This is a genomic window from Streptomyces sp. NPDC059874 (assembly GCF_042731135.1).
In the GTDB taxonomy this organism is placed as follows: Bacteria; Actinomycetota; Actinomycetes; order Streptomycetales; family Streptomycetaceae; genus Streptomyces.
In genome coordinates this window covers 79,594-194,050 of record NZ_JBHWJY010000003.1, presented here as the reverse complement: position 1 = coordinate 194,050, position 114,457 = coordinate 79,594, and the positions used below count along the sequence as shown (strand labels likewise).

The following is a 114,457-nucleotide window of genomic DNA, read 5'->3' as shown; positions in this document are numbered from 1 at the left end:
TCTGCGCGTCCACCCACGGCCGCGCCGCCCCGCCCGGGCCTTCCTCGCGCAGTGCGGCGAGGAAGGCCCGTACGAGACCGGCCGCGGTCGACAGGCCGGTACGGGACAGGGCGGCCGCGGAATCCTCGATCCGGTCGCGGGCCGGTTCACCGAGGCCGCGCAGGCCCAGGCCCGCTGCCGAGGCCAACACGGACAGGGCGCTCTCCAACGACTCGGTCAGCGGGTCGCGCGGGCGCGGGACCAGGTTCGCGGCGAGCCGGGAGGCGACGGCGGGGGCGGCCAGGTCGGGGACGGTCACGCCCTCGGCCGTCAGGACGGCGATCGGGTCGAAGCGGAGCCCGTCGCCCGTCACGCGGACCAAGGCGCTCAGGTGGCGCACCTCGCCCCGATCGCCGCGCAGGCACTCGGCGAGGACGTCCAGCGCACCGGGGCTGTACGGATTGTGCGTCGCGGACACCGTCCCCACGGCCCCCCGGGCGTCGCGCACCGTCGCCTCCAGGCGCTGCTCGGCGGGGTCGTAGCCGACCTCCCCGACCTCGTGGACCTCGACCACGTGGACGGAGCCGGCCTCCGTCCGCGGTCGGACCAGGTACGGCGGCAGCCGGTCCAGCGTCCTGGCGTGCGCGGCGAAATCCCGTACCAGCAGCGGCTCGGGCAGCTCGGCCCACGCCGAACCGACCGGTGTCACGCTCGTCGAGGCCGGCCGGCCGCCGCCGATGGTGACGGACAGGCCGGGCGTACGGGAGGCACTCTCGCTCACCAGATTGCCGCGGGCCACCGCGCCCAGGGAGGCCCCCGCCAACCGCCGCGCCGCCAGCTCGGGCCCGGTCGGCTCCTGCCCCGGAGCCAGGTCCCACCGGCGGCGCAGCACCAGCCCGGTGCCGGCCCCGCCGTGGCCGAGGTACACCTCGGCGGTCCGCTCGCCGGGCCCGCCGCTGATCCGGCAGCCGAGCGCGGTGAGGCGGACCCGGCGCAGCGCGGTATCGCCACGCTCCCCGGAGCCGAGGACCTGGGACGCGGCGAGCCCGCTCTCCCGGCCGGCCGCGCGCAGCCGGGCATGGAACTCGGTGATCAGCGCGGCGTACCGCTCGGCCCGGTAGCCCGCACCCCGCGCGGCATGGTCGTCGAGCTGCTCGATCAGCTCGGTCAGGATCCCGGCGGGCCAGTGCAGGGCCCAGCCGGACAGCTCGTCCCGCACCCGGCGCAGGGCCGTGGCCAACACCGGGCCCGCGTGGGCGGCGCCGTCCAGGAGCAGGTCGTCGAGGAGCGCGGCCGCCACGCCCAGCTCCGACGCGCCGGGCCGCGCCCAGCCGCCGTTCCCGCCCACGTCGACCTGGGCCGGCGGCGCGGCCGGATCGGCATCGGTGGCGGCGCGGAACGCCCACACGGCGAGCGCGATCACCTCCCCGCGGCGGGCGGTGGCGGCGTCGGTGACCGCGTGCCCGATGCCCTCGGCCGAGGGAACCGGGAACCGCACCGTGCAGGTGGGCAGTTCGGCCCGGGCGGCGGGCTCCTCGGCGGTGGGGTGGTGCAGCCGGGCGGTGTAGCCGCGGGCGAGGGCGCGCCGGGCGGTGGCCACCGCGCGCGCCCCGACGGCGATGCTCAGGGCCTCGTCGTCGAGGTCGCCCGGCGACCAGGGCCGCCATCCGGCGTCCACGCGAGCGGAGCCGCCGGGACCGGGGTTGCCGTGACTCGAGCCGCCGGGAACCGGGCCGCCGGGACCGGAGCTGCTGGGAGTCGGGCCGCCGGGAGTCGAGCTGCTGGGAGTCGGGCCGCCGGGAGTCGAGCTGCTGGGAGTCGGGCCGTCGGGAGTCGGGCCGTCGGGACCAGAGCCGTCGGGACCAGAGCCGTCGGGAACCGGGCCGTCGGGACCGGAGCCGTCGGTGCCGGAGCGGTTAGAAGCCGAGCCGCCGGAGCCGAGGCCTTCGGCCGTCGTGCGTTGCCAGGCGAGGACCAGGCCGAGTCGGTGTCGGCAGATTCCGGGCGCCCCGCAGGTGCAGGTCCCCTGGTCGAGTCCCGCGCCCGGCGGCAGCGACACCCGTGTGCCGTCCGGGAACACCCCGACCAGCGTGCCGTCGGCCTCGACGGAGGGCACCGCCCCGGCGCCCGCGTCGAGTTCCTTCGCGGCGCGTTTGACCAGGCCGCGGTTGGCGAGCGCCGCGAGGGTGTCGAAGTCCAGGGCGAGGAGGTCCGTACGGCTCATCGGCCCAGCCTCTCGGCCACGAACTCGGCGAGCTGCCCGGGCGTCATCGCGCCGACGTGCGCGCCGGCGTCGGCGAGCCGCTGGGCGAGCTCGCGGTCGTACGCCGGGTTCGCGTCCTCGTCGAGCGCGGCGAGGCCCAGTACGGTCGTGCCCTGCTCGGCCAGCGCGCGGACGGCGCGCACCAGCCGGTACGGATCGCCGCCCTCGTAGAAGTCGGTGATCAGCGCGACGATGGCACGTCGCGGGTTGTCGATCAGGCGGGCGCCGTAGTCGACGGCCTGCGCGATGTCGGTGCCACCGCCGAGCTGGACGCGCATGAGGAGCTCGACCGGGTCGGTGACATCGCTCGTCAGGTCCACCACGCTGGTGTCGAAGGCGACCAGATGCGTCTTCAGGCCCGGCAGCCCCCACAGGCTCGCGGCCGTGACCGCGGAGTGGATGACCGACTCGACCATGGAACCGGACTGGTCCACCAGCAGGATCAGCTGCCACTGCTCCAGGTGCGGGCGGGTGCGCGAGTGGAAGCGCGGCCGCTCGATCAGGATGCGCCGCTCGGCGGGCTGGTAGTGGGCCAGGTTGGCGCGGACGGTGCCGCGGAAGTCGAAGTCGCGGGCCGAGGGCAGCAGACTCGGGCGGCGCGAACGCGTCCCGGAGAACGAGCGCCGGATCTCCGGCTTCAGCTGCTCCAGGAGCCGGCGCACCACCGTCTCCACGATCCGCCGGGCCAGCCGCAACACCTCTGGATTCATCAGGTGCTTCGTGCGCAGCACGGCACGCAGCAGCGTCGGGTTCGGCTCCACGCGCTCCAGCACGGCCGGGTCGGTGACGATCTCGTGGATCTCGTACAGCTCGACGGCGTCCCGCTCCAGCCGTTCGATCGTCTCCTTGGGGAAGAGGCGGTGGACGTCGTCCAGCCAGTCGACCGCGGTGACCACCGAGGAACCGTCACCGCCCTCACGCGTGTGCGCATCGGTGCGGACTCCGCGCCGGGCCTGTTCGGGATCGCGGCCGTAGAGCCAGTCCAGGGCGGCGTCCCGGGCCGCGGCCGTGGTGCCGAGCGGTCCGGTGCACCGTTCGGCGGGGGCGCCCAGGATGAGCCGCCACCGCTCCAGGCCGGGATCGGGCGCCGGAGCGGGGGCGGTCACGGCGCACCGCCCAGGCCGTAGCGGTCGAGGGTGCGCCCCACTTGGTCCTCCAGGGTCCGGGCCCGTGCGATCAGCAGCGGATCGGCGGTCACGCGCAGCAGCGACCGGGCCGAGCCGCGCAGGCCGCGCCGTTCGATCAGTTGGGCGGCGATCCGCTCGCGCTCCCGGGGCGGGAAGTACGCGAACGCGAGCCGCAGCGCGGGAAGGCCCGCCAGGAAGTCCGCCTCCGGCATGGCGCCGACCAGCTCGTCGAGAACGTCGATCAGCGGTTCGGCCCCGCCGCCCGCGGTCAGTTCCGTACGGGCGAGGGCGAACAGGCCCGCCAGCCAGTCGCCGAGCGTCCCCGGGCCGGCCGCCGCCCGGATCGCGACGGCCGCGTCGAGGCCGGTGTCCCCCAGCACGCGGCGCAGCCCGAAGGCAGCCCCGCGCAGGTCGGCGGGGGCGGCGGGATCCGCGCTGATCCGGCGGCACACCCCGGCCACCGTCTCCCGTGACACGGACAGCAGCTCCTCGGCGTGCAGCACGGCGTCCCGTACGGCGGCCAGCGCGCGCAGCCGGCCCTGATCGGGGCCGCCCGCGCCCTGAACCCCCTCCGCCAGCCACAGCACGCGACCGACCGCCGTGTCGGCGGCGGCGGCGAGCAGCGGGTCGCGGGCCACGTCGTAGACCCGGTCGTGCCGCCACAGCCCGAGGGCCGTGTGCAGGGCCTCGCCCAGCGGACCGAGCGCGGTCGCCCGCCCGAGACCGTCGCCGAGCTCGGCGACAAGCCGGGCGGACAGTCGCGTGGCCCCGCACACCACGGCGTCGAACAGGACGCCGGCCAGCGCGGCGGGCTCACTGCCCGCGGCGCGCATCCGGTCGTCGAGGGCCACGGCCGCGGACTCGTCGAGCGTCGCGCCGAAGCCGCCCGCCTCGATGAGAGCGGCCTCGCGGCCTGCCGTCGTACGGGGCTCCCAGCGCTCGGTGAAGACCGGGTCGGTGCCGTGCGCGGGGCCGGTCACCCGGGTGAATCCGGGGATCTCCAACACCCGCAGTCGGTGCAGTACCCTGCTGCGCGTCAGCTCCGTGGGGTCGGTGAGGCGCAGGGTGACGGGGCGACCTTCGCCCGGTGTGAGACCCAATGCGGCCAGCCGGGCCTCGACGTCGTGCACCAGCGGCGGCAGCGGCGTCTCGGGATGCAGCCGCCCGACGCGGTCGCCACCGCAGGCGGCGACCATCTCCACGACGACAGGGTGCGATCCGGGGCGGAGCGTGCCGCGCCGGGTCCACGGCAGGGGTTCGTCGAGGGCGTCGGTGATCAGCGCCCCGGCCAGTCCGTCCAGCAGGTCGAGGCGGGTCGGCGCCCGGTGCCCGCGCAGGGCGGCCAGGCCGAGCGCGGTGCCGTGCGCGGCGATCAGCCCGGCCGTCGAGACCGGATGGCCGCGCTCGCGCAGCCGGCCGGCGACGGCCCGTACCAGTCCCTCGCCGGCGGCGCGTTGGCCGGCTTCCCACAGACGCTGGTAGTAGGCGGGCGAGGGCATGCCGGACTGGTACCCGGCGAAGGCGTCGAGTTGCCGGAAGGAGTACGGAACGAGGAAACTCCCGCCCACGGCCCCGTCGGGCGGCTCCGGCACCTCCGGCCAGCCGCCACCACCGGGGTCGCCGGGCGCGGCGGCTCCGGTCAGTGCCACCAGCGCGGGCCGGTGGAAGCCGCCCGTGACGACCAGGACCGGACGTCCCCCGGCCGCGGTCACGGCGGCGCGGACCCAGGAGGCCATGTACTGCTCGCGCGCCCGGTCGCCCTCATCGGCGACCGCGTCGCCGCGCACGACGTCGAAGTACGCCGCCAACCGCGCCGCGAGCCCACCCTCCTCGGAGCCGGAGCCGGAGCCGGAGCCGGAGCCGGAGCCGGAGCCGGAGCCGGAGCCGGAGCCGGAGCCGGGCTCAGGCTCGGGCTCCGGCTCGGACTCGAACATCCGGTCCCACAGGGCGTCCACCGAATCGACTTGGAACCGCCGGCACAGCCGCGCCGTCGCCCCGGCGTAGCGCGCCTCGGCATCCGCGTACCGGTTGGTGCGCCCGGCGAACGCCGGGTGCCAGGCGGGCAGGTCGATGAAGCGGACCTCCGCCCCCGCGGCCCGGCCCGCCGTGAGTGCCACCCACTCCGGCGAGTAGTCGCACAGCGGTGCCCAGGAGGTGGCCGTCCGCTCTTCGTCGCGGTAGTGGCTGAACACGGCGATGGGCAGCTCGTGCCCCAACAGGAGTTCGTCCAGGCGCCCGTTGAGGTCGGCAGGCCCCTCGATCAGCACGTGCGCGGGCCGCAGCTCCTCGATGGTGCGGGCGACCAGCCGGGCGCACGCGGGGGAGTGGTGGCGTACGCCGAGGAAGGTGGCACTCATCGGACCGTCAGCCCGCCAGCAGGTGGCGGGAGGAGTGCAGGGCCTTCCACTGCGCCCCGCCGCGCTTGGCCACCCGCTGTTCGAGGTAGCGGCGCAGCCGGGCCAGGTCCTCCGGACTGTCCTTGGCCGCCGTGCCGGCCAGGCAGGTCACCAGGTCCGCCGCGTTGCCCGGCTCACCGCGCAGGAACCAGCCCCGCACGCCCACCGCGTGGGCGACCGAGACGGCCTCGGCGGTGCTCATGACCGAGGACAGCCGGTCGCCGGCCGTACCGTCGCCGCCGATGCCGGAGCGCAGTTCGCGGAAGGTGGTGACGAGCACCTCCATGATGTCCCGGTCCGGCGCCGCGGCCACGCCCGAGCGGTGCAACAGGGCCGTCGCCTCGGCCTCGACCAGGGCGATCTCGGTGTCCAGATCGGCGATGGGGAACACCGTCTCGTAGTTGAAGCGCCGCTTGAGCGCGGCGCTCATCTCATTGACCCCGCGGTCCCGGGTGTTCGCCGTCGCGATCACGTTGAAGCCCTGGCGGGCGAAGACCATCCCGTCCGGACCCTCCAGCTCCGGAATGGCCACCACCCGCTCCGACAGCAACGACAGCAGCGAGTCCTGCACCTCCAGCGGGCAGCGGGTGATCTCCTCGAACCGGACGAGCCGACCCTCGCGCATCCCGCTCAGCATGGGCGCCGGCACCAGCGAGCGCTGCGAAGGGCCCTCGGAGACGAGCAGGGCGTAGTTCCAGGAGTACTTGATCTGGTCCTCGGTCGTCGCCGCGCCGCCCTGGACGATCAGCGTGGAATCGCCGCTGACGGCCGCCGAGATCAGTTCCGACAGCAGCGACTTGGCCGTGCCCGGCTCACCCACCAGCATCAGGCCCCGGTTGGTCGCGAGCGCCACCAGGGCGCGCTCGACCAGGGCCGTGTCCCCGACGAACTTGCGGCCGATGCGCGCCTCCTCGTCTCCGACGATGAAGCGGCGGGCGGCCCGGAGGCTCAACTGCCAACCCGGCGGGCGGTGATCGGTGTCGCAGGCCCGCAGGGCGGCGAGCTCCTCGGCGTAGCGGACCTCGGCGGGCGGCCGCTGCAACTCCTCCGCGGCCGGGGAAGGGGAAGTGGTCGCACTCGTCATGACGTCAGCTCCGTCAGGTCGGCCAGCACCTCGGAGACGATGACGGGGGGCAGGTCGGCGAACTTCAGCGGATAGTTGCGGGACATCCAGTGGTCGCCGGGCCGTGTGTCGAGCCAGATCGTCTCCAGCTTCTGGTCCGGGAACTCACCGATCATCCCGACCGCGATGCCCTCGCCGAGCTCGATCACCAGATAGCGCTCGGGGCCCAGTCGACGGGAGAACCACCGCTCCACGCCCGCGTCCTGCGGCTCGCCGCGCTCCCAGCCGCGCTTCGTCAGCCCGAGCAGCTTGCCGACGGGCACCGTGAAGCCCTCGAAGCGCGTCAGGCGCGAGCCCGCCGCCTCCTCCTCCGTCGGGGCCTGCACCGGCCGGCCCAGCTGCGGGAACGGCTGCACGATCTCGTAGTCCGCGAACAGTTCGGACCAGGCCGTCAGATCGTCCTCCAGGTGCAGCGGGTGGGCGAGGGTGATGCTCGCGTCGTCCGTGAACTTCACCGCCTCGTCCTCGACATTCGCGTACGTACGGTCCTCGGCCACCCGGAACGCGGTCACCCCGCCCTCCGCCTCGGCCAGCCAGACCAGGCGCCGTACCAGGTGCCACACCAGCGGGTGCTCCACGAACAGCTGCCGGAACTCGGCGCCCGTCCACGATCGCTCCTCCACCATCGCGGCCTCCAGCCGCCGCATCTGGTCCGAGGCGATCGTCCGCACGTCCTTCTTCAGCGCCATGAACCGCTTGCGCTCATCCGTCGCGAGCTCCGCCTCGTCCCGGGTGCCGGGCCTCGGCAGGTCCTTCAGGCGCCGGCCGTCCTCGTCCAGCACGTACGGCTTGAGCTGCTCGTCGAAGCCGACGGTGAAGCGGCGCGTGCCGTAGTCGACGATCGTGCTGCCGTCCGCGTCGAGGCCGAGGTCCGGCACCAGGCGGTCGGACAGCTGCTCACCGGTGAGCCCCAGCTCGGCCGCGACCTCGGAGATCTTCTCCTGAGCGCGGAGCTTCAGCGCCTTGAACTTCACGCGCTGCGCGATCCCGTGGAGGTGCAGCAGCGCGACATCGCTGCCGATCGACGCCAGGACGTCGAGACCGTCGACCGCCCGGTGGTGCGCGCCCTCGCCCGGCCAGGCGCGGATCACCGGGGTGAGGGCGCGTACCGTCCCGTCGTCACCGATCCGGCCGAGCGCGTGCAGCGCCCACGCCTCCTTCGGAGGCATCCCGGCGAGCTGCCATTCCGTGAACAGGCCCCACCCGAAGCCGGCCAGGGACTCCGGCGTGCAGAGCTCCCGTACCTGCTCCAGCCCGGGGAACTCCCCACTCGGCGTGGACATCGCCAGCATGGTCAGCACGTGCCCGGTCGCCGAAGCCGGCAGGGCCCCGCCGGACTTCAACAGGATCTGCGGCAGTGCGTGCGGCGAGGCCCAATCGGCCACCTTGGGCATCCGGGCCGGCAGCGCGGTCGCCAACGGATCGGCGCCCAGCAGCGGTTCCATGGCCTCGGAGGCCTCCGGCCCGTACTCCGCCACCACTTGGCGCACCGGGTCGGCGCCGTGCGCCGTGATGATCACCGAAAGCGCCCGCTCGGCGGCGGTCCGCTCGGGCCCGGGCGCGGCGAGCGCGTCGGGTACGAGCAGCCGGGCCGCGTCGGCACCGTGCCGGACGAACCAGGAACGCGCCGTCTCGCCCGCGACCTTGAGCCGCATCAGCCAGTCGGCCATCAGCCGGGCGACAGCCGGATCGCGGAACGGGAGGAGGAGCGGCGCCAGGATCGTCGGGTTGCGGGTCGCCATTTTCACGGCCACGGGCAGCGCGTCCAGTTCGTGGCGGGCCACGAGGGGCTTGAAGGAGCTCAGCCCCTCGTAGCTGTACTCGGTGCCCGCCCAGTCGGCGAGCAGCGGACGCACCAGCTCGGCGGGACCCTTGGTGAACACCCCCAGGGTGTCCCACATCCCGACCCGGACACCCGTGCGCAGACCCTCGAGGTAGTGCTCCATCGGGTGGTACGGCTCCCACCCGGTGACCCACGACTCCGTGGCGGCCCAGGTCTCCCGCTCGCCCGTCCGCCAGGCGATGCTCGCCCCGGCCGGCGCCACCAGCCCGGTGACCACACGCGGCTTGACCACCTTGCGCTTGCGCGTCCACGGCGGGCTGGTCAGCAGCGGCGGCAAGGCGTCAGCCGGGGCCTCCGTCACCCGCCCCGCCCGGTGCACGAGGGGATCGATGACCGCGGCGATCTCCTCGGGGAGGTTCGGCAGCATCTCGAACGCGAGGTCCCGGTAGGCGGCCACGTGCCCGGGGAGCAGCTGAGCGGCCACCGTGGCCGGAGCGCCCGTGCCGAGCGATGCCTGCGCCAGCATGCGCAGCGCCCGCGCCGGGTAGCGGCGCGCCGCGGTGATCACGGACGCCCGTACGTGCTTGTTGTCGAGGTGCTCGACCAGGAAACCGAAGGCCTCGTCGGAAGGCAGCTCGGCGAGGGTGCCCGCCATCGACTTGGTGTCGTCCGTGTCGATGTACTGCCGGTTCAGCTCGCCGGCCAGCAGCGGGGCCATCGCCGTGCCCACGCCTTCGCCGACCGTGGCGATGACATCCGCCTTCCAGCCCCGCCAGCCGAGGTCCACCCGGTCCCCGAACAGGGCGACTTGCTCGGGCGTCCCGACGGAGCACAGGAGCATTTCCCGAACGCCCTGCTCGCGGTGGGTGCGCAGGGCGGGGTCCGCGCAGCACTCCTCCACCCATTCCCGCTCCGAAGGGGCGATGAAGCTCGTGGTGACGCGGCGGCGCATGCTCCGTCGGCCGTCGGCGAGGGCGGAGACGGTGGCCCGGTACGTCTCCTCGTCCGCCACGGACAGCAGGGCCCGGACCCGTTCCAGGGCAGGTCGGGTGAAGTGTCGGGTCCAGCCCTGGGTGTCGGGGTCGGGGCGGGCGTCGACGGCGTCGATGACGTGACGCCCGGGGCCGTGCGACCCCCACGCGAGCCGCATTTCGAACAACTCGACGGCAGCGCGGGCCGCGAACGGCAGCCCGTGGGCGTCCACCCACGCGTCCGCGACGACCGTGAAGGAACCGGGCTCCTGGGTCAGGAGCATCGCGAGCACCGCGGCGCCGAGCGGGTTCTGACTGTCGCCCTGCTGGGCCCTGGCGGCCTCGACCATCTCCGGGTCGCTCTGGGCGGCGCCGAGGGCCAGTTCGACCCGCTCGGCATCGCGAGCGAGCCACTCGCGCACCTTCTGCTGCGCGCCGGCGTCGACAGCGGGCACCGTCCGGGCCACCCCACCGCGCCGCGGAAACAGATTCCGCTTCCACGCCGACGGCAGGGTGAAGGTGTCCTCGTCCGCGGGCACGACGGGGGCGACCGGGGTGGTGGTCACGTCGTCGGCGACCGGCTCCGCTCCGGCCGGAGCGGCGGCGCTGTCGGTCGCGCCGATCTCCGCGTACCCCTTCCGTTCCTTCTCCGCTATCGATTTGACCAGGTGCGACTGTGCGTCGGCGGCGGAGCCGAACTCCTTGACCCGGGTCTGGCCGGTCGTCCCGGTACGACCGAAACGGACGGTCACCGAGGTGCCCTCCGCCTCCGCCTCCCAGAACTTGGCCGAGCCTCCGTCGACGTACTCCCAGCGCCGCACGCTGCCTCCCCTTGTCGCGCGTGATCAGTTGACCGAACAGTAAACGGCCCCTCTGACAACGGGTCCCCCGGGCGGCGTCCGGGGCGCGCGGGCAGGCCCGTTGGATGGCGCGACCACGTATTGTTCGAAGACTTCTCTCGACCAGAGACCAAGGAGGCATCGCCCGTGATCGTGATCGCCCACCTCAGCGACATCCATCTCGACGGCGACCGGCGCGCGGCCGACCGCACCCGCGCCGTCATGGAGTACCTGGACGCACTGCCGTACGACCTCGACGCCGTACTGGTGAGCGGGGACATAGCCGACCACGCCCAGGACGCCGAGTACGAGCAGGCAGCCAAGCTGCTGAACTCGCGGCACCCCCTGGTCGTCTGCCCCGGAAACCACGACGAGCGGGTCGCGTTCCGCCGCGGCCTGCAGGCCGGGGAGCCTCCCTCGGCGGACCCCGTCGACCAAGTGCTGCGCGGCGAGGGCTTCGTGCTCGCGGTGTGCGACTCCTCCGTACCCGGCGAGGACCACGGCTTCCTGGAGGAGTCCACGCTGGCCTGGCTGGACGGCGTACTGGCGGGCACACCGCGGGAGACGCCGGTCCTGGTGGCCTTCCACCACCCGCCGGTCCCGCTGCACGTTCCGTACGTGGACGAGATCCGGCAGTTCGGTGAAGAGCGGCTCGCCGAACTCGTCGAGCGGCACCCGCACCTGACCGCGTTCCTGTGCGGGCACGCACACACCGCGGCGGCCACCACCTTCGCGGGGCGGCCGCTGCTGGTCGCGCCGGGCGTGGTCTCCACCATCCGGCTGCCGTGGGAGGCGCGATCGGGGCCGTCCGAGCACGTCCACCTCGACGAGCCGCCGGCCGTCGCCTTCCATGTGATCGGCGACGACGGCCGGCTGACGACCCATTACCGGGTGGTCATGGCCCGACGGTGATCTGCTGGGCCGGGTCGGTCGTGTCGGTGACGAGGTAGACCGCGTTGAAGGTGGACGAGGTCGCGCTCGTCGGACAGCCGAACCCGCCGGTGACCTTGACGGGTACGGACGCGTTGGCGAAGGTCAGGCTCGGCGGGGCGCCGTTGGCCCACGTGCCGCCGACGTTCGCCGCGGCGGTGGGCGCCGCGGTGACCGTACAGCTCGCGAGGCCGCTCGTCCTGAGCACCAGTCCGCCGACCGGCACGGTCATGGTGGCGGTGATCGGGGAGTCGTGTTGCATGGACACCGTCCAGGCGCCGCTGGTGGTGACCGTCGGGGTCACCCCCCACATGCTGGACGTGCAGGAGCTGTACGTCGGCGGGGAGATCGGGGACGAGACCGGCCCGGCCGCGTTCTGGTTGCCGGGCGCGGCCGGCACCGTACCGGTGGAGACGGAGACCGAGCAGGTCACCGTCACCGAACCGGCCTTGAGGGTGGCCTTGCCGCTGAGGGTGGCCTTGAAGTCGTGCCCGGCCGGGGTCACGGTGGTGGACCCGGCCGCGGGTAACGGGGCGGCGGAAGCGGTGAACGAGGCCAGTGAAAGGGCTGCGGCGGCGGCCGTCCCGAGGGCGAGAGCGGTGCGCGTACGGCTCATGGCTGTGCTCCTTGGGAATCCTGGTGCGCGGTGGGGGAGGGGAGCGCGGAGGGGGGCGGGGAGGGGAGCGCGGAGCGGGGCGGGGAGGCGGGCGGCGAGGCTTCGCGGGGCGGTCGGGAGGGCTGCCAGGCGAACATCAGGCCGCCTCCGAGGATGCCGAGGAGGGTGCCGATCAGGAACCCGCCGAGGTTCGACAGGACCAGCGCGGCCGTGGCGATCAGGGTGGTGAGGACACCCGCGAGGCTGCGTTGGGCGGGGGAGAACCAGGCGGTGAGGCCGAGCACGATCATCACGGCGCCCATGAGGACGGACGGGATGCCCGCGACCCCCTGCTGGAGCATGACCTTCAGCGGTGCCAGCGGCAGGACGCAGATCCAGGCCCCGGCGAGGACGGTGAACAGCCCGCCCCAGAAGGGCCTGCCGCGCCGCCACTGCCGCCACTGACGCCACCGCCGACGGCGGCTCAGAAGCATTCCTTCTTGCCCTTGGCTATGTCCATGCTCAGCCCGGAGAGCTTGAAGGTGCCGGCGTTGGTCGCCCACGCCGTCTGCTTCAGGTCGGTGATGCGGACCGTGTCCGCCTGTTGGGCGAAGAGGTCCTGCATCCCCTGGGCGTCGGCCGGGCCCTTGTCGAGGGTGGAGGCGTCGCGCCCGATCTCGATGTTGGTGAAGACCGCGTCACCGGAGAGTTGGGTGGCGTCGACGAACAGGTTGCTCGCCTCGACGGGCTTGTCCCGCCCGGCCGTCAGGTTGAGCGAGATGTCGCCGATGATCGGGAGCGAGGTGACCACCGACTGGCACAGGCTGTTCATCCTGGCCTCCCGAATGGCGGTGACGGCCACCGGGATGAGCTCCTCGCGGGCGTTGACGTCGACGCTGCCGTACTGGACGAAGCCGTCGCCCTCCAGGCTCTTCGCCGACACCTTGAACTGCTGCCCGGATACGGCGAAGGAGGCGGCGAGCGCGCCCTGCGCGAGCGCGACGCCGAGGCCGGCGGTCACGGCCACGGCGGGTACGGTCAGCAGGGCGAACCGCCGCCAGCGGACGCGGCCGGAGCCGCTGCCGAACTCGTCGGGGGCGCCGGGTAAGCCGGGTAAGCCGGATAAGTCGGAGGAGTCGGATAAGTTCGGGGAATCTGTCATGAGATCATCCCTTATTTCGGCTGTGCACCGTTGTTACCGACGAGTTGAATGTAAGAGTGCCAATGGGGGTTGGCAAGGTTGTGCGAGCGCACCCTTTGAGCCGACTCCTACTGCTCCGTACGCAGCAGTTCGGCGACCTCCGCGTCCACCCGCCGAGCCATCGCCCGGGCGAACTCCGTGGCCACGACCTCCCCGGCCACCGGCCGCAGCGCCGCGACCGCCTCGGTGACGTGCCGAAGCTGCGCGGCCGAAAGTCGCTCCAGCCCCTCCGGACCGATCACGTGCCGCCGGAACAGTGCGACGAACCGGTCCGCGAGCGCGGCCGCCTGCGCCTGTACGAAGTCACCCGCGTCCAGGATCTCGGCCAGCGGCACCCCCTGGCGCACCAGCGTCAGCGTCGCGTCCAGCAGCCGCCCGCTCGGGTGCGTGACCAGGTCCCCCTCGATCGTGACGTACCCCAACTCCGCCGCCCGCCGGGTGTCCTCGGCCGTCGCCGTCGGCCCGAACAGCTCCCGCAGCTCGGCCCGGGTCATCGTCACCGGCTCCTCCCGCACCCAGTCGCGGGTCATCTCCCGTTCCAGGCCCAGCAGTCCGGACAGCCCGCCGCCGCCCTCCCAGGCGTGCAGCAGCTCCGCGATGCCGTTGACCGTGTAGCCACGGCCCAGCAGATCGCTGATCAGCCGCAGCCGCGTCAGATGGTCCTCGGAGTACCAGGCGATCCGACCCTCCCGGCGCGGCGGCGGCAGCAGCCCGCGCTCCTGGTAGTAGCGCAGGTTGCGTACCTTGACGCCGGCCGCCCGGGCCACGTCCTCCCGGCGGTAGCGCCCGCCGCCCGTGTCGTCGATCTCCGCCTCGCTGCTCACGCGGCGAAGTGTAGGACGTACTGGCAGGTCACATGGGGCGCGGCTGCTCACGCCGCTTGACCGCGCGCAGCACCACGAACTTCGGCTCGCTCGCGACGACTTCGCTGTTGCCGAAGAGCCGGCGCAGATGGGTGTGGTAGCCCATGTGCCGGTTCGCGACGATCCACAGCTCGCCGCCGGGCCGCAGCACCTTGCGCGACTGCGCGAACATCCGCAGCGCCGTCGCGTCCGTCGTCGCCTGGTGGGAATGGAAGGGCGGGTTGCTCAGCACCAGGTCGACGGAGCCGGGTGACAGCATCGCCACCCCGTCGCCGACGTGGAACTCGGCGGTCCGCCGGCCCTCGCGCACGTTCGCCTTGTACGTGGCCCGCGCCGAGGCGATCGCCTGGTACGACTCGTCCGTGAAGACGACCTCCGCGTCCGGGTCATGGACCTGCACCGCCGTGCCGACCACGCCGTTGCCGCAGCCCAGGTCCACGACGCGGGCGCCGTCGGTGTTGGTCGGCAGGTTCTGCAGGAAGAAGCGGGTGCCGATGTCGAGCCGGTCGGCGCAGAAGATCCCGGCGTGATTGACGACGGTCAGGCCGGAGGCCGAGCCCGCGTCCTCGTCCACCGTGTACGTCAGCGGCCACGGGTCGGCGGCCACGGGGCGGACCGCCCCGGGGGCGTCCGGCGTGCAGAAGATCAGCCGGGCCTTCTTCTCCGCGAGCGAGGTCTTCGTCGGGCCGAGGATCTTCTCGAAGAGCCGCAGCGTGGAGGTGTGGATCTCCTTGACCATGCCGGCGCCGACGACGACGGTGCCCGCGTGCACGTGCGGAGCCAGCCGGTACAGCTGGTCCTCCAGCAGCGCCAGGCTCTTCGGCACGCGCACCAGCAGGACGTCGATCCGCTCGGGCGGCGGGTCCTGCGTGGTCAGCAGCGTCACCGTGCTCTTGGCGGTCCCGATCCCGGCACGGTCCAGGTTCGCGGCGGTGGCGGACCGGCTGAGGGCGGAATCGGTGATCTGGGTCGGGTGGTAGGCGGCGAGCGCCGTGGTCAGCGCCCCCCAGCGGTCCCCGAGCACGGTGATCCGGCCCGCGGCGGCCAGGTCCACCGGGCCGCGCTCACCCGTACCGGAGTCGAGGTGGCGCAGCAGGTACTCGTCGGCGGCGTCCCAGGCGCGGAGCCGGTCGCGCGGGTCCTCGGGGAAGCGGGTGAGCTCGTAGGAGCCGAAGGGCGTGATCAGGCGGTTCATATGCGACCCAGGCTAACCGAGACGGCGCTCGGGCGCCTACTCGGGGAACTCGCCGGCCATCGCGGCGGCGATCCGCAGGTACGGGCGGGCCTCGGCCGCCCGGCCCTGCCGCTCCAGGGTGCGACCGAGCATCAGCTGCGCGTAGTCCTCCACCGGCCAGCGCTCCAGGATGGAGCGCAGCTCCTGCTCGGCGCGCGAGAGCTGGGCGGAGTGGTAGTAGGCGCGGGCCAGCAGCAACCGCGGCGCGAGCTGCTCGGGCGCCTCGGTCGTCAGCGGCTCCAGGACGCGGGCGGCCGTCGCGTACTCCTTGGCGTCGAAGAAGAGCCCGGCGCGGGCCCAGCGCTCGGCTGCCGTGCCGTGCTCCAGGTAGGCCGTCGGCTCGCCTATCGCGAAGATCGCGTCCATCGGCTCCATGGCAACCCTTCCAGCACTCGGGTGGTGTGTACGGAGCCTCCAACACGCCCCGGCGGTGGAACATTCCGCCCCACACGGGCGCCGCCGCGCGGCTAGGTTGTCCGCATGAGCAATCTCGATCGCCAGCCCGCTCTCTCCGCCTGCGGCGGCCGCGGATTCGTCGTTGCCGAACCGGTGCGCGAGCTCCTCAGCCCGCGCACGGTCAAGCTGGGGGAATCCACCCAGGTCCGCCGACTCCTGCCGAACCTGGGCCGCCGCATGGTCGGCGCGTGGTGCTTCGTGGACCACTACGGCCCGGACGACATCGCCGACGAGCTGGGCATGCAGGTCGCGCCGCACCCGCACTCCGGGCTCCAGACGGTGAGCTGGCTGCACGAGGGCGAGGTACTGCACCGCGACAGCGTCGGCAGCCTCGCCACGGTCCGCCCGCGCGAGCTGGGCCTGATGACCTCCGGCCGCGGCATCTCCCACTCGGAGGAGAGCCCGCGCCCGCACGCCCGCTTCCTGCACGGCGCCCAGCTGTGGGTGGCCCTCCCGGACGCCCACCGCGACGTGGAACCCCACTTCCAGCACCACGCGCAGCTCCCGCGGGTGACGGCCCCCGGCCTGACCGCGACGGTCATCCTGGGCACCCTGGACACGGCGACCTCGCCCGGCACGGCGTACACCCCGATCGTCGGCGCGGACCTGGCCCTCGCGGCGGGCACGGAAACCCGCCTCCCCCTCGACCCGGACTTCGAGTACGCGGTCCTGTCGATGTCGGGCGAGGCCCACGTGGACGGCGTCCCGGTCCTCCCGGGCTCGATGCTCTATCTGGGCTGCGGCCGCACCGAACTCCCCCTGAGGGCTGCTTCGGACGCCGGCCTGATGCTGCTGGGCGGAGAGCCGTTCGAGGAGGAGATCGTCATGTTCTGGAACTGGATCGGCCGCTCCCATGAGGATATCGCACAGGCCCGCGCGGACTGGATGAATGGGACACGGTTCGGCGAGGTGAAGGGGTATGACGGCCCTCCGCTTCCGGCCCCTGACCTGCCCCCGGCCCACCTCAAACCGCGCGGCCGAGTGCGCTGACCTGCGATATCTGGAGTGAGGCGGCCCCGCGGGGCGCGGGTCGTGCGCCTTCCGATTACTGAAGCCTCGGCGCTTCCGATCGCGCCCCGCACTTGCCCTTCGATGGTGCGGGGCCTTTCCCTTCTGCGGGCGTCCGTGGGTGAGCGTGTGTCTATGAATGCTGACCCAATGCTGACTTTTCTGATGCTGCATCAGGTCGGGCTTCGGGTAGGTGCAGACATCGAATCGACCTCGTCGGCGATCGGCGCTTGCCTGGAAGTTGTTCCCGGCTATATGCCGGTCGGGTCGCCCACTGCGCTTCGCGCGGGCCGGGGAGAGTCTGATCGCCTGGGTGCTACTGCTTGTTGCCCCGCTGCGAGCCCGCCGCAGGACGCCGCTGCGACGACCGCTGCTGGGGTTTCTTCCCATCCATCCCTGCCCGTCACCAGGCCCGACATGCGAAGTGCCGAGGTGCGACACCTTTCCGCGGCTTGCTCAGCCGGCCGTCCTCGCCCGGACGCGGCTCGCCGTCGGCGGGGATCTTGCCGCCCGGGTTCCGCAAGCCTGCGGGCCGAGGGCGAGATGAAGCGGGATGGTGCGCAAGGCCGCCACGCGAAAGGCGTGCCTCCCTCCCGGTCGCGCGTGGGCCAGTCGATGGTTCGGGACAGCGATCACGTGCTGCGTTGGTCGTGGGTGTCCTGGCGGAGTTGGTCGGTGTGCCGGGTCAGGGCGTCGATGAGTTCGGCGAGCACGGCGTCCTCGGGTCGCAGATGAGGGCGGGTGTCGGTGAGCGGCCGGAGGAGGCGGGCCGCGTCATTGTCGGCAAGGGCCAGGTTCAGTTCGTCGACGGCATCCCGGGCGCTGGCGGGCAGGCCGGTGAGGGCGGTGACCTGGCCGGCGAGCCGGCGCAGGTCGGCCGCGTTGTCACGGGCCCAGGCTGTCACGGAGCGGTCGGCGGCGCGTGAGTCGTGGGTGGCCTGTACGCGCTGTTCGCCGGTGGTTCCGGCGATGCCGGGGCGCGCTCGCAGGTAGCGGCGTTCGGCGGCCTGACGGCTGGCGACCCCGAGGGGGACTGCGAGGTCGGCCCAGCTCGCGCCCTGTCCACGGGCGGTTTCGATCAGGACGCTCTCCCAGCCGGCGAGCTGCTCGCGGACCTCGCGCAGCATCAGCAGTGCGGCCAGAGCCGTGCGGGCCCGCGGCCGACGCGGGCGCCGTTGATCCCGCAGGCGGCGCCTTCGCGTCCCTCACGGCCTGGCCGATGGTCTCCAGCGCCGCGGCCGCGGCAAGGAAGGAGACCTGCTCGGCCGGTGGGGCGGGCTCATCCATGGCACTCTCCGTAGTCTGTCACCCTTCGGATGACACCCTGCTTGTCATCGTTTCGATGAAATATGACAACGGGAGCACGTTGAAGCGCATTGGCAGTTTCTGCCTGAACCGACTGGAGGTGTTTCGCGATGTTGATGCGCACCGACCCGTTCCGCGAGATGGACCGGATCTTCCAGCAGCTGTCGGGTGCGACCGGGACCTGGTCGAAGCCGGCCGTGATGCCGATGGACGCCTACCGCGAGGGCGACGCGTACGTGATCGCCTTCGACCTCCCCGGAGTGAGCACCGAGGCGATCGACATCGATGTCGAGCGGAACATGCTGACCGTCAAGGCGGAGCGCCGCCCGGCTGCCAACGACACCGTGCAGCTGGAGCTCTCCGAGCGGCCGCTGGGCGTCTTCTCCCGCCAGATCATGCTGGCCGACACCCTCGACACCGAGCACATCGAAGCCGACTATGACGCGGGTGTGCTGACCCTGCGGATCCCGATCGCCGAGCGTGCCAAGCCGCGGAAGATCGCCATCGGCGGCGAGGGTGGCCGCAAGCAGATCTCCGGCTGGACAGCCCGGCACAGCGGCGGAGGACGGGGAAACCGATCCCCTCCGGCACCCCGTCCTCCGCGCTTCCTTGACCCCTCCCCTTGGAGGTGACGCGATGCCGATGCGCCAGGAAGCGTTCCTTGAGCATGTCCAGGAACGCGGTGAGTACCGGATGACCCGGGAGGAAGCCGAACGAGCGGCCCGTGTCGTCCTGGCCCTGCTCGGCGCCCACCTGGTGGGCTCCGTGCGCGCCGCGCTCGCGGCCCGGCTTCCCGAGACGTACGCCCTGATCCTCCTCAACCCGCTCCAGGCCGCCGAACCGCTCTCACCCGAACGTTTCGTCCGCGCGAGCGCGGCCTGGATCGAGGGGGCCACCGAGAAGACGGCCCTGTGGGACATCGGCGCTGTCCTCAGCGCCACGGCCGCAGCAGCAGGAGACGCCCTCATGCGCGAGGTCCTGCTCCAGCTCCCGCCCGGCTACGACCTCCTCTTCGGCCGCCCCCAGCCCACCTGATCACCCGCCGTCACCGTCCGGAAACCTCACCCGCGAAGAGAAAGGCAACCGCAGCACCGTGCACGACCAGCCTCGACCGTGCCCGGCCCTGCCTGCCATGACGTTCGGCCAACTGCTGGAACGCGTGCGCTACGAAGGCGTCTGCCCCACTCGCGAATGCGCCGAAGAGGCCATCCGCAACGTCCTGGCCGCCCTCGGCCGCCAGATCACCGGAGACGAACGTGTCGACCTCGCGCAGTGCCTGCCCGTCGAGGCCGCACTCGTCCTGACCGCCCAGATCCCCGACATCGAACAGCTCACCGGCTGGGGCTTCGTCAAAAACCTGGCCGCCCGCACCGGCACCACTCCGGCCATCGCACGCTGGGACACCGGCGCCGTGCTCGCCGTCGTCTCATCGCCCAGGCGACGCACGGGCAGGGCCAGCTTCCGGGCCAGTCGCAGACCCCCGGAGGTGGGGAGTTTCGCAGCCAGCCGGAGCCCGGAGCGTACCGGCGGGAAGGGCGTGATGAACGTCATCACCGGCGACCCCGACGTGTACGGGCGGCGGTCCGCGCCGTTCTACCCACGGCCCGGGGAAGCGGGGCCGACGCGCCGGCCGCCGAGGAACCCTCCTCGGCGGCCATGGGCCGCGCGTTTCCCGGAGGCGGCAGTCGCAGGCCGTGGCATCTCCTCGGCATCTTGACGGCGATGCGCTCGAGTACGCCGGAGATCTGGATGAACGCGCCGCAGTCCTCGGTGGCTTCGGCCAGGCCAGGGGCATGGCCTCATCGTGCCGGGGTGAAGCCGCCCCAGACCGAGAGGGCGTCACGCGGACCGTTGGCGTCGACGCGGTAGCCGTCGTGCTGGGCCTCGCGTTCTCCGGCGGCGTGGTTGTACTGGCCGGCGAAGACGTGTTGTCCGGCCGGGACCGTACGGCCCGGCTTGAGGATCCAGCGGTAGACCACGGCTCCGCCTTCATGCTGCACGGTGACGGTGAAGTCGTCGGCGGGCAGCGTCCGCCAGCTGCCGGTGCTCTGCACTCCGCCCGTCTGCGAGATGCGCAGTTCCAAGGTGAGTGCGGTGAGCGGCTGGGTGGTCTTGAGGCTGATGTTGCTCTGCGCCCAGTACGTGTTGCTGCTCGCGTCCAAGGAGCCGGCCGACGACAAAGGCCCGTCCTGGACGCGCGCGCTGCCGGGCCGGGCCGAGCCCGTGCCCCCTGACGCCTCAGGGCTGGGGCTCGTCGAGGACGAGTGGTCCGGCACGGTGGGGCCGCCGGAGGTGGGCGCCGGCGGCGTCACGTGGGGCGTCCAGGGCGCGGATGGCGCGGATGGCGCGGCGGGGGTGGCCGAGATGTCCGGCCGGGCCGGCGGGGGCTGGACGATGGCGGCGACGGCGAAACCACCGCCCGCCAGAATGCCGGCCGCGGCGAGGGAGGCGAGCGCCACCCTGGGCCACGGCCTCGCGCCGGACGACTCGCGGTGGTGGGCGGCGGCGCCGGACATGCCGCGTTCGACGCGGGCCAGGATCCGCGCACGGTCGGGCTGGTGGGCCTCGGCGGCTGTGCGCAGCCGCCCGGTGAGCTCCTCGTTCAACGGCTCCTCCTCCCCGCCAACAGTTCCCCGGCTGCTCCCGTGGTGCCCAGCATCCGTTCCAGTTCGGCCATCCCCTTCGAGGTCTGGCTCTTAACCGTACCGACCGATATTCCGAGCGCCAGAGCGGTGTCCTTCTCCGACAGGTCGAAGGCGTGCCGCAGGACCACGCACGTCCGCTTCCGGAACGGCAACCGGGCGAGAGCAGTGCGCACGTCCACCACGGCTGCCACGTCGGGGCCGTCCAACGACTCCGCACCGCGCGACCAGAACAGGGCGATCCGGCGGCGCTCGCGAACCGCGCTGCGGATCCGTGACCGTGCCAGGTTGGCTACCACGCCACGTGCGTAGGCGAGCGGGTACTCGGCCTGGCGCAGCCGGTCCCAGCGCTGCCACAGTGCGATCAGGGCGTCCGCGGCCAGATCGTCGGCACCGTCCGCCTCGCCCGTCAGGAGATGGGCGAACCGGGCGAGTTCGGCGTAGTGGCGTTCGAAGAAGTCGTGGAACTCCGCGGACGCGTCATCGAGGACCACGCTGTCGGTCGCCCCTTCCGCAAATGTGTGCGTTAACATCCGGCGGCAGAGTATCAGTGCGGGGCGAACTGGAGCCGGGTCGGTTGTGCGACGTTCGGCAGCAGCGCGGTCCCGTCGACCGTCAGCTGCTCTCCATAGATGTCGGTGATCCGTATCGCGCTGCCGCACCCGCTGCCCTCGGCGGAGAGGAAGTAGTTGTAGTCGGTACGAGGCAGTTTCTGCCAGCCCTTGGTGGTGCGTACCTCCAGCCGTGCGACCGGATTCCGGTGGTCGATCACCTGGATGCCGCACCAGTGGGGGCTGGAACCGGTCTTGTACCGGATGGAGATCGTGCTGGGAGTGTGGGGGCTCAGCAGACTCCAGGTGATCGGGATACGGCCGACCTTTGGGTCGGCCAGTTTCGCGAAGGCCTGTTCGCTGAGGTCCAGTTGTCCGGGTGCGCAGGGCAGTGGGCATTCGTTGGTGATCCGGACCGTGATCGAGGCGCCGTTCGCGGCGCGGACGCGTACGTACGCGCCGCACGCCCTGGACGACTCGTAGTCGGTGGTGTTCATCGCCGCGATCATGAGGTCGTTGCTCGGGCCGAACAGGCAGGCGCCGTTGCCGTCGCCGGCAGCGTAGGCGGTGGCGACGCCCTTGTAGGTGGTCCCGGGCTGGATGCGTCCTGCCGAAGGTGTCGTGGTGGTGCTGGTGGATGCCGCCTGAAGGGTTGCCTTCGCCGAGGGCTGTGGCGCCGCGGTGGTCGTACTGGCGGCCGCGTTCGGGGTTTCCGCGGCACGCGAGCTCTCCGTCGGCGGCGCCGGGCTCGTCGGGGCCGGGGACGTGGCTCCCACCTGGGTGGCGGCGGGGGCCGCCACGTCGGCCCCGACCTCGGCCTTGGAGCCGGGGAGCATGGCCGTCACCAGGCAGACGAGGACGCCCGCGGCGGTCAGCATCACCGCCGTTCCCGTCATCAGCCTGTGCCTACGCCTGCGCTGCCGCGCGGCCTGCCGTGCAGTCTGCATGTCCGTCCGTTCGAAGATTCGAGTCGAGGTGCACTGCTTGGTTGCCGCCGAATGCGAAAAGGTTGCCGCCCGATTTCCACCGGGAACCGGGCGCGGCACACGGTCGGCGCCACGGCTACGGCTGGGGCGGGGCGGGGGAGTGCAGGGAAATGGGCTGGGTGGCACGGATGCCGTGCGGAGAGGCTCCGAATGAGCGGCGACAGGCCTTGTTGAACGCCTGGTCGGGAATGCCGACCGACGCGGCGACGGCGGGGACGGAGAGCGCGGTGGCCTGCAGGAAATGGTGCGCCCGTTCCATTCGGGGCCCGGATGTAGCCGACGACCATCTCCCCCGTCGCGGCGAGGAAGAGGCGCGTCAGGTGGTTGTGGGAGGCACCGGATACCGCCGGGATGTCCGGTACCGTCAGAGGTTCCCCAGCCGCGCCTCGATGAGGGCGACGACGGCTGCGACCGCCGGATGAACGGCCTGTGTTCCGCTCCCTCGGAGGGGCGAGCCGGGAGACCCGCCACAGGGCGGCCCACACCTCGGCAGCGGCCCGTGCCGGGGTGTTCGGCCCGGCAGCCAGCGCCTGCTGCAGCTGGGTGGTGAGCAAGGCGAGATCGGGGCCGGCGTCCTGGACCATAGCAACGTTGCGGGGGTTCCACCTGACCCCAGGCGGAGGTGGAAGTGGAGGTGTGGGGAGCGGCCCCGGTAGCGATAGCGAACCTCGGCTCCGGGCGGCGAGGCTGACCCGGCCGGGGCGGATCGTGTACCCGTGCCGTGCACCGTCAAGTCGGCCTCGTGGTCGTACCGATGGAGCTGCCAAAGATCCGGCAGTGAAAGCACGTCCAGTCCGTCGGCTGCTGGAACATCCACAGGTGGCAGGGGCCCTGCACAGCCTCGTGGGCCCGGAGCCGTGGGTGGACCACCACTTCGGCACACTCGCGAGCCTCACGGCGGCGACGCGCGACGGCTGCACGGGGACGCCATCAACGACGTCCGGCCGGACGCCTTCGATGTGCAGTTGATGTACTTTCCGCAGGCGGGGATGCTGGAGAGGGGCGGAACGCTCACCGTGCCGGGCAGCCATTTCCGGCGGATCAACGAGTCCGACACCGGCCGCTACCAGAACCTGCGCGGCCAGGACCGACTGGTCTGCCCGGCCGGGACGGTGGTGCTTCTGCACCACACGAGTTCTTCTTCGAGCGGATCGTCGACGCGCGAGCGCAGCCGCAGGAGACGGGCTCCCGGTAGGCGAGGCACCGCTCCTCGTGCGGGCGGCGGCGCCGAGGAGAGGCGAGGTCAGGCTCCGACCCTGCGCTTGTTGTACACGTCGAAGCCGACGGCCGTCAGCAGTACCAGACCCTTGATCACTTGCTGGTAGTCGGTACCCACGCCGACCAGCGACATGCCGTTGTTCAGCACGCCCAGTACCAGACCGCCGGTGAGCGCACCGAGGACGGTCCCCACACCGCCGCTCGCGGAGGCGCCGCCGATGAACGCGGCGGCGATCGCCTCCAACTCGAAGTTGATGCCGGCCTGCGGCGTACCGGCGTTGAGCCGCGCGGCGAAGACGAGCCCGGCCAGGGCCGCGAGGACGCCCATGTTCACGAAGGCCAGGAAGACGACCCGCTTGCTCTTCACCCCGGACAGCCTCGCCGCGGCCTCGTTGCCGCCGACGGCGTAGGTGTGCCGGCCGAGGATCGAGTTGCGCATCACGTATCCGAAGCCGACCAGCAGGACGCCGAGGATCAGCAGAACGATGGGCACCCCGTGGTAGCTGGCCAGCAGCAGCGTAAAGGCCACCACGGCCGCGGTGATCGCGCCGAGCTTCACCAGGAACAGCCCGGCCGGGAGCGGTTCCAGCCCGTACGAGGCGGCCCGCCGCCGTCCGCGTACCTCCTGCAGGATCGCGACGGCCAGCACCGAGAACCCCAGCAGGAGGGTGAGGTTGTGGTAGTCGGTCTGGGGGCCGACCGCGGGGAGGAAGCCGCTGCTGATGTTCTGGAAGCCCTTGGGGAACGGCGCCACCGACTGGCCCTGCAGGAGGATCTGGGTCCCACCGCGGAACAGCAGCATGCCGGCCAGCGTGACGATGAACGAGGGGATCCCGAGATAGGCGATCCAGAACCCCTGCCAGGCTCCGGCAAGAGCCCCGATCAGCAGCGCGACCGCCAGCGCCGCGGGCCACGGCATCTTGTGCTCGACCATCATCACCGCCGCGGCCGCCCCGACGAAGGCGGCGAGCGACCCGACCGACAGGTCGATGTGCCCGGCGATGATGACGATCATCATGCCGATGGCCAGGATGAGGATGTAGCCGTTCTGCTGGATCAGGTTGGTGATGTTGAGCGGCTGGAGCAGGATGCCGTCCGTCCAGAACTGGAACAGCAGCACGATCAGCGCCAGCGCGACCAGCATCCCGTACTGGCGCAGGTTGCCGCGCAGCGCCCGGGCCAGTACGGCACCGGCCGACGTTCGTTGGCCGGTTTCCGGGGTGCTGGGCGTGGTGTCTGGGGTGGTCTGGGTCCGGGCCATGCCTCACACCTGCTTGTCGGGGTATGCCGCGCTCATGGTCATGAGCCGCATGAGGGATTCCTGGGTGGCGTCCGCGCGGGTCACCTCACCGGTGATCCGGCCTTCGGCCATGGTGTAGATCCGGTCGCACAGGCCCAGGAGTTCGGGGAGTTCGGAGGAGATGACGAGTACCGTCTTGCCTTGGGCGGCGAGTTCGGCGATGACGGTGTAGATCTCCGCCTTGGCGCCGATGTCGATGCCCCGGGTGGGTTCGTCGAGGATCAGCACCTCCGGCCCGGCGAAGATCCACTTGCTGAGGACGACCTTCTGCTGGTTGCCGCCGCTGAGCTTGCCGGTCTCCGCGAACACCGAGGGGGCCTTGATGTTCATGGTCCGCCGGAACGATTCGGCGATCCGGGCCTCCTCGTGCCGGTCGACCCAGCCCCGCCGGGCGACCTTGCCGAGGGCGCTCAGCGAGATGTTCCGGCTGATGTCGTCGCCGAGGTTGAGGCCGAGCTGCTTGCGGTCCTCGGTCACGTACGCGATGCCGTGCCCGATGGCCTCCGGCACCGTCCGGGTACGGATCTCCCGGCCGTGCAGCCGCACCCGGCCCCCGGTCCACCGTCCGTACGAGCGGCCGAAGACGCTCATGGCCAGTTCGGTGCGGCCGGCGCCCATGAGGCCGGCGACGCCGACGATCTCGCCTCGACGGACGTGCAGCGAGGCGCCGTCGACCACCTTCCGCCGGTGGTCGATCGGGTGCAGGACGCTCCAGTCCTCGATCTCGAAGGCGACCTCGCCGATCTCCGGGGCGCGCTCGGGGTAGCGGTGTTCCAGGTCGCGGCCGACCATGCCACGGATGATCCGCTCCTCGGAGATGCCGTTGGGACCGATCGCGATGGTTTCGATGGTCCGCCCGTCGCGCAGGATGGTGACGGCGTCGGCGACCCGGGCGATCTCGTTCAGCTTGTGCGAGATGAGGATGCAGGAGATGCCCTGGGCCTTGAGTTCGAGGATCAGGTCGAGCAGCTTGCGGCTGTCCTCGTCGTTCAGGGCGGCCGTCGGCTCGTCAAGGATGAGCAGCTTGACCTTTTTGGCGAGCGCCTTGGCGATCTCGACCAACTGCTGTTTGCCGACGCCGAGATCGGCGATCCTGGTGTGCGGGCTCTCGTCGAGTCCGACCTGCCGGATCAGTGCGGCGGCGTGGGTCAGCGTCCGGTGCCAGCTGATGACGCCCCGGGTGGCGTGTTCGTTGCCGAGGAAGATGTTCTCGGCGATGGACAGGTAGGGCACCAGCGCGAGTTCCTGATGGATGATCACGATGCCTCGCTGCTCGCTGGCCCGGATGTCCTTGAACCGGCAGGGGTCGCCCTCGAAATAGATCTCGCCCTGGTAGCCGCCGTGCGGGTGGACCCCGCTGAGTACCTTCATCAGTGTGGACTTGCCGGCGCCGTTCTCACCGCAGACGGCGTGCACCTCACCTGCGGCGACCGTCAGGTTGACCTCGGAGAGAGCCTTGACACCGGGAAACGTCTTGCTGATCGACCGCATCTCGAGAACGGGTCGGGCCATGGTCGTGCATCCGTATCGTCGGGGCGGTGCGGTGCCGGGCGGTCTCCCGGGCGTCGCACCGCCGGTTCGGCGTCGCCGGACCCGTCGGTCGGGCCCCGTGGGCTACTTGAGCTGGTCCGCGGTGTACTGGCCGCTGTCTACCAGGACCTTCTGGTAGTTCTCCTTGTCGACACTGACCGGCTGGAGCAGCTGCGCCGGTACGGTCTTGACGCCGTTGTCGTACTGACTGGTGTCGTTGACCTCGGGCTTGCCGCCGGTCAGCAGTGCGTCGCCCATCTGGACCGCGGCCTTGGCCAGTTGGCGGGTGTCCTTGTAGACGGTCTGGGTCTGCTCGCCCGCGATGATCGACTTCACCGAGGCCAGCTCGCCGTCCTGGCCCGTGACGACGGGCAGTGGCTGGCCGGCGCCGTAGCCGACGCCCTTGAGCGAGGAGATGATGCCGATCGAGATGCCGTCGTACGGCGAGAGCACGGCGTCGACGCGGGCGGCGGTGTACGACTTGCTCAGCAGGTTGTCCATCCGGGACTGGGCGAGACCGCCGTCCCAGCGCAGAGTGGCGATCTGGTTGAGGGAGGTCTGGCCGCTCTGCACGACCAGCTTCTTGTCGTCGATGTACGGCCCCAGGACGCTCATGGCGCCGTTGTAGAAGAACGCGGCGTTGTTGTCGTCCGGTGAGCCGGCGAACAGCTCGATGTTGAAGGGGCCCTTGCCGTCCTTGATCCCTAGTTTGTCGACGATGTAACTGCCCTGGAGGACACCGACCTTGTAGTTGTCGAAGGTCGCGTAGTAGTCGACGTTCTTCGTGCCGCGGATCAGTCGGTCGTAGGAGATGACGGGGATGTGGGCGTCGGCGGCCTTCTGCAGCACGTTGGTGAGCGAGGAGCCGTCGATGGCGGCGATCACCAGCAGCTTGGCGCCCTTGGTGATCATGTTCTCCACCTGGGAGACCTGGTTCTCCACCACGTTGTCGCCGTACTGGAGGTCGGTCTTGTAACCCTTGGCCTGGAACTCCTTGACCATGTTGTTTCCGTCGTTGATCCAGCGCTCCGACGACTTGGTCGGCATCGCGATGCCGATGAGGCCCCCTTTGGCGTCTCCGCCGGCCCCGCCGTCGCCCGCTCCGTTGGCGCTCTGGCCGCAGGCTGCCAGCGACAGCGTGAGACCCACGGCGACAAGGCCTGCTGAAAGCTTTCGCACAGTTCCTCCAGTGATGTTCCGCGACCGGCCCAGTGCGACCCGGCTGGGCGACCGGAAGCGGTCGAGCGGGGTCGGCCGGGAGTCGTTTCCTCGCGCTGTGCGAAGTCCGGGTTACAGCGGCTCCGGCCTGGCGATACCTGAGTGTTAACGCTCACATGTGTGCCGTCAAGGGTCTGTTCGGATCACCGTTCAGTCTTCAACAACGGCGCAGGCGATCAGCTGCCTGGGCGCGCACCCGGCGACCGCCTGCCGCTGGTCTACTCGAGGACCTGGCTGACGGCATGCTCACATCGCCTTCGTCAAGGGTCGGTAGCGTACCGTGGCCCGGAGTCGAGGAGGGAAGTGCGAGTGGGAAACGACAGTGCCGGGACCGAGCGGCGCCACCCTGTGATGGCGGACGTGGCGAAATTGGCCGGCGTGTCCCACCAGACGGTGTCCCGGGTGCTCAACGGCGCCCCGCATGTGCGGCCCGGCACCCGGGAGCGCGTGCTCGCCGCCATCCGGGAGCTGGACTACCGGCCCAACTCCGCTGCCCGCGCCCTGGTCACCCGCCGCTCGCAAACCCTCGGCGTCGTCAGCTTCGAATCCACCCTGTACGGTCCCGCCTCCATGCTGCACGGCATCGAGCAGGCCGCGCGGAGTGCGGGGTACTTCGTCAGCGTGACGAGTCTGCACTCCCTGGACGGCCGCTCGGTTCAGGAGGCCGTCGACCGGCTGCGCGACCAGGGCGTGGAGGGCGTGGTCGTGATCGCGCCCCAGATCTCCGCCGTCAGTGCGGTGGCCAGGCTCTCCAGCTCCGTGCCGGTCGTCGCGGTCGGACCGGGCAGCCAGTCGCGGGTTCCCATGGTCTCGGTGGACAACCGGTCCGGCGCCGAAGCGGCCACCAGGCACCTGCTCGATTTGGGCCACCGCACCGTGCACCACCTGGCCGGCCCGGCCGGCTGGCTGGAGAGCCAGGACCGCCAGGAGGGCTGGCGCGGCGCGCTGGAGGCCGCCGGAGCCCCCGTGCCGCGTGTCGAGCCCGGCGACTGGAGCGCGCGCGCCGGCTACCAGGCGGGCTTGCGGATCGCCGAACTGGACGACGTCACCGCCGTCTTCTGCGCCAACGACCACATGGCGCTCGGCCTGCTGCGCGCCCTGCACGAGGCCGGCCGCTCGATCCCGGGCGACATCGGCGTGGTCGGCTTCGACGACATTCCCGAGGCCGCCTACTTCACCCCGCCCCTGACCACCGTGCGGCAGGACTTCGGCGAGCTCGGCCGCCGGGCCCTGGAACTGCTCGTCGAGGAGCTGGAGGGCGTCGCGCACACCCGTACCCACGTGCGGATTCCGCCCGAGATGGTGCTGCGTCGCAGCGCGGGTCCCGCCACCCGCCGTTGAGCCGGCACCGTCGGACCCGAGGCTGACCACCCCGGCGGCCCATGCTCACCGCCGCGTGGGCACGCTCGACCGAGTGCTCCGCCAGTCCCTTGACAGGACAGATTGTTAACGCTAACAATCTGTCATCACGAGAGATTTCCCCTTCAACTCCGCAGGAGCCAATGCCGGTTTCCGGTCCGAAGGATGAGAAGTGACCTTGATCCCTGCCGTCCGAGGCTCGGACAGGTACGTCGTCGGAGTCGGCGTCGGCGTCGGCTTTGGCTTCGGCACCCTCTCCCGTTGTGCCGTGGTGGTCCGCGTGCCTGACGGACAGGAGCTCGCGACCGTCGTCCACGAGTACCCGCACGCCGTCATCGAGCGCGAGTTACCCGCCACCGGGCACCCACTGCGCCCGACTGGGCCCTGCGGTACTCCGAGGACTGGCGCGAGGTACTGCGCACCGTCGTTCCCGCCGCGCTCGCCGTATCCGGCGTCGACCCGCCTACGTCATCAATGCCGTCGAAGGCGACCACGCGCCCTCCTCCGACACCGCCGCACAGGCCTACGTCTACCGCCACCTGCCCGAGGCCGGGGGAGGGGTGCACACCCACTCGAATTACGTCTGCGCCTGGGCCGCGGGAACTGCGCTGGAAGCGGGCCCACCACCGACTGGCCCAGGGGATTTGAATCCTCCCCTCCCCGAAGGGAGGGGATTCCCCACCCTCCAGGGCTGATGTGGGGATTTCTAGCTCACGCTGCCTGACCAAGCGGCGCTTGGTCAGGTCTTCCACGATCAGCACTAGCCGGGTTGAGACCAGCCCGGACCAGCATCACGCGGGCGGAGTTCTTATCCCTGGGGGATAGGGCTCCGCACACGGTGCAGGCGTAGGTTCGTTCCGAGAGGGGTAGTGCGTGCTTGGTTCTCGCTCCGCACTGCGCGCAGTCCATGGTGGTGTGCGCGGGGTGTACCAGGTGCACGGCGCGGCCGTGCTTGCGGCCCATCTCGACCAGGGCCGTTTTCGTCGCGGAGATTGCCGCATCGGCCGCCTTGCGGGCCATGGTGGATTTGGCGAGGAACTTCGGTCGGAAGTCCTCTACTGCGAGGGCGTCGTGGTCGCGGACGACCGACTTGGCCCACTTGCGGGCGGTGTCCTGGCGTTGGCGTGCGACCTTCCTGTGCAGCTTCGCGACTTGCTTCTTCGCCGCCCGGTAGCCCTTCGACCCTGGCTTGCCCTTCGCCGGTTTCCGGCGGGCCATCATCCGCTGATAGCGCGCGAGGCCGGCGCCGGCCTTTTTGCCGTGCTCGGCGTGCGGGAGGTCGTGTTCGTCGCTGGTGGTGGTCGCGGTCTCCTTCACGCCCCAGTCGATCCCGATCACCGCGCCGGTTTCCGCAAGCGGCTCGACCTTGGCGGGGACGACGAACGAGCAGTACCAGTGCCCGAGACTGTCACGGTAGACACGCACGCTGGAGGGGTCGGCCGGGAGGTCCCGCGACCACACCACGGTCAGCACGATGCCGCCCGCCAGGTGCAGTTTCCCGTCCTTCAGTCGAAAGCCGCGCTTGGTGTAGTTGAGGGACGGCAGCGCTTCCCGCTTCTTCTTCCACTTCGGCATCCCGGCCCGCTGCCGCACCGGCAACCGGTCCTTGACGTCCTTCTGCGCCTTGGCGCGGGACTTCCCGAAATCCCGGATCAACTGCTGCTGCGGAACCGAGGACCCTATCCGAAGCCAGGCGTTCTTGGTGCGGGCTTCGGTCAACATCTTGTCGAGCTGCGCCGGACCACACGTGCGCTGGTCCTCGCCCTCAAACCGGTCCTTGTTCCGGACATGGGTCTGCTTCGACTTCGCGCAGCACTCGTTCCAGATCCAGCGGCACCGGTCCCACTCGCCCATCAAGGCGGCGACCGCGGTGGACGACACGCGCACGCGGAAGGTCCACCGGGCGTGCCCGGGATCCCCCGCCATCGGTGTCGTCACCATCCCAGCAACCTATCCCGGACCACTGCAACAACCGAAAGGACAGGTCAGACCAGATGCGAACCGAACTGCGGCGCTCCGCCCTCCGACCCAAGGACCCATCCCTCCCCGTCCTGAAGGCCGGGGCCTCCCGGGAGGGATCCGGTGAAGTGACGGTGACCCAGGAGGCTGCCGCAGAGCTCCCGGACGGGCGGCGTATCACCCGCTGGACGTTCGGCTCCCCGGAGGGCGTGACAGCGGAGGTGCTCAGTCTGGGAGCCCGCTTGCAGGCCCTGCACGCGCCAGACCGGGACGGGCGGTGTGCCAACGTCGTCCTGGGCTGCGAGAGCACAGCGGATCTGTTCGGGGAGGCGGCCTACTTCGGCGCGACGGTCGGCCGCTACGCCAATCGAATCGCCGGCGGAACGCTGCCCCTCAACGGCACGACGCACCGGCTGGCGACCCAGCAGGGCGGCCACACCCTGCACGGCGGACCGGACGGCTTCGCCACTCGCCTCTGGGACGGCGTGCCGGTCCGCGTGGGAAGGCGGGCCGGCGTCCGTTTCCGCATGGACAGCCCCGACGGCGACCAGGGATTCCCGGGCGCCCTCACGGCCGAGGTCACCTACCTGCTCGGCCCCGAGGGCGAACTCTCCCTCACTTACCGCGCGACCACGGATGCCCCGACGGTCGTCAACCTCACCAACCACATGTACGTCAACCTGGCCGGCGAGGGCTGTGGGACGGTGCTCGGCCACCTGCTGCGGGTCGAGGCCGCCCGTTACACCCCCGTGGACGCAGAACTGATACCGCTCGGTCCGGCCGAGTCCGTCACCGGCACGCCGTTCGACCTCCGCGAGGCCCGGACGATCGGTGCCCGCATCACCGAGGAACACCCGCAGATCCGCCGGGCCGGCGATGGCTTCGACCACAACTGGGTGCTCGACGGCGCCGGGCTCAGGCGGGCCGCTGTCCTGAGCCACCCTGCCAGCGGCCGCCGCGTCGAATGCCTGACGACGGAGCCGGGGCTCCAGATCTACACCGGAAACCACTTCGACGGCGCGCTGACCGGCCGATCCGGTCGCCCGTACTTCGCGTACGCGGGCATCGCGCTGGAGACCCAGCACTTTCCGGACTCGCCGAACCGGCCCGAGTACCCCTCCACCCACCTGTGCCCGGGGGAGGAGTACCGCTCGACGACGGTGTACCGCTTCTCGGCCGAGTAGGGAAGGCTGCCCGACCGCTGACGCCCGTCCGGGGAAGTTCCGGGTCGTCGCGGTGACGGACGCGCGCAGGTCGTGCCCCGGCGGCCGAAGTGCGGGTGGTCGTACTCGGCCCCGGTGGAAGGAGTTGCCGACCCGCGGGACGGCGCTCCCCGGCGGTGGGATGGCGGTGTAGCCGCCCCCTTGTCCGGGACCGGAGACAGCGGGGGTCGGGGAGGCGGGGTAGGAGCCTGCGCAGCCGCGTACAGCAACGCCGCCATCGCCCGCCGAGGGGCGGCACGCCCCCGGCGCCGAGGAGGGCCGCGGCGCACTGGCGGCCGCACACCACCTGCTGGTCGCCCACGGCCTCGCGATCCGGGAGCTGCGCGCCGCGGGCGCCCAGGAGGTCGGGATCACCCTCAACCTCGACCGCATCCATCTCGCCTCCGCCCTTCCCGAGGGCCGGGCCGCCCTGCGCCGTGCCAAGGTCCTCCACAACGAGGTCTGGACCGAGCCGCTCCTCGCCGGCCGCTACCCTGCGCACGAGGCCGAGACCTGGGCCGGCCTCGCCGACGGCCCGTGGCGGTTGGCGGGCGACCTGGAACTGATCGGCGCCCCACTGGACTTCCTCGGGGTCAACTTCTACCGCCCAGTGACGTTCGCCGCCGCCCACCGCGAGGCCGACCCCGAAGTGCGCACCGCCGTGGACATCGGCGTCACCGAGCTGGACCGGTACAGGGCCCGGCGGACCACCATGGGATGGCCCGTGGTCCCGGACGCGCTCACAGAATTGCTCCGCGAACTCCACGCCCGCTACCCGCGGCTTCCGCCGGTCTGGATCACCGAGAACGGCTCCGCGGAGGATGACGTGGGCGCGCGGCTACAGTCAGCGCTTCGGCCTGGTCCACGTCGACTACGACACCCTGACCCGGACGCCCAAGGACAGCTACCACTGGTACCGGGGCCTGATCACCGCGCACCGCGCGCAGGCGGAGGAACCCGGCTGACCGTCGAGTGCTGGTCGCCGGCCGAGGGCGTGAACGGGGTCCGCGTCACCCACCGCGCCGGTTTGGTGCGGCGGGGGCCGGAGTACACGCTGCCCGGGGCGCGACCGGATGTGGGGAAGGTGTACCGGGACGGCGCGGTGGTCGAGCTCAGTGCGGGTGAGCTGTCGCTGCGGGTGGACACCTCCCGGCGGTTTCCTCGTGCGGAGCCGGGCCGTGGAACGCCACGGCCCGGCTCATGGGCACACGGGCTCAGCGGGCGCCGAGGAGGTGTTCGAGGGCGAGCTGGTCCAGGCGTTCGAAGGCCATGCCGCGGCGGGCGGCGGCATCGACGTCGAAGTCGTCGAAGGCGGACCTGTCGGCCAGGAGACCGGCCAGGCCGTCCTCGGCTGTGGGAAGGGCGAGTTCGGGCAGTCGGGAGGCGGCCAGCGCGGCCTGGACCGCCGGATCGGACCGGAAGGCGCGGGAACGCTCGGCCAGAAGCAGGTAGTTGCGCATGCAGGCGGCCGCCGAGGCCCAGACTCCGGCGGAATCCTCGGTGCGCGGCGGCTTGAAGTCGAAGTGGCGGGGCCCGTCGTAGCCGGCCGACTCCAGCAGGTCGACCAGCCAGAAGGCCTGGCGCAGGTCGCCCGCTCCGAAGCGCAGGTCCTGGTCGTACTTGATGCCGGTCTGGCCGTTGAGGTCGATGTGGAACAGCTTGCCGTGCCACAGGGCCTGGGCGATGCCGTGCGGGAAGTTCAGCCCGGCCATCTGCTCGTGGCCGACCTCCGGGTTGAGGCCGACCCGCTCGGGCCGGTCCAACTCGTTGATGAACGCCAGGGCGTGGCCGATGGTGGGCAGCAGGATGTCGCCGCGCGGCTCGTTGGGCTTGGGTTCGATCGCGAAGCGCAGGTCGTAGCCCTGGCTGCCGACGTACTCGCCCAGCAGGTCGAAGGCCTCCTTCAGCCGGTCGAGGGCGGTGCGCACGTCCTTGGCCGCGCCCGACTCCGCGCCCTCGCGGCCGCCCCAGGCGACGTAGACCGAGGCGCCGAGTTCCACGGCCAGGTCGATGTTGCGGATCGTCTTGCGCAGCGCGTACCGGCGGACGTCCCGGTCGTTGGCGGTGAAGGCGCCGTCCTTGAACACCGGGTGGGTGAAGAGGTTGGTGGTGGCCATCGGCACCTTCAACCCGGCCGTGTCGAGTGCGCTGCGGAAGCGTTTGACCGCCTGCTCGCGTGCGGTGTCGCCGGCCGCGAAGGGGATCAGGTCGTCGTCGTGGAACGTGACGCCGTAGGCGCCGAGCCCGGCCAGCCGCTCCACGGTCCGGGCCGGGTCGAGGGCAGGTCGGGTGGCGTCACCGAAGGGGTCCCGGCCCTGCCAGCCGACGGTCCACAGGCCGAAGGTGAACCTGTGCGCGGGAGTGGGGACGAGCGGGTCGCTGGTCATGAGGCGCTCCGGATCCGGGCCGAGTGCTATTTGTAATGACGAAAAACAAATTAGTATGCCGAGACGCCAGAAGGAAGCCCACCGGAGGAACGCATGTCTGCTCAGCGTGTCGTGATCGGTGTCGACAGCTCGACCCAGTCCACCAAGGCCCTCGCCGTCGACCTGGAAACCGGCGCCGTTCTCGGTGAGGGCCGCGCCGCGCACGCCGTCAGCGCGGGCGCCGGACGCGAGAGCGACCCCGAAGAGTGGTGGCGGGCGCTCGGCCAGGCCATGGCGGGCACCGGCTGGGCGGATCGCGCCGCCGCCTGTTCGATCGCCGGCCAGCAGCACGGCCTGGTCACCCTCGACCCGGCCGGCCGGCCGGTGCGCCCGGCACTGCTGTGGAACGACGTCCGCTCCGCCCCGCAGGCCGCCGAACTCGCAGCCGCGTTCGGCCCGGCAGAGCTCGCCCGCCGCACCGGCAGCGTCCCGACGGCCGCGTTCACGTCCGCCAAGTGGGCCTGGCTGCACGCGAACGAGCGCGCCGCCGCCGATCGCGTCGCGGCCGTCCGGCTTCCCCACGACTTCCTGACGGAGCGGCTGACCGGCGAGGCGGTGACGGACCGCGGTGACGCGTCGGGAACCGGCTGGTGGGGCCCGGACGGCTACGACCAGGACGTCCTCGGCCGGATCGGCCTCGGCCCCGGGCTGCTGCCACAGGTCCTCCCGCCAGGCGCCCGGGCGGGCGCCGACCGGGCCGGGATGCCACTGCGCGAGGGCGCGCTGGTGGCCACCGGGACCGGTGACAACATGGCCGCCGCCCTCGGGCTGGGCCTGACCCCCGGACGGCCGGTGCTGAGCCTCGGTACCTCCGGCACCGTCTACGCCGTCGGCCGGACCCGGCCCGCCGACCCGAGCGGAACCGTCGCCGGCTTCGCCGATGCCCTCGGCGGCTGGCTGCCGCTGGCCTGCACGCTCAACTGCACCCTCGCCGTCGACCGCTTCGCCGCCCTCGTCGGCCGCGACCGCGAGGACGTCGAAGGAGGCGGCACGGTGGTGGTGCTTCCCTACCTGGACGGCGAGCGCACCCCGGACCTCCCGGGCGCTTCCGGCCTCGTCCACGGCCTGCGCCACGACACCACGCCGGGCCAGCTGCTCCAGGCTGCCTACGACGGCGCCGCCCAAGCCCTGCTCGCGGCCCTGGACGACGTGCTGCGCGCCGGAGGCGAGAACCCCGCCCCCGACGAACCCTTGCTGCTGATCGGCGGCGGAGCCCGCGGCAGGGCCTGGCAGCAGACCGTCCTGCGGCTGTCCGGCCGAGCGGTCCAGGTGCCCGATGCCCGGGAACTGGTCGCGCTCGGGGCCGCCGCCCAGGCCGCCGCACTGCTCTCGGGCGAGTCTGCCGACGCCGTCGCCCGGCGCTGGGGGACCGCCGGGGGCCGGGTGCTGGAACCCGTGACCCGTGACGACGACACGCTCGAACGGATCACCAGTACTCTGCGGCGGGCGCGGGCCTTGCAGGAGGTTTCGCCGGAAGAACGATAGGAGGGTCGGGTCAATGACGGTGATCGGCAGGGCGGGCGGGGGCGCGGAGGCCGCGCCCGCCTCGCAGCAGGGGATGCGTCGGCAGAACCTCGCGGCGGTGATCGGCGCGGTCGCCGCGCACGGCCCGCTCTCCCGGGCGGACGTCGCCGGGCGCACGGGCCTGACCAGGCCGGCCGTCTCCTCCATGGCCGACGAGCTCATCGGTCGAGGAGCGCTGACCGAGACGGAGACCGCGCCCAGCGGACGGGTCGGCCGCCCCGGACGGGCGCTGGCCCTGAACGATCGGGGTCCCGCGGGCCTCGGCCTGGAGATCGGCGTCACCCATCTCGCCGCGTGCGTCGTGGACCTGCGCGGTGAACCCCGGGTCTGGCGTCGGGTGGAGCGGGCCAACGCGGGCCGGCCGGCCGGAGAGGTGCTGGCGGAGGCCGCCGCGCTGGGCGCCGAGGCGGAGTCCGAGGCCGCGGCCCTCGGCCTGCGCGTCGAGGGCCGCGTCCTGGCCGTACCGGGGGTGGTGCCGAACGCGCCGAGCGGGCTGGTCGCGAACGCGCCGAACCTCGGCTGGCAGGCGGTCCGCCCCGCCGACCACTGGCCCGACCGCGGCACCGTGCCCGAGCCGGAGAACGAGGCCAACCTCGGGGCGCTGGCCGAGCAGTGGCACCGGGGAAACCCCGCCGAGACCTTCGTACACGTCTCCGCCGAGGCCGGAATCGGTGCCGCACTGGTCGTCGGCGGGCAGCTGTTCCGGGGCGCCCGCGGCTTCGCGGGCGAGCTCGGCCACCTGCCCGTCCACCCGGAGGGCACCCGCTGCGCCTGCGGGGCACGCGGCTGTCTGGAGGAGTACGCGGGCGAAGCGGCAGTGCTGCGCGAGGCCGGGCTCGCGCACGTCGGCGACCCTGTGGCCCTGCTGGCCGAGCGGGCAGGCGCCGGGGACGCGGCGACCCTGCGCGCCCTGGACCGTGCAGGACGGGCCCTGGGCCTCGCCCTCACCTCGGCGGTGAACCTGATCGACCCGGACGCCCTCGTTCTGGGCGGCGCCTACGCCGAACTCGCCGACTGGCTCCTCCCGTCCATCCGCGCCGAACTCGCCGCCCGGATCACCGTCCGGCCCTGGACCCCGGAGGCGGTACGCCCCTCCGCCCTGGGCCGGCGCGGACCGGTGCTGGGCGCGGCATGGTCGACCGTCCGACAGATCATCGCCGATCCCACCCGCCTGACGATCTAGGGCCGCGACCGCGCGGGTCCGCCGGGCGGGTGGCCGCCCGGTGATCGACCTTCACACCGACCACGCCGTCCAGGGCCTCGGCACCGCCCCTGTGGGACCCGGTGTCCTGCCCAGTACCGGCTCGAACTCGCGTCGGCAGACTTCGTGTTCATCCTGATTCCCCTGCAGCAGAGCTGAGACCGCCGAGCGGCTCGCCGCACGAGAGTTCCCGGTGCGGCAGGCCGCTCCGGACACACTGGTTCACAGTCCCAGTGCCAACCGGTAGTACGCCTGGTTCCAGCGGAGATCGCGCCGGAACTGCTTCGGGGTGGTGGTCTCGTCGATGAGGGCGAGTTCCAGGCGGAGCATCTCCGCCAGGTCGTCGAGGTGGTCGGAGGTGAGGGCGGTGCTGAGGACGGTGTGGTGCGGTCCTCCGGCGGTCAGCCAGGATTCGGTGGAGGTCCGCAGGTCGGGGCGGGGCCGCCAGACCGCGCGGGCAACGGGCAGGGCGGGCAGCGGGTGAGGGGGTGCCACCACGTCGATGTCGTTGGCGATCAGGCGGAACCGGTCGCCGAGGTCGGCGAGGCCGACCACCACGGCCGGGCCGGGGGCGGCGTCGAACACCAGGCGCACCGGGTCCTCCCGCCCGCCGATGCCGAGGGGGTGGATCTCGCAGCTGGGCCTGGCGGCCGCGATGGTGGGGCAGACTTCCAGCATGTGTGCGCCGAGGATGAGCTGGTTGCCCGCTGTCAGGTCGTAGGTGTAGTCCTCCATGAAGGAGGTGCCGCCCGGGAGGCCGGTGGCGGCGACCTTGAGGGCGCGCAGCAGGACGGCGGTCTTCCAGTCGCCCTCTCCTCCGAAGCCGTACCCCTGGGCCATGAGCCGCTGCACCGCGAGGCCGGGCAGCTGGCGCAGCCCGCCCAGGTCCTCGAAGTTGGTGGTGAAGGCCCCGAAGCCGCCCGTTTCCAGGAAGATGCGCAGGCCGGCTTCGATGCGGGCCGCGTAGCGCAGGGAGTCGTGCCGGTCGCCTCCGGGCCGCAGTTCCGGCGCCAGGTGGTACAGGTCCTCGTACTCCTTGACGAGGGAAGTCACCTCGGTCCCGTCCGCGCTGTCGACGACCTCCACCAAGTCGTTGACGCCGTAGGTGTTGACGGAGACGCCGAAGCGCAGCTGGGCCTCGACCTTGTCGCCCTCGGTGACGGCGACGTCGCGCATGTTGTCGCCGAAGCGGGCGATCTTGAGGGTGGCCAGTTCGGATCGTGCGGCGGCCGCCCGCGCCCAGACCGCGATGCGTTCGGTGGTCACCGGGTCGGTGACGTGGCCGGCCACGGTCTTGCGGGGTACGCCGACACGGGCCTGGATGTGCCCGAACTCGCGGTCTCCGTGAGCGGCTTGATTGAGGTTCATGAAGTCCATGTCGATGGTGTCCCAGGGGAGGGCCACGTTCGACTGGGTGTGGAGATGCAGCAACGGCTTGCGCAGCGCGTCCAGTCCCGCGATCCACATCTTGGCCGGTGAGAAGGTGTGCATCCAGGCGATGATCCCGATGCACCGGTCGTCGGCATTGGCGTCGAGGCACACCCGGCGGATGGTGTCGGCGTCGGTCAGTACCGGCTTCCACCCCACGCGCGCGGGAATGCCGGAGGCGTCGGCCAGCGCGGTGGCGATCTGCCGCGACTGGTCGGCGACCTGCTTCAGCGTCTCCTCTCCGTACAGGCCTTGGCTGCCGGTGAGGAACCAGATTTCCTGGGCGGGGGATGCTTGGCTGGGCACATGGACTCCTGAAGGTGACGTCCCGCAACGGTGGTGAGGGCGGCGGGCGGGTGGGGAAGCGGGAACGAACAGCGGGGCGGGGTCAGCCCGCGGTGCGGGCCGTGTCGCGCATGTTCCTCAGGCGGTGTAGCAAGCCGCCGGCGGCGAAGTGGTCGTGCAGGAGCCGGTACTCGGCGAAGAGGGCGTCGTAGGCGTCGGCCCGGGAGGCGTCGGGCGTGTAGACGGCAGGCCGTCGGCGGCCCATGGCGGCGGTGGCCGTTCGCACGTCGGTGTGCGCGCCGGCGGCCACGGCGGCGTGGATGGCCGACCCGAGAGCGGGGCCCTGGTCGGACGCGGCGAGGGAGACGGGGCGGCGCAGCACGTCGGAGTAGATCTGCATCAGCAGTTCGTTCTTGGCCAGCCCGCCGGCGACGATGAACTCGTGCACCAGTACGCCGCCCGTCTCCAGGGCCTCCACGATGACGCGGGTGCCGAACGCGGTGGCTTCGAGCAGCGCGCGGTAGACGTCCTCGGGGCGGGTCGCGAGGGTGAGACCCACCATGACTCCGGAGAGGTGGTGGTCGACGAGGACCGAACGGTTGCCGTTCAGCCAGTCGAGGGCGACCAGTCCGTGGCCGCCGACCGGCTGTCGGGCGGCCTTCCGGGTCAGCAGGGTGTGCAGGTCCTCGCCGCGTTCGGCGGCCTCGGCGAGGTAGTCCGGCGGGACGCCTTGGTCCAGTACCCAGGCGAAGATGTCGCCGACCGCGCTCTGGCCGGCCTCGTAGCCGTAGGTTCCCTCGACGATCCCACCGCCCACGACACCGCAGATGCCGGGGACGTCGGCGAGGACGGGAGCGTTCACGACGTGGCAGGTGGAGGTGCCCATGATGGCGAGCAGTTGACCGTCCTCGACGGCCTGGGCCGCCGCTGCGGTGACGTGGGCGTCGACGTTGCCCGCGGCCACGGCGATGCCGGGACGCAGCCCTGTCCAGGCTGCTGCCTTGGTGCTGAGCGAGCCCACGCGTGAGCCCAGCGCAGAGAGGGGAAACGCGAGGCGGGTGCGTGCGAAGTCGGCGAACCGGGGGTTCAGCGCGGCCAGGTACTCCTCGCTCGGATAGGCGCCGTCCTGGTGGATGCCCTTGTATCCGGCCGTGCAGGCGTTGCGGGACTCGGCTCCGGTGAGCTGCCACACGATCCAGTCGGCGGCCTCGATCCACCGCGCGCAGGTTTCGTAGACGAGCGGATCCTCCTCCAACACCTGGAGGGCCTTCGCGAACTGCCACTCGGAGGAGATCCGGCCGCCGTAGCGGGCGATCCACTTCTCCCCGCGGGCGTGGGCGAGTTCGTTGATGCGGTCGGCATGCGACTGGGCCGCGTGGTGCTTCCACAGCTTGGGCCACGCGTGCGGCCGTCCGGCGAGCTCCGTCTCGGCGAGGGGAGTCCCGTCGGCCAGCGTGGGCAGGACGGTGCACGCGGTGAAGTCGGTGGCGATGCCGATCACCGCAGCAGGATCGACCCCGGCCGCCGCCACGGCCTCCGGGACGGCGCGACGCAGTACGTCCCGCCAGTCCTGGGGGTGTTGCAGGGCCCAGTCCGGAGGCAGTTGCGCACCGCCGTGCGGCAGGTGCCGGTCGATGACGCCGTGCCGGTAGGCGTGGACCGCCGCGGCCAGTTCCTGACCGTCGCGAACCCGCACCACCACGGCGCGGCCCGACAGTGTGCCGAAGTCGACGCCGACCGTGTACTGCTCCGATTCCTCGGAATACGGGGTGGGCGCGAGGGGATGGGGTGACGTCAACAGAGTGCCTTTCGAAGGAGCCGTGGGGCAGCAGGCGGCCCGGCAGGCGACCCGGCAGGCGGAGTTGCCGCCCGCAAACCTGACGGTCGGCCGGGTGGTCCCCTCGTAGTGTGAGCGCTAACAATGTCGATAGGCAAGAGGTCTGTGCAGGTGCATGGAGTGGATCTGCCTTCGACGCGGCGCGGGTTGGGGCTTTGGCCCAGGGGTGGGATGAGGGTCGATGGCGTCGCGAAGAGATGATCCCGCCTCGTTGCCGCACCCGACGCGGTAACGGACAGGTAACGCGTGCAAGGGGGTTGAGAACGCGGCTTGTTAGCGCTCACAATGCGACAGCGCCCCCCACCTCAGGGGGATCCGTCTCCTGCCGGCCCCGCCCCGCCCGGCCCCGACCGCCCCGGCCGTCGTGCAGCGCGGCACCCCCGGGACTCCTCCTGGGCAAAGCCCGGCCCCGGCCGAGCGGCGCCTCTTCCGTACACCCTGAAAGGACACTCGACATGGCCCGCAGAACAGCTCTCGTCCTCACCGCCGCCCTTCTCGCCTCCTCGGCGTTGACCGCCTGCTCGACCAAGAACCCCGCCCCCGGCCCCTCCTCGGCAGAAAAGGGAGGCTCCGGCGGCACGATCACCCTCGGCTTCGCCCAGGTCGGCGCCGAGAGCGGTTGGCGTACCGCCAACACCAAGTCCGTCCAGGAGGCGGCGAAGAAGGCCGGGATCGCCCTCAAGTTCTCCGACGGGCAGCAGAAGCAGGAGAACCAGATCAAGGCGATCCGCACCTTCATTCAGCAGCAGGTCGACGTCATCGCCTTCTCGCCGGTCGTGGAGTCCGGTTGGGACACAGTGCTGAAGGAGGCCAAGGACGCGGGCATCCCGGTCATTCTCACCGACCGGGCCGTGGACACCAAGGACACCTCCCTCTACAAGACGTTCCTGGGCTCCGACTTCGTCAAGGAGGGCAAGTCCGCGGGCGAGTGGCTGACCGGTGCGTACGCGAACGAGCAGGGTCCGGTCAACATCGTCGAGCTCCAGGGCACCACAGGCTCCGCACCCGCCAACGACCGCAAGGCGGGCTTCGCCGACGTCATCCGCGCCGACGACAAGTTCAAGATCGTTGCCTCGCAGTCGGGCGACTTCACCCGCGCCAAGGGCAAGGAGGTCATGCAGGCGTTCCTGAAGTCCCAGAAGGACATCGACGTCCTCTACGCCCACAACGACGACATGGCCCTCGGCGCCATCCAGGCCATCGAGGAGTCCGGCAAGAAGCCCGGAACGGACATCAAGGTGATCTCGGTGGACGGGATCAAGGACGCCTTCGTCGCGATGACCGAGGGCAAGATCAACGTCGTGGTGGAGTGCAACCCGATGCTCGGCGACCAACTGATGGAGCTGACCAAGAAGGTCGCGGCCGGGGAGAGCGTCCCGACTCGTGTCGAGACCGTGGAGGGTGTCTTCCCGCAGGACAAGGCCGCGGCCGCCCTTCCGTCCCGGAACTACTGAAACCGCACGTTCCGGTTCCGGAGGAGGCCAAGCGGCCTCGGGGAGGTGGGGAACGTCCCCGCGCCGCCCGGAGCCCTTTCCACCACCCCACCCACGAGAGGAGGGCGGATGGCATCCCCGTCCACCCCGCGGCCCGCGGACGCCGGCGGCCCGCGGCCGGTCCTGGAAGCCCAGGACGTCCGCAAGCAGTTCCCGGGCGTGCTCGCCCTCGACGGAGTCGCCCTGCGGCTCTTCCCCGGTGAGGTGCACGCCCTGATGGGCGAGAACGGCGCCGGGAAGTCCACCTTGATCAAGGTGCTCACCGGTGTCCACCCCGCCGACGGCGGCACCATCCTCGTTGACGGCCGGCCCCACGCGTTCGCGGACCCCCTCCAGGCGCAGCAGGCCGGAATCAGCACCGTCTACCAGGAGGTCAACCTCTGCCCGAACATCTCGGTCGCCGAGAACATCCTCATCGGGCGCGAACCGCGCCGGCTCGGCCTCATCCACCGGTCCGCGATGCGGCAGCGGGCGGCAGAGCTGCTGACGGAACTGGACCTCGACCTCGACGTCACCAGTCTGCTCGGTTCGCACTCCCTGGCGGTGCAGCAGCTGGTCGCCATCGTCCGGGCGGTGGACGTCTCGGCGAAGGTGCTCGTGCTGGACGAACCCAGCTCCAGCCTGGATCGCGAGGAGGTCGCCCAGCTCTTCACCCTGGTGCGGCGCCTGCGGGACCGCGGTGCGGCCATCCTGTTCGTCACGCACTTCCTCGACCAGGTATTCGATCTCTGCGACCGCGTCACCATCCTGCGCAACGGCCACCTGGAAGGCGAGTACCCCATCGGCGAACTCACTCCGGTGACGCTGGTACAGCGCATGATCGGCGGAGAACTGGCCACTCTCGACCAGCTGTCCGACCGTGCCCACGAGGAAGCGGCCGAACGGGACACCAGCGAGCCGTTCCTCCAGGCACGACAACTGACCCGCACGGGCTCGATCGAACCGTACGACCTCGACATCCATGCCGGCGAGGTCATCGGACTGGCCGGCCTCCTGGGCTCCGGCCGCACGGAGGCGGCGCGCCTCCTGTTCGGCGCGGACAGCGCGGACGGCGGAGAAGTGAGCATCGAGGGCAAGAAGGTACTCCTGCGCACCCCCCGCCACGCCATCGCCCGAGGCATCGCTTTCTGCTCCGAGAACCGCAAGTCCGAGGGACTGGTGGGCGAGCTCACGGTCCGCGAGAACATCATCCTCGCTCTGCAGGCCGCCCGCGGCTGGACCAGGCCGCTGGCCCGTACGAAACAGGACGAACTGGCACGGCACTGGATCCAGGCCCTGGACATCCGCCCCGCCGACCCCGAAGCGCAGGTACGCCACCTCAGCGGAGGCAACCAGCAGAAAGTCCTCCTCGCCCGTTGGCTGCTGACCGCACCCCGGCTCCTGATCCTCGACGAGCCCACCCGGGGCATCGACATCGGGGCCAAGGCGGAGATCCAGAAACTCGTCGCCCGCCTGGCGAGCGAAGGCACCGCGGTGCTGTTCATCTCGGCGGAACTCGAAGAGGTCCTGCGCCTGAGCCACCACATCGCCGTGCTCCGCGACCACCGCATGGTGGCCACCCTCACGAACGACGACAGCGTCACGCCCGAACGCATCCTCACGACCATCGCCACCGGAGCGGACTCATGACCCCCCAGCCTGCCAAGTCCAAGGCGGCCGGCGGAATCGGGAGACGACTGGCCGGCCACCGCCTGCTGTGGCCAACGCTCATCCTGTTCGCCCTGCTCCTCGGCAACCTCGCGTTCCACCACGACTTCTTCTCCGTCCGCGTACGCGACGGCCACCTCTACGGCAGCCTCATCGACATCCTCCAGTTCGGCGCGCCCCTCACCCTGGTGGCGCTCGGCATGACCCTCGTCATCGCCACCCGCGGCATCGACCTCTCGGTGGGTTCCACCGTCGCCATCGCCGGTGCCCTCGCCTGTGGGCACATCTCCACCGCCGCACATCCCGGCAGCGTCGCCACCATGCTCACGGCCGTCGCCCTCGCGCTCGGCGTCGCCCTCGTGCTGGGCCTCGCCAACGGCTTCCTGGTGTCCGGGCTGGGGGTGCAGCCCATCGTGGCCACCTTGATCCTCATGGTCGCGGGCCGCGGCGTCGCCCAGCTGATCACCGACGGCCAGATCATCACGGTGACCAGCGCCCCCTACAAGATGATCGGAGGCGGCTACTGGCTGACCTTCCCGTTCGCCGTCCTCTTGGCAGCCGCCCTCGTCGCGTTCACCGCCTTCTTCACCCGTCGCAGCGCACTCGGCATGCTGATCGAGTCCGTGGGCGGCAACCCCGCCGCCAGCCGCCTGGTCGGCATCCGCGCCGGCGGTCTGCTCGCCCTGGTCTATGTCTTCAGCGCGCTGTGCGCCGCCGTCGCCGGGCTGATGATCAGTTCCAACGTCTCCAGCGCCGACGGCAACAACGCCGGCCTGTGGATCGAACTCGACGCGATCCTCGCCGTCGTCGTCGGCGGCACCGCCCTGACCGGAGGACGCTTCTCCCTCGGCGGCACCGTCCTCGGCGCCCTGATCATCCAGACCCTCGCCACCACCGTCTACACCCTTGGCGTCCCACCCGAGACCACCCTCGTCTTCAAGGCCTTCGTCGTCATCGTCGTCTGCCTCGTGCAGTCCCCGGTCTTCCGGGCCAAGATCCTGCGCCGCCGCAGGACAACCACTCCCCGATCCCACACCGCAGCGGGCGCCACCCCGCAGCAGCAGGAGGTACGCGCATGAGTACCGGCATCGCGAGCGCCGCCGCTGGGCTCACCCGCCCCTTCGCGACCCTGTCCCCGCGCGCCCGCACGCGTATCCCGCTGATCGTCACGGCCGTCCTGCTGGTCGTCATGTTCAGCATCGGATCGGTGCGCTACGAGGGCTTCCTCTCCGCGCAAGTCGTGCTGAACCTGCTGATCGACAACGGATTCCTCCTGGTTGTCGCGGTCGGGGCGACCTTCGTCATCCTCACCGGAGGCATCGATCTGTCCGTCGGATCCATGGTGGCCCTGTCGACCACGCTCACCGCCTGGCTGGTCGAGTCGCACGGCTGGCCCCTGGCCACCGTCATTCCACTGGTCCTGCTGGTCGGCGCCGCGAGCGGGACGCTCATGGGCTGGATCATCCACACCTTCGAGATCCAGCCGTTCATCGTCACCCTGGCCGGCATGTTCCTCGCCCGCGGGCTCTGCTACACGATCAGCACCGAATCCATCACGATCAGCGACCCCACCACGGCGGGAATCGCACAGACCCGGCTGTACGGCCCGGGGGGACTGTTCGTCTCGATCCCGGTGGTCATCGCCCTGGCCGTGCTGGTGGTCGCCTTCGTCGTAATGCACCACACGCGCTTCGGCCGCAACGTGTACGCGCTGGGCGGCAATGAGCCTTCCGCACGCCTGATGGGCCTTCCGGTGGGCTCCACCAAGATCGCCGTATACGCCGTCAGCGGCCTGTGCTCCGCACTCGGCGGCCTGCTGCTGACCTTCTACATGCTCTCCGGCTACGCCCTCCACGCCATGGGCATGGAACTCGACGCGATCGCCGCCACCGTGATCGGCGGCACGCTGCTGACCGGAGGCTCCGGCTTCGTCCTGGGCTCCGCTCTCGGCGTGCTCGTCCTCGGCATGATCCAGACGGTCGTCAACTTCCAGGGCACGCTCAGCTCCTGGTGGACCCGGATCGTCATCGGCTCCCTGCTGCTGGTGTTCATCGTGCTACAACGCCTGATGAGTGGACGCCGCACCGCCGTCGACTGACTTCGGCTTCCGGGTACGGGTCCACGCGCGGCGCCCGCCTCCATTCGCTGATCCTGCCGGACCGCCGGGCCACACGGCCGATGTGGCGCTCACGGCCCGCGACCCCGCCTGCGAGGGCTCCGCTCGCTGCTTCGGTGCGACGGTGGGCCGTTACGCCAACCGCATCGCTCCACGGCTTCACCACGGTCACCACCTGAGAGGGGCGGGCCGGTGCTGTCCGCCGCGCCGGGCAGGGGGGATCATTCGCCGGGTGGAGCGATCCTGCGGGCCGTACTGGCGCGCACGATGAGCTCGGGCGCCACCACCAGGTGCGTCGACTCGTCGGTCCGGCCTTCGATGTGATCCAGGAGCAAGCCGATGCTGTCGCGGCCGAGCGAGGCGAAGTCCTGACGGATCGTCGTCAGCGGGGGTGGGAAGAACTCCGCCTCGGGGATGTCGTCGAAGCCGGCCACCGCTACGTCCTCCGGCGTGCGCAGCCCCGCTTCCCGCAAGGCTCTGAGGACACCGAGGGCCATCTGATCGTTGGCGACGAACACCGCGGTGAGGCCCGCTCCCTGCCCTCGTGACGCCCGTACCCGACCGGCGAGCCGCTGGCCGGCCTGGTATCCCGACAGCGGACTCCAGTCGCCGCGGAGCAGGGGCGGCACCTCGGCGCCGGCCTCTCGTAGCGCTTCCTCCCACCCCTGCGTGCGGGCCTCGCTCTCGAGCCAGTCGGGAGGGCCCGCGACATGCCACACGGTGGCGTGGCCCGAGGCGAGGAGATGTTCCGTGATCAGGCGAGCGCCGAGGTTCTGGTCCAGCGACACCCCCGGCAGGTCCAGGGTGTGGCCGCCTTCCACGGTGACCACCGGGCACGGTGCCTCCAACGCCGCCAGGGCCCTCACCGCGGCGCGCTGGGGAGTGACGGCGACGATCCCCTCCACGCCCCACCCGGCGAGGTGCTGCATGGCCTCGGCGAGGGCCGTCTGCGTCGCCGTCCGAAGCGTGACGGCGGACGTCAGATAGCCTCGGTCCCGAGCCGCCTCCTGAACTCCCGCCACGGTGCTGGCGGGCCCGTGCAGAGTGGTGTTCACCGCGATGACGCCCAGGGTGTGGGTCCGGCGAGTGGCCAGAGCCCGGGCCGCCGAGTTGCGGCGGTACCCCAGCTGCTCGATGACCTGCGTCACCGCGGCCCGGGTCTTGGCGCTGACGTTCGGGTGGTCGCTGAGCACCCGTGAAACGGTCTGATGGGACACGCCGGCGACGCGCGCGACGTCCGTCATCGTGGGCGCGCGCGAGACGTCTGGGAGCTGGGTCAACTCTCTTCCTTTCCTCATCGAGCGGCCTTCCCTCAAGGTATCGAACCCGCCGCGGCCCGCACACGTCTCGGACCGACCGGGAGATTGTCGACTAGCCGCTATCGATGTTGGCGCTCACATTATGCAGCGTTGACCGCGGGGTGTGGGGAGGAATCCTCCCGTACCTCTTGAGATTCTCGCTTGTTAGCGTTCACAATTTGCTGGGGGTTGCCGTGGTAGCGCAACCGCGATGCCTGGTGCGGCCCCCCGATCAGTCCAGCCCACTCATGCGTGACTGCGGGGCCTGCCGGACGCCGGTCCCGGGAAACCGCCGCCCATGTCGAAGAGACGGTGAGAGTGTAGTGAGCGAGACCAGCCTCAAGGACCTCCGTCGCGAAGTGCTCGCGGCCAACCTGCGCATCCCGGAGGCCGGCCTGGCCACCCTCACCTGGGGAAACGTCAGCGGAGTGGATCGAGACGCCGGCGTCTTCGTCATCAAGCCGTCCGGGGTCTCCTACGCCGACCTCACCGAAGAGGACCTGGTCGTGGTGGCCCTGGAGGACGGGCGGGTCGTCGACGGGCACCTCAGGCCGTCCACCGACACCGAAACCCATCGGTGCCTCTACCGGGCGTTCCCCTCCATCGGTGGTGTCACCCACACGCACTCGGCGCACGCCGTCGCCTTCGCCCAGGCGCGCCGCCCGATCCCCGTGCTCGGTACGACACACGCCGACACCTTCAACGGGCCCGTCCCCGTGACGGCAGACCTCACCGCCGAGCAGTGCGCGCGGGACTACGAGTACAACACCGGACAGGTGATCGTCGCCCGGCTGGACGGCGACCCCCGTCGGGCCGACGAGGTCCCCGGAGCGCTCGTCTCACGACACGGCCCCTTCACCTGGGGCGCCACCGCGAGGGCTGCGCTGGAGAACGCCATCGTCTGCGAGGCCGTGGCGGAGATGGCGCTGCACACGCTGGCGCTCGGGTCCCGCCTCGGGGACACCTCCGAGCCGCCGAGGCATCTGCTGGAGCGGCACTTCACCCGCAAGCACGGACCGGACGCCTATTACGGCAACGTCCCTCACGCCCCGGGCATCTGAGGCCGCGCACCGCCGGACGACACATGAGTCGTGCCGTCGGAGGTCGCTCGGGTCCGGCCGTGGAGCGCGCGTCGCGCTGTGGCGCCTCGAAGCCAAGCGCCTTGACGGGCTGTCCGGTGCCGGCTGTCATGGGGAGCGGTCCCGCCCCTGTCCCGCCCACCAAGGAAGGTCACCGCCCGGGACACCGGGTGGAACGGCACGCCGGCGCCCGGCGCCGGGCGGCAGCGCGAGCTTCGGCTTCCAGGCGACGTACTCGGGTACCAACGCGACCCCGACGCGCCACACGCCGGGCGGTGCGCTCTGCTCCTGAACGACCCTCACGCCCTGCCGGCCGCCGACCAGGTGCGGCTGGCAGAGCGCGTTCTGGACCACCGACGTGCGTCGGAGCCGGCACTCAGGCAGGCCGCGGTGCCGTTCGATCGTTGCAGTTGGCCGTAGCTCGAACCGCCACCACGGCGTCTTCAGTCGTTCAGGTGCGGGTCCAGCGCTGGTTGCCGGCGTTCGAGCAGGAGTAGAGCTGGATCAGGGTGCCGTTGGCGGTGCCGTTGCCGGTGGCGTCAAGGCAGAGGCCGGACTGGACCCTGACGATGGATCCGTCGGAGTTGAGGCGCCATTTCTGGTTGTCGCCGCCCCAGCAGCTGTAGATCTGGACTTTGACGCCGTTGCCGGTGCCGGCAGCGTCCAGGCACTTGTTGCCGTAGACCTTGAGCTCACCGTTCGCCGTGTACGACCACTGCTGGTTGGTGCGGTTGTTGCAGTCCCACAGGTTGACCTGGGTGCCGTCGGTGGTACTGGCGCCGGGCACGTCCAGGCAGCGGCCTGAACCGACGCCCTTGATCTGTCCGGAACCGGGCGAGGGGGTCGGAGCGGGCGTCGAGGAGCCGGCGTTGAGCGCGTTGAGCACGGAGGTGTAGGCGGGCTTCTTGTTGCCGTTGCCGTCGAACAGCAGCGGCGATTGCTCCGATCGCCAGGAGTCGGTGTCGCGCACACCCCAGACGGTGATGCCGAGGCAGCGCGGGACGGCCAGGCAGTCGTTGGTCACGTTGGCGTAGGTCGTGGCCGAGGCGCCCTGGATGTCGAGTTCGGTGACGGCCACATCGACGCCGAGGGCGGCGAAGCTCCGCAGGGTGGTGCGGAAGTTGCTGTTGTAGGGGCTGTCGTTGTTGAAGTGGGACTGGAAGCCGACGCAGTCGATCGGCACGCCGCGCTGCTTGAAGTCTCGGACCATGGCGTACACTGCCTGGGTTTTGGCCCAGGTCCAGTTCTCGACGTTGTAGTCGTTGTAGCAGAGCTTGGCGGCCGGGTCGGCGGCGCGCGCGGTGCGGAAGGCGACCTCGATCCAGTCGTTGCCGGTGCGCTGGAGGTTGGAGTCGCGCCGGGCTCCCGAACTGCCGTCGGCGAAGGCCTCGTTCACCACGTCCCACTGGACGATCCTGCCCTTGTAGTGGGCCATCACGCCGGTGATGTGGTTGTTCATCGCCTGGCGCAGCGTGCTGCCGCTGAGGTTCTGCATCCAGCCCGGCTGCTGGGAGTGCCAGGCGAGGGTGTGGCCGCGTACCTGCTTGCCGTTCTGCACCGCCCAGTTGTAGACGCGGTCACCTGCGGCGAAGTTGAACTGGCCCTGTTGCGGCTCGGTGGCATCGATCTTCATCTCGTTCTCGGGCGTCACCGAGTTGAACTCGCGGCCCGCGATCGTCGTATACGTCGAGTCGCCCAGCCTGCCCGATGCGATGGCGGTTCCGAAGTACCGGCCGCTCTGCGCCGCCGCGCCACCGAGCGTGCTCTCGGCGGCGTGTGAGGTCAACGGCGCCACCAGCGCGGCGGCCGAACCGAGAACGGCAACGACCAGGGCCGCATATAAACCACCGATCCTCCGGCGGACGGTGGTGGGGGGAATGGAATTCGAGCCCATGAAAGAGCCTCCAGGACAGAAAAGACGGAAGGACTGGAGCGCGGCAGGTGAATCCGCGTGAACGACGCCCGCGTCCGGCAAAAGGACGCTCACCGCCGGGACGGAAAAATTGAGGGCCGGTCCCCTGGCGCCCGGACACGGAAAGGCGGACCACCTCGAGCCTCAGTCTGGAAACCCTGCTGAAACAAGTCAAGAGTTTCGAAAGGATTTCGAGAATGCGTGCCTCTCGGCAGCCCAATTTCGGCTTTTCTGTCAGTCATCGCCATCGAAAGTATTTCGATGGCGATGACTCATTGATCATCCGCGAGACTTCGTAGTGGGCGACGCCGCCACTGGCGTGAAGATGGACCCGGTCAGCGCGGGACCCTGTTGAACTCCAGTGCGGGATCGGCGTTCCGGACGAGGGACGTGGCCTGTTCCGGCCACCACACCCCGGCCGCGGGATCGACGATGCCGTACTCCGGATCGATGGTGCCGCCCGGGATGCTGCGGTTGCACTGGCCGTCGGACTGGCCGACGGTCTTGATCCAGAGATAGGCGTCGACGAGCGCGATACGGGTGTTCGCGGTCGGCCGGGCGCCGATGCCGCGACCGGGAGCGTTGCACCAGGTCTGCGGGTCGCCGCTGTACTTGCCTGCGGGCGGGGTCCAGGCGCCCCGGCCGTTGCGGCTGGTGTCGACGACGAGGTGGGTGAGCTCCTGCGCGGGCGGGGCACCGACGTTCTGCTGGAACCACTGGTCGGTCCAATGCCACGTGGACGGGTCGTCCACGTTCACGGAGTTCCCCGGCTGCCCGTCGTTCGGTGCTGACGGGGAGTAGTACTGGCTCGCGCACCACTCCGGGTGCCCCTTGGCCCAGTCCGGGCCCTTGGTGGCGAACCAGATGCACTGGGAGACCCAGGTGCCGTAATGGGTGGACAGATCCGTGGCCAGATGGTTGGAGACGTTCAGCGAGAAGCCCTGGGTGCGGGCGACACCGGCCTGGAGGAGGCGCTGTGCGATGTCGCCGACGCTGCGCCAGTGGCTGTTGCCGGCGTCCAGGTAGACGACGCTGTTCGGCTGCCGCTCCAGGACGTCGATCGCGTGGTTGAGGTCGGCGAAGCGGCCGGTGGTGATCGCGCCGGTGGGGTCGCTGCCGGGACCGCAGTCGGAGGGGAGGTTGGCCAGTCCGTCCGGTTCGAGGATGACGACGGCCTTGCTGCGGCCGAGCCCCCGGGCGAAGGCGCTGATCCAGGCCTGGTACTCGGCGTCCGACTGCGCACCGCCGGAGGAGTACTGGGAGCAGTCGCGCAGCGGGATGTTGTAGGCCACCAGGACTGGCACCGTCAGGGTTCGCTCGGCGCGGCGTACCAGGGCGCGTACGCGGGACTCGACCTGTTGGGGGGTGCCGTCGGTGAACCAGGCGGCCTGCGGCCAACTGGCCAGCTTCGCCATGGAAGCGGCGCGGTCGAAGTCCCCGTGGAGCAGATCGGTGACTGCCTGGTGGGCCGCGTCACTGTCGGGATCGACGTAGAAGCGGGTGTTCGTGGGAAGCGTGTGGGAGGCCGGCACGGAGCTTGCCTCGGCAGGGGCCGGAACGACGGCGCCGAGGAGCCACGTGAGTGCGCTCGCTGCCAGGACCAATCGGTGCAGGGGTACGCGCACGGGTTTCCTTCGGTAGGGGTTCGGCCGGCGGCGAGGGGGAGGGTCAGTAGCCGTAGATCATCTTGTAGGCGACCTCGGGCAGGAACTGCCCGGCCGAGGAGCCGGCCCCGACGCCGCAGTTGCCGTCGGACTCGCCGGGCATCTTGATCCACAGCAGCATTTCGGCGCCGCCTCCGCCGTGCCGACTCGGAGTACCGATCCGGCGGCCCGCGGGGTTGCACCACTGGCCGTTGGAGCCGTTGCCGTTGCGGCTGGTGTCGACGACGAACGGCTTGGTGTAGCCGTAGGAGCCGAGAGCGGAGTTGACCGCGTTGCCGTAGGAGGTGTTCTGGTCGGTGGTGAAGTAGTTGGAGACGTTGAGCACGAAGCCGCGTGCCCCGCTGACACCGGCGGCGGCGAGCTGCTGCGCCATGGTCGAGGCGCCGATCCAGCCGGGGTTCCCGGCGTCGAGGTAGACCCAGGTATTGGGTGCTTTGGCCTTGAACTGGGCGATCGCGTTCTTCAGCATGGCGTTGCGCTCGGCGATCTGATCGGCCGTCATGCAGCTTTCGTGGCCGAGCGCGTCGGGTTCGAGGACGACGACGGCCGGACGGTTGCCGATGCCACTGGCGAAGGCGGCGATCCAGGCGTCGTACGCGGCGCGGCTCCCGGCGCCGCCGCCGGAGTGACCGGCGCAGATGTCCCGATTGGGGATGTTGTACGCGACCAGGATCGGCAGCTTGTCGTAGGAGTCCGCGCGGCCGACGTAGGCGCCGGTGGCGGTGCCGATGTCGCCGCTCCAGTTGCCGAACCAGCGGGCCGCCGGGGTGTTGGCGATGGACGTCCGGATCGCCGCCGCCCGCCCGTCGCCGGGGTTCGCGTTGGCCCACCGCAGGGCGGAGTTGTCGGGGTCGGTGTAGAAGCCGCTGGTCATGGTGGTCGGGTCGGCGGCGTACGCCGGGCCGGCCTCGATCAGGGCGAGACCAGTGGTGAGGACACCGGCCAGCAGGGCCGATGCGGCTCGGACGGACTTGCGCATGATGCTTCCTCCGAGAGGTGGGGAAGTTATTGGAAGCGCTTCCAGTTTTTCGGACGGTCGGATCGCGCTGATGGGATGATTGGGTTCGTCGCCAGGGCGTGTCAAGAGGTTGAACGCGAAACTGTCGCTGTCGCCGTGATGGCGCGATAGGTTGGAAGCGCTACCGAATCGAGACCAAGGAGGACACTCGTCCGCAGGTCCGAAGTCGGTGCCGTGCGTGGAATCATGGCCGCTGTTCGCCGTCCGCGTGAGCACGAGGAGCAGTTCTCCCATGGAGCCGTCACCCAAGCGCATGCCGACTCTCGACGAGGTGGCTGCACGAGCCGGTGTGTCGCGCACGGCGGCCTCCCGCGTGATCAACAACGCCCCACACGTAAGCCGCGCCAAGCGGGAGGCGGTCCAACGGGCGGTGCGCGAGCTGGGTTTCGTGCCCAATCCGACCGCGCAGGCCCTGGCGACCCGCAGGGTCGGAGCGGTGGTGCTGGCAGTCTCCAGCGACGAGCCGGGCCTATTCGCCGACCCGTTCTTCGCGGAGGTCGTCGTCGGCGTCAGCGCGGCGCTGGAGCAGACCGAACTCGAACTGATCCTGCTGCTGGCCAACACCCCTCGCGGACGCGAGAGGTTCGAGCGGTTGCTGCGCTCCCGCCGGGCCGACGGCGTCATGCTGATGGCGCTGCGCGGCGACGATCCCCTGGGACGCCTGTGCGAGGAGGTCGATCTCCCCGTCGTCTTCGGCGGACTCCCGCTCACCGGGGAGCCCACCTGGTACGTGGACGCCGACAACCGGGGCGGTGCCCGGCTGGCCGCCGAGCACTTCGCGCGCACGGGTCGCCGACGGCCCGTCGTGATCACCGGGCAGGTGGATACCAGGGCCTCCGTCGCGCGGGAGCAGGGGTTCACCGATGGTCTGACCCTGTCCGGCCTGCCGCTGCTAGGGGTCGAGCCCGGACAGTTCACCGAGGACGGCGGCGCCGCGGCGATGGAGCGACTGCTCCGGGCGCACCCCGACCTGGACGCGGTGTTCGCGGCCTCCGACGCGATGGCCATCGGCGCTCTGCGCACCTTGCGGGAACGGGGACTCCGCGTGCCCGAGGACGTCGCGGTGATCGGCTTCAACGACCTGGCGAGCGCCCGGCACACCAGCCCGCCGCTGACCACGGTCCATCAGCCGGTGCGGGCGCTGGGGCAGGAGATGGCCAGGATGCTGGTCAGTGCCGTCGAAGGACACCGCCCCAGCCCGCTGATCCTCCCGACCCGCCTGACCGTGCGCGAGTCCGCCCCCGATCTGCCCGTGCCGGCCTGATCGGCGGCCGGGACCGGGGGCCTGGCCAAGGGATCACCGACGCCGGCGTCCCGGGGGTTCCCGCCGGCTCGGGTACGAGATGCCGAACCACGTGAAGTGCGCTTGGTTGGCGGAGGGGCGGCCGTTGGAGGTGGCGTAGAAGCCGAGCTGGATGCTGGTGAACAGCGGGACGAGGAAGGTGGCTTCGACGGTGGCCAGGTCCTGCCAGGTGCCGCCGGGTGCCGCGTGGGCGAAGGTGTGGCTGAAGCCCCGGACGCGGACCCCCAGGCGAACGGGACCCGGGGGGACGGGAATGCCGGCCAGGACCTCGTGCCCGCGGCGGAGGCTGAGTCCTTCCGTCGTACGAAGGAAGAGGAGATGGGTGTCGTCGTCGAGGACCACGGCGAGGCCCGCCTGTTCGTCCGGTGCGGCGGGGGTGAAGTGCAGTTCGGTGGAGACATCGCAGTCGGGCTGTTCCTGGGGGCGGGCCAGGAGGGCCGGGGTGGCGCGTTCGCCGAGGCGTTCGGGGCGGAGCTGGAGGCGCAGTCCGTCGCCGGTGGTCCAGAACCGCGTGCGTGGCGTGCGCAGGGTGCTCCAGTCGGCGGAGAGGGTGGCGAAGCCGTCGTGGAGGGGCCGCCGGAGGTCTGTGTGGACCACGGGGGAGAAGACCGGCCAGCCCTCGGCCCAGGTGATCCGGCTGAGGAAGGTCTCGCGGCCGAGGGCGGAGCCCGGGCGGACGCCCAGGAGGACGGCTCGCCAGTCGCCGTACGGGGTTTGGACGAGGTCGGCGTGACCGGTGCAGGTGACGGGGCCCTTGGCGGGTGGCAGCACCGGGTTGCCGGGCGCGCCTTCGTACGGGCCGGTCACGTGGTCGGCGCGGGCGGCCACCACGCTGTGGTCCACATCGGTGCCACCCTCGGCGGTGAGCAGGAGATAGGTGCCGTCGATCTTGTAGAGGTGCGGGGCTTCCGACCATCGGGCGTCAGGGTGGCTCCCCGACCACAGGACGTGCTCCGGTCCCGTGAGCCGTCGTTCGCGGGGAAGGTACTCGCGCATCCAGATCTCGGTGCGGCCGGCCTCCTCGTCCACCAGGCGGGCGGCGGTGAACCAGGCCCGGCCGTCGCCGTCGCCGCTGTCGTCCGGCCCGTCGTCGAAGAACAGCGACGGGTCGAAGCCCTCGCCGTCCAGCCAGTGCGGTTCTGACCACGGCCCCGCCGGGTCGGTCGCCGTGACGACGAAATGGCCGGGGCCGTCCATCAGCGTGCAGACGAGATGGAAGACCCCGTCATGGTGCCGGATCGTCGGTGCGAACAGACCCCGTGAGGGCTCGCACCCGTCGAGGTCGAGCTGAGACGCCCGGTCGAGTGCGGAGCCGATGCGCCGCCAGTTCACGAGATCGCGGCTGTGGAACACGGGAAGGCCCGGGAACCATTCGAAGCTGGACGTCACCAGGTAGTAGTCCGCTCCCACTCGACAGACGGACGGGTCGGGCCGGAACCCGGGCAGCACGGGATCACCGGAGAACCTGGTCATGGAACCGGGACGATCTCGACCGGCACGGACAGCACTCGGTCGGCCCCCGGGTGACGTACGGGGCCCTCCAGGGTGAAGGAGCCCTGGAGCGGAAGATCGCCGCTGGACCGTCCGACGGCCACGCCTATCTCCCCGGGCTCCACTCTCCTGCGCAGGTCGAGCCCGGTGAAGGAGGTCCGGTCGGCATGGACGGCGAAAGTGATCCGGGCGGCCGCTCCCGGCCGCAGTTCGACTCTGGCGAATCCGGCGAGCCACCGCTGCGGCCGGACGACGGACGCCACGGGGTCGGAGAGGTACAGCTGGACCACTTCGGTACCGGCCACCTCGCCGACGTTGCGTACGGTGACCGAAACTGCGACGGTCCCGTCCGTCGCGGCGACGGGATCCACCGAGAGCTCCGAGCAGGTGAAGCTGGTCCAGCTCAGCCCGTGTCCGAAGGGGAACAGCGGGGTCGGGTCCACCGAGCTCCAGTCGGTGTGCCCGCCGAGCCGGGCGTGCAGGTAGGTACCGGGCTGCCCGCCGACCTGGCGGGGGATGGAGACGGGCAGCCGCCCGGACGGTTCCGCGGCCCCGCTGATGATCCGGGCCAGTGCCGTCCCGCCCTCCTCGCCGGGGAAGAAGACCTGCACCACGGCCGATGCGCGCTCGGCCGGCGTGCCGAGGGCGTAGGGCCGTCCCGAGACGAGGACCAGTACGGTCGGCACCCCGGAGTCCAGAACGGCGGAGGCGAGTGCGGCCTGGTCGCCGGGCAGGTCGAGGGTCTCGGCGTCGCAGCCCTCCCCGGAGGTGCCCCGGCCGAACATGCCCGCCCGGTCCCCGAGCACCAGCACGTTCACGTCCGGATCGTCCTCGGTGACCGTGAACCCGGCAGCGGTGAGCGCCTCGCCGAGCGTCGGGATCTCCAGCCCGAGGTCGCCGGGCAGCGCGACGTGGTTGGGGAAGGAATAGCAGCCGAGGAAGGACCGGGGGTCGTCGGCGTACGGCCCGCTGATCGCGACACGGCACGGCCGCAGCGGCAGGATGCCGTCGTTGGCGAGCAGCACGGTGGACCGTTCGGCCAGGAGCCTGGCCAGTGCCCGGTTCTCCGGCGGGTCGAGGTCGACTGGCTCGGGCTTGACGGGTTCCCAGTCGGGGTCGAGCAGGCCGAGCTCGGCCTTCTGTAGCAGGACCCGTTCCGCGGCCCGGTCGACGAACTCCTCGGACAGGTTTCCCGATCGCACGAGTTCGGTCAGCGGTTCGCCGTAGCAGCGGGCCGTGGGCAGTTCGACATCGATTCCGGCGGTCAGGGCCAGGGCGCCGGCGGCGCCGCGCGATCCGGCGACCCCGTGCCGGGTCTCCAGGAAGGAGACGGCGTAGTAGTCGGCGACGACCACACCGCTGAAAGCGAGCTCACCTCTGAGCAGCCCGGTCAGCAGCCGTTCGTCCGCTGCCACCGGGACGCCGTCCACGTCGGTGTAACTGTTCATCACCGACCGGGCGCCTCCCTCGCGCAGTGCCCGTACGAAAGGCTCGACCAGCACGTCCCTGAATTCGCGCGGCCCCGAGGAGACGGGAGCCATGTTCCGGCCGCCGCGTGAGGCCGAGTAACCGGCGAAGTGCTTGAGCGTCGCCACGATCCCGGCGCCCTCCAAGCCCTGCACGTAGGCGGTGCCGATCGCTCCGACGAGGTAGGGATCCTCGCCGATGCATTCCTCGGTCCTGCCCCACCGGTAGTCGCGGACCACGTCGAGTACCGGAGCCAGCCCTTGGTGGACGCCGACCCGCCGCATCCCCGCGCCGATGGCGGCGGCCATGCGGCGCACCAGCGCGGGATCGAAGGACGCGCCCCAGGCCGGCGGCCCGGGGAAGACCGTCGCCCCCAGCGTCATGAACCCGGTCAGGCACTCCTCGTGAGCGACCGCCGGGATCCCGAACCGGCCGGATCCGGTCACCTGCCGCTGGAGCGAGGCGAGCCGCTCCATCCCGGCTTCCGCGGTGATCGGAGCGGTGCCGAACACCCGGGTGAGCTGGCCGAGCCCGTGGGCGGCGATGTCGTCGAGGCCGGGCGCGGACTCGCCGGAACCGTCCTCCATCGGCGCGACCGGTGTCCCCGGATCCGAGGGCAGCGCCCAGAAGCCGGCGAGCTGACCCGCCTTCTCGTCCAGCGTCATTCGTTGCAGCAGATCGGCGACCCGCATGGACACGGGCAGGCGGGGGTCACGCCAGGGCTCGGTCAAGGAGTTCTCCTAGGGGGTGTCTTGCCGGTCAGGTCGGATCAGGGAGCGGCGTCTGGTGCCGTGCATCGCAAGGCGGAGGAGGGAGTCAACGCGGAACGTTGGCGACTGACGACAACGCGGCGAGGCGCGGTGCCAGACGCCGCGAGCCCGGCCTGACCGGCAAGACACCCCCTAGAGACGGGGCGGGGCGGTGGAGAGCCGGACCTTGAGCTCGGTCGAGAGCTCCATCCGGGGGCTGACCAGGGGCTGGCCGTCCAGGAGCTGGAAGAGCGTGCGGGCGGCGAGCCGGCCCATCTCCTCCAGCGGCTGGCGCACGGTCGTCAGCGGCGGTGACAGCCATTCGCACATCGGCAGGTCGTCGAAACCGACCACGCTGAGGTCGTGCGGGATGCTCAGCCCGCCCTGCCGGGCGGCTTCGTAGACGCCCATCGCCTGCTGGTCGCTGCCGGCGAAGATGGCGGTCGGCGGCTCGGGGAGGGCGAGCAGTTCCCGGGCGCGCCGGAACCCGCCCTCGTGCTGGAAGTCGCCGAACCGGATCAGGTCGCGGTCGACCTCGATCCCGGCCCGCTCCAGGGCGGCCCGGTACCCGTCGATGCGGGCCTGGCTGCAGAGCATCTCCTTGCGCCCGCCGATCGTGGCGATCCGGCGGTGCCCCAGTTGCAGCAGGTGCTCGGTGGCGGCGAGGCCGCCCGCCCAGTTGGTCGCGCCGATGCTCGGCACACCGTTGCCCGGCAGGTCGATCGGGTCGATGACGACCAGCGCCACCCCGGCCTCCTCGACCTGGGCGCGCTGGGCCTGGGTGACCGAGGCGGTGACGAGGATGACGCCGTCGCTGTGGTGCAGGACAGGCAGCGCGGCCCAGCTCGACGGCGTCGCCTCGCCCGGCGGGACCAGCGACACAACGGTGCCGACGCTCCGCTGGGCGCACTCGGCTTCGACGCCGCGCAGTATCTCCACCGCCCACGCGCTGTCCAGACCGCCGATGATCAAGTCGACCAGGCCCGACCTGCGGGCCCTGCCCTGCCCTCCGGGGCGGAGGTAGTTGTGAGATCGCAGCAGGCTCTCGATGCGCTCGCGTGTCGAGGGCGCGACATCGGAGCGGCCGTTGATCACCTTGGACACGGTGGCCTGGGAGACCCCTGCCTCCGCGGCGATGACGGCCAGGGTCGGGCGCTGCTCGCTCAACTTCGCTCCTCTGCGCGGACGCCTTGGGCTGGCGACATATATCGCAAACTTTCGAAGAGTTTCCGGTCGGTGCGACCGGGTTGTCAAGCTCCAAGAAGGCTGCCGCTGGCGGAAATTCGGTGAGAAGGCTTGACCGGTGGGCCCCACGTTCCTAGTTTGTGGCAGCACGAATTCGAGAATGTTACGAAATGTTTTCGGACTCGAACCGGTATTCCTCACCCCGGAGGTCTCATGGCCAGCACACCCCCGAGTCGACGAAGCTTCCTGGCGCTCTCGGGCCTGACCGCTCTGTCCGTCTCGCTGACCGCGGCCTGCGGCGGCGGGGGCTCCGGCTCGGGGTCGACGGCCGACGGCGAGGTGACCTTCGCGTGGTGGAACATCGCCACGACGGAACCGGGCAAGTCCCTGTTCCCGCAGATCTCCTCGGCGTTCACGGCCGCTCACCCGAACATCACGATCAAGACGACCACGTTGGAGAACGAGGCGTTCAAGTCCAAGCTGACCGCCACCACTTCTTCGGGCAAGCTCCCCGACGTCTTCCAGACCTGGGGAGGGGGCGTGCTGCAGCAGCAGGTCGACGCGGGGCTGGTCGAGGACCTCACCGACGTGCTCGGCTGGTCGTCCGAGCTCACCCCCGTCTCGCTGCAGGCCTACCAGTTCGGGGGCCGGACCCACGCGGTGCCCTACGACGTCGGCATGGTCGGCTTCTGGTACAACAAGAAGCTCTTCGCCAAGGCCGGGATCACCGCTCCGCCGGCCACCTGGGCCGAGCTCCTCGAAGACGTCAAGAAGCTCAAGGCGGCGGGCGTCACTCCGATCGCCCTCGCGGGCAAGGAGAAATGGCCGGGCCACTACTACTGGGCCTACCTCGCGATGCGCGTCGCGGGTCTCCCCGCACTGCGGCAGGCCGCGACCACCAAGGACTTCACGGGCGCCGGCTTCGTCCAAGCGGGCACCCACCTCAAGGAGCTGGTCGACCTCCAGCCGTTCCAGACCGGCTTCCTCGGTGCCGGCTACGCCACCCCCGGCGGCCAGGCCGCGACCATGGGCAACGGCACGGCCGCCATGGAGCTGATGGGGCAGTGGGGGCCGTCGGTCCAGAAGGACGCGGGCGCCGACCTCGGAGCGGACCTGGGCTTCTTCCCCTTCCCGACGGTCGACGGCGGCGTAGGCCAGGCCACCGACGTGTTCGGCGGTGGCGGTGGCTTCGCGCTGCGCAAGGGCGCGCCGAAGGAGGCGCTGGAGTTCTTGAAGTTCTTCGTCCTGGACAACGAGTCCAAGCTGCTGGCCTCCAACGGCTACCTGCCGGTGGTCAAGGGCGCGGAGAGCCGGCTCACCGACGCCAACAGGAAGGTGGTGGCCGACACCTTGGTCAAGGCGACGGGCTTCCAGCTCTACCTCGACCAGGCCTACCCGCCGGCGGTCGGCCAGGAAATCAACGACAGCGTCGCCGACCTCATCGCCGGCAAGAAGACGCCCGAGCAGGTCACCAAGTCGATCACCGAGGCTGCGAAGGGTGCCTAGCTCCGTGTCCACGCTGACCGAGGAGCGGACGCAGGACGCCCTGGCGGTGGGCCCGCCGCCCGCCCCGGCACGCTCGCTCCTGCGCGGGTTGCACAGCTGGGCGTCGGTCGCCTGGTTCCTCGTCCCGGCTCTGGTCCTCTTCCTCGTCTTCGTCCTCGCCCCGATCGCCGTCGCCGTCTACACCGGCTTCTTCAAGTGGGGCGGTACCGGCCCCATGGACGACTTCGTCGGCTTCGGGAACTACGCCAAGCTGTTCGATGATCAGGTCTTCCTCGGCGATCTGGAGCACGGGCTGTACCTGATCGCCCTGTCGATCACAGTGCAGTTGCCGTTCGCGCTGTTCACCGCCGTCCTGCTCAACCAGAGGATGCGCGGCCGGGCCGTCTACCGGATGCTGTTCTTCGCGCCGTACATCCTGTCCGAGGTGGTCACGGCGGTTCTCTTCACGATGATCTTCCTTCCTGGCGCCGGCATGGCTGACCATCTCGCCGGCGCCCTCGGCCTTGAGGGGCTGCGGGGGAAGTGGCTCGCCGATCCCTCGACGGTGATGCCGACCCTGTTCGTGGTCATGACCTGGAAGTACTTCGGCTTCCACATGATGCTCTTCCTCGCCGGACTGCAGAGCATCCCCGGCGAGATCCTCGAGGCCGCCTCCATCGACGGCGCCGGCGTCTGGCAGCGCTTCCGGCACGTGACGCTGCCGCTGCTCGGCCCGACGATCCGGATCAGCGCCTTCCTTTCGGTCATCGGGGCCATCCAACTCTTCGACCTCGTCTGGGTCATGACCGCGGGCGGGCCCAACCACTCCTCCGAGACGATGGCCATCTCGATGTTCCAGTTCGGGTTCAAGCGCTACCAGGTCGGCTATGCCAGCGCGATCAGCGTGGTGCTGTTCATGATCAGCCTGGTCTTCTCCCTCTTCTACCAGCGTTACGTGCTCCGCCGTGACCTGAGCGGGGCCGTCACCTCGGGAGGTGGCCGATGAACGCCCGCAGGACGGCACGCGGCCTGTCGCTGCACGCCGTGGTCTGGCTCATCGGCGCGTTCGTCGCCGTGCCGCTGGTCTACGCGGTGATCTCCGGGTTCAAGAGCACCGGCGAGCTGACGACCAACCCGTTCGGGCTGCCCGAGCACTGGAAGACCGGCAACTACACCGGCATTCTCGGCGACGGAATGTTCTGGCGGCAGATCGCCAACAGCGCGGGCATCGCGATCGGCACGACGTGCTGCACGGTGGCGGCGTCCGCGATGGCGGCGTTCGTGCTGGCCCGCTACGCCTTCCGGGGCAGGGAGCTGTTCTACACGCTGTTCACGATCGGGCTCATGTTCCCGTTCGCGGTGGCCGTCCTGCCGCTGTTCCTGCTGCTGCGCGACTTCGACCTGCTCGACAACCCGCTCGGAGTGATCCTCCCGCAGGCGGCCTTCGGGCTCCCCATGACGATCATCATTCTGCGCGGCTTCTTCCGGACCATCCCGGCGGAGGTCGAGGAGGCGGCCATCATGGACGGCTGCGGCAAGTTCCGCTTCTTCTGGAAGATCTTGCTGCCGATGGCGCGTCCGGCGCTCGGCACGGTGTCGGTGCTGGCGATCGTCGCGAGCTGGAACAACTTCTTCCTGCCGCTACTGGTGTTCAACGACCGGAAATGGCAGACGATCCCGGTCGGAGTCCAGCAGTTCCAGGGCCAGTACTCGACCGACTACGCGCTCGTCCTCGCCTACATCGTGCTCGCCATGGTCCCCGCCCTTGCGTTCTATGCCGTCGCCGAGCGGCAGCTGATCGGCGGCCTCACGGCGGGCGCCACCAAGGGCTGAACCGTCCCGCGCGACCTCCACCCCGAGGAGACGTTGTGAAACGCCTGACGGCACTGGCATCTCCAATTTTGTTAGCGCTAACAACCGGCCGGGGCCGCCATGCATGGCACGACCCTCACGGTGGTGCCCGCCCCGCGCGCGCTGTCCACGATCGTCCTCGACTGAACCGCCCATTCCCCGAGGAGTAGCCCGCCATGTCCACGCCCCTGCCCCTGTCCCTCTCCCGGATTCTCACCGCGCTGTCCGCCGCCGTCTGCCTCACGGCCGGTCTCGCCGCCGCGCCCGCAGCCGCCGAGTCCCGTCCCCGGACGCTCGCCGAACTGGCCAAGAGGCACCACAAGTACTTCGGCTCCGCCACCGACAACCCCGAGTTCACCGACGCCGCCTATCTGAAGCTCCTCGGCAGCGAATTCGGCCAGACCACCCCCGGCAATGCCATGAAGTGGTACGCCACCGAACCCGAGCGCGGCGTCTTCGACTTCACCGCCGCCGACAAGGTCGTGGCATTCGCCAAGGCCCACCACCAGAAGGTCCGCGGCCACACCCTCGTCTGGCACAACCAGCTCCCCGCCTGGCTCACCGAGGGCACCTGGAGCGCCGACGAGCTGCGCGCGATCCTCAAGAACCACATCCAGACGGAAGTCCGGCACTTCAAGGGCCAGGTGATCCACTGGGACGTCGTCAACGAGGCCTTCAACGAGGACGGCACCTACCGCGAGACGCTCTTCCACAAGACGCTCGGTCCCGGCTACATCGCCGACGCCCTGCGCTGGGCCCACGAGGCCGACCGGCACGCCAAGCTGTACCTCAACGACTACAACGTCGACGGGATCGGCCCCAAGAGCGACGCCTACTACACCCTGATCAAGCAGCTGAAGGCCGACGGCGTCCCGGTGGAGGGCTTCGGCATCCAGGGCCATCTGGCGCTCCAGTACGGCTTCCCCACCGACGTCCGGCAGAACATGCAGCGCTTCGCCGACCTCGGGGTCGAGGTCGCGGTCACCGAGCTCGACATCCGGATGAATCTCCCCGCGACCCCTTCGATGCTCGCCACCCAGGCCACCTGGTACGCCGACTACGTCAAGGCCTGCCTGGCGGTCAAGAAATGCGTCGGCGTCACCATCTGGGACTACACGGACAAGTACTCGTGGATCCCCTCCGTCTTCCCCGGCGAGGGCGCCGCGCTGCCCTACGACGAGAACCTGCTGCCGAAGCCCGCCTACCACTCGATCAGGGAGGTGCTGGGCGGATGATCACGCCTGGTGGATCCGCCGGCGTGACGGCCCCCCGGCCGCAGCCGTCGCGACGGGTCGTCAGCCGGAACGGCTGAAGGCCGGAGACCTCTCTCACCTCGACCACGGCGAAGTGCCGCGACCGGAGCGCCCGGAGCACCAACGCTTCGGCATGTGCGGCCGCCTTCACACCTCTCCCCTCCCCGACCGCCCAACGCCGCCGCTTCGCGGCCCGTCGGGGTCACCCCACCCCCAACCCCCCAAAGGAGCTCTTCTGATGTGGTTTCGCCAACCATCCCCGGTTCACCTGAGACGACGCCTGCTCGCCGTTCTCGCGCCCTTGCTGCTCCTGGCCACCTTCCTTGATGTCCAGCCCGCCGGCGCGGCGCCGATCATCGACACCAACGCCTCGTACGTGCTGGTCAACCGCAACAGCGGCAAGGCCCTGGACGTCTACAACCTGGCGACCGGCGATGGCGCCCGCATCACCCAGTGGACCAGGAACGACCAGAACCAGCAGCAGTGGCAGTTCATCGACTCCGGCAGGTTACTACCGCATCAAGTCCCGCCACTCCGGCAAGGTGCTGGACGTCCAGAACGGGACCACCGCGAACGGCGCCCCGATCGTCCAGTGGGCCGACGTGAACGGGACCAACCAGCAGTGGCGGCCGGCCGACAGCTCGGACGGCTACGTGAGGTTCATCGCTCGCCACAGCAACAAGGCCCTCGAAGTACAAGGCGGCTCCACCGCCGACAACGCGAACATCGTCCAGTACGACGACTGGGGCGGCAACAACCAGCAGTGGCAGCTCGTCAAGGTCGGTGCCGGCAACCCGGGCCCGTGCGGGCTTCCGTCGACGTACCGCTGGACCTCGACGGGCGCGCTGGCGCAGCCCAAGCCGGGGTGGGTCTCGCTCAAGGACTTCACCGTCGTCCCCTACAACGGCAGGCACCTCGTCTATGCGACGACGCACGACACGGGCACGAGTTGGGGTTCAATGAGCTTCGGCCTGTTCACCAACTGGTCGGAGATGGCCTCGGCCGACCAGAACACGATGTCGACTTCCACCGTCGCGCCCACGCTCTTCTACTTCGCGCCGAAGAACATCTGGGTGCTCACCTACCAGTGGGGTGGAACCGCCTTCTCCTACCGGACGTCGAGCGATCCCGCCAACCCCAATGGCTGGTCATCACCGCAGGTGCTCTTCTCCGGGAGCATCGCGGGCTCCGGAACAGGACCCATCGACCAGACGCTCATCGGTGACGGCACGAACATGTACCTGTTCTTCGCCGGGGACAACGGCAAGATCTACCGGGCCAGTATGCCGATCGGGAACTTCCCGGGCAGTTTCGGCACGACCTCGACCGTGATCATGAGCGACACGACGAACAACCTGTTCGAAGCCCCGCAGGTCTACAAGCTCCAGGGCCAGGACCGCTACCTCATGATCGTCGAGGCGATCGGTTCGCAGGGCCGCTACTTCCGCTCGTTCACGGCCACCAGCCTGAACGGCTCATGGACGCCCCAGGCCGCGACCGAGAGCAATCCCTTCGCCGGCAAGGCCAACAGCGGCGCCACCTGGACCGACGACATCAGCCATGGTGAACTGATCCGCAGCACGGCCGATCAGACCATGACCGTCGATCCCTGCAATCTTCAGCTGCTCTACCAGGGACGCAGCCCCAGCTCCGACGGCGCCGACTACGGTCTCCTGCCCTACCGGCCGGGCCTGCTGACACTCCAGCGCCAAGGATGAGACAGCTCGGCGAGTACACCACCCCTGGTGAGTGACAGCGGGCGACGGCGGGCCTGAGGCGTCCACAAAGAGAGAGGAACCCCAGCCGACGCACGGCTGGGGTTCCTCGGAGACGGTCGCTGCGCAGGTCAGCGCTGCAGGGTGAGGACAGCCGGCCGGTACGGCAGTTGGTCGTAGGGGCCGCCGGCGGCGGGGGACTTGCCCTGGTAGAGGAACTGCAGGTTGCAGGGGTCGACGGTCATGGTCTGGTCAGGGTTCTCGCGGACCAGGTCACCGTGGCTGATGTCGTTGGTCCAGGTGGCACCGCTGTTGGCCTTGCCCGCGAAGGGGTTGCCTTCGCCGGCGGCCTGCGGGGTCCACGTACCGCTGAGGCTGGAAGCCGTGAACGAGCGGAAGTAGCGCCCGTTCGCGCCCCTCGCCTCAACGATCATGAGGTACTGGTTCTGGCCCTTGACCTTGTAGACCTGCGGCGCCTCGAACAGGTTGTCCGGCGTGTCGCTCATGACCGTCGTGTACGAGGAGCCGAAGTTGCCCGGGAAGTTTCCGATCGGCATGCTCGCCCGGTAGATCTTGCCGTTGTCACCGGCGAAGAACAGGTACATGTTCTGGTCGTCAGCGATCAGGGTCTGGTCGATCGGGCCGGTGGGGGAGTCGGTGCGGGGGATGCTTCCGGTGAACAGCGGCTGCGGCGCGGACCAGCCGTTGGGGTTGGTGGGGTCGCTCGACGTGCGGTAGATGAAGGGCCACGCGCCCCACTGGTACGCCAGCACCCAGATCTTCTTGGGCGCGAAGTAGAGCAGGGTGGGCGCCACCGCGGTCTGACTCATGCCGGACTGGCCGGCCGACGCCATGTCCGACCAGTTCGTGAAGGGACCGAACATCATCGAGCCGTACGAAGATCCCGAGAAGTTGGACCCGTAGACCAGGTGCTTGCCGTTGTACGTCACGTTGGTGAAGTCCTTCAGCGAGGCCCACCCGTTCGCCGGCTGCGCCAGCGCACCCGTCGAAGTCCACCGGTACGTCGACGGAAGAGCACACGTGCCGCCCGTCGGCGCGGGCGTTGTCGGGGCCGGCGTCCCGGACAGGCCGGTCCACTTCTGGTTGTCGCCCGACCAGCAGGCGTACAGCTGGATCTTGGTGCGGTTGGCGGTGGCCGCGCCGACGGCGTCGAGGCACAGCCCGGACTGGACGCCGGCGATCGTGCCGTTGGTGTTGATGTTCCACTGCTGGCCGGCGCCGCCGTCGCAGTCCTCGATGACCACCGCGGTGCCGTTGCCGGTGCCCTTCGCGTCCAGGCACTTGTTGCCGTAGATCATCAGCTGCCTGCCGGAGGTGTAGGTCCAGCGCTGGTTGGTTCGTCCGTGGCAGTCCCACAGCTGCGCCTGGGTGCCGTTGTCGGTGGTGGAACCGTTGATGTCGATACAACGACCGGAGGCGACGCCCTTGATCGCTCCCGTACTGGTCCCGCCGGTGGCGGCGGTCTTGAGGGCGTTCACGACGGCGGTGTGGGCGGCCTTGGGCTTGCCGCTCTTGTCGAACAGCAGGGGGCTTTCGCCGCTGCGCCAGGAATCGCTGTCGCGGATGCCCCACACCGTGATGCCGGTGCACCGGGCCACGGACAGGCAGGCCTTGACCGTGTTGGCGTAATGGGTGGGCGACGCCTGGGCGATGTCCAGCTCGGTGATCTGGACGTCGACGCCCAGGGCGGCGAAGTTGGACAAGGTGGTCTGGAAGCTGGACGGAGGGCCGCCGGTGCCGAAGTGGCTCTGGAACCCGACGCAGTCGATCGGCACGCCACGCGACTTGAAGTCCCTGACCATGCTGTAGACGCCCTGGGTCTTGGCGTCCGACCAGTTCTCGATGTTGTAGTCGTTGTAGCAGAGCTTGGCCGAGGGGTCGGCCGCCCGGGCGGAGCGGAAGGCTTCCTCGATGAAGCCGTTGCCCAGCACGTTCTGGAACACCGAGCCGCGGTGCTGGGTGGAGCCGTCGGCGAACGCCTCGTTGACCACGTCCCAGGAGTAGACCTTGCCCTTGTAGTGGTTCATCAAGGTGGTGATGTGGTGGTTCATCACGCTGCGCAGCGTGTTCGCGTCGCCGATGGAGCTGACCCAGGACGGGAGCTGCGAGTGCCAGACCGCGGTGTGGCCGCGCAGGCGCTGACCGTGGGCCGCGGCATGGTTGGCGATCTGATCGGCGGGGCCGAAGGTGAAGTTGCCGCGGGACGGTTCGACGGCGTCCCACTTCATCTCGTTCTCCGGGGTGATCATGTTGAACTCCCGGTCCGAGATCGCGGCGTACGTCGAGTCGCCCAGCCTCCCGGCAGCCACGGCCGTGCCGAAGTACCTGCCCGAGGGACTCGCTTGCGTACCCAGGTTCGCCGCTCCGGCGGAGTCGGGGAGAAGCGTCAAGACACCGGCCAGCAGCGTCGCGGCCGACAGGCCTATCGTCAGGGTCCGGCCGCGCCGGCCGAGCCGGTGCAGGCCCTTCGTGATGTTCTTCGGGGACCGCGGGTCGCCTGGGGAGCCGTGATCGTGGGGGCGTCGGCCCGTGCGTCCTGATCTGTGTCGGGTCATGGGAGGCGCTTTCTTCAGCAGATGCATCGACGGGGAAGTGGGGGAACCTCCCCCGCCGGCACACGTGGTGCACGGCGGGAAGAACACCCCACGAAGTGGAGGCCCCCGAACTCGTGGTCGCGTAACAAAAAAGTCGCGCCGCCCCGACGATTTCCCGGTGATGCATCTCGCAGGCAAAAACCGTTATGCCGGGCCCCGTGGCCTGGTCGGCCCTGAAGGAGCGGTTCTCAGCCGAGGCCCCCGCGCACGATGAAGGATGCCTGGTCGGCGAAGGCCCGTGTGCCGTCAGAGCCATCGAGCCAGATGCCACCGTCGCGGTGGCGGATGACCGATCCGGGATAGTTGTGCGCGTGCAGGGTCACCGACCCGGCGACCGACCCGGTGCGCGGACAGAAAGTGGCGTCTTCACGGAACAGTTCGCTGCCGTCGTCGGTGCTCAGCCGAAGCCGCAGTTCACGATGGCGCAGATAGCGGCCGTCGGCGGCGCGGAAGGTGACGCACCGCGCGTCGGCCAGCCCCCGGAGGACGGTGAACGTGGCCCGCTGCCGTGTCTGCCCGCTGCTGGACGCCGAGACCCGGCCGAGCGCCGCGAAGTCGCCCGCGTACGCCAGGTACAGGGCGGGTTCGTCCACGGACTCCAGTGTCTGTGCGCCCAGCGGAACAATGCCCGCGTCGGCGGACGGATTCACCGGGGACGGTTCGGCCGACGTGGTGGTGCTCGACGGGATCGCCGTGGGGTTGCCGACCGTGGGAGCGGCCATGACGCCGGGCGCCCGAGGCGCCGGTTCGGGCCAGGCCGCGTAGGTGGCGGCCCCGGTGATGAGCACCGCGCCGGTGGCGAGGCCCGCCAGCTGATGAGCGGTCACCGCATGGAGTTTGGCGATCAGCGAACTGTGCAGACTGCCTCCACCCGTCGCCGTGCCGAGGGCCACGGGTGCCATGGCCGGCCCGGCGGCGGTCGCGGCCGCACCCGACAGCAGGCCCTTGGCGGCCAGGGCGGCGACGAGTCCGGCCGGGACGGCCAGCGGCGCGAGGCTGAGGAGCAGGAGTTCGACAGGGACCCGTTGTGTCGTCGTCGCCATGCAGACCCGGCAGTCGCGGGTGTGCCGTGCGATCCTCTTCCGCCACACCGATGTACGAAGGCCGTCCCAGCCGATGACGGTCTCACCCAACTGCGGACAACGCGGGTGGGCCTCCAGCGCGGCGACGATCGTCCGGCTCAGGTCCAGCTGCTCGCGCATGCGTTGCAGGCGTACTCCGACGTGGGCGACAGTGAGCCCCGTCGCGGCCGCGATGTCGTCACGGCTCAGCAGTCCGGCGCACTCCTGCCACCACAGCGACAGCAGCACCCGATGGTCCGGGTCGAGCCACCGGCCGGCTTCGGCGACCTGACGGCGCTCGTCCGACGCATGCAGACGCAGGATCGTCATGTCCTCGAGTTCGGCGCCGGCGTCCGGTATCCGGAGTGCCTCGTCGATGACCGTTGTCCGGCCGGCGAGGGCGCGTTGTCGGTGCCAGTGGGTATTGATCTGGCGGAGCGTGATCGACACCAGCCAGGACCGGAAGCTCTCCGGCGCACGCAGGGCAGGCAGGTCGCGCACCACGCGCAGCAGGGTTTCCTGGACGACGTCGTCGACGTCGGCCTGGCCGTTCAGCGCCCGCCGGACGATGTTGTAGAGCAACGGCAGGTACGCGGCGATCAGTTCCTCGCGCGCCCGGTCGTCACTGGCCTGCGCCGCGACAACCAGCCCCGTGTGATCCGTATCCATGAGACCCATTCCCGCCTCCCTCAGGGGAGCGATCCGCCGCGCACGGCGCAACACCTTGACGTCGGCAAGGGTATGCGGGCAAAGCCTGTGCCCTGGGCAGGGGTTGACGTCCGTGTTCCAGCCGCGGCACCAGGCGTGAAACCCGGCCACTGATCAACGCCCTACCCGCGCTTCGAGGTGACCCGTAAAAGTTCCAGGCTCAAGGCAACCCTTTGCGGGACCTGTGACCACAAGGAGTCGGATCCGGCCGTTCGGTAGCCGGATCCACCTTTCCTCTGGTGGCATGCAAGGAGAACCCCCCCATGAAGAACCCCACCAATGGCGGGCGCCGCGGGCGTCACCGCCGTCGCTGGACCGCGACCGGTCTGCTGCTTGGTGCGCCCGCCGTCCTCGTGCCGTATCTCCTGTTCGTGCAGGAGGACTCGCAGGCCGCTACGGTCGACGGCGATGCCTACTACCGGCTGGTCTCCGTACGCAGCGGCAAGGCGCTGGACGTCAACGCCTTCTCCACCGCCGACGGCACCCGCATCCAGCAGTGGACCGACCAGAACACCGCCAACCAGCAGTGGAAGCTGCGACCCACCGGGGGCGGCTACTACGAGCTGGTGAACCGCAACAGCGGCAAAGTTCTGGGCATAGCGGGCGATTCGACCGCCCAGGCGGCCGCCGCCGAGCAGCAGACCGACAGCTCCTCCACCTCCCAGGAATGGCGGATCGACGACGTGAGCGGTTCCGACGCCGTCGTCCTCACCTCCCGCAGGAGCGGCCAGGTCCTGGACGTCTCCGGAGGCTCCACGGCCGACGGCGCGGCAGTCATCCAGTATGGCGGCCATGGCAGCACCAACCAGCAGTGGAAGCTGGTGAAGACGGCCGAGAGCCAGGCGCCCGGATCCGGACCGTACACGTGGCGAAACGCCCAGGTGGTGGGCGGTGGATACGTCACCGGGCTGGTGTTCAACCCGCGGGAGAAGGGCCTGCTGTACGCGCGTACCGACATGGGCGGCGCCTACCGCTGGGACACCGGGGCCGAGCAGTGGATCCCGCTGACCGACTGGCTCGGCGAGAAGGACTGGAACCTGCTGGGCATCGATTCGCTGGCCACCGACCCCGTCGACCCCGACCGGCTCTACCTCGCGACGGGCACCTACACCAACGAGTGGGCGGGCAACGGCGCGATCCTGCGTTCCAAGGACCGGGGCCGCACCTTCCAGCGCACCGATCTGGCGTTCAAGCTGGGCGGCAACGAACCCGGCCGCGGGGCGGGCGAACGGCTCGTGATCGACCCCGCGAACCACGGCACCCTACTGCTGGGCACCCGCAAGAACGGCCTGTGGCGCAGCACCGACCACGGCACGACATGGAGTCAGGTCTCCTCGTTCCCCGTCAAGGACGGGGCGAGCAGCGGCGCGGGCATCTCCTTCGTGACGTACGGCCCGGCCGGCAGCAACACGGTCTACGTCGGCGTCAACGACAAGTCCACCTCCCTGTACCGCTCGACCGACGGCGGCAGCAGCTGGCAGGCCGTCTTCGGGCAGCCCACCGGCCAGATGCCGCAGCACGGTGTGGTCTCCGGTGACGGGTCGCTGTACCTGTCCTACAGCAACAGCATCGGCCCCATGGACGCGACGGCGGGCTCGGTGTGGAAGTACACGCCGTCCGGCGGCGCGTGGAAGAACATTTCCCCCTCCCAGGGCGGTTACGGGTTCTCCGGTCTGGCCGTCGACCCGCAGAAACCGTCCACGGTGATGGTCACCACCCTCGACCGCTGGTGGCCCGAGGACGAGATCTACCGGACCACCGACGGCGGTGGGACCTGGAAGGCACTGGCCGACAAGTCGGTGCGTAACGCCTCCGCCGCTCCTTACGTCGGCACCCACACCGGGCACTGGATGACCGCCCTGGCCATCGATCCCTTCAGCTCCGGGCACGTGCTGTACGGCACCGGCAACGGCATCTGGCGCAGCAAGGACGCCAACGCCTCCGACAGCGGCGGCACCAGCCACTGGGCCTCCGGGGCCCGCGGGCTGGAGGAGACCTCGCTGGCGGACGCGATCGCTCCTCCCGGCGGCGCCACCGTCATCACCTCCATGGGCGACCAGGGCGGTTTCCGCCACGACTCCCTGACCGAGCTGCCCACCGGGCGGATGAAGAACCCGCTGATGAGCAGCAGCACCGACATTGATTTCGCTCAGTCCAACCCTTCGATGATGGTCCGCGTCGGCCGTGGCGGCGAGCAGGACGGCGCCTACTCCACCGACGGCGGCAGCAGCTGGAACGGCTTCAAGTCAGAGCCGGTCAGCAGCTCCCAGATGGGCCATGTCGCGCTTGCGGCGGACGGCTCCACCATCGTCTGGACCGAGGACGGTCAGGTCCCGTACCGCTCGACCGACAAGGGCTCTAGCTGGTCGAGGGTCAGCGGCCTGGGCACGGACGCCGAGGTCGTCGCCGACCGCTCCTCCGGCAACACCTTCTACTCCCTGTCCGGCGGCAAGCTCTACGCCAGCACCGACGGAGGAGCGACCTTCACCGCCCGCGCCGGCAACCTGCCCTCCGGCCGGCTCGTAGCCGTCCCCGGCATCGCCGGGGACCTGTGGATCTCCGGCGGCGGCAAGGGGCTGATGCACTCCACTGACGGCGGCCGCACCTTCACCCCGCTCGGCCCGGTGCAGTCCGCCTCGGCCCTCGGCTTCGGCAAGGCCGCACCCGGCGCCAACTACCAGGCGCTGTACCTGATCGGCACCGTCAAGGACGTCACCGGCGTCTTCCGCTCCACCGACAAGGGCGCCACCTGGCTCCGCGTCAACGACGACGCCCACCAGTGGGGCGGCATCGGTGGCGTCGGCGTCATCACCGGCGACCCCGACACCTTCGGCCGCGTCTACGTCGGCACCAACGGACGCGGCCTCCAGTACGGCGACCCGTCCTGACCCGATGCTCGGGCGGGGCCGCAGGCACAACTGCCAGCGGCCCCGCCACGGCCGAGGGACCTGGCCGTCGCCCATCAACGTCGACAGGCTCCCGCTCCACTTCGACGCCGAGCTGCCGCGCGTGCCTGGCGCCCGTGACAGCCCGGCTCGAGTGTCACTGGCGTCGGGCCAGAACACCCCGGTCAGTCTGGAAGGGTTGGCCCGGCGCAAAACCTGTGCCGGAACGCGTAGCACCTCCGTCGACCGGGAGAGAAGCATGACCATCAAGGACATCGGGCCCGAACCTCAGAGTTTCGACCTTGAGCAGGCGACGCTGGAGAACACCAACTACCGCTCGGTCGCCTGGTCCGGGAAGTACCTCCAGCTGACCCTCATGTCGATCCCGGTGGGCGAGGACATCGGCCTGGAGGCGCACCCGGAGACCGACCAGTTCCTCCGGCTCGACGCGGGCCGCGGCCGCGTTCAGATGGGCAGCGCGAAGGACCGCCTCGACTTCGATCAGGAGGTCGAGGACGGCTGGGCGGTCTTCGTACCCGCCGGCACGTGGCACAACGTCACCAACGTCGGTGACGAGCCCATGCAGCTCTACGCCGTCTACGCCCCGGTCCACCACGCCCCGGGCAAGATCCACGCAACCTTCGCCGACGCGGAAAGCGACGAAGGGTCGGGCAACGACGAACCCCCGACCTGGTCGGTCCAGCCCACCCACCACCCCGCGGACAAGCACGCCTGACCACCAGCGGGGGCCCAGGAGAACAGGCGAGCACCAGGTCGCTGACCTGGCTCTGCTATGGAGCGGATGCCGGACCCGGATCGGCTTCCGGCACACGATCCGCTGACCGGGTCCGGTCGGTCCTCGCGGTATGCACCGCGCGTGGCGCCGGTTGCCGCGCAGTCCTCCCGCGACGACACCGCAAGCCCGGTCCCCCTCACCCAGAGGGAGCCACCAATCGCCGGCGGGTGGCACCCGAGGCGCCATCGCGGCCTCAAGGCGCCGGCCGACGTCGGCGCGGCCCGGGAGGTGCTCGGCGGCGATCGTGGGCGTCGCCACCTCGGGCTGTATCCGCCCCGCACGACCACGTCCACCCGTTGCACCCCGCGCGCCGACCGGGCGGACCCGGCCCGGTCCCGGTCAGGGACGGGCAGGCCCGGTTCCCGCGAGCACCTCGGGGCGCAGCAGGGAGGTGAGCCGTTCGGCCGGCAGCAGCCCCCGTTCCAGGACCAGCTCGGCCACACCCCGGCCGGTGGCGAGGGCCTCCTTGGCGATGTCGGTGGCGGCGGTGTATCCGATGTGCGGGTTCAGGGCGGTCACCAGGCCGATGGAGTTCTCGACGGTGGCTCGCAGCATCTCGGTGTTGGCGGTGATGCCGCTCACGCAGCGTTCTGCGAGGGTGAGGCAGGCCGCGCGCAGGTGGGTGATGGACTTGGACAGCGAGTGCAGGATGACCGGCTCGAAGGCGTTGAGCTGGAGCTGTCCGGCTTCGGCGGCCATGGTGATGGTGATGTCGTTGCCGATGACCTCGAAGGCGACCTGGTTGACGACCTCGGGGATCACGGGGTTGACCTTGCCGGGCATGATGCTGGAACCGGCCTGGACCGGGGGCAGGTTGATCTCGCCGAGTCCGGCGCGGGGCCCGGAGGACAGCAGGCGCAGGTCGTTGCAGGTCTTGGACAGCTTGACGGCGACGCGCTTGAGGACACCGGACATCTGGACGAAGGCGCCGCAGTCCTGGGTGGCTTCGACCAGGTCGGGAGCGGTGACCAGGGGCAGGCCGGTGATGCCGACGAGGTGGCGGCGGGCGGCCTCGGCGTATCCGGCCGGGGCGTTGAGACCGGTGCCGATGGCGGTGGCGCCGAGGTTGATCTCGTGGATGAGTCCGAGGGCTTCCGCGAGCCGGCTGCGGTCCTCGTCCAGCATGACGGCGAAGGCGGAGAACTCCTGTCCGAGCGTCATCGGCACGGCGTCCTGGAGCTGGGTGCGGCCCATCTTCAGGACATCGTGGAACTCGGCGGCCTTGCGGGCGAAGACGTTCTGCAGGACGGCCATGGCGTCGAGGAGACCGCGCACGGCGAAGACGGTCGCGATGCGCACGGCGGTGGGGTAGACGTCGTTGGTGGACTGGCCGAGGTTGACGTCTTCGTTGGGGTGCAGGTGCCCGTACTCGCCCCTGGAGTGGCCCAGCAACTCCAGTGCCCGGTTGGCGATGACCTCGTTGGCGTTCATGTTGGTCGAGGTGCCCGCGCCGCCCTGGATGACGTCAACGACGAACTGGTCGTGGAGCTCGCCACCGCGGATCTCCTGGCAGGCCGCGACTATGACGGCCGCCTTCGCGGGCTCCAGCAGGCCGAGTTCCCCGTTGGCGAGGGCCGCGGCCTCTTTGACGGCGGCGAGGGCATCGATCAGGTGCGGGTAGGTGGAGATCGGCGTGCCGGTGATGGGGAAGTTCTCGGTGGCGCGCAGGGTGTGGACGCCCCAGTAGGCGCCGGCCGGAACGTCGCGGTCTCCGAGCAGGTCGTGTTCAGTGCGGCTGGAGGCGGTCAAGGCGGTCAAGGCGGTCACGGGTGTGCGGATCCTCTTCCTGAGGTGGGCGGATCGAAGGTGGGGATAGGGGCAGGCGGGTGTCAGGCGATTGCGGTGACGGGGGCGCCGGGCGGGTCCAGGGCCGCTACCGGCCGGATGCCTCCGACGGTCCGGCCGCCACCGGTCACGGGCTCGCCCGTGAACCCGGCGAGCAGCCGGGGCTCGACTCCCGCACGTGCGAGAGCGGCGGCCGTCACGGCCGTACGCGCGCGGTCGGCCCCGTCGGCGACCTTCACGGCGACGGCCCGGCCGTCGGGCAGCGCGGCCAGCTGGACGCCCTCGAAGCCGTCCTTGGCCAGCAACCCGGGCACCGCGCGCATCAGTGCGGCGGTATCCCGCCCGGTACCGGAGGCCATCTCCGGGTGGAGGCGCAGTGCGTTCGCCACGCGGTGCTCGGCGGTGTCCGGGGCGGCCGTGGCGATGCGGGCGGCCGCGCGGGCCAGGCCGTGCAGGGACACCGCGAACAGCGGGGATCCGCAGCCGTCGACGGTGACGTTCGCGATGTGCCGGCCGGTGAGCTCCTCGACGACCTCGGCGATCGCCCTCTGCAGCGGGTGGTCCGCGTCGAGGTAGCTTTCCAGGGGCCACCCGGACAGCTTGCACAGGTACAGCATCGCCGCGTGCTTGCCGGAACAGTTCTGGGCGAGGCGGGACGGCCCGCGGCCCGCGCGCAGCCAGGCGTCCCGGACGGCCGGGCCGTAGGGCAGGTCGGGGACGTTGCGCAGGTCGGCCTCGGTGAGACCGGCCAGCTCCAGGACCCGCCGGACACCCGAGAGGTGGGGCTCCTCGCCGGAGTGACTGCCCATCGCGAGGGCGAGCAGGGCTCCGTCGAGCGGCAGGCCGGCCCGCACCATGGCGACGGCCTGGACCGGCTTGAGCGCCGAGCGCGGATAGCAGGCGGCCTCGATGTCCCCGATGCTCGTCCGGACCTCGCCCTCGCCGTCGAGGATGGCGACGGAACCGTAGTGGACCCCCTCGATCATGCCGCCCCGCATGACGTGGGCGACGGGGGCGTGCCGGGGCTCGCGGATCGCGGGCGCGTCCGCGAGGAAACTGCTGCGCATCACTGCCTCGTTCTGTGGTGGGTCGCTGCTGACCGGGGGTGGCGACCGCCACCCCCGGGCGCCGGCGGACGGGCGGGCGTCCGGCTCAGCCGTCGCTCCGGGCGGCGGCGCGCGCCACGCGGCCGCGGACCGCGAACCAGCCGGCGACCAGTGCCGCGGCGATCAGCGGTACGCACAGCACGGTGGTGCGCCCCGCGCCTCCGTCGGCGTACATGAGGACCAGGACGGTGGCGAGGAAGGCCAGCGTCACGAGTTCGGTCCAGGGGGAGCCGGGCAGGCGGTAGGAGGGGCGGGTGAGTTCGCCGTTGCGGGTCTTCCGCCAGAAGAGGAGGTGGCAGACCATGATCATGCCCCAGGTGGCGAGGATGCCGATCGCGGCGAGGTTGAGGACGATCTCGAACGCGTCCGCGGGGACCACGAAGTTGAGCCCGACGCCCAGGACGCACATGCCGCTGGTGAGGAGGATACCGCCGTAGGGGACCTGGGTCCGGCTGAGCCGTGCGGTGAACCGCGGGGCGGAGCCGTTGACGGCCATCGAGCGAAGGATGCGGCCGGTGGAGTAGAGGCCGGAGTTGAGTGAGGACATGGCCGCGGTGAGCACGACCAGGTTCATCACGTCGGCGGCCGCCGGGACGCCGATGTGGGAGAGCACGGTCACGAACGGGCTCTGGCCCGCGCTGTAGCTGCTCCAGGGCATCAGCATCGACAGCAGGACGACCGAGCCGACGTAGAAGAGGCCCACGCGCCACATGATCGAGTTGATCGCCTTCGGCATGATCTCCTCGGGCTTCTCGGTCTCGCCGGCCGTGACGCCGACCAGTTCGACGGAGGCGTAGGCGAAGACGACGCCCTGGATGATCAGCAGCATGGGGAGCAGGCCGTGGGGGAAGATCCCGCCGTTGTCGGTGATCAGGGCAGGGCCGGGGACGGTGCCGTCGACGGGGTGCCGGGTCGCCAGGAGGAAGATCGCGATCCCCATGAAGACGACCAGGGCGCCGACCTTGACGATGGCGAACCAGAACTCCAGTTCGCCGAAGATCCGCACCGAGATGAGGTTCACGGTGAGGACCACGGCCAGGGCTATGAGGGCGATCACCCACTGGGGGACATCGGAGAACAGGTGCCAGTAGTGGGTGTAGGTGGCCACGGCGGTGATGTCGGCTATGCCGGTGGTCGCCCAGTTGAGGAAGTACATCCAGCCCGCGGTGTACGCGCCCTTCTCCCCCATGAACTCACGGGCGTAGGAGACGAAGGCGCCGGAGGACGGCCGGTACAGGACCAGCTCGCCGAGCGCGCGCACGACGAGGAAGGCGAAGATCCCGCAGACGGCGTAGGCGACGAACAGGGAGGGCCCGGCGTCGGCGAGGCGTCCGCCCGCGCCGAGGAAGAGCCCGGTACCGATCGCGCCGCCGATGGCGATCATGTTGACGTGACGGGGTTTCAAGGACTTGCTGTAGCCGGTGTCACCGGCGTCGACGTGACGGGTCGTGGGGCGCTTCTCGTCTTTGAGGAACTGCTCGCTCACGCCTCGGGTCTGCCTTCCGTAGGGGCGGTGGTGCGCTGGGGGCGCACGATGTTGGTGAGGGTCGTCTCGACCCGTCGCAGGTGGTGGGACATGGCCTCCACCGCGTCGTGCTCGCTGCCGTCGACCAGCGCCTCCAGGATGGCCCGGTGCTCGCAGTTGGACTGCTCGCGCCGGCCGCCCAGTTCGTTGAGGAAGGTCGACTGACGCGCCAGTGCGTCGCGGATCTCCTCGATGACGCGGCGGAAGACGGGGTTGCGGGAGGCCTCGGCCACGGCCAGGTGGAACACGGTGTCCATCGCCACCCACGCGGTGGTGTCGGTCTCCTGCTCCATCCGGTCCAGCAGATGGCCCAGGTGGTCCAGGTCCTCGGGGGTGCGGCGCAGCGCGGCGTACCCGGCGACCGGGATCTCGACGTGCCGGCGCACTTCCAGCAGGTCGCTGGCGGCGTAGTCGCCGAAGGTGGGCTCCTCGACCGTGTTCGCGAGGACGAAGGTGCCCTTGCCGCTCTTGGACGCGGTCAACCCCATGGCCTGCAGGGCTCGGAGCGCCTCCCGCAGTACGGGCCGGCTGACCTCCAGGGTGCGGCACAACTCGGCTTCGGAGGGGAGCTTGTCGCCCACGGCGTACTCACCGCGCTCGATGGCGCTGCGCAGGTGGCGGAAGATCGCTTCCACGGCACTGACGCGCCGCGGAAGGGGGCCACCTGTCTGGCTGTCTGACAGGTTCACGCTGTGATCCTGAGGGGTCCGCCCCGGGGTGTCAAGGCACCCGTGCCGGGAAAGTCCGGCCCGGCACGCTTCGCACCGTGCGCGCGTTCCGTCCGGCCGTCCGGGCGGGAGCGGTACCTCCGGCGGAGCCCGCGGCAGCCACCAGGGCCCGCACGGCCGGCGCGTCGGCGCCCATCTCCGGGTGCCACTGGACACCCAGGGCGAAGCGGTGCCGGGTGCTCTCGATGGCCTCGACGGTGCCGTGCGCCGCACGGGCGGCGACGACCAGTCCCGCGCCGAGGCGGTCCACCGCCTGATGATGGTGCGTGGCGACCTGGTGCGTCCCCGGCAGCAGGGCGCCGACCCGGGTACGGTGGTCACGGCGTGGGAGCAGAAGTGGCCCCGGTAGGGGTTGTGGCCGTCGTGGCCCACCTGGTCGGGCAGGTGCTGGATCAGGGTGCCGCCCTCGTGTACGTTCATCAGCTGCATCCCCCACACCCCGAGCACGGGTATGTCGCGGGCGAGGCCGGCGGCCAGTACACGCCGGCCGCCGGCAGCGCAGGTCCGGGCCGGGGCCGCGCCGTTTCGATTGCGGATCACGTGCTGCGCTGGTCGCGGGTGTCCCGGCGAAGCTGGTCGGTGTGGCGGGTGAGGGCGTCGATGCGTTCGGCGAGATCGGCGTCCTCGGGCCGCAGGTGGGGCCGGGTGTCGGCCAGGGGGCGCACGAGGCGGGCGGTGTCGTTGTGGGCGAGGGCCTGGTTCAGGTCGCCGATGGCGCCCTCGGGCGAAGGGCGTGGAAGTCGACGCCGTGAGGGGTGTCCGCGGCGAGGTCCTCCATCCGTGCCAGGACCTCCCGTGCCTCGCGGTGACGCCGGGCGGGCCGGCTGCGTCCGCCGTTGCGGTGCGGCGCCCGGCTCGGGTTCAGGCTGGGCGAGCCGAGAGGGGTTCGGGCCTTCATCAGCCCGCCCGCCTCCCCCCACGTCCTCATGTGCGAGCACGTACGACGGCTTCCGCAGCCGCCCTTGCGACCTGTCATGAAGCCACCACCCGGACCGTACGGTCCTGCCACTGATTGCGTTCGGTTGTTCCCTTCCCCGGCATACGTCGGCGTGTTGGGTGCAGACGCGATTCGCGGCGCGGCCGTTGGTACATTTGGCCGATCATGATGCAGGTGGGAGTTCTCGGGCCGCTGGATGTTCGGGTCGACGGGCGGCCGGTGACGGTCGGACGTCGGCATGCGCGGACCATCCTGGGAATCCTCCTTTCGGCCCGGGGCCGAAATGTCCCGGTCGACCGGCTCGTCGACGTGCTCTGGACGCAGCGGCCGCCTGCCAAGCCCACCACTTCTCTGCACTCCTACGTCTCCAACCTTCGCGGCATCCTGGAGCCGGACCGGCCCGCCCGAACTCCGTCCCGGATCCTCGTCAGCAGTCCGGAGGGGTACGCGCTCCGGCTCGACGACGACGCCGTGGACGCCTGGCGCTTCGAATCGGTGGTGAGCCGCGCCAGGGCGCTGCCTTGTGCCGAGGCCGGTCCGTTGCTGGACGAGGCGCTCGGCTTGTGGCGGGGTGAGGCCTACGGAGAGTGGGGGCCCGGCTCATGGGCGGGCGCGGAGATCGCGCGGCTCGACGAACTGCTGCTCATGGCACATGAGCTGGCGATGGCGAGCAGCCTCGGGGTGGGGCGGCCGCACGAGGTGGTGCCGGCCGCGGAGGCGCACGTACGCCGTCATCCGCTGCGCGAGGAGGGATGGCGGCTGCTGGCTCTGAGTCTGTGGGCGACCGGGCGTCAGGGCGACGCGCTCGCGGCGCTGCGGCGCGCGGCCGCCGTGTGCGCCGAGGAACTCGGGCTGGACCTCGGGGCCCGGCTGGTCGAGCTGGAGGGGGCGATCCTCCGCGGCGACCTGGATGTCCTGTCGGCCGCGGTACCGGCCCCGGTCACCCCGAGCGCGTCCGTTGTGCTGGTCGAACCGTCATCCTCGCGAACTGTGACCGTAGTTGGCGTGGCCGACGAGTCAGGCGTACCCGCGGCTGTCGGCAGCGGAGCGGCGCCCGCTTCCCCGGCGCCCTTCGTCGGGCGGCGGCGTGAACTGGAGGTGCTGGAACGGGCGGCAGAGGCGGGCCTTGGGGGCGGAGCGGTCGCGTTGGTCGCGGGTGAAGGCGGTGCGGGGAAGACCGCCCTCCTGGCCCGTTTCGCCGATTCACTGCGGGCGCGGGGCTGGACGGTGGTGGCGGGCCGGTGTCCGGACGACGCGGGCGTCCCGGCGGCGTGGGCCTGGACGGAGGCACTGGGTGAACTGGCGTGCCTCCTCCCGCCGGAGCACGTGGGGCCGTTGTCCACGCTGATCGACCCTCTGGGCGCCACGGTCCCGCCGCACGGCGACGCTACGGCCGGCCGGTTCCGGCTGCACACCGCGTTCGCCCGATGGCTGGCTTCGGCAGCGGCGCGCTGCCCGCTAGCCGTGATCATCGACGATGTCCACGAGGCCGACGAGGAGACGCTGGCCCTGCTGGGCCGGGCCGCCGGCGTCGAGGGTGTCCCGCTGCTGGTCGTGGCCGCCTACCGGCAGGGGCATGCCGACAGTCGTCTCGCACCGACGATGGCCGCACTCGCCCGCCGTGATCCCTTCCGCGTCGCACTGACCGGACTCGACGTCACCGAAGTCCGTACGCTCGTGCGTTCGCTCTGCGGCCGGGAGGTGGACGCCGAGGTGGTAGCCGTGCTCGCGGAACGCACAGGCGGGAACCCCTTCTTCGTCGGTGAGAGCGCCCGCCTGCTGACCGCCGGCGACGCGGCGCAGGCAGTCGCCCGCGTGCCCGACGGCATCCGCGACGTCGTACGCCAGCGGCTCGCCCGACTGCCCCAGGAAGCCGCCGATGTCGTACGGCTGGCCGCAGTCGCAGGCAGCGAAACCCATGTCGCGGTGCTGCGCGAAGCCTCCGGCCTGTCACCGGCCGCCGTCGTGGGGGCACTGGAGCTCTGCATCGCGGACGGACTGCTGACCGAACGGGCCCCCGGCCACGTCTCGTTCACACACCCGCTGCTGCGCGACACCGTCTACGGCGACCTCACCGGACTGCGACGCGGCCTATTGCACGGACGACTGGCCGACACCCTCGCCAGTCTGAGACCGGACGACCTGCCCGCCCTCGCCGTCCACTTCACCCGGTCGGGCGACCCGGCGAAGGCCCGGCAGGCGGTGGGATTCGCGCTGCGTGCCGCCGAACTCGCCGAGCACCGCTACGCCCACGACGTGAGCGTCGACCTGCTCCACCAGGCCCTTGACGCCGCCGAGCTGATACCGGCCCGCGCCGACGAACGGGCCGAGCGCGCGGTCGGCCTGCTCGGCGCCCTGCTGCGTGCCCACGTCCGGGCCGGGTCCGGTGACGCAGCCATCATCACGCGTCACCGTGCCCTTGAGGTCGCCGAACGGGCCGGTCGTGAGGACCTCGCCGTCGCCGCGTTCACGGCGTGGACCGAACCCACCCCGTGGCTGACCCGCAGCCACCAAGGCGTGGACCTGCACGTGGTCGACACTCTGGACCGGCTGACCGTCAGGCCGGGCCTGGCGCCCGCGGACCTCGCCCGGCTCCTGCAGGCGCGGGTGGACGAACTGCCCGAGGACACCGACGGAAGAGCCCGGGAAGCGGCCGAGCAGCAGCTCGGTCTCGCCCGCAGCGCAGGGGACCCGAACCTGCTCGCGGCCGCCCTCACCACGATGACGAAGCTGCTGCCGCACGAAACGCAGGCCGCTCGGTGCATCCCCGTGGTCGCCGAGTTGCGGGCACTGACCAAGAGGCACGACCTGCCCGCCTACCGGTGGGTGTGTGAGCAGGTGGACGCGATGATCTCCGCCATCGGCAACGATTCGGAGGCCGTCGAGCGCCACGCCCGCCTGGGTCTGGCCGTCGCACGCCGGTACCGCATGCCGGAGGCCGAGGCGGCCAGCCTCTCCACGCTGGCCATGCTCGCCCACGCCCGGGGGCACTTCGCGCAGGCGGAGGACCTGTACGGGCAGGTCCGGGAGCGGCTGGTCCGGCACAACGCCCCGCGCGCCGCCGACCTCCACGCCCGGGGCTTGATCACGATCCGGCTGAGCCAGGGCCGGGTCGCGGAGATCGAACCGCTGGCCCGTACGGTGGCCGCCGCCTGGGGCACACGCGGTGGAGAAGCGCTGGCGCTGGTCCTCGCGCTCCAGGGCAGGTTCGAGGAGGCGCGCGCGGTCCGCTTCGAGCCGGATCCCGTGAAGGACCACTTCTACGGGGTACGCCTCGGAGCCCGCGCCCGACTGGCTTGTCTGCTCGGCGACACCGAGGCGGCAGCCGCGCTCGTCCCCCTGCTGCATGTCCTGCGGAACCAGCTCGGTTCGGCCGCCACGACCGCCTTCTGCACCCGCCCCCTGGCCCTCGCCCTGGGCGAGCTGCATGCTCTGCTCGGTGACGTGCCCGCCGCGCGCTCGGCCTTCCGGGAAGGCGCCGAAGTGGCCGCGATGTGGGGGTCGGAGCACGGCGAAGCGGCTGCCGCGGAAGGCATCAGGTCCCTGGCGCAGGCTCACGCGGTCTGACCGGACCAGGCGCTTGGCAATCCCCGGGCAGGGCGGCCGGGCTGATGCCAAGCGGATGCCCAGCCGATGCCAATGCCCGAGTGCCAGCATGGTGGTCAACACGGAGTCGGCTGTGCCGGGCACCCCTTGTGGACCGTTCCCGGCGTCATCGCCGGCGGCCGAGAGCCCGGCACGCTCCCGCGCCGCTCCGTATCCCCGTCCCAAGGAGAGTTCCACCATGGCCCTCATCTGCGGTCACGACGCGCCTGCCTACGGCCTGCCCCTGTGCGAGCACATCCGGACCGCCACCGCGGTCCCGCTCGACCACTACGTCCACTACACCGGTCGGGGCGTGGAGCGGCAGCACATCTGTGGAATCTGCCGCCACGAGGCCGCCACGGCGGCATCCGCGGCGGTGTGCGAAGACTGCTTCGATGCGTGCGAGGGCAGCTCGCTCGGCGTGGTCGGTCTCCCGCAGACCATCGATGCGTCCCGGCCGGTTCCGGGCATGGTGCAGAACACGCAGTTGCCCGCCGAGGCGGGCCCGGTCCTGGACATCGCGCCGACGGAGCACGGTTTCGTGCTCCTGTGCGACGACGGACGGATCCTGCGCTGGGACACGGACTCCGACACCTGTACCGAGGCCGCCCGCAGCACGGTCACCGTGCCGGCCGACGCCAGGCCCTGGGTCGGTCATGAGCAGGCCCTGCGGCTGCACGCCTCCCGAAACGGTGCCTTCGCCGCCGTCGTCGTCGACCACGGCCGCACGGGAGAGGTCGTCGACCTGTCCACGGGAGCCGTCACCCTCTCCCTGGAGAACGACGGGTACTACAGCCACACCGTGCCGTTCTCCCTGGCCTTCACCGAGCACGCCGGACACACCGTGGTCCTGTACCGGAGGAAGTGGAGGATCATCGAAGCCGCGGACGCGGCGACCGGCACCGTGCTGACCCGGATACCGATGGTCGAACCCCACACGGCCTGGGCGGGCTACTTCCACGGGGCGCTGCACCTCAGCCCCGCCGGCACCAGGATCGCGTCGGACGCGTGGTGGTGGCACCCCGTCGGCCGGCCCTTCGCCTGGACCCTGGAGCGGTGGCTCACCCACGGCGAAGGCGCCTGGACCGAGGGCACCGACCGGTGGGAGCTGCCGAGCTGCGAGGATCACTGGAACCGTCCGGTCGCCTGGCTCGACGAGGAGCACCTCGTCCTCGGTGGTCTGGGCGACGACGGGCAGGAACTGGTCCCGGGTGCCCGGGTCTTCCTCCTCGGCCGTGAGTCCGGCGAGAGCACACTCGAGGAGGTCGCGACGTTCGGCGGACCGGACGGCCGTTTCTTCGCCGCGGACGGCCTGCTGTTCTCCTCCTCGCAGGCAGGCCTGGAGATCTGGGACCCGACCAGAGGCTCCCGCCTCGGCACGCTCGCCGGTTTCCGGCCCACCCACCACGACCTGGCTCGCGGCGAACTCGTCGAACTCTCCGCCATCGGGCTGCGGCGCTGGAGCACGGCCCATGTCGAACGCTGACACCCCCACCCCGGTCCGGCGACGGCCCCGGGCCCGCCGCCGCTGGAAGGCTCCTCGGATCCCGGCACGCAGTATCACCCGCGAGCACATGGACGCCCTCCACGACTTCCTGCTCCGGCGCACCGCCTACCTCGTCGAAGCCCACCCGCCCGGCACCGAGGAACATCGGATGGCCGACACCCTGCACCGGGCCATCGACCAGACCTGGGCGGAGCTACAGGACTCCTATGACTTCTACCACCGAGGCGACGCCGACATGGAGATCGAACTCGCCGGGACCTGGAACAGCCTGCGCATGTTCAGCACCTCCTGGATGCGGGCCCCGGACTACGACGAGCGCCTCTGGCCCCCGGCCGAGTACGAGAGCCTCCTCATCACCTCCATGCCCACCGAACCCTGAGGACGCCCCCAAACGCCGATCCGTCCATCCCGGAGCATCCATGCAGTCCCGTTCCCTGCCCTCCCGCCGAATGCCGGGCGTATTCGCCGCAGCCTTCGCCGCCGTCCTCATCGAGCTACCGTAATCGCGGAGACCATCGCCGGGCGATGCTTGGCGGAAGCGGACGTCCTGAGCGACCAGTCACCCCCCGACCGGCGGGCGCCGCCGGGTCACAGGGCGCCGTGCCGGAAAGCGTAGGCCACCGCCTGGGTGCGGTTGCGCAGGCCCAGCCGACCCGTCACCCCGCTGATCACCTGCTTGATCGTACGCTCGGAGTAGTTCAGTCTGCGCCCGATGTCCGCGGTGTCCAAGCCCTCCGCGAGCAGCCGCAGCACCTCCACCTCCCTGGTGCCCAGCCCCGAGAACGTAAGCCCGGCGGGTTCCAGCACGCTGCTACGCAGACCGAGCACCTGGTCGATGAGTGCTCCTTGGAGCCCTGACGGCAGCACGGCGTTGCCCCGGGCCGTCTCCCGGACGGCCTCGGCCACCGGATCGAATCCTGCCGCGGTGCGTGCCACCACGCTGCGCAGCCCGTATTGCACGGCGGGCAGGACATACCGGTCGGGGACCTCAGCGGTCACCAGCACTGCCCCGGCTCCCGGATCGTGCGCGTCGGCGGCCAGCGAACGCAGGAGATCCAAGGTGGCGCCGGTGAACCGGTCCGCGAAAACGAGGTGCACATTGGCCCGGTGCCGCTCTGCAGAGGGCAGGGGCCGCAGCCCGGCGTAGTCGCGCAGCCGCGCCCGCGCACCCTCTGCCGTCAAGGCGTCCTCGGCTGTCACCAACACGCCCACCGGCCCGCACCGGGGGCTGCCGTGCCGGGAACCGCCGGGTGCGGACCTGCGGCGCGGAGGTACTACCGCTCCTACCCTGTCGGCGGGAACGGATGAGGTGGCCGGAGCCGGGACGGGGAGGGTGAGGAGCACGGGGGTGCACCGCCGATCTGGTGTCCGGGCCGACGGCCGGAACCGGGGCCCGCGGGAGGGGTTGTTGCGGCCGCGCGGCCGGTCTGCGCGGCGAACCACCACGGCCGCCGCCGCGGTCTCTCCCACCCTGCCCTGGACCGCCTGGCATCGGCTTGGCATCCGCTTGGCGTCTGCCTGTCGCGACGGGAACTGCCCCGTCCGAACATGTGGTTCCCGTCTGCGCCCGGCTCTGCCCGAACGGACGCGGGAACGCGTCCGATCAGGCGGCCGCATGCCGCAACGGGCCGGAATCGAATATTCCGTCGGATGGAATGGGACGACCGGCGGACGGCCCTGCGGCCATCTGCCCGGAACACCACTTCGAGGAGACACCACCATGGCACTCGCCTGCGGCCACGACGCCCCCGCCTACGGCCTCCCGGTCTGCGAGCACATCCGGACCGCGACCGACGAGGTCGACTTCTCCATCCGCTACACCGGGCACGGCCTCGAGCACCAGCGGATATGCGCCCTGTGCCGCGAAGAAGCCCAGCACGGCCGGCCGGTCACCACCGGCCGCATCTGTGAGGACTGTTCGGACACCTCGTACGGGAGCGTGGTCGACTCCGTCGGGCGCCCTGAGACCATCGACGCCTCCCGCCCCGTCCCGGGCGCCGGACCTCTGGTCCCGTTCCCCGCGGAAACGGGTACGGTCCTGGACCTCGCTCCCACCGAGCGGGGACTGCTGCTGCTCGCGGCCGACGGGCGGATCCTGCTGTGGGACGCCGAGGCGGGCTCCTGCACGCACCTGGCCACCACCGGCGTCAGCGTGCCGGCCGATGCGGAGCCGTGGAACGGGCACGACAAGGCCCTGCGGCTGCACGCCTCCCGCAACGGCCGGTTCGCCGCCGTCGCCGTCGACTTCGGCCGCACTGGCGAGGTGATCGACCTGACCACCGGAGCGGTCACCACGGTCCTGGAGAACGACGGGTACCACAGCGAGACCGTCCCCTACTCCCTCCTGTTCACCGAGCACGCCTGCCGCGACGTCGTCCTGCACCGCACCCGGTGGAACCGGATCGCGGGCACGGACCCGGCGACCGGCGAGCCCGTCCTCCTGATGCCGAAGTCCGAGAAGGAGGCCGCCTGGGCGCACAGCTTCCACGGCCAGCTCCACCTCAGTCCGGGCGGCACCCGCCTGGCATCGGACACCTGGCTGTGGCACCCGCTGGGCCAGCCCGTCACCTGGGACCTCGCCCGGTGGTTCGCCGACGGGGAGTCCGCCTGGCACGGCGAGCAGCCCGCCGTCGAATACCGGCTGCTGCCTCCCTGCGAGTACCACTGGAACCGGCCCATGGTCTGGCTGGACGAGGCGCGGATCGTCCTCGGTGGGCTCGGAGACGACGACGAGGCAGTGGTCCCCGGCGCCCGCGTCTTCGACGTCACCCGCATGGTCGACCTCGGCGTCCACGGCTCGGGGCCCGACGAGACGGCGACGTTCGGCGGCCCGGAAGGCCGGTTCTTCGCCGCTGACGGCCTGCTGTACTCGGCAGGCGGACCCGGCCTGGAGATCTGGGACCCCACCTCCGGCGCCCGCATCGGTTCCGTCCCCGGCTTCCACCCCACCCACCACGACACCGTCCGCCGCGAACTCGTACAGCTCACCGCGGACGGCGTCCGCCGCCGCCCGACGACCGAAAGCCTGCCCACCGGCTGAAGGACGGAGGCCTGTGTGCTGCGCGGACAGCCACCACTCCTGTCAGAGGGTTGCCGTCTGCCGTTGCTCAGGCGGGAGCTTGGTCCGTGACTGGTCCGGAGACGGAGGCTGAGAGACCGAATCGACTACCTCGGGTAATGGAGGGGAGTCGTAACCACGTCGGGCGAGAGCAGCATGCCGAGCAACTCCTGGTCAGGCCCGTGGCCGTGGTGTCCTGATGCTGACTTTTGCTGACTTTGAGGGACGCGTAACGCTCTGACCTGCGGAAACGTGGAGCGATCCAATGGTTCTGGAACTGGATCGGGCGCTCCCAGGAGGAGATCGAACAGTTCCGCGAGGACTGGATGAACGGCACCCGCTACGGCGAGGTGAAGGGTTACGACGGCCCTCCGATTCCGGCTCCAGAGCTTCCCGCAACTCGCCTGAAACCTCGGGGGCGTGTGCGTTGACCTGGTTGTTTGCCTGGGGCGAGGGTCGGGTGTGGTAGTTGCTACCGGCCCTCCGCTTTTGGGTTGGCGGGGGAGGTTGCTGGACACGGTGCGAGAGCCTTCGGTGCCGACGGTCGAGTCTCACGTGTTGCAGGCTGTCGCCAAGTTTGGTCGGACGAATGCTGACCCTTTGCTGACTTTACTGACGAGTAGTTAGATCTTGGTTGCCGGTCAGGCGAGTCCTCTGGCCAGTGAAGGGCAGTGGTGGCCGCCGCCGCGCCCTCGGCTCCAACCGTCGCGACTTCGGATCCGGCCGGACGTGCGATTCGTGGATGAAGCGTGCGTGGCGGATCTTGTGTACAACTGACAACGCCCTTGCCTATCCCGCCGAGGCATTCTCGCCCTGGCAGCCGTGGTCAAGATCGAAGGGCGACGTCCAGATATCGCTGGACCGGCTTGAAGAGTCCGTACGGGATGTACTGCGGGATCTCCGGCAGGGTCACCCACGCGACCTCGGCGATTTCATCGGCGTCCGCCACGTGCGCGGTCCCACCGGCCACCTCGCAGGCCGTGTACGACACTTGCCGGCCGGTGATTGGATGGACCCGCTCGCCCAGCGGAGCAACGGCGACCACGTCCAGGCCGGCCTCCTCGCTCGTCTCGCGGACGGCGGCTTCCTCGCAGGTTTCGCCCGGTTCGACTTTGCCCGCCGGGAACTGCCACGAGAGTTGGCCCTCTGCAACTTGTCGCCGTACGAGCAGTACTCGACCCTCGTGAACCACAACGGCCCCGGCAACGCGATGCTCAGGTTGAGCATCGCCACTCACCGACGCCTCTCGGTCACTCACGGCGGCCGCCGTCGTCTGGGGCGAGAAGGCGCTCTAGTGTCGACGGGACGTCAGGGCCTGGCGACTTTCGCGAGCCCCTCGTTGTTACTGCGATGCGTTGCATGGGTGCGGCTCTCCGATCCTCATCCCTCGAAGAGTATTTCTTCCACCGCGGCCGGCGCCGCTGCCTGCTGCTGTGCGCGCTCGAACTCGAGCTGCCACTTTCTTCGCAGCCCGCTCCGCTTGTGCCTGTGCGTGCGATTGATGAAGTGCTCGCCCGTTTCACGGTCGAGGTGTGTTCCCCGGACGTCGAGGCGGCGCAGGATCGCGCCGCTTCCGGGGCGGAGGAGCATCAGGCTGTATACCCACGGTCTGTTGAGGCCTATTCGGAAGCGGAGGTCGAGGCGGCAGGAGAGATCGGTCCGGACGGGAGGGCTGGCCTCGACATTTTTCCGGTTCGGGTGTGAGGGCAACGATGTGCGGTGCGGACCCCTGGTGGCCGTCAGTGTCCCTGGGAGTGGTCGGTGTGAGTGCCGTTGTCCTGGCCCCCTGTCGCCGAGGTGGGGACGGTGAAAGCGGCTGTGCGGACGGTGCCCTGGTGCTTGAAGTCGAGGAAGAGCCGGTAGGTGCCGTTGGTGGGGGCGGTGGCCATGAAGGAGACGGCGGGGCCGGGCTTGGTGGTGCCGTCGCCGGGCTCCCCCTCGGGGTGGACGTGGAGGTAGGCGAGGTCGCCGGCGCGGAGAGCGACGAGGTGGCCGTACGCGCCGAGGTAGGGCTCGAGGTCGGTGACGGGCTTGCCGTCCTGGGTGACGTTCAGGGTCAGGTCACTCATCTTCCCCGCGGCGAGGTTGCCGTCGAGGGTGACGGTGTAACCGTCGACCTCGGATGTGGCCTGTTGGGCGGGCAGAGCTCGGGGCTGGTAGGCCCCGGCGACGGCGAGGTCCGTGCCGAGGGTGAGGGCGGTGGCGTCCTTCTTGGCGGGGGTGAAGTCGGCGAAGACGCGGTAGTCGCCGGCGGCGGGCAGGTTGACGGGGGTGCTCCAGGTGCCGTCGGCGGCGCGGGTGGGGTGCAGGTGGCGGAAGGTGTTCAGGTCACGTGAGGCGACGATGAGGTGCAGTTCCTTGTCGTGAGCCCTGGCGTAGTCGGTGACTGCCTTGCCGTTGTCGTCCTTGATGGCGAAGCGCAGGGGCGCTTCCTGGCCGGCGGTCAGGCGGGGGGTCTGCAGGTCGAGGGTGTAGCCGTCCTGTGAGAGCTGCAGTCCGCCGGGAAGGTCCGCGGTGGTGGGGGCAGCAGTGGTTTCGGTGTGTGCGGCGTGCTGCGCATTGTTGGTCCGGTCCGTGAGCGGTTCGGTGGCCGTCCCGAGGGTGTAGGCGGCGGTGAACGTGGCCGCGAGTGCCGCGCCGAAGATTCCGATCTTGCCTGCCGTGTTCATGGCTCTCTCCTTGGGTGTGGTGTCCGGCGTCGGCGGGTCTGCCGACCGGCTGTCAAGGCGCACCACGATACCCCCCAGGGGTATTTCTGCAACCTGAGCCGATCGCTTGCCATCGGATAGGGGGAGGGGGTATACCTGAGTCATCGCTCGATACCCCCCAGGGGTATCATCTCGAATGTTTGGAGACCGACATGTCCTCGTCCTGCTGCGCCCCGAACAACAGCTGCTCCTCCACCGGCGCCGCCGACACGGTGGTCCTGCAGGGCGTCCGCACGGTGTACGCGGTGACGGGGATGACCTGCGGCCACTGCAAGGCCACCCTCACCAGCGCGATCGGCGCGGTCGATGGCGTCAGCAGCGTCGAGGTCGACCTCGCTTCCGGCACGGTCGCCGTCATCAGCGCGAGCACCCTGGACGACCAGGTGATCGCCGCCGTGGTCGACGACGCCGGTTACGAGCTGACCGGCCACGCGGCCTGAGTCACCGCCGCCACTTACCATCGCCGGGGCCCCCGCCGGGCCCCGGCCGTCCGCCCGCACGAGGAGTTCCGCATGACCACCACCGCAACCGGCGCCGCCGAGGTCGAGCTCGCCATCGGCGGCATGACCTGCGCCTCGTGCGCGGCCCGGATCGAGAAGAAGCTCAACCGGATGGACGGCGTGATCGCCACGGTCAACTACGCCACCGAGAAGGCGAAGGTCACCTACGGAGGTGACGTCACCGTCGCTGATCTCATAGGCACCGTCGAGGCCACGGGCTACACCGCCCGCGAACCCGAACCGCCCCGGGCGGCCGCTGGTGATTCCGGGGAGGGTGGTACCGAGGGGGAGGGCTCGGATGAGGCGGACGGCCTGCGGCCGCTGCGGCAGCGGCTGATCACCGCCCTGGTGCTGGCCGTGCCGGTGATCGCGATGGCTATGGTCCCGGCCCTGCAGTTCGAGTACTGGCAGTGGCTCTCGCTGACGCTGGCCGCGCCCGTGGTGACGTACGCGGCGTGGCCGTTCCACAAGGCGGCGTTCACCAACGCCCGGCACGGCGCCGCCACCATGGACACCCTGATCTCGGTCGGCACCTCGGCGGCGTTCCTGTGGTCGCTGTGGGCCCTGTTCTTCGGTACGGCGGGCACGCCCGGGATGACCCACCCGTTCGAGCTGACCATCGCCCGCTCCGACGGCGCGGGGAACATCTACCTGGAGGCGGCCGCCGGAGTCACCGCCTTCATCCTGGCCGGCCGGTACTTCGAGGCCCGTTCCAAGCGGAAGGCCGGGGCGGCGCTGAAGGCGCTGTTGGAGCTCGGCGCGAAGGACGTCACCGTCTTGCGCGGCGGCCGGGAGGAGCGCATCCCCACCGGCGACCGCAGGTCGGGGACCGCTTCGTGGTCCGGCCGGGCGAGAAGATCGCCACCGACGGCGTGGTGGTCGAGGGGGCCTCGACCGTGGACGCCTCCATGCTGACCGGCGAGTCCGTGCCCGTGGAGGTCGCGGCCGGGGACGGGGTCACCGGAGCCACCCTGAACGCCGGTGGCCGCCTGGTCGTGGAGGCCACCCGGGTCGGCGCGGACACCCAGCTCGCCCGGATGGCCAAGCTCGTCGAGGACGCGCAGAACGGCAAGGCCGCCGCCCAGCGCCTCGCCGACAAGATCTCCGCCGTGTTCGTCCCGGTCGTCATCGCGCTCGCTCTCGGCACCCTCGGCTTCTGGCTGGGCAACGGCGCGGGCTGGACCGCAGCGTTCACCGCCGCGGTCGCCGTACTGATCATCGCCTGCCCGTGCGCCCTGGGCCTGGCCACCCCGACCGCGCTGATGGTCGGTACCGGCCGAGGCGCCCAGCTCGGCATCCTCATCAAGGGGCCCGAGGTCCTGGAGTCCACCCGCAAGGTCGACACCATCGTCCTGGACAAGACCGGCACCGTTACCACCGGCAAGATGACCCTCCTCGCCGTCCACACCGCCGACGGCACCGACGAGGCCGAGGTGCTGCGGCTCGCGGGCGCGCTGGAGCACGCCTCGGAGCACCCCATCGCCCAGGCCGTCGCGCAGGGTGCCGCCGCCAAGGTCGGGGACCTGCCCGTCCCGGAGGACTTCGCCAACATCGCCGGACTCGGCGTCCAGGGAATCGTCGACGGGCACGCGGTCCTCGTCGGCCGGGAGAAGCTGCTGGCCGAGTGGGCGATCGAACTCCCCGCCGCGCTGAAGGAGGCCAAGGCCGCGGCCGAGGCCGCCGGCCGGAGCGCCATCGCGGTGGCCTGGGACGGTCAGGCTCGTGCGGTCCTGGAGGTCGCCGACGCCGTCAAGGACACCAGCGCCGAAGCCATCACCCGCCTCAAGGCCCTGGGCCTGACCCCGATCCTGCTGACCGGCGACAACCAGGCCGTCGCCGAAGCGGTGGCCGCCGAGGTGGGCATTGAGCAGGTCTTCGCAGAGGTGATGCCCGAGGACAAGGTCGACGTCGTCAAGCGCCTGCAGTCCGAAGGCCGCTCGGTCGCCATGGTCGGCGACGGAGTCAACGACGCCGCCGCCCTCGCCCAGGCCGACCTCGGACTGGCCATGGGCACCGGCACCGACGCTGCCATCGAGGCCGGCGACCTGACCCTGGTCCGCGGTGACCTGCGGGCCGCGGCCGACGCCATCCGCCTGTCGCGCAAGACCCTGGGCACGATCAAGTCCAACCTGTTCTGGGCTTTCGGCTACAACGTCGCAGCCCTCCCGCTTGCCGCTGCCGGTCTGCTCAACCCGATGATCGCCGGAGCCGCGATGGCGTTCTCCTCGGTCTTCGTCGTCGGCAACTCCTTGCGCCTGCGGTCCTTCCGTCCCCTGTCCTGAGTCCGAAGGGCGCAGCCCCCGGTCCGGTCACCGCCGGCCGGGGGCTCCCCCCTTTTCGTGGTCATGGGTGCCACAGGCGGAACAGATCGCATGGGTGCATCGTTGTTCTGTATACCCCCAGGGGGTAAGTGACCGTCTCGTCGAGAAGGGATCGCCATGCATGGTTACACCGCCCACAAGGACGACGTTCTCAAGCGGCTTCGCCGGATCGAGGGCCAGGTCCGCGGCCTGCAGCGCCTGGTCGAGGAGGACACCTACTGCATCGACGTCCTCACCCAGGTCGGCGCCGCCACCAAGGCCCTGCAGTCCTTCGGGCTCACCATGCTGGAGGACCACCTCCGCTCTTGCGTCGCCGACGCGATCGCCGAGGGCGGGGACCAGGCCAAGGACAAGGTCACCGAAGCGTCCCAGGCCATCGCCCGCATGGTCCGCTCCTGAACGGCAACGACCCTGTACGGGTGGCTGTCAGCTTCGTCCGGCCCCGCTGCGTGTGGCTGTGACCAGCCAGGAACTGCTGCGCAGCCACACCGCCCCGTCCGCCTCGTGGCGGCGCAGGGTGTCCGTCAGTGCCTGGCGCGGCCGCAACACACGACGGTGCGCTCGAGCGGCGCGCACCCTCAACCCCCGAGTGGTCCGTGCCCTCGGAGCAGCCCATCGCAGATGCCGTCTCCTGGCCTTCCACGTTCGTCCAGGAGACGGAGGCGACCTGCGCGGCAGTTGCTTCACTGGCGTGTGCCGACAGAGAGCAGCACACGCCCCGGCGTTCACCCCGGACTGTGCGGCCCGTCCGGAAGAGCGTGCGATCCAACTGAGCGCGCCTGCAAGGACTGCAGGAAGTCATGAGCGCCCCGCATGGAGGCCGATGTGGATGTTTCAGGGCGCAGAAGCGACCGTGCCGACCCCGACGGGCCGCCGCTGCCCGCGGCGCGTCACGCCCTTCGGCTTGAACACTGACAACACCATCGCGGCAACCAGTGCCAGCAGGGCAAGAATCGCGTGGAGGAGCGGCGACGGATTGCGCACTGCCTCGATCGGCGCATCGGATGCCGCCGCCTGAGCCATCGCCTCGAAGGTACGCATGTACAGCAGCAGTACTCCGGTGCAGACCACGGTGATGCCGAGCTTGAACAGCACCCAGTAGTGCCGCAGCAGGCCCCAGGGCGTCACCCACGACTGCACCAATCCCGTGATCAGTGACGCGAAGGCCAGTGGCACCAGCGTGAGCCAGGCCACCGGTTCCATGATCCGGTACACCCCGCGCACGACGCCGGGATCGGAGCTGGTGACACCCACCAGCGCCAGGACGAGGAAGCAGAAGACCGCGCCCAGCCAGCCGACGCTCGCGCCGATGTGCGTGACCAGAGCCGTCTTCCGCAACCGCGTCGAGGCGGCCATCAGAGACAGACTCCGGACAGCGCGCTCCCGGCGGCGACGACGGTGGTACCCACGACGCCCGGACCGGCCCCGTGCATGTGGCGGCTGGGGCTGTGCTCGCCGCCGACCAGCAGCATCACCACGATCACCAGCACCACGACGATTCCGGCGACGCCGCAGATCTTCACCCAGCGGGGCATGCCTGGGCCTCTGTCACCGCTGCCGGTGGTCCCGTCCATGAAGACTCCTCCTCGACGTACCGCTCTCGATGTCGGACGACTGTATTCCGCATTTTACGAGACAATGTGTCTCGATGTCGATCTCAGTGTATCGATGGCGTCGAACTGTATGCTGGGCGAATGCCGAAGCTGTGGAACGAGACGATCGAGACGCACCGCCGCGAGGTGCGCGAGGCGATCCTCGATGCCACTGCCGCGCTCGTTGCCGAGCACGGACTCAGGGCGGTGACGATGTCCCAGATCGCCGAGCAGGCAGGCATCGGAAGGGCGACGCTCTACAAGTACTTCTCCGACGTCGAGGCGATCCTGGGCGCCTGGCACGAACGACAGGTCGACCATCACCTGCACCACCTCAATCAGGTACGGGACGAGGTGGGCGACCCGGCTGCGCGGCTGGAGGCCGTACTGACGGCGTACGCGCTCTTGACCTCCTCCCGCGGTGGGCACGACGCCGATATCGCGTCCTACCTCCACCACAGCCCGCACGTCGCCCACGCGCACGACCACCTTCACGGCCTTATCAGCAGCCTGATCGCGGAGGCGGCGGCAAGCGGCGATCTCCGCGCCGACACCGACCCTGGCGAGCTCGCCACCTACTGCCTGCACGCCCTCTCCGCAGCCCGAAGCCTGCCCTCCGAAGCGGCCGTCCACCGACTGGTCCAGCTCACCCTGGCGGGCCTGCGCAACCCCGGCTGAGGGCAACGGATAGCATCCGGTTCCATGGCCGGGCAGAGTGTGCACCCTTCGGCCCGGCGCTGGGCCGGGCTGCTCGTGCTGCTCGGGCTCATCTGGTGCACCACGGGCCTGGCCCGCCCTGCCATGTCCGCAGGCGAGGCGATGTCCGCCGTGCCAGAGATGGCCGGCGCGGTCGCAGCCCAGGCTCCGCAGGCACCTGCGCGAGAGCTCCAGGCTGCCGTCGCACCCATGTGCCCCATGGACGTAATGGAGTGCACGCCGTCACTGCAGGATCGCCCGCCGACGTCGGGCCTCTCGCCGGCGGGCGGGCTGGAGCCGGCCCCGTGCGACTCCTTCTCGCCAGGCGCTTCCGGTGCGGTGCGCGCGCCTCCCCAGCCTGCTGCGCGAGGGGGACCTGACCTCCACCGACTGTGCGTGAGCCGGACCTGATCGTGCCGTACTCCACCGGGCCCTGCCCGCTGGAGCGATGACGCCCGATCCTTCCGGCACGCCGTCATGCGCGCGTGCCTCTCCTCTCTCGGAGTTGTTCACGCATGTCCTCCACTCTCAGCCTGCTGCTCAGCGGCGTCGGCACGGGCCTGCTGGCCGGCGGCGCCTCCTGCGCCGCTGTACAGGGCGGCCTCCTCGCCGGGGCCGTATCCCGCCGCGCCCCGGCCAGCCCTGGCGTCCCCCTGCGGGCAGCCGAACCGCTCGCCCCGGTGGGCGCTTTCCTCGTCGGCAAGCTGCTCTCGCACACCGCCCTCGGCGTCCTGCTGGGCATCTTCGGCTCCGCCCTCCAGCCCAGCCCCCGCACCCGGGCTGTTCTGCTGATCGCGGCCGGACTGCTGATGGTGTTCTTCGCCCTGGATCTCCTGGGCGTCAAGGCGGTGTCCCGGCTCGTGCCGCGCCCGCCGGCCACCTTCGGGCGGCTTGTCCGAGGCCGTACCAAGTCGTCCTCCCGGCTCGCGCCCGCAGCCCTCGGTTTCGCCACCGTGCTCATCCCGTGCGGAGTGACGCTGTCCGTCGAGCTGATCGCGGTCACGACCGGCTCAGCAGTCGCGGGAGCGGCCGTCATGGCCGGCTTCGTGATCGGCACCGCCCCGCTGTTCACGCTGATCGGATACGTCTTCCGCCGCGCCGGCCAGAACGTCTCCAGCTACCTGGCGGGCGTCGCCGGAATCATCGTCGCGGCCATCGCAGTCTGGACCATCTCCTCGGGACTGCAGGCGGGAGGCTGGCTCCCGACCGCCAGGACCGCATCGGCCGTCGGCAGCGTCCCAGCCGCAGTGCCCCCCTCGCCCCAGGCGGCTCCCAAGACCGGCGAGCCCCAGGAACCGGTCACCGTCGACACATCGGGCAAGCAGACCATCGTCCTGACCGTCACCGACTTCTACGTGCCCACCGTCTTCACGGCGAAGGCCGACGTGCCCACCACCCTCGTCCTTCGCGGTGCTGATGCCGGGGGCTGTGCCCGCGCCTTCACGATTCCCGAGCTCGGCGTCGAGGAGATCGTCAAGAAGAACGGCGACACGCGCATCGACCTTGGCACCCGCAAGCCCGGCAAGCTCCTCTTCTCCTGCGCCATGGGCATGCAGGGCGGCACCATCGACTTCCAGGGAGACCGGGCATGAGCTGGCTGCGTCGCCTCAAGGGCTCGACGGTCGACCGTGAGGCCGCTGACCCCGGAGCGGTCGTTCTGCGTATCGAGGGCATGCACTGCTCAAGCTGCGTACTCCTCGTCGACGAGGAGCTCGAGGAACTCGCCGGCGTGCGCTCTGCCCGCACGTCCCTGCGGGATGCCCGCGCCGTGGTCCGGCTCGATCAGCCGGGTGCCGTGCACACGGACGAGCTGGTTGCGGCCGTCGAGCGCGCCGGCTACCGAGCGGTCCCGATCAACTGAGGACGCCCCTTCGCAAGCGACATGGGCAAGACCACGGGCCCAGCGTGGTTCACGCTGGGCCCGTGAGTACGGCTATGCGGTTGCCGGACCGGGGTCAGTGGCTGTGGGACGAATGGCCGTCCCCTTCGGGCGCGGCGGGTGCCTTGGTCGGGTTGTCGTGCCCGGTGGGTGCCTTGGTCGGCTGGCCTTGCTCAGCGGGAGCCTGGTCCGGCTCTGCGGGGGTCTGGGACGTGGAGCCATGGTCGTGGCTGTGGCCGTCGGAGCTGATGGTGCCGGCGAGGGCGGTCATGCCCAGCCAGGCGAGGGCCGCGACGACGACGACGCCGGCCGCGAACGGGGTGACGAGGTGCCGCCAGCGGCCCTTGGAGTCCTTGGCGACGAACGCGACGTACGACATGAGCAGGCCGATGGGGGTCATCCAGGCGCTGCGCTCGGGGAACTGCTCGAAGTGCTGGATGCCTCCGCCGACCAAGCCGACACCGAAGGACAGCAGCAGCGAGAACGCCACCAGCGAGACCGCCTGGCCCAGCGCTGGACGCTCGTCGGCCAGCACGAACTCGTTGACGATGGTGCCGAGGAGGAACACGAAGGCGCCGACGACGCAGATGATCGCGTACAGGGACGGATTGATCGGGTAGTGGACGACGGCGCCGGCGATGAGGGCTGCGCCCAAGAAGTAGAGCATCTGGCCGCTGTAGCGAGCCGGGAGGGACTTCTTGTCGAAGGCGGGGCGGCGATGTCTCGAGGAGGGGGTCTGGTCCAGCTCGGGCTTGAGAGCGGTGGTCATGCGGGTAAGGCCTTTCAGATCTTGCTGTGTGAGGGCAGGCAGAAGCCACGCCGACACCAGTGGTGCGGCGTCAAGCTGGTGGAGCTCTCAGCAACGCAAGATCGAAAGTCGATGTAGGCACGGTGGGTCGCCGGTGCGGCTGATCCAGCTGTGGGTGGATGCTGACCATCGGCGGAGCACGTCGAGGACGCGGTTGGAGCCCCCGCGCGTGAGGGCGAACGCGTGCAGGGCGGCGACGATGTACAGCAGCGCGAGGCAGATCTCTCCCGCTCCGCCGTGGTTGCACGGGGATTCGCCGTCCGGGCTGCCCGGGGCGTTGGCGACGGCCCCGGGGGCAACGTCAGAGTGAGCGTGCTGAGCTTCGTCCCCTGCACCGATGACCGGAACCGCTGCGGCGTGCCCGCTGTGGCCGTGCACATGTGAGGTCGGGGCATGCACCGCGAATACGGCAAACACCACTGTGAAGACCGTTGCCAGCAGCAACGCTCCAGTGTGGTGGCCGCGACGGACCCTGCCTGACATCACGCTGCACGACCATAGGGGGCCTTGGTGGCGAAAGTTGCAACAGGAGGCATCCCGTCCGCGTGATGAGAGGGTGGATCACATCAGGTGTGGATGCGGCTGCGTGGTGTCACCGATAGTCGCCGATGTCGGGCCGGCAGTGGGGTGGGCCACACTCTCTCGTCGGCGCTCAGCCGCTCTGCCGGCACCCGCCCCTGTCGTCCTCTTGGGCTCCCGAAATCCGTACGGGGCATGGATCCGGGACCGGTGCCGCGCGTTGCCCGCCCCGCCCAGACGCGCGCGCCGCCCGGTCCTCGGCCAGGACCCGCACCTGCTGGGCCACGTACGACACCTCGGCGCCGGTCCCGAGGGCCTGAAGAAAACCCCTCGCCACATACCCCCGGGGGGTATGTGATTTGAGGTGTCGGGCCGAGGGGGCTCACGCTGGACGAGGAAGAGGCGAGAGAAATGGACCACTCCGCACACCACACGGAAGCGTCCGCGCACGACCACGCAAGCCACACGGGCCACGTGCACGACGCCGGACATGCGCGCCACGCGGGGCACGCCCGCGCCGGCGGAGGAACGACCTGGTCGATGGCCGCGAAGGCGACCCTCCACTGCCTCACCGGGTGCGCCATCGGCGAGATCCTGGGCATGGTCATCGGTACGGCTCTGGCCTGGCACAACGCCCCGACCATGGTCCTCGCGATCGCGCTCGCCTTCTTCTTCGGCTACTCCTTCACCCTCTACGCCGTCCGCAAGGCCGGCCTGGGCTGGAAGTCCGCCATCAAGGTCGCCCTGGCCGCCGACACCGTCTCTATCGCCGTCATGGAGCTCGTCGACAACGGGATCATCGCCCTCGTCCCGGGCGCGATGGACGCCCATCTGAGTGAGGGCCTGTTCTGGTACGCGCTCCTGGGTGGCTTTGCCGTCGCCTTCCTGATCACCACGCCGGTGAACAAGTGGATGATCGGCCGCGGCAAGGGTCACGCTGTCGTCCACGCTTACCACTGACCCGACGCCTCGTACGCAGGCCCTCGCCCGAGCCCCGGCTCAGGGCAGGGCCTGCATCGCGTAGAGGCCGCCCATGCCTTAGGCGCGACTGTCCAGTAATAGGCGTAGCGTCCCCGGACCTTCTCGCTGATCGCACTACGCGGTGCGCCATCAGGGGCCCGGGGCGATCCTGGCCGTAGGACGCCGTACGGCTTCGTCGAAGGCGCACCTCACCTCCGGTCGGCGGCGGGAAAGTGAGGGCCGTCGTCATGAACGCGCCCGTCAAGGACATGCTGCACAGCTACCCGGCCGACCTCGGCAACGTCGACCAGGACAAGCTCGCCCGCTGCATCGAGGAGTGTCTCGCTTGCGCCCAGGCCTGCACGGCCTGCGCCGACGCCTGTCTCTCCGAGGGGATGGTGGGCGACCTCACCAAGTGCATCCGCACAGACATGGACTGTGCCGACATCTGCACCGCGACCGCCGCCGTCCTCTCCCGCCACACCGGCTACGACGCCAACATCACCCGCGCCCTTCTCGCCGCCTGCGCCGTGGCCTGCAAGGCGTGCGCGGACGAATGTGCCTCTCACGCCGACATGCACGAACACTGCCGCATCTGCGCCGAGGCGTGCCGTTCGTGCGAACAGGCATGCAACGACCTGATGGCTTCCCTCGGCTGACCGCGTCGTCAACGGAATACGCAAGGAAACCCGCTGACCCGGTCCAGGGCTGGGGACCAGATTTGGGGACCAGTGCCTGATGCACGCATCGTCTCGGTGTCAGCCGGCTGCTGTGATGCCGTGCGCGGCCAGCTGCTCCGGCAGGTCGGCCAGCGCCGTCAGTTGGTCGAGGTGGTGGACGCCGGCCGGCACGTCCTGCGTGAAGAGGGTGTGGACGACTTGGGCGGCCACCAGGCCGGTCGCGTGGCTCTGACCCTTCCCGGTGAGGGACAGAGTCGCGTGGCGCTCGCCGCGGTAGGCGTCAGCCCGCACCGCGAAGCGGTCGCCGCCGAGGTGTACGCGGCTGAAGACGCTGGTCAGCAGCTGCTGCTGGCGTGCGCCGCGAGCGCCGCGGAGTAGTCCCGTCCGGCGGAGCGTGAACAGCGAAGCGGTCAGCGGCCTGGAGTCCAGGCAGAGCCGCGTGGTCACCTCCGGGACGCCGAGGGTGCGCCGCAGGGTGTACTGGTCGGAGAACGGGAACGGGTGGGCGGTCCGGACGCCGAACCCAGGGAGGGGTACTCGGCGCGCGCGGGCGGTAACGGGCTTGCCCAGGCCGGCTACCGTCCATCGCACCGCGTCGGTGCCGTGACGCTCTCCCGCGCCGAGCAGCACGGTCAGGTCGATCCGCTCGGCACCACCGACGGCGTCGTTGACGCGTCGGGCGAGGAGATTGGTCAGCCCGGGGGCGACCCCGACGCTGAGCACGGCCGTGGCCCCTGCCCCGGCCGCCAGCTCGTTGAGGCTTGTCACCTCCTCGAGCAGTCGATGGGTCGCTCCGACGTCCACGAGGTGGATTCCGCGTTCGAGGCAAATCCGGGCGAGCCCCGCATCCTCCGGCTCGACGCACAGCGCAACGACGCTGACGTCGCCCAGCTCGTCCAGCACCTCCCGAAATCCGGCCGGGTCGCCGACGTCCATGCGCACCCCACCGAGCCGCCGCGCCTTCACTTCATCCCGTCCCGCGGGGACAACGCGACCGGGAAACCACTCGGCGAGGGTGCTGGTCACCGTCGACCCCACGGCTCCGTAGCCGCCGACGACGAGAACCCGTCCTGTGGCACCTGAGTTCACTGTAGTCATACTCCAGTGAACTACACTGTAGTGCGACTACAGTCAAAGAGGAGGGGTGGATTCCATGGCCGAGTCACTGACCAGGGCGGAGAAAGCCAGGCGGACCCGACTGCGGATGATCGACGCCGCAGAGCGGCTGTTCACCGAACGCGGCTGGGCCGGCACGACCATCGACGAGATCGCCCGCACCGCGGGGGTCGGCGTACAGACCGTGTACTTCACCTTCGGGAACAAGCGCGCCCTGCTCAAGGAGCTTCTGGACACTGCCGTCGCCGGCGACGCGGATCCGGTCGCCACCCTCGACCGCCCCTGGGCCCTTGAACTCCTCGCCGAACCTGACCCGGCGACGCAACTCCGCCTCCAGGCGGCAGGTGCGCGCCGCATCCTGGAACGAGCCGCGCCGGTCTTGGAGGTCGTACGCGGGGCTGCCACCTCCGAACCTGAACTCGCCGAGCTGTGGAGGACCAATCTCCGCCAGCGGCACACGGTCCAACTCCAATTCGCCCAGGCCTTGGAGGCCAAGACCCCCGGTGGTCTGCGTGACGGCCACGACGCCGCGTCAGCCGCCGACATCGCCATGACGGTGCTCGGCCCCGAGACGTACGCCCTGCTGGTGACCGACCGCCACTGGGCGCCGGAGCGGTGGCAACGATGGGCCGCGGACTCTCTCGCGCGGCAACTCCTGCCCTGAGGAAGGGGGGTGAGGGGCGTTGAAGTGGTAGGCGGCCCGAGGAGCGGATGCGGGGTCCCCATATCTCCCCGCCGCCTCCCCTGCCTCAGTCGCCCTGTGGCCCGTTGTCGTCTCGAACCCGCTCGGAGACGGGCTGCTGCGAGCTCCAGTTCGACACGGTGAAGCCGAGGCAGTCGGGTGCGACGAGGATCTCCTCCTGTGCCAAGCATCGCGCCGTCCACCGCCGGGCACGACCGTCTGAGGAGCTCCCGCAGTCGTTGCCGACTTGTCCCTCGGATCAGGGCGCCGTGCCTTGGTCGGGGCACGTCCGGAGTCCTGTACACCGCCCGCGGACCCCCTTAGCCTTGAAGGAGAGGAAGCTCCCGGGGGCCGAAATCTGCCCGTGGGGTAAGTCGACCATGGAGACTCGCACCGCACGAACGGACAGAGGGGTGACTCGTGCCGCCGTTGGCGGGGGCAGACGCGCGTCGATACCTCCCGATGTGGTTGCTCCGCGCGCCGCGCGCTCCCCACCATCGGCTCGCGATGTCGGCGTCGTCCGCGCCGTCGGACGACGATAAATCGTGAAGCGATCGGGAGCCGTCATGACGTGGAGTATTTCCGGCAACTACTTGGCCGGTTGTTCATGTGCAGTGGTGTGCGGTTGCGCCGTCGATGCGAAGCCGCACGACCCGCAGGGGCGTGAGGAATGCCTCGGGTGCGCTGTCTTCCATGTGGAGGAAGGGCGCTTGGACGATGTGGATCTGGCGGGGGTGGACTTCGTCCTCTACAACCACTTCCCCTCCAATCTGACCTCCGGTAACTGGAAGATAGCCCTCGTCATCGACGAGGGGGCAACTGACGAACAAGCCGACGCGCTGGAGCGCATCGTGTCCGGGCGCGAAGGCGGTGCGTTCGGCGAACTCTCGCAGTTCTACGGCGAGTATCTGGGCCTGGAGCGCGCGAGCGTCTCCCTGTCCGACGGAGAGAAGCCGCGACTCAGTGTCGCTGGAAAGACCGAACTTGAATTCGAACCCCTCAGGGGCCCCGACGGCAGGCCCACGACGATGAAGAACGCGATGTTCGGATTCTCGCCGGAATTCACACTGGGCCGCACCGCTGGTAGTTCGAACGCGTTCGGCCTGACGTTCGATGGAGCCTACGGCGAGGTATCCGACTACACCTTCTCCAGCGAGCAGCCCGAGGGCGCGCCCACCGGCCGGGGTTGAGCTGCGCACCGGGAGGAGGGCCGTACGGGCCGCCTCCCGCGGGGAGCACTGCGACGGGCTCATCCTCGCTGCGGTGCATCATCGGGTCTCCCTTGGTGCGCCGCCCGCTGCGCGCGCATGAAGCCGGTCGGCGCAGGGGACCCTGGTGCGGAAACGGTCCGGCCGTCGCCGTGTCATGGCTTCAGGCTCTGTTCGTCACGGGTCAGTGCGGTGAGCAGGCTGCGGGCCCTTCGGAGGGAGCGGGGCCGAGGAAGGTCCTGCCAGGGGTCCGCCTTGAGTAGCCCGTCGACGGTGGCGAGGGTCCAGCGGCGGGACGTGAGGTCGGGATCATCGAGCTCGCTCCAGGCCAGAGGGGCCGCGACGGGGGCGTCGGGGCGGGCGCGGACGGCGTACGGGGCGACGGCGGTCTGGGCGTAGGCGTTGCGTTGGATGTCGAGGTAGAGGCGGCCGCGGCGTGCCTTCTTCCGGGCCTCGGTGGTGAACCGGTCGGGGTGGCGGGCGGCCAGGACGGCGGCGACATCGCGCGCGAAGGCGCGTACGTCGTCGAAGGGCGTGCGGCGGTCGAGGGCGACCACGACATGGAGGCCGCGGGAGCCTGTGGCCATGAGCGAGGACGGCAGTTCCAGCTCGTCCAGGAGCTGGTGGAGGCCGAACGCGGCTTCCCGCACCGGGGCGAAGTCCTCGCCGGCGGGATCGAGGTCGAAGACCAGCCGGTCCGGATGTTCGGGCCGGTCGGCCTTGGACAGGAAGCGGTGCGGGGTGGTGCACGCCTGGGTGGCGAGGTAGAGCAGGGTGGCGGTGTCGTCGCAGATCACGTACGTGACGGTGCCGCCCTCCTTGGGCAGCTCCGCACGGTGGATCCAGTCCGGGAAGTGGTCCGGGACGTCCTTCTGCATGAAGGCAGGGCCGTCGATCCCGTCGGGGTGCCGTTCCAGCATGAGTGGCCGTCCGCGCAGGTGGGGCAGCATGCGCCGGGCGACCGTGCGGTAGTAGTCGGCGAGGTCGGCCTTGGTGATGCCGTCACCGGGGAAGAGGACCTTGTCCGGGCGGCTGATCTCGACGGTCCGGCGGCCGGATCGCATGCGCTCCGGCGGAGTGGGCTGCGTTCTCGGGGTCATCGGGCCCTCCCGGCCGGTTGTCCAGCCTTCGTCGAAGTCGCGGTGTGCGATGAGGGTCGAGAGCAGGGGAGCGCCCGGCGCGGCGGTGCCGGGCGCAGCAGACGCCGTTGCCCCTGCGGAAGCCGGTCCGGAGGCGCGGTCAAGGGCCGTCACCCCGCCCTGGGCGTGCATCGGCGGCGACCTGGTTCAGGGTCCGGCCGGTACGGACCGACCGTGCCCGCCGGGGGTCGGGGGTCCCGGTGGAGGAGGCCCGTTCGTCGGCGTGCTTGACCAGCAGCCAGGCCTCCTTCCCGCCGTCCCGCGTGTCGCGGATCCGGGTGAGCGAGTAGCCGCCGTGCAGCTTGCGGCCGTTGAGCCGGAACGAGGCGTGCCCCTGCTCCAGTGCCTCGGTCAGAGAGATTTCGTTGCCGTCGTGGTCGAAGGTGGCGTTGCGGTACGTTCCCTGGTCCCAGACGATCACCGTGCCGCCGCCGTACTCGCCTTCCGGAATCGTGCCCTCGAAGTCGCGGTACTCCAGCGGATGGTCTTCGGTCGGTGTCGCGAACCGCTTGTCGTGCGGGTCGTTGGAGGGCCCCTTGGGTACGGCGAAGGATTTGAGTACTCCGTCGGCTTCCAGCCGGAAGTCGAAGTGCATGCTTCTGGCATCGTGGATCTGGACGACGTACGAGGGCTGTTCGTCGGACGGCTCTTCGAGTCGGCCCTCGGGCTCGGCCGTCTTGGAGAAGTCACGTCGCCGGTGGTAGCGGGCCAGCGATCTCTTGGCCGTCATCGCACCCTCCTCACACCGTCGGGCGAGGCGCCACACCGGGCTGCTACCCGGCTTCGCCGGGATCACCCGCAGTGGTTTCGAACAGGTGGGGCTGCGCAAGGAGGTCTGAATCGGCCGGCCCGAGCCGGCTCACCCCAAAGCGGCGTTCTCGTTGTCCAGCAGGCCCAGCAGCAGCGCCCGGTGGAGGGTGGCCACCGGCTCGAGCAGGTCGGGGTGGCGCAGCAAGGGTGCCGCGTCGCGTTCGTGGTCGCCGGGAGTGGTGAGACGGCTGACCTCGCCGACCTGGCCGCGGTCGACGAGGCGGTGGGCGTCGACGGCGAGGGCGGGGTCCGCGAGGAGACAGGCGGCCCAGCTGATGACGGTTTCGTCCACCCAAGTCCGCCAGCCGGCGTCGGCGTCGCCGCCGTGATCGGCACTGGACAGCCAGTCCAGCCGGGCGCTCCCCCCCGGGCCGAGCAGATGCAGCAGCTGTGCGTCGAGCGGGGTCGGGTACCGCAGGGCGGCAGCAAGGGTGACGGCCTGCCTGGCCTGGGCCTCGGCCAGCGCTTGGCTGTACGCGCCCGGGGCGGGCGGGAAGGCGGTCAGCAGCCAGCGCGTGCCGGCGGCTATGACAGGTGCGAGATCGGCGGACACAGCGGCTTCCTCGGGGGCGTGCTCGCCCCGGCCGTGCCGGGTCCGCGAGCTGCGGCGCGAAGCTGCGCCGCTCCGCCGTGGCCGACCAGCGTAGCCGGAAGCGACGGGCGTGCGGCATGACGCACGTCACCGTCCGTCCAGGGGCGGCGGGCCCGGAAGCATGCCTGCGGGCCCGCCGCCCCGGACGGGGGTTTCAGGACTTGCCGCGGCCGGTCACGAAGTCGCGCGCCCGGTCCACCAGGCCGGCGCCCGGTGCGAGGAGCTTGCTGGCCGTGGGGCTGCTCGGTGCGGCAGGGTGCGGGCGGGTGGGTGCCATGGATTTGGCGCGGCGGATCTTGTCACCGAGATCGTCCAGCTCTTGAGAGGTGCAGGCCCTCTTCAGCATCGGGAAGAGGTTGGTCTCCTCATCCTGGATGTGGGAGGAGACCTCCTCCATGAGCTGCTGTAGGAGGGGGCTGATCTGCCCGTCGTCGGTGCTCATCTTTTCCAGCCGCTTGAGGATCTTCTCGACGCGGCTGTGGTCCTCGATCTCCTTGTCCGCCATTCGCCCGCCGCCCTCGACGTGCTCGCGTACCGCCGGGTAGAGGTACTGCTCCTCGGCGACCGAGTGCCGCACCAGCTCGATGGTGATCTCGTCGATGAGATCGCGGAGCTCCTGCCCGGTGCCGGTCATGGCCTGGATACGGCTGAACATCTCCTCCACCTCCCGGTGGTCGGCCATCAGCTCGTCGATAACATTCCCGCCGTGTCCCATGTCGCCTCCATGTGTGTTCGGGTCGGGCCGCTCCGGCCCGATCCGATCGCTTCCCCGCCGGACCCGGAGGTGCCCGGGCGAACGGGGCGCCTCACCCGCTTGGAGGAGACAGCTGCCTTGTGCGGGGGCGCCGTGGTGGGCGGAAGGCGGGTGGTTCACTGGCGGCCGCTTCTGCTCTGCAGCAGCCGCCCGAGCGACCAGGTCGTGATCAGCCGGTCCGCTCCCAGGCCGATCCGTGCGGCGCGCGCGTAGCCCGTGCTCTGCCAGTGCAGCTGTTCGGGGGCGTGGGCGTCGGTGTCCACGGCGAAGCGGCAGCCCGCGGCGGCGGCCTGCACGAGCAGGTCGTCGGGCGGGTCGCGCCGTTCGGGTCGGCAGTTGATCTCCACAGCGGTGCCGGCCTCTGCGCACGCGGCGAACACGGCCTCGGCGTCGAAGCGGGACTGCGGGCGCCCCCGACCGGTGATGATCCGTCCCGTGCAGTGGCCCAGGACGTCGACGTGTGGGTTGCTCACCGCGGCCAGCAGGCGGGCGGTCATCGGCTCGGGCTCCGAGCGGAGCTTGGAGTGCACGGATGCCACGACGACGTCGAGCCGGCCCAGCAGGCCCTCGTCCTGGTCGAGTGAGCCGTCCTCGAGGATGTCGCACTCGATGCCGGTCAGCAGCCGAAAATCTGGGCCCAGCCCGGAATTCACGGCGGCCACGGCCTCCAGTTGGCTTTCGAGCCGCTCGGTGCTCAGCCCGTGGGCGATCGTCAGCCGCGGCGAGTGATCGGTCAGAACGGCCCACTGGTGGCCGAGGGCGCGGGCCGCGTCGGCCATGTCCTCGAGCGGGCTGCCGCCGTCCGACCAGTCGGAATGCAGGTGGCAGTCCCCGGTGCTCGCAGCCGCGAGGTCCCAGCCGGCCAGCGCCCCCGGTTCGGCTTCGGCCTCCAGGCGGGCGAGGTAGCTCGGTACCGCTCCGGTCGATGCCTGGGCGATCACCTCGGCGGTGACCGGGCCCACCCCGCGCAGCCGTCCGGCCTGGGCGGCGTCCACCGGGCCCGGTAGCAGGTCGCGGACGGCGTCGGCCGCCGTGTGGAAGGCCCGCACCCGGTACGGGGACGCCCCGCGCCATTCGAGGAGGAAGGCGATCCGGCGCAGAGCTTCGTCCGGGGTCACGGCAGAGGGGTTCCGCCGGTGGCGTTGACGATCTCACCGGTGATGTAGGAGGCCCGGTCGGAGGCGAGGAAGACGTACGCGGGTGCCATCTCCGCCGGCTGTGCGGGCCGGCCCAGCGGTGATTGCTCGCCGAACTTCGTCGGGTCGGGCATCGTCGCCGGGATCAGCGGGGTCCAGACCGGTCCGGGGGCTACGGCGTTGGCCCGGATACCGCGCTCGGCGAGCATCTGGGCCAGGCCGTGGGTGAAGGAGATGATCGCGGACTTGGTCATGGCGTAGTCGAGGAGGTGCGGGCTGGGCTGGTAGCCCTGCACGGAGGCGGTGTTGATCACCGAGGCGCCGCGGGGCATGTGGGCCAGCGCGGCCTTGGTGAGCCAGAACATCCCGTACAGGTTGGTCTTCATCACCTGGTCGAACTGTTCGGTGGTGATCGCCTCGATCCCGTCCGGCTGTGCCATCTGGTAGGCGGCGTTGTTGACGAGCAGGTCAATGCCGCCCAGCTCGTTCACCGCCCGGTCGACGAGGGCGGTGCACTCGCCTTCGTGCCGGATGTCGCATGCGACAGCCACGGCCGTGCGGTTGGCCTCGCGGATCAGGCGGACGGTCTCTTCCGCTTCGTCCACCTCCTCGGGCAGATGGGTGAAGACGACATCGGCGCCCTCGCGCGCGAAGGCCAGGCAGACGGCCCGGCCGATCCCCGAGTCGCCTCCGGTGACCAGCGCCTTGCGGCCCCTCAGCAGGTCGTGGCCCTGATAGGTGTCCTCGCCGTGATCCGGGCGGGGATCCATTGCCTCGGTCGAACCGGGATGGTCCTGGTCCTGCTCGGGAAACGGGGGACGGGCGTGGAGCGATACCGGATCGGTGAGGTGGGTCTGGTCGTGGGAGGGCATCGCGGTCTCCTTCCGGCACGTCGGGTGACGGTGGTCAGGGAGAGGGCGGGTAGGGGGCGGCCTTGAGGCGGCGTGCCAGGTGGGCGGTGTTCGCGGCGAGGGTCCGGGTCGTGGCCGCGGTCTTCTCGGGGGTCTTGTCGAGGTCCTGGTAGTCGGTGGCCTGCATGGCTTCGCCGCCCCAGTAGGTGACGGCGTTCGGGGCGAGGGAGAACCCGACGTCGTTGAGTCCCTGGAAGAGGTCGGCGCTGACCTTGTGGGCGCCGTCCTCGTTGCCGACGACGCAGACCGCGGCGGCCTTGCCGTAGGTGAGCATGCGCCCCTCGTCGTCGCTCTCGCCGAGCTCGGCGTCGAGCCGTTCAAGGACGCGCTGGGCGACGCTGGAGGGGTGGCCGAGCCAGATGGGGGTGGACAGGACCAGGATGTCGCAGCCCATGATCGCGTCGCGGATCTCCGGCCAGGCGTCACCTTCCCCCATGTCGACCTCGACGCCCGGCTTGACGTCGTGGTCGACGATCCGGATCGCTTTTCCCGTGACGCCGTGATCGGCCAGGGCCGCCATGGCCTGCTCCGCCAACAGCTGCGAACTGGACTGCTTCGGAGACGGCGCGAGCGTGCAGACCAGCGCGACAGCGCGCAGCGGCGTGGTTTCGGTCGTGGTGTCCATGTGGTGCGGCTACCCGGACCGTCACTGTGTACCCGCCTTCTGCGGATACCGGTCGACCGGGGCAGGGGGCAGGGGGCAGGGGGCAGGGTGCAGGGTGCAGGGTGCAGGGGGCAAGGGGCGGGGGCTGCGTGGAGGCGGCGCCTACTGGCCGGCGGATCCGGGCTCGGCCATCCGGCGGTGCCCTTCCGCTTTGAGGGCGCCGTCCGGGCAGTCGGCTCGGTCGGTGAGGGGAGGGTGAGGGTGAGGGCGGCTGCGGCGGTCTTGAACTGCGGCTGCCTCGGCGAAGCAGGAGTCCGTGCGTACGGGCCACTGTTCGCCCCGGCTCCACGGGGCGGCGATCCGGTCGCCGGACACCTTCGCCGGATTCCGGCTCACAGCCGCTCCACTCCATCGTGCAGCGCCGTCGGCGTCGGCCCCCGTTGTACGTCGCCGTCCACCCGGCGGCTCGTCCGCACATCGAATTCGGTAGCCATGTGAGGCCTCCTCGCCCCCTGCACGGCATCGCCGCCGATCAAGGACCGGGCCGTGGCCCCGGCGCAGCGCCCTCCTGGGAGGGGCGCTCGCCGACGGGCTCGGCAAGGCCATGGGCCAGGCCGCCGGTAGGAGTACGACATTCGTGTTGACCGGGCTCACCGCCCTGGAGGGGGCCGCGGGGCTGCTCCGCTCGGGCCTGCGCTCGGTACGGGACATCCCCGGTGTGGAGGGGACGGGGGCACGGCCGCGGACTGAGCGGTCAGTCCTTCCGGTGGGTGATCGCCTGTACGGCCGCCGCCCCGACCGCCAGAACGCCCGCGGCGACGGCGAGCAGAACGCCTGTGGAGCCGAGGAGACCGGCCGAGTCCGAGGCGTTCTGCAGGTCCGTGAGCAGGACGTTGACCGGGGACACGCCCTTCGCCAGCAGCACGGCCAGCAGCAGAGCCAGGGCGAGGACCAGTGCGTAGCCCTGCCGCCGGAAGACCAGGCGTGAGCAGACCAGCCCGATGGCGATGCCGACGAAGGCGCAGGTGAGCTGGGCTTCGGTTCCCAGCAGCAGGTCGGCGGCGGAGGGGGAGTGGTTCCCGGAGATCAGCGGCAGACCCAGTCCGGCCGCTGTCAGTACCAGGCACAAGAGGAAGGCCGTGGCGAGCGTCCCGAGCAGCACCCGCAGGCGGCTGCCCGCGCTGACGACGAGGATCGAGCGGTGGGGCCGGTCCTCGAGGCCGACCAGCGCCATGGTCAGCCAGACGGAACACACCAGCATGGACCCGGCCGCCGATCCGTAGGTGGCGGCGAGCGGACCGGAGTCGCTGCTCGTCAGCACGAGCAGCAGGCCGACGAACAGCAGCAGCGGCGCGAGATAGCGTTGTGAGAGCACCATCACCGTGAACATGTAACGGACCAGAGCGATCACAGCGCCGCCCTCCTCGAGCCGCGGGACTCCCGCGTGTCCGCGGCCCTGGCCACACCGTCCACCGACCACCGGTGCTGCAACGCCGTCAGCAGGACGGCGTCCGAGTGATCCCGTGCCACGCGCAGGACGATCGACTCGCCCCGGCGGGCGGCGTCCGTCACGCCGTCCAGGCCGTACCAGTCGACCTCGGCCGGCAGGACGCCGTTGGCCGGTGCGGTCAGGACCAGTTCGACCACCGGAGCGGACGCGCCGGAGCCGTGCTGTCCGCTCCGCCGGGTGACCCGGCCGTCGGTGATGGCGTAGGCGCCGGTGGCGTGCGTCTCGGTGATCGCCTCCCGATGGTCGGTGAACACCACCGCCCCGCCTCGTGCGGCGAGCTCGTCGATGAACTCGGCCAGCACCCCGTGGGCCGAGGCGTCCAGGCCCGACCAGGGTTCGTCGAGCACCAGCAGATCGGGTTCGACGAGCAGGGCCTGCGCGAGCGCCACCTTCTGGGCGTTGCCCTTGGAGAGGGTGCGCAGCGGCGCGTGCCGGCCGCCCACCAGGGACAGCCGGTCCAGCAGTCGACCGCCGCGGGCGCGGGCCGCGGAGCCGGACAGGCCGCGGATGCGCCCCATGTGCGTGAGGTAGGAGATCGCCGATACGCGGTCATGGGCCGTGAAACGATCCGGTACGTAGCCGATGTGGCGCGGCCGGACCGACACCGTTCCGGAGGTGGGCTCCGTCAGCCCCACCAGGATTCTCAACAGAGTCGACTTTCCCGAGCCGTTGTTGCCCACCAGCGCGAGGACGTCGCCGGCCGCGATCTCCATGTCCACGTCGCTGAGGATCCACCGACCTCCGCCATAACGCTTGCTGACGGCTTCACAACGTAACAAGTCGACTCCTGGTGCGGCGCAGTCCAGGTAGGCACGCTACTACAGCCGGATGTTGAATCGGCTCCCGTGTCAACACCGTTGACACCTCTGTCCACGAAAAGGGCGGCAAGTCCGTTCAGGCCTTCTCCAGACGTGCGCGTCGAGCGAACTGCAGGACAGTCCTATCTGTTTCGGCCACCTTTTCCTCGAAGAAGGTGGGCCACCGGTGTCCACAACACGCCGAAGGAACACGCCGAAGGAACGCGCCGATTCTCCGAGCAATTCGTCATCGGCCCTGAACGGCACGGTGACGACGAGGAACGGGCCCGGCGCACCTGTGCGGCGAGGTCCGCCAGGTCGTGCACGATGCCGCTCGTCCGCCCGTACTGTGCAGAGTGTCCAGGTCACTTCCGCGAGGCCGAAGCCATGGCGCATACCGCGCGCGAGGTGCGGGAGGAGATCGTCGGCCGGCCCAGCCCTGCCGGCGCGGTCTGACCGCGGGGCAGCGGGGGCGCCGGTCAATTCCCTCTTCGAATTACCCGACGGTAACCATGTGGCGCGGCTCGGCCATTCCACTCGCGGAGGTCTCCGGCGCAGTGGCGCAGGATTCCTCGGATCTCGTCGCGCCCGTCGGGCCGGGCGCCCGACGGTTCCAAAACGAAGGTTTGACGCGATGGGCGATTTTTCCCACGACGACCGGATTCCGGCTCCCTCGTGTGCCGATGACGAGTTAACTTCGGTGACATGAGAATGCAACGGGGGCGAGAGAGTCAGAGGCGGAGATCGGAACAGAGCGGCTGGTGGGAAGAGGAATCACCGCCGGACCGGTTACGGGTCCGGGCGCGAGGCCTCCCGCCGGGCGGGTTGCGGGTGCGGATGGGAGTGGCCCTCGTGCTCGCGCTCGGATTGGCCGGTTTCGGCCTGCTCGGGGTCGTGCCGAGGCCCTCGGGGCTCGACCTGGTGGACGCGGCGTCCGTGGTCCTGTGCGCCCTTGCCCTCGCCTGGAATGCCTGGGGCCTGCTGCCGCACTGGCGCCTGGCGGGGCGCGTGGAAGTGTCCGCCACCGCGCTGGGCGAACAGCTCGTCGCCGCCAGGGAGGAGGAGCGCAGCCGGCTCCGCGTCGACCTCCACGACAGCCTCGGCCCGGCGCTCGCGGGGATCAGGCTCCGCCTCGACGTCGCGGCCGAGCGGGTGGTCCAGCCGGGCACCCGCCGGCTCATCCTTGACGCGGCCGCCGAGACCGCCCGCACCGTCGACGACATCCGGCGCATCATCGACGACCTGCGCCCGCCGGACCTCGAAGGCGAAGGACTCCACGGCGCCCTGCGCCAACTCGTGCGCCGGGCGGACGGCGTGGAGAAGCTCGACGTCCGCGTCGAACTGCCCGAGTCCGCACCGGCGCGCAGGCCGTCGTCCGCCACCGAACTCGCCGCCTATCGCATCGTCTCCGAGGCCCTGACGAACGTTCTGCGCCACGCGAGGGCACGGACCGCCACGGTGCGGCTGACCGATCGCGACGGCTGGCTGACGGTGGAGGTCTCCGACGACGGGAGCGGCCCGCCCGGACCGGAAGCCGGCCGGCGCGGCGTCGGACTCGCGTCCATGGCCCGGCGCGCCGAGGACGTGGGCGGCTGGTGCCAGGTGCTGCCCCGGCCCGACGGCCGACCCGGAACGCTCGTCCACGCGACCCTGCCCCGGAGCGAGGCATGACCATACGGGTTTTCCTCGTGGATGATCGTTCGCTGTTCCGCGCGGGCGTACGGATCGCGATGGAGGACGCGGGCGACATGAAGGTGGTCGGCGAAGCGGACAGCGGCGAGGAGGCCGTGAGGGCTCTCGTCGACGAACGGGTACAGGCCGACGTGGTCCTGATGGACGTTCAGATGCCCGGCCTGTCCGGTGTCGCCGCGGTGTCGGCCCTCGCGGCCGGCCGGCGCGCCGGCGACGAGACCCCCCGCGTGCTGATGCTGTCCGTGACGGACGAGGACGACATGATCGTCGCGGCGCTCAGGGCGGGCGCCCACGGCTACCTCCTCAAGGGCGCGCCCCGGGCCGAACTCATCAGGGCGGTGCGCACCGTCGCCGCTCGCGGTGCGGTGTTCAGCCCGACGGTGGCGGCGCGGTTGAGCGGATACTTCTCCGCGGTCCACGAAATGCCGATCCGCGTCGCGTTCCCCCAGCTCACCGAGCGCGAGCGGCAGATCCTCGATCTGATCGCCCGGGGCTATCCGAACCGCCGCATCGCGCGCGAACTGGTGCTGGCCGAGAAGACCGTGCGCAACCACGTCTCACACATCTTCGCCAAGATCGACGTGAGTGACCGGGCGGCCGCCATGGTGCGGGCCCGCGACGCCGGACTCGGCGCCTGACGGCATGACGGGACCCGGTCGGGCCCGTGGCCCCAGGAGCCCGGGACGACGGGAGCCTTACGTTGGCGGCGCAACGCCGGGGCGGACCGGCGGATACGCCAACGCCGGCGGTCCGCCCCGGACTCAACCCGAAGCGAAGGACGGTGATCACATGGCCATGTACGACGAGTACGAGACGCCCGAGCTGGTCGAGGTCGGCGAATTCTCCGAGCTGACCCTCGGCTGGGACAACCAGTGCGTCGACTGGTACGGCGGCGGTGCCTGGGTCTGCTGACCCGGCCTCACCCGTACCCGGGGCCGTAGCGGCCCGACCCACCCGGCGGGGGGGGGGGGGGGGGGCCCCCCCCCCCCCCCCCGGCCGCCCCCCCCCGCAGCAACAAAAAACCCCCCCCCCCCCCCGGGAAAAAAAAACCCCCCCCGGGACCCCCCCCCCCCCCCCCCCCC

At 70.7% G+C, this 114,457-nt stretch carries 90 protein-coding genes and 9 pseudogenes (1 of these 99 cut by a window edge); 44 read left to right on the top strand and 55 right to left on the bottom strand.

All coding sequences use genetic code 11. The features are described from left to right. The 5 genes in view from ACFV9H_RS03210 to ACFV9H_RS03190 are tightly spaced (at most 7 nt apart) and all read right to left on the bottom strand, a layout consistent with a single transcriptional unit that may run on beyond the window. Positions 1-2,203: the 5' portion of a hypothetical protein gene (locus tag ACFV9H_RS03210; protein ID WP_385392545.1), read on the bottom strand. It extends 44 nt beyond the left edge of the window; the window shows 2,203 of its 2,247 coding nt (coding positions 1-2,203); its start codon is at positions 2,201-2,203; its stop codon lies beyond the left edge, outside the window. Beyond that, positions 2,200-3,348: a VWA domain-containing protein gene (locus ACFV9H_RS03205; RefSeq protein ID WP_385392543.1), complete on the bottom strand. Its 1,149-nt coding sequence runs from the start codon at positions 3,346-3,348 to the stop codon at positions 2,200-2,202. Before ACFV9H_RS03205 ends, ACFV9H_RS03210 begins: the two co-directional genes overlap by 4 nt. Beyond that, entirely contained in the window at positions 3,345-5,726 is a 2,382-nt protein-coding gene (locus ACFV9H_RS03200; protein ID WP_385392540.1) for a DUF5682 family protein, read from the bottom strand. Before ACFV9H_RS03200 ends, ACFV9H_RS03205 begins: the two co-directional genes overlap by 4 nt. A 7-nt stretch (positions 5,727-5,733) precedes the next feature. Further along, positions 5,734-6,849, bottom strand: a complete 1,116-nt coding sequence (locus tag ACFV9H_RS03195; protein ID WP_385392538.1) for an AAA family ATPase — start codon at positions 6,847-6,849, stop codon at positions 5,734-5,736. Next, entirely contained in the window at positions 6,846-10,463 is a 3,618-nt protein-coding gene (locus tag ACFV9H_RS03190) for a WGR and DUF4132 domain-containing protein (protein ID WP_385392535.1), read from the bottom strand. The genes ACFV9H_RS03195 and ACFV9H_RS03190 overlap by 4 nt, the downstream gene beginning before the upstream one ends. A 165-nt stretch (positions 10,464-10,628) precedes the next feature. Here ACFV9H_RS03190 and ACFV9H_RS03185 point away from each other — a divergent pair, with 165 nt between their 5' ends. Beyond that, positions 10,629-11,393: a metallophosphoesterase gene (locus tag ACFV9H_RS03185; protein WP_385392532.1), complete on the top strand. Its 765-nt coding sequence runs from the start codon at positions 10,629-10,631 to the stop codon at positions 11,391-11,393. Here ACFV9H_RS03185 and ACFV9H_RS03180 read toward each other — a convergent pair. From ACFV9H_RS03180 to ACFV9H_RS03155, 6 genes are all read right to left on the bottom strand, one after another. Beyond that, the gene (locus tag ACFV9H_RS03180; protein ID WP_385392530.1) at positions 11,377-12,027 is read right to left on the bottom strand and encodes a hypothetical protein; all 651 of its coding nucleotides are present in this window, start codon (positions 12,025-12,027) and stop codon (positions 11,377-11,379) included. The two genes, ACFV9H_RS03185 and ACFV9H_RS03180, sit on opposite strands and share 17 nt — an antisense overlap. After that, on the bottom strand, positions 12,024-12,500 hold the full coding sequence (locus ACFV9H_RS03175; protein ID WP_385392527.1) for a DUF6114 domain-containing protein: 477 nt from the start codon (positions 12,498-12,500) through the stop codon (positions 12,024-12,026). Before ACFV9H_RS03175 ends, ACFV9H_RS03180 begins: the two co-directional genes overlap by 4 nt. Further along, positions 12,491-13,048, bottom strand: coding sequence for a DUF6230 family protein (locus ACFV9H_RS03170; RefSeq protein WP_385392597.1), 558 nt, complete (start codon positions 13,046-13,048; stop codon positions 12,491-12,493). Before ACFV9H_RS03170 ends, ACFV9H_RS03175 begins: the two co-directional genes overlap by 10 nt. Before the next feature lie 227 nt (positions 13,049-13,275). Next, on the bottom strand, positions 13,276-14,031 hold the full coding sequence (locus ACFV9H_RS03165) for a MerR family transcriptional regulator (RefSeq protein ID WP_385392524.1): 756 nt from the start codon (positions 14,029-14,031) through the stop codon (positions 13,276-13,278). Positions 14,032-14,059: 28 nt separating this feature from the next. After that, positions 14,060-15,256, bottom strand: coding sequence for a methyltransferase (locus ACFV9H_RS03160; RefSeq protein ID WP_385392595.1), 1,197 nt, complete (start codon positions 15,254-15,256; stop codon positions 14,060-14,062). 45 nt (positions 15,257-15,301) lie between these two features. Further along, positions 15,302-15,679 carry a tetratricopeptide repeat protein gene (locus tag ACFV9H_RS03155; RefSeq protein ID WP_385392522.1) on the bottom strand — a complete coding sequence of 126 codons (378 nt, stop codon included), beginning with the start codon at positions 15,677-15,679 and terminating at the stop codon, positions 15,302-15,304. Between the two features lie 105 nt (positions 15,680-15,784). On the opposite strand from ACFV9H_RS03155, the gene ACFV9H_RS03150 reads away from it, so the two are divergent. Beyond that, positions 15,785-16,750, top strand: a complete 966-nt coding sequence (locus tag ACFV9H_RS03150; RefSeq protein ID WP_385392519.1) for a pirin family protein — start codon at positions 15,785-15,787, stop codon at positions 16,748-16,750. A gap of 650 nt (positions 16,751-17,400) precedes the next feature. Here ACFV9H_RS03150 and ACFV9H_RS03145 read toward each other — a convergent pair. Further along, a pseudogene (locus ACFV9H_RS03145) lies at positions 17,401-18,055 on the bottom strand (HSP18 transcriptional regulator). A 128-nt stretch (positions 18,056-18,183) separates the two neighbouring features. Here ACFV9H_RS03145 and ACFV9H_RS03140 point away from each other — a divergent pair. The 3 genes and pseudogenes from ACFV9H_RS03140 to ACFV9H_RS03130 all read left to right on the top strand — a co-directional run. After that, positions 18,184-18,612, top strand: a pseudogene (locus tag ACFV9H_RS03140) (Hsp20/alpha crystallin family protein); the annotation flags it as partial. Positions 18,613-18,709: 97 nt separating this feature from the next. Further along, the gene (locus ACFV9H_RS03135) at positions 18,710-19,108 is read left to right on the top strand and encodes a DUF2267 domain-containing protein (protein ID WP_385392516.1); all 399 of its coding nucleotides are present in this window, start codon (positions 18,710-18,712) and stop codon (positions 19,106-19,108) included. 58 nt (positions 19,109-19,166) lie between these two features. Continuing rightward, positions 19,167-19,502: pseudogene (locus tag ACFV9H_RS03130) on the top strand (DUF2267 domain-containing protein); the annotation flags it as partial. Between the two features lie 370 nt (positions 19,503-19,872). Here ACFV9H_RS03130 and ACFV9H_RS03125 read toward each other — a convergent pair. The 4 genes from ACFV9H_RS03125 to ACFV9H_RS03110 form a co-directional block, all read right to left on the bottom strand. Further along, a complete protein-coding gene (locus tag ACFV9H_RS03125) occupies positions 19,873-20,679 on the bottom strand; it encodes a hypothetical protein (RefSeq protein WP_385392513.1) in 807 nt (268 codons plus the stop codon). Continuing rightward, entirely contained in the window at positions 20,676-21,248 is a 573-nt protein-coding gene (locus ACFV9H_RS03120; RefSeq protein ID WP_385392511.1) for a SigE family RNA polymerase sigma factor, read from the bottom strand. Before ACFV9H_RS03120 ends, ACFV9H_RS03125 begins: the two co-directional genes overlap by 4 nt. A gap of 14 nt (positions 21,249-21,262) precedes the next feature. After that, positions 21,263-22,162 (bottom strand): expansin EXLX1 family cellulose-binding protein, encoded by a 900-nt coding sequence (locus ACFV9H_RS03115; protein WP_385392508.1) that lies wholly within the window; start codon positions 22,160-22,162, stop codon positions 21,263-21,265. 166 nt (positions 22,163-22,328) lie between these two features. After that, on the bottom strand, positions 22,329-22,511 hold the full coding sequence (locus tag ACFV9H_RS03110; protein WP_385392505.1) for a hypothetical protein: 183 nt from the start codon (positions 22,509-22,511) through the stop codon (positions 22,329-22,331). A 533-nt stretch (positions 22,512-23,044) separates the two neighbouring features. Between ACFV9H_RS03110 and ACFV9H_RS03105 the strand changes: the two are divergent. Beyond that, a pseudogene (locus ACFV9H_RS03105) lies at positions 23,045-23,382 on the top strand (phytanoyl-CoA dioxygenase); the annotation flags it as partial. 113 nt (positions 23,383-23,495) lie between these two features. Here the strand turns inward: ACFV9H_RS03105 and mmsB are convergent. The 3 genes from mmsB to chvE form a co-directional block, all read right to left on the bottom strand. Next, positions 23,496-24,731, bottom strand: a complete 1,236-nt coding sequence (gene mmsB, locus ACFV9H_RS03100) for a multiple monosaccharide ABC transporter permease (RefSeq protein ID WP_385392503.1) — start codon at positions 24,729-24,731, stop codon at positions 23,496-23,498. 3 nt (positions 24,732-24,734) lie between these two features. Then, positions 24,735-26,282 (bottom strand): multiple monosaccharide ABC transporter ATP-binding protein, encoded by a 1,548-nt coding sequence (mmsA, locus tag ACFV9H_RS03095; protein ID WP_385392500.1) that lies wholly within the window; start codon positions 26,280-26,282, stop codon positions 24,735-24,737. 102 nt (positions 26,283-26,384) lie between these two features. Next, positions 26,385-27,479: a multiple monosaccharide ABC transporter substrate-binding protein gene (chvE, locus tag ACFV9H_RS03090; RefSeq protein ID WP_385392497.1), complete on the bottom strand. Its 1,095-nt coding sequence runs from the start codon at positions 27,477-27,479 to the stop codon at positions 26,385-26,387. Between the two features lie 390 nt (positions 27,480-27,869). Between chvE and ACFV9H_RS03085 the strand changes: the two genes are divergently transcribed. Beyond that, a complete protein-coding gene (locus ACFV9H_RS03085; RefSeq protein WP_385392593.1) occupies positions 27,870-28,859 on the top strand; it encodes a LacI family DNA-binding transcriptional regulator in 990 nt (329 codons plus the stop codon). Positions 28,860-29,140: 281 nt separating this feature from the next. Then, positions 29,141-29,572: a class II aldolase/adducin family protein gene (locus ACFV9H_RS03080; protein WP_385392495.1), complete on the top strand. Its 432-nt coding sequence runs from the start codon at positions 29,141-29,143 to the stop codon at positions 29,570-29,572. A 16-nt stretch (positions 29,573-29,588) separates the two neighbouring features. On the opposite strand, the gene ACFV9H_RS03075 is transcribed toward ACFV9H_RS03080, so the two are convergent. Beyond that, entirely contained in the window at positions 29,589-30,818 is a 1,230-nt protein-coding gene (locus ACFV9H_RS03075; RefSeq protein ID WP_385392492.1) for an RNA-guided endonuclease InsQ/TnpB family protein, read from the bottom strand. 146 nt (positions 30,819-30,964) lie between these two features. On the opposite strand from ACFV9H_RS03075, the gene ACFV9H_RS03070 reads away from it, so the two are divergent. After that, the gene (locus tag ACFV9H_RS03070; RefSeq protein ID WP_385392490.1) at positions 30,965-32,020 is read left to right on the top strand and encodes an aldose epimerase family protein; all 1,056 of its coding nucleotides are present in this window, start codon (positions 30,965-30,967) and stop codon (positions 32,018-32,020) included. Between the two features lie 268 nt (positions 32,021-32,288). Beyond that, positions 32,289-33,003, top strand: a pseudogene (locus ACFV9H_RS03065) (family 1 glycosylhydrolase); the annotation flags it as partial. A gap of 249 nt (positions 33,004-33,252) precedes the next feature. On the opposite strand, the gene xylA reads toward ACFV9H_RS03065, so the two are convergent. Then, positions 33,253-34,425, bottom strand: coding sequence for a xylose isomerase (gene xylA, locus ACFV9H_RS03060; RefSeq protein ID WP_385392487.1), 1,173 nt, complete (start codon positions 34,423-34,425; stop codon positions 33,253-33,255). Between the two features lie 93 nt (positions 34,426-34,518). Between xylA and xylB the strand changes: the two genes are divergently transcribed. Further along, positions 34,519-35,949 carry a xylulokinase gene (gene xylB, locus ACFV9H_RS03055; protein ID WP_385392485.1) on the top strand — a complete coding sequence of 477 codons (1,431 nt, stop codon included), beginning with the start codon at positions 34,519-34,521 and terminating at the stop codon, positions 35,947-35,949. Positions 35,950-35,962: 13 nt separating this feature from the next. Further along, entirely contained in the window at positions 35,963-37,171 is a 1,209-nt protein-coding gene (locus ACFV9H_RS03050) for an ROK family protein (protein WP_385392482.1), read from the top strand. Between the two features lie 240 nt (positions 37,172-37,411). Here ACFV9H_RS03050 and araA read toward each other — a convergent pair whose 3' ends face one another. Continuing rightward, positions 37,412-38,923 carry an L-arabinose isomerase gene (gene araA / locus ACFV9H_RS03045; RefSeq protein ID WP_385392480.1) on the bottom strand — a complete coding sequence of 504 codons (1,512 nt, stop codon included), beginning with the start codon at positions 38,921-38,923 and terminating at the stop codon, positions 37,412-37,414. 82 nt (positions 38,924-39,005) lie between these two features. Further along, the gene (gene araB, locus ACFV9H_RS03040; protein WP_385392477.1) at positions 39,006-40,700 is read right to left on the bottom strand and encodes a ribulokinase; all 1,695 of its coding nucleotides are present in this window, start codon (positions 40,698-40,700) and stop codon (positions 39,006-39,008) included. A 494-nt stretch (positions 40,701-41,194) separates the two neighbouring features. Here araB and ACFV9H_RS03035 point away from each other — a divergent pair, with 494 nt between their 5' ends. The 4 genes from ACFV9H_RS03035 (at position 41,195) to yjfF (ending at position 45,977) form a co-directional block, all read left to right on the top strand. Next, positions 41,195-42,193, top strand: a complete 999-nt coding sequence (locus tag ACFV9H_RS03035; protein ID WP_385392475.1) for an ABC transporter substrate-binding protein — start codon at positions 41,195-41,197, stop codon at positions 42,191-42,193. 108 nt (positions 42,194-42,301) lie between these two features. Next, on the top strand, positions 42,302-43,861 hold the full coding sequence (locus tag ACFV9H_RS03030) for a sugar ABC transporter ATP-binding protein (protein WP_385392473.1): 1,560 nt from the start codon (positions 42,302-42,304) through the stop codon (positions 43,859-43,861). Next, a complete protein-coding gene (locus ACFV9H_RS03025) occupies positions 43,858-44,958 on the top strand; it encodes an ABC transporter permease (RefSeq protein ID WP_385392470.1) in 1,101 nt (366 codons plus the stop codon). The genes ACFV9H_RS03030 and ACFV9H_RS03025 overlap by 4 nt, the downstream gene beginning before the upstream one ends. Then, positions 44,955-45,977: a galactofuranose ABC transporter, permease protein YjfF gene (gene yjfF / locus ACFV9H_RS03020; RefSeq protein ID WP_385392467.1), complete on the top strand. Its 1,023-nt coding sequence runs from the start codon at positions 44,955-44,957 to the stop codon at positions 45,975-45,977. The genes ACFV9H_RS03025 and yjfF overlap by 4 nt, the downstream gene beginning before the upstream one ends. A gap of 239 nt (positions 45,978-46,216) precedes the next feature. Here yjfF and ACFV9H_RS03015 read toward each other — a convergent pair whose 3' ends face one another. Then, positions 46,217-47,293 (bottom strand): LacI family DNA-binding transcriptional regulator, encoded by a 1,077-nt coding sequence (locus ACFV9H_RS03015; RefSeq protein ID WP_385392464.1) that lies wholly within the window; start codon positions 47,291-47,293, stop codon positions 46,217-46,219. 323 nt (positions 47,294-47,616) lie between these two features. Between ACFV9H_RS03015 and araD the strand changes: the two genes are divergently transcribed. Beyond that, positions 47,617-48,354 (top strand): L-ribulose-5-phosphate 4-epimerase AraD, encoded by a 738-nt coding sequence (gene araD, locus ACFV9H_RS03010; RefSeq protein WP_385392461.1) that lies wholly within the window; start codon positions 47,617-47,619, stop codon positions 48,352-48,354. Positions 48,355-48,823: 469 nt separating this feature from the next. On the opposite strand, the gene ACFV9H_RS03005 is transcribed toward araD, so the two are convergent. From ACFV9H_RS03005 to ACFV9H_RS02995, 3 genes are all read right to left on the bottom strand, one after another. Continuing rightward, entirely contained in the window at positions 48,824-50,266 is a 1,443-nt protein-coding gene (locus tag ACFV9H_RS03005) for an endo-1,4-beta-xylanase (RefSeq protein WP_385392458.1), read from the bottom strand. Positions 50,267-50,619: 353 nt separating this feature from the next. Then, complete coding sequence (locus tag ACFV9H_RS03000) at positions 50,620-51,909, bottom strand: glycoside hydrolase family 6 protein (RefSeq protein WP_385392455.1); 1,290 nt, start codon at positions 51,907-51,909, stop codon at positions 50,620-50,622. Positions 51,910-51,952: 43 nt separating this feature from the next. Beyond that, positions 51,953-52,927 carry a glycoside hydrolase family 6 protein gene (locus ACFV9H_RS02995; RefSeq protein ID WP_385392453.1) on the bottom strand — a complete coding sequence of 325 codons (975 nt, stop codon included), beginning with the start codon at positions 52,925-52,927 and terminating at the stop codon, positions 51,953-51,955. Between the two features lie 271 nt (positions 52,928-53,198). Here ACFV9H_RS02995 and ACFV9H_RS02990 point away from each other — a divergent pair, with 271 nt between their 5' ends. Then, positions 53,199-54,230, top strand: a complete 1,032-nt coding sequence (locus ACFV9H_RS02990) for a LacI family DNA-binding transcriptional regulator (protein ID WP_385392451.1) — start codon at positions 53,199-53,201, stop codon at positions 54,228-54,230. Positions 54,231-54,263: 33 nt separating this feature from the next. On the opposite strand, the gene ACFV9H_RS02985 is transcribed toward ACFV9H_RS02990, so the two are convergent. The 3 genes from ACFV9H_RS02985 to ACFV9H_RS02975 form a co-directional block, all read right to left on the bottom strand. Continuing rightward, positions 54,264-55,742, bottom strand: coding sequence for a glycoside hydrolase family 43 protein (locus tag ACFV9H_RS02985; protein ID WP_385392448.1), 1,479 nt, complete (start codon positions 55,740-55,742; stop codon positions 54,264-54,266). Beyond that, a complete protein-coding gene (locus ACFV9H_RS02980; RefSeq protein WP_385392445.1) occupies positions 55,739-57,958 on the bottom strand; it encodes a glycoside hydrolase family 3 N-terminal domain-containing protein in 2,220 nt (739 codons plus the stop codon). The genes ACFV9H_RS02985 and ACFV9H_RS02980 overlap by 4 nt, the downstream gene beginning before the upstream one ends. A gap of 171 nt (positions 57,959-58,129) precedes the next feature. Beyond that, complete coding sequence (locus tag ACFV9H_RS02975) at positions 58,130-59,143, bottom strand: LacI family DNA-binding transcriptional regulator (RefSeq protein ID WP_385392442.1); 1,014 nt, start codon at positions 59,141-59,143, stop codon at positions 58,130-58,132. Between the two features lie 231 nt (positions 59,144-59,374). On the opposite strand from ACFV9H_RS02975, the gene ACFV9H_RS02970 reads away from it, so the two are divergent. From ACFV9H_RS02970 to ACFV9H_RS02950, 5 genes and pseudogenes are all read left to right on the top strand, one after another. Continuing rightward, a complete protein-coding gene (locus ACFV9H_RS02970) occupies positions 59,375-60,667 on the top strand; it encodes an extracellular solute-binding protein (protein WP_385392439.1) in 1,293 nt (430 codons plus the stop codon). Next, positions 60,660-61,652, top strand: a complete 993-nt coding sequence (locus ACFV9H_RS02965; protein ID WP_385392436.1) for a carbohydrate ABC transporter permease — start codon at positions 60,660-60,662, stop codon at positions 61,650-61,652. Before ACFV9H_RS02970 ends, ACFV9H_RS02965 begins: the two co-directional genes overlap by 8 nt. Next, the gene (locus ACFV9H_RS02960; protein ID WP_385392433.1) at positions 61,649-62,479 is read left to right on the top strand and encodes a carbohydrate ABC transporter permease; all 831 of its coding nucleotides are present in this window, start codon (positions 61,649-61,651) and stop codon (positions 62,477-62,479) included. The genes ACFV9H_RS02965 and ACFV9H_RS02960 overlap by 4 nt, the downstream gene beginning before the upstream one ends. A 194-nt stretch (positions 62,480-62,673) precedes the next feature. Further along, entirely contained in the window at positions 62,674-63,732 is a 1,059-nt protein-coding gene (locus tag ACFV9H_RS02955; RefSeq protein WP_385392430.1) for an endo-1,4-beta-xylanase, read from the top strand. A gap of 256 nt (positions 63,733-63,988) precedes the next feature. After that, positions 63,989-65,468 (top strand): annotated as a pseudogene (locus ACFV9H_RS02950) (non-reducing end alpha-L-arabinofuranosidase family hydrolase). Positions 65,469-65,596: 128 nt separating this feature from the next. On the opposite strand, the gene ACFV9H_RS02945 reads toward ACFV9H_RS02950, so the two are convergent. Both ACFV9H_RS02945 and ACFV9H_RS02940 read right to left on the bottom strand, forming a co-directional pair. Continuing rightward, positions 65,597-68,041 carry a non-reducing end alpha-L-arabinofuranosidase family hydrolase gene (locus ACFV9H_RS02945; protein ID WP_385392427.1) on the bottom strand — a complete coding sequence of 815 codons (2,445 nt, stop codon included), beginning with the start codon at positions 68,039-68,041 and terminating at the stop codon, positions 65,597-65,599. A gap of 227 nt (positions 68,042-68,268) precedes the next feature. Next, positions 68,269-69,810, bottom strand: coding sequence for a sigma-70 family RNA polymerase sigma factor (locus ACFV9H_RS02940; RefSeq protein WP_385392424.1), 1,542 nt, complete (start codon positions 69,808-69,810; stop codon positions 68,269-68,271). Positions 69,811-70,112: 302 nt separating this feature from the next. Here ACFV9H_RS02940 and ACFV9H_RS02935 point away from each other — a divergent pair, with 302 nt between their 5' ends. Together ACFV9H_RS02935 and ACFV9H_RS02930 are read left to right on the top strand one after the other, a co-directional pair. Beyond that, positions 70,113-72,737, top strand: coding sequence for an RICIN domain-containing protein (locus ACFV9H_RS02935; RefSeq protein WP_385392421.1), 2,625 nt, complete (start codon positions 70,113-70,115; stop codon positions 72,735-72,737). A 256-nt stretch (positions 72,738-72,993) separates the two neighbouring features. Continuing rightward, positions 72,994-73,470 carry a cupin domain-containing protein gene (locus tag ACFV9H_RS02930; RefSeq protein WP_385392418.1) on the top strand — a complete coding sequence of 159 codons (477 nt, stop codon included), beginning with the start codon at positions 72,994-72,996 and terminating at the stop codon, positions 73,468-73,470. Between the two features lie 399 nt (positions 73,471-73,869). Here ACFV9H_RS02930 and aspA read toward each other — a convergent pair whose 3' ends face one another. The 7 genes and pseudogenes from aspA to ACFV9H_RS02895 all read right to left on the bottom strand — a co-directional run bounded on the left by aspA (position 73,870) and on the right by ACFV9H_RS02895 (position 79,339). Continuing rightward, a complete protein-coding gene (gene aspA, locus ACFV9H_RS02925; RefSeq protein ID WP_385392590.1) occupies positions 73,870-75,279 on the bottom strand; it encodes an aspartate ammonia-lyase in 1,410 nt (469 codons plus the stop codon). 80 nt (positions 75,280-75,359) lie between these two features. Beyond that, on the bottom strand, positions 75,360-76,382 hold the full coding sequence (locus tag ACFV9H_RS02920; protein WP_385392415.1) for an asparaginase: 1,023 nt from the start codon (positions 76,380-76,382) through the stop codon (positions 75,360-75,362). Between the two features lie 85 nt (positions 76,383-76,467). Further along, positions 76,468-77,907, bottom strand: coding sequence for an amino acid permease (locus ACFV9H_RS02915; protein ID WP_385392412.1), 1,440 nt, complete (start codon positions 77,905-77,907; stop codon positions 76,468-76,470). Then, positions 77,904-78,581, bottom strand: coding sequence for a FadR/GntR family transcriptional regulator (locus tag ACFV9H_RS02910; protein WP_385392587.1), 678 nt, complete (start codon positions 78,579-78,581; stop codon positions 77,904-77,906). Before ACFV9H_RS02910 ends, ACFV9H_RS02915 begins: the two co-directional genes overlap by 4 nt. Before the next feature lie 85 nt (positions 78,582-78,666). Further along, the gene (locus ACFV9H_RS02905) at positions 78,667-78,924 is read right to left on the bottom strand and encodes a gamma-glutamyl-gamma-aminobutyrate hydrolase family protein (RefSeq protein WP_385392585.1); all 258 of its coding nucleotides are present in this window, start codon (positions 78,922-78,924) and stop codon (positions 78,667-78,669) included. A 110-nt stretch (positions 78,925-79,034) separates the two neighbouring features. Beyond that, positions 79,035-79,094: pseudogene (locus ACFV9H_RS02900) on the bottom strand (hypothetical protein); the annotation flags it as partial. 116 nt (positions 79,095-79,210) lie between these two features. Continuing rightward, complete coding sequence (locus tag ACFV9H_RS02895) at positions 79,211-79,339, bottom strand: hypothetical protein (RefSeq protein ID WP_385392409.1); 129 nt, start codon at positions 79,337-79,339, stop codon at positions 79,211-79,213. Between the two features lie 437 nt (positions 79,340-79,776). Between ACFV9H_RS02895 and ACFV9H_RS02890 the strand changes: the two genes are divergently transcribed. From ACFV9H_RS02890 to ACFV9H_RS02880, 3 genes are all read left to right on the top strand, one after another. Further along, complete coding sequence (locus ACFV9H_RS02890; protein ID WP_385392406.1) at positions 79,777-83,178, top strand: BTAD domain-containing putative transcriptional regulator; 3,402 nt, start codon at positions 79,777-79,779, stop codon at positions 83,176-83,178. 217 nt (positions 83,179-83,395) lie between these two features. Further along, positions 83,396-84,682, top strand: coding sequence for a hypothetical protein (locus ACFV9H_RS02885; protein WP_385392403.1), 1,287 nt, complete (start codon positions 83,396-83,398; stop codon positions 84,680-84,682). Then, the gene (locus ACFV9H_RS02880) at positions 84,669-85,082 is read left to right on the top strand and encodes a hypothetical protein (protein WP_385392400.1); all 414 of its coding nucleotides are present in this window, start codon (positions 84,669-84,671) and stop codon (positions 85,080-85,082) included. Before ACFV9H_RS02885 ends, ACFV9H_RS02880 begins: the two co-directional genes overlap by 14 nt. 209 nt (positions 85,083-85,291) lie before the next feature. Here ACFV9H_RS02880 and ACFV9H_RS02875 read toward each other — a convergent pair whose 3' ends face one another. Further along, positions 85,292-85,885 carry a response regulator transcription factor gene (locus tag ACFV9H_RS02875; RefSeq protein ID WP_385392397.1) on the bottom strand — a complete coding sequence of 198 codons (594 nt, stop codon included), beginning with the start codon at positions 85,883-85,885 and terminating at the stop codon, positions 85,292-85,294. A 538-nt stretch (positions 85,886-86,423) separates the two neighbouring features. Here ACFV9H_RS02875 and ACFV9H_RS02870 point away from each other — a divergent pair. Continuing rightward, positions 86,424-87,743: a hypothetical protein gene (locus ACFV9H_RS02870; protein WP_385392394.1), complete on the top strand. Its 1,320-nt coding sequence runs from the start codon at positions 86,424-86,426 to the stop codon at positions 87,741-87,743. A 287-nt stretch (positions 87,744-88,030) separates the two neighbouring features. Further along, positions 88,031-88,192, top strand: a pseudogene (locus ACFV9H_RS02865) (pirin family protein); the annotation flags it as partial. 395 nt (positions 88,193-88,587) lie between these two features. Here ACFV9H_RS02865 and ACFV9H_RS02860 read toward each other — a convergent pair. Continuing rightward, positions 88,588-89,019 carry an NUDIX hydrolase gene (locus ACFV9H_RS02860; RefSeq protein ID WP_385392391.1) on the bottom strand — a complete coding sequence of 144 codons (432 nt, stop codon included), beginning with the start codon at positions 89,017-89,019 and terminating at the stop codon, positions 88,588-88,590. A 101-nt stretch (positions 89,020-89,120) separates the two neighbouring features. Between ACFV9H_RS02860 and ACFV9H_RS02855 the strand changes: the two genes are divergently transcribed. Further along, complete coding sequence (locus ACFV9H_RS02855) at positions 89,121-89,465, top strand: hypothetical protein (RefSeq protein WP_385392388.1); 345 nt, start codon at positions 89,121-89,123, stop codon at positions 89,463-89,465. A gap of 35 nt (positions 89,466-89,500) precedes the next feature. On the opposite strand, the gene ACFV9H_RS02850 is transcribed toward ACFV9H_RS02855, so the two are convergent. Continuing rightward, on the bottom strand, positions 89,501-90,430 hold the full coding sequence (locus ACFV9H_RS02850; protein WP_385392386.1) for a hypothetical protein: 930 nt from the start codon (positions 90,428-90,430) through the stop codon (positions 89,501-89,503). Between the two features lie 191 nt (positions 90,431-90,621). Here ACFV9H_RS02850 and ACFV9H_RS02845 point away from each other — a divergent pair, with 191 nt between their 5' ends. The 3 genes and pseudogenes from ACFV9H_RS02845 to ACFV9H_RS02835 all read left to right on the top strand — a co-directional run bounded on the left by ACFV9H_RS02845 (position 90,622) and on the right by ACFV9H_RS02835 (position 93,689). Continuing rightward, entirely contained in the window at positions 90,622-90,909 is a 288-nt protein-coding gene (locus ACFV9H_RS02845) for a heavy-metal-associated domain-containing protein (protein WP_385392582.1), read from the top strand. Positions 90,910-90,981: 72 nt separating this feature from the next. After that, positions 90,982-93,251, top strand: a pseudogene (locus ACFV9H_RS02840) (heavy metal translocating P-type ATPase). A 156-nt stretch (positions 93,252-93,407) separates the two neighbouring features. Then, positions 93,408-93,689 carry a metal-sensitive transcriptional regulator gene (locus tag ACFV9H_RS02835; protein WP_385392383.1) on the top strand — a complete coding sequence of 94 codons (282 nt, stop codon included), beginning with the start codon at positions 93,408-93,410 and terminating at the stop codon, positions 93,687-93,689. A gap of 435 nt (positions 93,690-94,124) precedes the next feature. On the opposite strand, the gene ACFV9H_RS02830 is transcribed toward ACFV9H_RS02835, so the two are convergent. Both ACFV9H_RS02830 and ACFV9H_RS02825 read right to left on the bottom strand, forming a co-directional pair. Then, the gene (locus ACFV9H_RS02830; RefSeq protein ID WP_385392380.1) at positions 94,125-94,646 is read right to left on the bottom strand and encodes a hypothetical protein; all 522 of its coding nucleotides are present in this window, start codon (positions 94,644-94,646) and stop codon (positions 94,125-94,127) included. Further along, positions 94,646-94,864, bottom strand: coding sequence for a hypothetical protein (locus ACFV9H_RS02825; RefSeq protein ID WP_385392377.1), 219 nt, complete (start codon positions 94,862-94,864; stop codon positions 94,646-94,648). The genes ACFV9H_RS02830 and ACFV9H_RS02825 overlap by 1 nt, the downstream gene beginning before the upstream one ends. 120 nt (positions 94,865-94,984) lie before the next feature. Here ACFV9H_RS02825 and ACFV9H_RS02820 point away from each other — a divergent pair, with 120 nt between their 5' ends. The 3 genes from ACFV9H_RS02820 to ACFV9H_RS02810 all read left to right on the top strand — a co-directional run bounded on the left by ACFV9H_RS02820 (position 94,985) and on the right by ACFV9H_RS02810 (position 97,439). Beyond that, positions 94,985-95,560 carry a TetR/AcrR family transcriptional regulator gene (locus ACFV9H_RS02820; protein WP_385392374.1) on the top strand — a complete coding sequence of 192 codons (576 nt, stop codon included), beginning with the start codon at positions 94,985-94,987 and terminating at the stop codon, positions 95,558-95,560. A 533-nt stretch (positions 95,561-96,093) separates the two neighbouring features. Next, positions 96,094-97,170, top strand: a complete 1,077-nt coding sequence (locus ACFV9H_RS02815; protein WP_385392371.1) for a sulfite exporter TauE/SafE family protein — start codon at positions 96,094-96,096, stop codon at positions 97,168-97,170. Continuing rightward, positions 97,167-97,439, top strand: a complete 273-nt coding sequence (locus ACFV9H_RS02810; protein ID WP_385392368.1) for a cation transporter — start codon at positions 97,167-97,169, stop codon at positions 97,437-97,439. Before ACFV9H_RS02815 ends, ACFV9H_RS02810 begins: the two co-directional genes overlap by 4 nt. 94 nt (positions 97,440-97,533) lie before the next feature. Here ACFV9H_RS02810 and ACFV9H_RS02805 read toward each other — a convergent pair whose 3' ends face one another. Continuing rightward, complete coding sequence (locus ACFV9H_RS02805; RefSeq protein ID WP_385392365.1) at positions 97,534-98,226, bottom strand: hypothetical protein; 693 nt, start codon at positions 98,224-98,226, stop codon at positions 97,534-97,536. Between the two features lie 969 nt (positions 98,227-99,195). Between ACFV9H_RS02805 and ACFV9H_RS02800 the strand changes: the two genes are divergently transcribed. Together ACFV9H_RS02800 and ACFV9H_RS02795 are read left to right on the top strand one after the other, a co-directional pair. Beyond that, entirely contained in the window at positions 99,196-99,744 is a 549-nt protein-coding gene (locus ACFV9H_RS02800) for a DUF4396 domain-containing protein (protein ID WP_385392362.1), read from the top strand. Positions 99,745-99,992: 248 nt separating this feature from the next. Continuing rightward, positions 99,993-100,403, top strand: coding sequence for a four-helix bundle copper-binding protein (locus ACFV9H_RS02795; protein WP_385392359.1), 411 nt, complete (start codon positions 99,993-99,995; stop codon positions 100,401-100,403). A gap of 99 nt (positions 100,404-100,502) precedes the next feature. Here ACFV9H_RS02795 and ACFV9H_RS02790 read toward each other — a convergent pair whose 3' ends face one another. After that, positions 100,503-101,522 (bottom strand): saccharopine dehydrogenase NADP-binding domain-containing protein, encoded by a 1,020-nt coding sequence (locus ACFV9H_RS02790; RefSeq protein ID WP_385392356.1) that lies wholly within the window; start codon positions 101,520-101,522, stop codon positions 100,503-100,505. 55 nt (positions 101,523-101,577) lie between these two features. Here ACFV9H_RS02790 and ACFV9H_RS02785 point away from each other — a divergent pair, with 55 nt between their 5' ends. Next, entirely contained in the window at positions 101,578-102,204 is a 627-nt protein-coding gene (locus tag ACFV9H_RS02785; protein ID WP_385392353.1) for a TetR/AcrR family transcriptional regulator, read from the top strand. A 584-nt stretch (positions 102,205-102,788) separates the two neighbouring features. Continuing rightward, the gene (locus ACFV9H_RS02780; protein ID WP_385392350.1) at positions 102,789-103,412 is read left to right on the top strand and encodes a DUF1326 domain-containing protein; all 624 of its coding nucleotides are present in this window, start codon (positions 102,789-102,791) and stop codon (positions 103,410-103,412) included. Between the two features lie 173 nt (positions 103,413-103,585). On the opposite strand, the gene ligD is transcribed toward ACFV9H_RS02780, so the two are convergent. The 9 genes from ligD to ACFV9H_RS02735 form a co-directional block, all read right to left on the bottom strand. Next, positions 103,586-104,530 carry a non-homologous end-joining DNA ligase gene (gene ligD, locus ACFV9H_RS02775; protein WP_385392347.1) on the bottom strand — a complete coding sequence of 315 codons (945 nt, stop codon included), beginning with the start codon at positions 104,528-104,530 and terminating at the stop codon, positions 103,586-103,588. 139 nt (positions 104,531-104,669) lie between these two features. Then, entirely contained in the window at positions 104,670-105,299 is a 630-nt protein-coding gene (locus ACFV9H_RS02770) for a DNA polymerase ligase N-terminal domain-containing protein (RefSeq protein ID WP_385392344.1), read from the bottom strand. Positions 105,300-105,428: 129 nt separating this feature from the next. Then, on the bottom strand, positions 105,429-105,932 hold the full coding sequence (locus ACFV9H_RS02765) for a hypothetical protein (RefSeq protein ID WP_385392341.1): 504 nt from the start codon (positions 105,930-105,932) through the stop codon (positions 105,429-105,431). 193 nt (positions 105,933-106,125) lie between these two features. Further along, entirely contained in the window at positions 106,126-106,686 is a 561-nt protein-coding gene (locus ACFV9H_RS02760; protein WP_385392338.1) for a hemerythrin domain-containing protein, read from the bottom strand. Positions 106,687-106,841: 155 nt separating this feature from the next. Then, on the bottom strand, positions 106,842-107,843 hold the full coding sequence (locus ACFV9H_RS02755) for a PHP domain-containing protein (RefSeq protein ID WP_385392335.1): 1,002 nt from the start codon (positions 107,841-107,843) through the stop codon (positions 106,842-106,844). Continuing rightward, complete coding sequence (locus ACFV9H_RS02750) at positions 107,840-108,733, bottom strand: SDR family oxidoreductase (RefSeq protein WP_385392332.1); 894 nt, start codon at positions 108,731-108,733, stop codon at positions 107,840-107,842. The genes ACFV9H_RS02755 and ACFV9H_RS02750 overlap by 4 nt, the downstream gene beginning before the upstream one ends. Positions 108,734-108,767: 34 nt before the next feature. Beyond that, positions 108,768-109,397, bottom strand: a complete 630-nt coding sequence (locus tag ACFV9H_RS02745) for a flavodoxin family protein (protein WP_385392329.1) — start codon at positions 109,395-109,397, stop codon at positions 108,768-108,770. 733 nt (positions 109,398-110,130) lie between these two features. Beyond that, positions 110,131-110,787, bottom strand: coding sequence for a hypothetical protein (locus ACFV9H_RS02740; RefSeq protein WP_385392326.1), 657 nt, complete (start codon positions 110,785-110,787; stop codon positions 110,131-110,133). After that, positions 110,784-111,605, bottom strand: coding sequence for an ATP-binding cassette domain-containing protein (locus ACFV9H_RS02735; RefSeq protein ID WP_385392323.1), 822 nt, complete (start codon positions 111,603-111,605; stop codon positions 110,784-110,786). The genes ACFV9H_RS02740 and ACFV9H_RS02735 overlap by 4 nt, the downstream gene beginning before the upstream one ends. Before the next feature lie 915 nt (positions 111,606-112,520). On the opposite strand from ACFV9H_RS02735, the gene ACFV9H_RS02730 reads away from it, so the two are divergent. From ACFV9H_RS02730 to ACFV9H_RS02720, 3 genes are all read left to right on the top strand, one after another. Next, entirely contained in the window at positions 112,521-113,354 is an 834-nt protein-coding gene (locus tag ACFV9H_RS02730; RefSeq protein WP_385392320.1) for a sensor histidine kinase, read from the top strand. Next, positions 113,351-114,013: a response regulator gene (locus tag ACFV9H_RS02725; protein ID WP_385392317.1), complete on the top strand. Its 663-nt coding sequence runs from the start codon at positions 113,351-113,353 to the stop codon at positions 114,011-114,013. The genes ACFV9H_RS02730 and ACFV9H_RS02725 overlap by 4 nt, the downstream gene beginning before the upstream one ends. Positions 114,014-114,164: 151 nt before the next feature. Beyond that, the gene (locus tag ACFV9H_RS02720) at positions 114,165-114,287 is read left to right on the top strand and encodes a lasso RiPP family leader peptide-containing protein (protein WP_385392314.1); all 123 of its coding nucleotides are present in this window, start codon (positions 114,165-114,167) and stop codon (positions 114,285-114,287) included. Positions 114,288-114,457: the final 170 nt, after the last annotated feature.

Bases quoted from the DNA above. Each gene is read 5' to 3' on its own strand.
- ACFV9H_RS03200 (WP_385392540.1), bottom strand. From the start codon at position 5,726: ATGAGTGCCACCTTCCTCGGCGTACGCCACCACTCCCCCGCGTGCGCC.
- ACFV9H_RS03195 (WP_385392538.1), bottom strand. From the start codon at position 6,849: ATGACGAGTGCGACCACTTCCCCTTCCCCGGCCGCGGAGGAGTTGCAG.
- ACFV9H_RS03180 (WP_385392530.1), bottom strand. From the start codon at position 12,027: ATGAGCCGTACGCGCACCGCTCTCGCCCTCGGGACGGCCGCCGCCGCA.
- ACFV9H_RS03175 (WP_385392527.1), bottom strand. From the start codon at position 12,500: ATGCTTCTGAGCCGCCGTCGGCGGTGGCGTCAGTGGCGGCAGTGGCGG.
- ACFV9H_RS03155 (WP_385392522.1), bottom strand. From the start codon at position 15,679: ATGGAGCCGATGGACGCGATCTTCGCGATAGGCGAGCCGACGGCCTAC.
- ACFV9H_RS03150 (WP_385392519.1), top strand. From the start codon at position 15,785: ATGAGCAATCTCGATCGCCAGCCCGCTCTCTCCGCCTGCGGCGGCCGC.
- ACFV9H_RS03135 (WP_385392516.1), top strand. From the start codon at position 18,710: ATGCCGATGCGCCAGGAAGCGTTCCTTGAGCATGTCCAGGAACGCGGT.
- ACFV9H_RS03120 (WP_385392511.1), bottom strand. From the start codon at position 21,248: ATGTTAACGCACACATTTGCGGAAGGGGCGACCGACAGCGTGGTCCTC.
- ACFV9H_RS03115 (WP_385392508.1), bottom strand. From the start codon at position 22,162: ATGACGGGAACGGCGGTGATGCTGACCGCCGCGGGCGTCCTCGTCTGC.
- ACFV9H_RS03110 (WP_385392505.1), bottom strand. From the start codon at position 22,511: ATGGAACGGGCGCACCATTTCCTGCAGGCCACCGCGCTCTCCGTCCCC.
- mmsB (WP_385392503.1), bottom strand. From the start codon at position 24,731: ATGGCCCGGACCCAGACCACCCCAGACACCACGCCCAGCACCCCGGAA.
- mmsA (WP_385392500.1), bottom strand. From the start codon at position 26,282: ATGGCCCGACCCGTTCTCGAGATGCGGTCGATCAGCAAGACGTTTCCC.
- ACFV9H_RS03085 (WP_385392593.1), top strand. From the start codon at position 27,870: ATGGCGGACGTGGCGAAATTGGCCGGCGTGTCCCACCAGACGGTGTCC.
- ACFV9H_RS03075 (WP_385392492.1), bottom strand. From the start codon at position 30,818: ATGGTGACGACACCGATGGCGGGGGATCCCGGGCACGCCCGGTGGACC.
- xylA (WP_385392487.1), bottom strand. From the start codon at position 34,425: ATGACCAGCGACCCGCTCGTCCCCACTCCCGCGCACAGGTTCACCTTC.
- xylB (WP_385392485.1), top strand. From the start codon at position 34,519: ATGTCTGCTCAGCGTGTCGTGATCGGTGTCGACAGCTCGACCCAGTCC.
- ACFV9H_RS03050 (WP_385392482.1), top strand. From the start codon at position 35,963: ATGACGGTGATCGGCAGGGCGGGCGGGGGCGCGGAGGCCGCGCCCGCC.
- ACFV9H_RS03035 (WP_385392475.1), top strand. From the start codon at position 41,195: ATGGCCCGCAGAACAGCTCTCGTCCTCACCGCCGCCCTTCTCGCCTCC.
- ACFV9H_RS03030 (WP_385392473.1), top strand. From the start codon at position 42,302: ATGGCATCCCCGTCCACCCCGCGGCCCGCGGACGCCGGCGGCCCGCGG.
- ACFV9H_RS03025 (WP_385392470.1), top strand. From the start codon at position 43,858: ATGACCCCCCAGCCTGCCAAGTCCAAGGCGGCCGGCGGAATCGGGAGA.
- yjfF (WP_385392467.1), top strand. From the start codon at position 44,955: ATGAGTACCGGCATCGCGAGCGCCGCCGCTGGGCTCACCCGCCCCTTC.
- ACFV9H_RS03015 (WP_385392464.1), bottom strand. From the start codon at position 47,293: ATGAGGAAAGGAAGAGAGTTGACCCAGCTCCCAGACGTCTCGCGCGCG.
- ACFV9H_RS03005 (WP_385392458.1), bottom strand. From the start codon at position 50,266: ATGGGCTCGAATTCCATTCCCCCCACCACCGTCCGCCGGAGGATCGGT.
- ACFV9H_RS02995 (WP_385392453.1), bottom strand. From the start codon at position 52,927: ATGCGCAAGTCCGTCCGAGCCGCATCGGCCCTGCTGGCCGGTGTCCTC.
- ACFV9H_RS02990 (WP_385392451.1), top strand. From the start codon at position 53,199: ATGGAGCCGTCACCCAAGCGCATGCCGACTCTCGACGAGGTGGCTGCA.
- ACFV9H_RS02985 (WP_385392448.1), bottom strand. From the start codon at position 55,742: ATGACCAGGTTCTCCGGTGATCCCGTGCTGCCCGGGTTCCGGCCCGAC.
- ACFV9H_RS02970 (WP_385392439.1), top strand. From the start codon at position 59,375: ATGGCCAGCACACCCCCGAGTCGACGAAGCTTCCTGGCGCTCTCGGGC.
- ACFV9H_RS02960 (WP_385392433.1), top strand. From the start codon at position 61,649: ATGAACGCCCGCAGGACGGCACGCGGCCTGTCGCTGCACGCCGTGGTC.
- ACFV9H_RS02955 (WP_385392430.1), top strand. From the start codon at position 62,674: ATGTCCACGCCCCTGCCCCTGTCCCTCTCCCGGATTCTCACCGCGCTG.
- ACFV9H_RS02945 (WP_385392427.1), bottom strand. From the start codon at position 68,041: ATGACCCGACACAGATCAGGACGCACGGGCCGACGCCCCCACGATCAC.
- ACFV9H_RS02940 (WP_385392424.1), bottom strand. From the start codon at position 69,810: ATGGATACGGATCACACGGGGCTGGTTGTCGCGGCGCAGGCCAGTGAC.
- ACFV9H_RS02935 (WP_385392421.1), top strand. From the start codon at position 70,113: ATGAAGAACCCCACCAATGGCGGGCGCCGCGGGCGTCACCGCCGTCGC.
- ACFV9H_RS02930 (WP_385392418.1), top strand. From the start codon at position 72,994: ATGACCATCAAGGACATCGGGCCCGAACCTCAGAGTTTCGACCTTGAG.
- ACFV9H_RS02920 (WP_385392415.1), bottom strand. From the start codon at position 76,382: ATGCGCAGCAGTTTCCTCGCGGACGCGCCCGCGATCCGCGAGCCCCGG.
- ACFV9H_RS02890 (WP_385392406.1), top strand. From the start codon at position 79,777: ATGATGCAGGTGGGAGTTCTCGGGCCGCTGGATGTTCGGGTCGACGGG.
- ACFV9H_RS02885 (WP_385392403.1), top strand. From the start codon at position 83,396: ATGGCCCTCATCTGCGGTCACGACGCGCCTGCCTACGGCCTGCCCCTG.
- ACFV9H_RS02880 (WP_385392400.1), top strand. From the start codon at position 84,669: ATGTCGAACGCTGACACCCCCACCCCGGTCCGGCGACGGCCCCGGGCC.
- ACFV9H_RS02870 (WP_385392394.1), top strand. From the start codon at position 86,424: ATGGCACTCGCCTGCGGCCACGACGCCCCCGCCTACGGCCTCCCGGTC.
- ACFV9H_RS02855 (WP_385392388.1), top strand. From the start codon at position 89,121: ATGGGTGCGGCTCTCCGATCCTCATCCCTCGAAGAGTATTTCTTCCAC.
- ACFV9H_RS02850 (WP_385392386.1), bottom strand. From the start codon at position 90,430: ATGAACACGGCAGGCAAGATCGGAATCTTCGGCGCGGCACTCGCGGCC.
- ACFV9H_RS02845 (WP_385392582.1), top strand. From the start codon at position 90,622: ATGTCCTCGTCCTGCTGCGCCCCGAACAACAGCTGCTCCTCCACCGGC.
- ACFV9H_RS02835 (WP_385392383.1), top strand. From the start codon at position 93,408: ATGCATGGTTACACCGCCCACAAGGACGACGTTCTCAAGCGGCTTCGC.
- ACFV9H_RS02830 (WP_385392380.1), bottom strand. From the start codon at position 94,646: ATGGCCGCCTCGACGCGGTTGCGGAAGACGGCTCTGGTCACGCACATC.
- ACFV9H_RS02825 (WP_385392377.1), bottom strand. From the start codon at position 94,864: ATGGACGGGACCACCGGCAGCGGTGACAGAGGCCCAGGCATGCCCCGC.
- ACFV9H_RS02820 (WP_385392374.1), top strand. From the start codon at position 94,985: ATGCCGAAGCTGTGGAACGAGACGATCGAGACGCACCGCCGCGAGGTG.
- ACFV9H_RS02815 (WP_385392371.1), top strand. From the start codon at position 96,094: ATGTCCTCCACTCTCAGCCTGCTGCTCAGCGGCGTCGGCACGGGCCTG.
- ACFV9H_RS02810 (WP_385392368.1), top strand. From the start codon at position 97,167: ATGAGCTGGCTGCGTCGCCTCAAGGGCTCGACGGTCGACCGTGAGGCC.
- ACFV9H_RS02805 (WP_385392365.1), bottom strand. From the start codon at position 98,226: ATGACCACCGCTCTCAAGCCCGAGCTGGACCAGACCCCCTCCTCGAGA.
- ACFV9H_RS02800 (WP_385392362.1), top strand. From the start codon at position 99,196: ATGGACCACTCCGCACACCACACGGAAGCGTCCGCGCACGACCACGCA.
- ACFV9H_RS02795 (WP_385392359.1), top strand. From the start codon at position 99,993: ATGAACGCGCCCGTCAAGGACATGCTGCACAGCTACCCGGCCGACCTC.
- ACFV9H_RS02790 (WP_385392356.1), bottom strand. From the start codon at position 101,522: ATGACTACAGTGAACTCAGGTGCCACAGGACGGGTTCTCGTCGTCGGC.
- ACFV9H_RS02785 (WP_385392353.1), top strand. From the start codon at position 101,578: ATGGCCGAGTCACTGACCAGGGCGGAGAAAGCCAGGCGGACCCGACTG.
- ACFV9H_RS02780 (WP_385392350.1), top strand. From the start codon at position 102,789: ATGACGTGGAGTATTTCCGGCAACTACTTGGCCGGTTGTTCATGTGCA.
- ligD (WP_385392347.1), bottom strand. From the start codon at position 104,530: ATGACCCCGAGAACGCAGCCCACTCCGCCGGAGCGCATGCGATCCGGC.
- ACFV9H_RS02770 (WP_385392344.1), bottom strand. From the start codon at position 105,299: ATGACGGCCAAGAGATCGCTGGCCCGCTACCACCGGCGACGTGACTTC.
- ACFV9H_RS02760 (WP_385392338.1), bottom strand. From the start codon at position 106,686: ATGGGACACGGCGGGAATGTTATCGACGAGCTGATGGCCGACCACCGG.
- ACFV9H_RS02750 (WP_385392332.1), bottom strand. From the start codon at position 108,733: ATGCCCTCCCACGACCAGACCCACCTCACCGATCCGGTATCGCTCCAC.
- ACFV9H_RS02745 (WP_385392329.1), bottom strand. From the start codon at position 109,397: ATGGACACCACGACCGAAACCACGCCGCTGCGCGCTGTCGCGCTGGTC.
- ACFV9H_RS02730 (WP_385392320.1), top strand. From the start codon at position 112,521: ATGGGAGTGGCCCTCGTGCTCGCGCTCGGATTGGCCGGTTTCGGCCTG.
- ACFV9H_RS02725 (WP_385392317.1), top strand. From the start codon at position 113,351: ATGACCATACGGGTTTTCCTCGTGGATGATCGTTCGCTGTTCCGCGCG.
- ACFV9H_RS02720 (WP_385392314.1), top strand. From the start codon at position 114,165: ATGGCCATGTACGACGAGTACGAGACGCCCGAGCTGGTCGAGGTCGGC.